We start from the raw sequence: 113,847 nt of genomic DNA, 5'->3' as shown, positions 1-113,847 counted from the left end.
TCCCCGGCGTGCTCGTTCATCGCCTTGACGGTGGCCGCCACACCGCCGTTCATCGCCGACAGCACGTGCACGGCGTCGTTGCCGGAGCGCAGGAAGACGCCGAGCCACAGATCGTGGACCGTGTACGTCTCGCCCTCCTTTATGCCGACGAGACTGGAACCGGCCCCCATGCCGGCCAGGTCCTTCGGATCCACCTTGTGCACGGTGTTCTTGGGGAACCTCGGCAGCACCGTGTCGGCGAAGAGCATCTTCATGGTGCTCGCCGGGGGCAGCCGCCAGTGCGCGTTGTGCGAGGCCAGCACATCCCCCGACTCGGCGTCCGCGACGATCCACGACCGCGCGGTGAGGTCCTTGGGCAGCACCGGCGCTCCCCCCGCGATCGCCACCTGCGTCCCGGCCTGTCCGAGCCTCGTGCCGCCCACGGTCGACATGTTCGCCGGGGGAGCGACCGACGGACCGGCCGTCGACGACGCCGAGGGTGAGCCCGTGGGCGAGGCGGACGCCCGCGCGGACGGCGAACCGGACGCCCCCGGCGACGGCGACGGGCTCGGCGCGGCGAGCGAGACGGGCGCGGTCAGCGCGAGGGACGCGAGGGTCGCGGAGGTGACCAGCAGGGCACGCCTGACGGTCTGCTTCATGGGTGCGGGCACGACGGAGAAATTACCCGGCGCACGACGGGAAGTCCCGCCGCCCTCCCCACCCCGGTCACGGATCAGGACACCGGGCGGCGATACTGAAGGCATGACGCTCAGCCGCCGCCTCTCCTGGTTCCTGCTCGCCTTCGGGGTGTGGAGCTGGATCATCTGGATCACTTTCGTCAAGAACCTGGTCAAGGACGGCAGCGGGCTCGCCTTCGACAACGGTCACCCCACGGCGTACTTCTGGGTGCACCTCACGCTCGCCGTCGTCTCCTTCTTCTTGGGGACGGTCGTGGGAGCCATCGGGTTGCGTGGTCTGCGCGCACTCGGCCGGACGCCATAGCCGTGCCGGTCGTCTTCGGGCTGGGGGCGCTCACTCTCCTGGCCGCGGCCAACCGGTACCTGTGGCGGCGACTGTTCCGCGACACGACCAGCGGCCCCGGCCGGGTGCGCCGCGCCGGCGCGGCGCTGCTCGCGGGCGGCTGGGCGCTGGCGATCGGCGCCCTGGCCGCCGAACGCGCCGGCGCGCCCTTTTGGCTGCAGCAGATCCTGGCGTGGCCGGGCTTCCTGTGGCTGGCGATCTCGCTCTACCTGCTGCTGGCCGTCCTCGCGGGCGAGGCCGTACGGCCGCTGCTGCGCCGCCTCCTGGAGCGGCGGGCCCGTACCGGCACGACGGCCGGGGCGCCCGTCGCCCCCGCGCGCCCCGAACCCCTCCCGGTCGGAGCGCGCGCGGCCGGCGAGGCGGCTCCCGGGACGCCCCCGACGCCCCTCTCCACGACGACGCCGGACCCCTCCCGGCGGCTGTTCGTCTCCCGTGCGGTGGCCGGCGCGGCGGCCGCGGCCGCCCTCGGCACGGTCGGCTACGGCACCTACGGCGTGCTGCGCGGTCCCCGGGTCAAGCGGGTGACCGTGACCCTCGCCAAGCTCCCGCGCGCCGCCCACGGCTACCGCATCGCCGTCGTCAGCGACATCCACCTGAGCCCGGTGCTCGGCCGGGACTTCGCGCAGAAGGTCGTCGACACGGTCAACGGGACCCAGCCCGACCTGATCGCGGTCGTCGGCGACCTGGTCGACGGCAGCGTCAAGGACCTGGGCCCGGCCGCCGCACCCCTGGCCCGGCTGAAGGCCCGTCACGGCAGCTACTTCGTGACCGGCAACCACGAGTACTTCTCCGGTGCCGAGCAGTGGGTCGAGGAGGTGCGGCGGCTCGGCCTGGACCCGCTGGAGAACGCCCGCACCGAGCTGCCCTGGTTCGACCTGGCCGGCGTGAACGACATCGCGGGAGAGAGCGAGGGCCGGGGCCCCGACTTCGCCAAGGCCCTCGGCGACCGCGACACGGCGCGCGCGTGCTCCTCGCCCACCAGCCCGTCCAGATCCACGACGCCGTGCGCCACGGCGTCGACCTCCAGCTCTCCGGGCACACCCACGGCGGCCAGCTGTGGCCCGGCAACCTCCTCGCCGAAGCCGCGAACCCGACCGTCGCGGGCCTGGAACGCTACGGCGACACCCAGCTGTACGTGTCCCGGGGCGCGGGCGCCTGGGGCCCGCCCACGCGCGTGGGAGCACCCTCCGACATCACCGTCGTCGAACTGGCCTGCGCACGCTGACGCGAAAGCCTGAGAAGAACCTGTGAAACCCGGCGGAAACACCCCGTCGGTAAGTTCTTTCTCATCTCGTCGGAATCCTCTTCCGCCGCCTGAAACTCCTGTGGTTAGGTGAGGCCGCCGCCAAGGGGAGCGGCACTTTTTTGTGGACTGGGCCCCGCTGGCGGCCTGGGGAGGCAGGACACCCGATGCGATCGTTTCGCATGCGGATTCTCGTGGCGCTGCTGGTTCTCGCGGTGGCCGGAGTGGGCGGCTGGCAGTTGCTGCCGTCGAAGGAGAACAGTGACGCGACCATCACGGTCGGCACCACGGACAGCGTCACCTCGCTCGACCCGGCCGGCGCCTACGACGCCGGTTCCTGGGCGTTGTTCAGCAACGTCTTCCAGTCGCTGCTGACGTACGAGCCGGGCGGCGTCTCGCCCGTGCCGGACGCGGCCAGGAGCTGTTCCTTCGCGAAGGGCGGCCTGACCACGTACACCTGCGAACTGCGCGACGACCTCACCTTCGAGGGCGGCGGCAAGGTGACGGCCGAGGACGTGAAGTTCTCCTTCGACCGGGTCAAGAAGATCAACGCGGACGTCGGCCCGGCGTCCCTGTTCTCGACCCTGAAGTCGGTCTCCGCCAAGGGCCTGACCGTCACCTTCCACCTGGGCTCGCCGGACGCCACCTTCCCGTTCAAGGTGGCCACCGGGGCCGGCTCGATCGTCGACCGCACCCGCTACCCGGCCGACGCCCTGCGCACCGGCAGCGGCGTCGACGGCACCGGACCGTACGAGCTGACCGGGTACACCAAGGGCAAGAAGGTCGAGCTGTCGCCCAACCCGCGCTACAAGGGCGCGGTGGCCACCGGCGCGCCCGTCGAACTGCGCTACTACGCCGACCCCGAGGCCCTGGAGAAGGCGTGGAAGGCCAAGGACGTCGACGCCGCCACCCGGCAGCTGCCGCCCGCGGCGCTCGCCGCCCTCAACGCCAGCGACCCCGCCCAGCGGGTGACCGAGGCCGACAGCTCCGAGACCCGCAACCTGTACTTCGACACCCGCGCCGGCTCGCCGCTGCACGACAAGGACGTCCGCCAGGCGATGGCCTGGCTGATCGACCGCGAGCAGCTCGCGTCCACCGTGTACGACGGAACCGTCGAGCCGCTGTACTCGCTCATCCCGACCGGCATCACCGGCCACACCACCTCCTTCTTCGACAGCTATCCGGACCAGAACTCCCAGAAGGCGCGCAAGCTCCTGGAGAAGGCCGGCGTCGGCATCCCGGTGACGTTCACCTACGGCTACGGCCTGGGCAGCGGCGCGGCGGCGGCCGAGGCGGCGGAGCTCAAGCGCCAGCTGGAGGCGAGCGGCCTGTTCAAGGTGAACGTCAAGGGTTACGAGTGGACCGACTTCCAGAAGCGGTGGGCCACCGGCAAGCTCGACGCGTACGCCGTCGGATGGGTCGCCGACTATCCCGACCCGGACACCTTCGCGGCGCCGCTGATCGGCACCGGCTCCACCATGAACACCGGCTACAGCGACAAGGCCGTCGACGGCTACATCGCCGACAGCCGGCAGTTCGCCGACCGCAGCCGGTCCGCCGACGACTTCCGCGAGCTGCAGCAGGTCATCGCCGACGACGTGCCGGTCGTCCCGCTGTGGCAGCGCAAGGAGTACGTCGTCACCAGCGCCGACGTCGGCGGCGGCCAGTACCTCGCGGACGGCAACGGCGTGTTCCGCCTCTGGAAGCTCGACTGGATCTGAGCCGTCCTGCCCCGCCCGTCCTGCCCGCGCTGCCCCGCCCCGCGCAGCCCCGCCCCGTCCCGCTTCGCTCAGGCGCAGGCCTCGGTGCGGGGCGGCAGGGTCACCGTCACCTCCAGGCCCTCGCCCGGCGCCGTGCGCACCGTCACGTCGCCGCCGTGGGCCTGCACCACCCCCTGCACGATCGCCAGTCCGAGCCCGCTGCCCGCGCCGCCGCCGGCCCGGAAGAAGCGGTCGAAGACCCGGGCCGCGTCCTCCGGTCCCAGCCCTCGCCCCTTGTCCTCGACCGACAGCCGTACGACCCCGTCCGCGCGCCGCACACCGATCCGCACCGGAACGTCCGCCGCCGTGTGGGTGCGGACGTTGGCCACCAGATTGCCCAGCACCTGCCGCAGCCCCGACTCGTCGGCCCGCACCAGCACCGACCCGTCCGCCTCCACCGTGACCGGCCGCCCCGGCTGCTGCGCCCGCAGGTCCTGCGCCGCGTCCCGCGCCAGCCGGCACACGTCGACGTTGCGCAGCCGAAGCTCGGGCCGCTGGTCCAGCCGGGCCAGGGTGAGCAGCTCGTCGACGAGCCGGCCCATCCGGTCCACCTCGCCGTTCATCCGGTCCCAGGCGCGCTTGCGCTCCTCCGGCTCGCGCAGCATCCCCTGGTCGTACAGCTGCAGATAGCCCCGGATCGCGGACAGCGGGGTGCGCAGCTCGTGCGAGGCGTCGGCGACGAAGCGGCGCAGCTGGGCCGCGCTGTGCTCGCGCGTGCGGTACGCCGTCTCCACCTGGTGGAGCATGGAGTTCAGGGCCAGCCGCAGCTGCTCGACCTCCTGGGTGGGATGGCAGCTGGAGGGCACCCGGCGGGTGAGGTCTCCCTCGGCGATCGCCGACGACGTCTCCACCATGTCCTCCAGCGGCCGCATCCGCCGCCGCACGCTGAACAGCGTCAGACAGGCGAGCAGGGCCAGCAGCAGGGTGCCCACGGCGAGATCGAGCCGCAGGGCCTTCGCGATGCCCTTGTGGAGGGCGTCCGTCGAGGTCGCCATCAGGACGTACGTCCCGTCGGACAGCCGGGTCGCCGTCACCCGGTACGCCGCCCCGTGGACGCTCACGTCGTGCGGGTCGGAGTCGCGGGTGAGCGCGCCGGGGTCCGTGACGGCGTCCGCGAGCCCCCGCTGCGCCTCGGTGGGCTTCACGCCGAAGAGGGCCACCGCCTTCCCCCGGCCGTCCACGGCGGTGAACATCGAGTCCGGGGCCGGCCGGTCGGCGGAGTGCTCGGGCGCCAGCCGGTCGCGGACGAAGCCCAGCACGCTGAGCGAGTCGATCTGGCGCAGGGTGAGCTGCGAACTCCCCAGCGACGTACGCGTCTTGGTCAGCTCGGAGTCGATCTGGCCCAGCAGGTAGTGCCGCATCGCCATGAGGCTGACGGCGGTGGCGGCGACGATGCCGAGCGCCAGCAGCCCCACGTTGGCCGCCGTCAGCTTGGCCCGCAGCGAGTGGATGCCGTGCCGGTGCGCCCGCCTCATGCCAGCCCGTATCCCACGCCCCGCCGGGTGGTGATCACCGGCGGCCCCAGGGTGTCCAGCTTGCGCCGCAGATAGCTGATGTAGGTCTCGACGACCGTCGACTCCGGCGGGGTGTGCTCGTACTGCCAGACATGGCGCAGAAGCTGCTCCTTGGGCACGACCCGGCCGCCGTTGCGCACCAGGAAGCGCAGCAGCGCGTACTCGGTGGGCGTCAGCTCGACCGAGCGGCCGGCCCGGTGCACGCTGTACGTCGTCTCGTCCAGCTCCAGATCGCCGTACCGCAGGGGCGGCCGCTGGGGCAGGACGTCGGCCGGCCGGGTGCGGCGCAGAACGGCGGCGATCCGCGCGACGACCACGTCGATGTCGAACGGCTTGGTGATGTAGTCGTCGCCGAAGCCGAGGGCGCCGACGATCTCGGCGGGCGCGTCCCGCGCGGTGAGGAACACCAGCGCCAGGTCGGGCCTGCGGCCGCGCAGTTCACGCCCCAGCGCCCGCCCGTCGCCGTCGGGCAGCATCACGTCGAGCAGCGCCACGTCGGGCCTGGTGCGGTCGGCGAGCGCGAGGGCCTCGCGGACGCCGCCCGCGGTCATCACCTCGAAGCGGTGGTAGCGCAGGGCGATGGCGAGGACGTCCGCGATGCTCGGCTCGTCCTCCACGACCAGCACGGTGCCCGAAGCCTTCGTCATGCCCCCAGTATCGGCGGGCCCGCGGGCTCCGGGGCCGGTTCGCGCTTTGGAGTTCCTTGAGAGTCATGGGCGTCACATGTGCCGGGCCGCCCGGCGCGCCCGATCCTGGTGCCCAGGACCTGGGGGACCTGTCGAACTGTGTGAGGAGTGGCGATCGTGGCGGCATTGGCGCGCTGGTGCTACCGGCATCGGCTGGTGGTCCTGTTGGTGTGGGTGGGGGCGCTGTCGGGCCTGGGATTCTCGGCCTCGACGGCGGGCACGGACTATGCGAACGTCTTCTCCCTCCCCGACACGGACTCCAAGAAGGCGTACGACCTGATGGAGAAGGCGTTCCCCGCGCGCGCGGGCGACACCGACACGGTCGTGTGGAAGGTCGGCGAGGGCTCGGTCCGCGACCCGGACGTGCGGTCCCGGATCCAGCCCGCCCTCGACGACATCGCGAAGATGAAGGGCGTCGGCGGCGTCACCAGCCCCTATGCGGGGGCGGCGAACCAGGTCTCCCGGGACGGCCGGATCGCCTACGCCCAGATCACCTTCACCGAGCAGGCGAACGCGGTGCCCAAGGAACTCGTCCAGGACGTCGTCGACACCGCGCAGGGCGTCGAACGGGCCGGCCTGGAGGTCGAGTTGGGCGGCCAGGCGATCCAGCGGGTGCAGGAGCCGCCGACCGGCCTCGCCGAGATGGTCGGCCTCGCGGCGGCCGCGGTGGTGCTGTTCCTCGCCTTCGGCTCCCTCTTCGCGATGCTGCTGCCGCTCGCCGTGGCGATCTTCGGCGTCGGCATGGGCCTGTTCTCGACCCAGCTGCTCAGCCATGTCACCGACATCCCCGACCTGGCCCCGCTGCTCTCCTCCCTGATCGGCCTCGGCGTCGGCATCGACTACGCCCTGTTCATCGTCACCCGGCACCGCAAGGGCGTCCTGCGCGGTCTGGACCCCGAGGAGTCGGCGGTCACCGCCCTCAACACCTCGGGCCGGGCGGTGCTGTTCGCGGGCGGCACGGTGTGCATCGCGCTCGCCGGGATGCTGGTGACGAACCTGCGCTTCCTGGACGGCGTCGTCATCGGCACGTCCCTGACGGTGGTGCTGAGCGTCCTCGCCGCCACGACGCTGCTGCCCGCGCTGCTGGGCTTCCTCGGCGTGCGCGTGCTCAGCCGCAAGCAGCGCAAGCGCCTCGCCGCGTCGGGCCCGGAGCCGGAGAAGGCGAGCACTCCCGCGGCCCGCTGGTCGACACGGGTGCAGCGCCGTCCCCGGACGATCGCCGCGCTCGCCGTCGTCGTCATGGCCGTCCTCGCGCTCCCCGTGCTGTCGCTCCGCCTCGGCGCCACCGACCAGGGCAACAACGACGGCGCCACGACCACCCGGAAGGCCTACGACCTGCTCGCCCGGGGCTTCGGACCGGGCTTCAACGGCCCGCTCCAGGTGGTCGTGGACGGCGGCGACGCCACCGCGCTCGTCAAGGGCGTCAAGGACACCCCCGGCGTCGCCCAGGTGGCCGCGCTGCCGCCCGCGCACGGCGTCACCGTGATCCAGGTCGTCCCCGCCACCTCGCCCCAGTCGAAGGAGACGGACGCCCTGATCGACCGGCTGCGCGACGACGTCGTCCCGCAGGCCGGGGTGACCGCGCACGTGGGCGGCGTCACGGCGGTCTCCAAGGACTTCGCGACGGTGACCGGGGACCGCCTGCCCCTGTTCATCGCCACCATCATCGGGCTGGGTTTCCTGCTGCTGCTGGTCGCCTTCCGCTCCCTGGTGGTGCCGCTGACGGCCGCGCTGATGAACCTGATCGCGGCGGCGGCCTCCTTCGGCGTCCTCGTCGCGATCTTCCAGTGGGGCTGGGGCCTGGACCTGCTCGGCCTCGGCAAGGAGGGCCCGATCAACGCCTTCCTGCCGGTCATCATGCTGTCCCTGCTCTTCGGCCTGTCGATGGACTACCAGGTCTTCCTGGTCAGCCGGATGCACGAGGAGTGGGTGCACACCCGGGACAACGCGCGGGCCGTCCGGGTGGGCCTCGCGGAGACCAGCCGGGTCATCAACTCGGCCGCCCTGATCATGGTCTGCGTGTTCCTCGCGTTCGTGCTCAGCGGCGACTCGGGCGCGGCGACGGCGGGCGTCGGCCTCGCGGCGGCCGTCGCCCTGGACGCGTTCATCCTGCGCACGGCGCTCGTCCCGGCCGCGATGCACCTGCTCGGCGACTCCAACTGGTGGCTGCCGCGGTGGCTGGAGCGGCGGCTGCCGCATCTGGCGGTGGAGCCGAAGGAGGACGAGCCGCACGACGTGCTCACCGCGGCCGACGGCGGCCCCGCCTCCGCCGTCCACGGCTTCGTCCGGGACGCGTCCGGCGATCCGGTGGAGGGCGCGACGATGACGCTCATGACGAAGGGCGGCCGGCGGCTGGACCGCGTGACCTCGCTCGCCGACGGCTCCTACATCCTCTCGGTGCCGGGCCCGGGAACGTATCTGCTGGCGACGACGGCCTCCTCGTCAAACTCCCCGTCGGCCTCCCGGGCCCGGCAGCTGACGGTCGCGGCGGAGCCGCTGGTCTACGACGTCGAACTCACCGAGGACGAGCTGAACGCCGTGAACTGACCGTCGTGAACCGACGGCAGGGGCGACGAGGCCGCCGCGCTCTACGGTCCGGCGGTCTCGTCACCCCCGCCGCCCCCGTCGCTCCTCTCCTCGTCCCGCCCGGCCCCGCCCTCGGACGCCCCCTTCTTCGGGGTCTTCCCGGCGGGGTCCGGCAGGGCGTTGGTCATGCCGGGGAGGAAGTCCGTGAACAGCTCGTGCACCTCCAGCACCAGCGGCCGCAGGATCCGGAACCGGGCCAGCGCCACCCCGCGCGCGGTCAGCCGCGCACCCCGCCCGGCCAGCCGGTAGCTGCGCTCGCGCCCTTCCGTGCGGTCGTAGATCCAGTACATGACGAGGCCCATCTGCGAGAGCCACATCAGCTCGGGCAGCACCTCCCGCAGCTCCTCCGGCACCTTGGCCTTCGAACCCGCGAGGACCTCCCGGTGGACGGCGATGGCCTGCACGCGCGCGGGCTCCGACTCGGCGGAGAACGGGCTGAGCGGACTGTCCGGGTCCGCCGCGTTCTTGAAGAACTGGACGGCGAACTCGTGGTACGGCCGCGCCACGTCCAGCCAGGTCCGCAGCACCTCCGCCAGCCGCGCCTCCAGGCTCGTCTCCCGCGCCAGGATGTCCCGGACGGCCTCCCGGTGCTCCGCGGCCAGCCGGTCGTAGAAGCCCTGGATCAGGTGCTCCTTGCCGGCGAAGTAGTAGTACGCGTTGCCCACCGAGACCCCGGCCTCCTGGGCGATGGCCCGCATCGTCGTCCGGTCGTAGCCGCGCTCCTGGAACAGCCGCATCGCGGTCTCCAGGATCAGCGCGCGCGTCTGCTCGGACTTGGACGCGGGAGCGCCCTCGCGGGACGGGGGCGGGGGAGCGGCCTCGGCGGGGCCGTCGTTGTCAGCGGGCACGGACGAGAGCCTAGTCAGTGGCGCAGTGGCCGTCGGCACAGGTGGGCGGGCGATGGGTCCAGCCCTGCGACGGGTCGTACGTCCACCCGTCCTCGCGGCGGTAGACGCCCCCGCCCCAGCGGGCGCCGCCGCGCTCCTGTCCCTGCCGCCACTTCGCGGCCGAGAGCACGGCCGCCCGCGCGATCTTCGCCCCGGCGGGGGTGGACAGCCGGTGGGCCAGCGGGCGGTGCTCACGCAGCGCCCACAGGGTGACGATCCAGGCGGCGGCCCCCTGGTAGACCTGACCGGCGTCGCCGACGACGGTGATCTCGTCGAGGGTGGCGCGATGGTCGAGGCCGGGGCAGCGGGCGCAGGCCTCGGCGGAGCCCGCCGGCACGAACTCCAGCGGCACCAGCTGCGGCTGCCGGCGCAGCCAGTCGCTCAGGAACGCGCACAGCGAGCACCCGGCGTCGTAGAGGACGGTGAGCCGGCGGACCGGGACGCGGCGGGCGTCCCGGTCGGCGGTGGGCCGCGCGGCCTCGTGGGCCGTCATGGTGCTCACGCCCCGGTCGCGGGCGCCGGCGGAGCGGTCCAGCCCTGCGGGGCGACCGGCGGAACCTGCTCGCGCTCCATGACCCCGCGCCGCCGGATCCGGTTCAGCAGGTACACGTTGGCCAGGTGCATCGCCCCGAGCACCAGCAGGACCACGCCCAGCTTCGTCGACAGGGCCTCGAAGACGCCCCGGGTGTCCTCGATGGTCTCGTCGCCGCTCAGGTAGAGGGCGACGAAGCCGAGGTTGACGAGGTAGAAGCCGACCACCAGGAGGTGGTTGACGGCGTCGGCGAGCTTCTCGTTGCCCTGGAGCACGTCGGCGAGGAAGACCCGCCCGTTGCGGCTGAGGGTCCTGGCCACCCATATCGTCAGGCCGATGCTGACGATCAGGTAGATGACGTAGGCGATGACCGTGCGGTCCATGTTCCCCACCTTTTCTTGAACGCGTTCAAAACGCTGTCGAGGATGACTCTAGCGCTGTTTTTGAACACGTTCAACAAGGAGGGCGGGCGGTGGGGCGGCCTCTAACGCCTGCCCAGCTCGGGGCGCTTGGAGTAGTCCGTGAAGCCCAGGACGTTCCCCCAGGGATCGGCGATCTCGACGGTCCATCCGGTGGCCCCCGCGAACGGCGCGTCCAGCGGGGGGATGCCGGCCCCGGCCAGCAGTCCGGCCGTCGCCCGCGCGTCCGCCACCTCCAGCCATACGCGCGTGGCCGGCCATGGCGGCGGCCGGCGCCCCAGGGCCTCCTCCTGTCGCAGCAGCACGCCGGGGGTCTCGCCCCCGACCCTCAGCGCCGCGATGCCGCCCTCGTCGAACCGGAGCGCCACCGTGAACCCGGCCCGCTCGTAGAACTCCACGGCCTCGCCGAGGTCCCCCACCGGCAGCAGCACGTTGTCGAACCCGAGCAGCTCGTACGACTGGTCGTCTGACATGCAGTCAGATTAGGTACGGACGCACGGTCGCCCGGCAGGACCTGACCGGGAGGTCACCCGGCCGGGGGACGGAGCAGCGCACGGGCAGCGGACGGGCAGCGCACGGGCAGCGGACGGGCAAGGGACGAAAGGGCTTGTGCGGCGGGCTGATCCGTGCAAGATGGCCGCATGTGGATCGATCTCATCTCCTCGCTCTCCGCCGACGTCAAGCTCGGCGCTCCCGGATGCGAGGAGGAAATGCGGGCGGCCGAGGCCGTGCTGGGCCACCCGCTTCCGGCCGCCCTCAAGGACTTCTGGCGGGTCGCCGACGGCGCGCACGACGAGCACGGGTTCGCGCTCATCTGCTCCGTCGGCGAAGTGATGGGCCGCAACCTGGAGTTCAGGAGCTCGGCCGACTTCCGCGCCCTCTACATGCCCTTCGATCCCCTGCTGCTCTTCGGCGAGAGCGGCGGCGGCGACCTGTTCGCCTGCGTCGTCAGGCCGCAGCGACCGGACGTCTTCCTCTGGGACCACGAGAGCGACAGCCGCCGCTGGGTCGCCAACGACCTGGAGGACTACCTGCGCCGGCGGCTCGGCCCCGACCCGGAGTGGTATGCGTCGTGGTGACGGAAGGTCAGCCGCTCGTCCTCGGCCGGCCCGCCGCGAGAATCTCGGCTGCGCTCAGAGTGACCTCGGCGCCGATCGAGTAAGGCAGGGTGAAGGACTGGCCCGGGGCGTAGAACTGGTGGTTGTCGTAGCCGCCCTTCTTCGGTCCGGTGAGGACGTGAACCCGCTGATGCTTGCGGTCGACGACGACGTAGACGGGGATCATCGCCTCGGCGTACGCGGGGACCTTGGTCTTCACGTCGTCCTTCCAGTTCCCGGAGGTGACCTCCAGGACCAAGCGGAAGCAGGCCGGGTCGTACGCGTTGTTCCGCACGAAGTGGTCGTCGATGTCGGCGTCGACGACCACCAGGTCGGGGATGACGTAATCCTCCTCGCCCGTCGGCAGACACAGCCCGACGTTCTGCAGAACCTCGCTGTCGCCGTCGTCGAGCCCCGCTGCGATGAACGGTCGCATGAGCTTCGTCAGGGCACGGGCGTGCGGGGCATCCGGTGACGGGGTCACGAGGAGATAGCCTCCGATGATCTCGACGCGGTAGCCCGGATGGCGCTCCATGATCTCGGCGGCGATCGCCGTCAGGGAGAACGGCTCGTCGTCGGCGTAGGGCTGCTCGACGGATGCAGCGGACATCGCGTGCCTCCTCGGGGCTGGTGTCGAGACCATCATCGTAGGCCGGGCGGCCCGCCGGTGTCCCTCTTGATCACGTTCACCCGGTCGTGGCGTCGGCACGCCGAAGGGCCCCGTTCCCCGGCGTGAACCGGGGAACGGGGCCCTCGACGGCGTACCGGAGAACGGCGTCAGAAGCGGCGCGTGATCAGCGCCCGCTTCACCTCCTGGATCGCCTTCGTGACCTCGATGCCACGCGGGCAGGCGTCCGTGCAGTTGAACGTCGTACGGCAGCGCCAGACGCCGTCCTTGTCGTTCAGGATCTCCAGCCGCTGCTCGCCCGCCTCGTCACGCGAGTCGAAGATGAAGCGGTGGGCGTTCACGATCGCCGCCGGGCCGAAGTACTGCCCGTCGTTCCAGAACACCGGGCAGGACGACGTGCACGCCGCGCACAGGATGCACTTGGTCGTGTCGTCGAACCGCTCGCGGTCCTCCGCGGTCTGGAAGCGCTCGCGCGTCGGCTCGTTGGTGTCCTTCGTGATCAGGAAGGGCATCACGTCGCGGTACGCCTGGAAGAACGGCTCCATGTCGACGACCAGGTCCTTCAGGACCGTCAGACCCTTGATGGGCTCGACCGTGATCGGCTTCGCGGGGTTGATGTCCTTGATCAGCGTCTTGCACGCCAGACGGTTCTTGCCGTTGATCCGCATCGCGTCCGAGCCGCAGATGCCGTGGGCGCAGGAACGGCGGAAGGTGAGGGTGCCGTCGACGTCCCACTTGATCTTGTGGAGGGCGTCGAGGACGCGCTCCTTCGGGTCGATCTCCAGCTGGAAGTCTTCCCAGACCGCCTCGGCCGAGACCTCGGGGTTGAAGCGGCGTACGCGGAGGGTGACCGTGATGTACGGGGAGTCGGCGAAGCCGGGCTCGGGGGCACCGGCCGCGTCCGCCTTGTCGAGGGTCGGGGTTGCCATCAGTACTTACGCTCCATCGGCTGGTAGCGGGTCTGGACGACCGGCTTGTAGTCGAGACGGACCGTCTCGGTGCCGTCGTCGCCCACCTCGCGGTACGCCATGGTGTGGCGCATGAAGTTGACGTCGTCGCGGTTGGGGTAGTCCTCGCGGTAGTGACCGCCGCGGGACTCCTTGCGGGCCAGCGCGGAGACCGCCATGACCTCGGCCAGGTCCAGGAGGTTGCCCAGCTCGACGGCCTCCAGCAGGTCCGTGTTGAACCGCTTGCCCTTGTCCTGGATCGACACGTTCTTGTAGCGCTCGCGCAGCTCGGCGATCTTCTCGACCGCCGTCTTGATCGTCTGCTCCGTGCGGAACACCATGACGTTCGCGTCCATGGTCTCCTGCAGCTCGCGGCGCAGGACCGACACGCGCTCGGTGCCCGTCGACGCCCGCAGCCGCTCCACCTGGGCGACGACCAGCTCGGCCGGGTTCTCCGGCAGCTCGACGAAGTCCGCCTTCTGGCTGTACTCCGCGGCGGCGATGCCCGCCCGGCGGCCGAAGACGTTGATGTCCAGCAGCGAGTTCGTGCCCAGGCGGTTCGCGCCGTGCACCGACACGCAGGCGACCTCGCCGGCCGCGTACAGGCCCGGGACGACCGTGGTGTTGTCCCTGAGGACCTCACCCTCGACGTTCGTCGGGATGCCGCCCATGGCGTAGTGCGCGGTGGGCTGGATCGGGATCGGGTCCGTGTACGGCTCGATGCCGAGGTAGGTGCGCGCGAACTCCGTGATGTCCGGGAGCTTCGCGTCCAGCTGCTCCGGCGGGAGGTGGGTGAGGTCCAGGTAGACGTGGTCGCCCTCGGGACCGCAGCCGCGGCCCTCCCGGATCTCCGTGTAGATGGACCGGGATACGACGTCGCGCGACGCCAGGTCCTTCATCACCGGCGCGTACTTCTCCATGAAGCGCTCGCCGTCCTTGTTGCGCAGGATGCCGCCCTCACCGCGGGCGCCCTCCGTCAGAAGGATGCCCATGCGCCAGATGCCGGTCGGGTGGAACTGGAAGAACTCCATGTCCTCCAGCGGCAGCCCGCGCCGGTACACGGCCGCCTGGCCGTCACCGGTCAGGGTGTGCGCGTTCGACGTCACCTTGAAGAACTTGCCGCAGCCGCCGGACGCGTAGATCACGGCCTTCGCCTGGAAGACGTGGATCTCGCCGGTGGCCAGCTCGTACGCCACGACGCCGGCCGACCGCTTGACGCCGTCGACCTCGGTGATCAGCTGGTCGAGGACGTAGAACTCGTTGTAGAACTCCACGCCCTCCTTCACGCAGTTCTGGTACAGCGTCTGCAGGATCATGTGACCGGTGCGGTCGGCCGCGTAGCAGGACCGGCGGACCGGGGCCTCGCCGTGGTTGCGGCTGTGACCGCCGAAGCGGCGCTGGTCGATCGTGCCGTCGGGCGTCCGGTTGAACGGCAGGCCCATCTTCTCCAGGTCGAGGACGGAGTCGATGGCCTCCTTCGCCAGGATCTCGGCGGCGTCCTGGTCGACCAGGTAGTCACCGCCCTTGACCGTGTCGAAGGTGTGCCACTCCCAGTTGTCCTCCTCCACGTTGGCGAGGGCTGCGGCCATGCCGCCCTGCGCTGCGCCCGTGTGGGAGCGGGTGGGGTAGAGCTTGGTCAGCACGGCGGTGCGGCTGCGCTTCGTCGACTCGATGGCGGCGCGCATACCGGCGCCGCCGGCGCCGACGATGACGGTGTCGTACTTGTGGATCTTCATGATTCTCGCAACCCCGTGCCTAGCGGATGTTCGGGTCGAAGGTGAAGATCACCAGCGTGCCCAGCAGGATGGTGAACACCGTGGCGGTGTAGAGCAGGCCCTTCAGCCAGAGCCGGGTGTTCGCGCGCTCCGCGTAGTCGTTGACGACCGTGCGCAGACCGTTCGCGCCGTGCAGCATCGCGAGCCACAGCATCAGCAGGTCCCAGACCTGCCAGAACGGGGAGGCCCAGCGGCCGGCCACGAAAGCGAAGCCGATCTTGGAGACGCCGCCGTCCAGGACGAGCTGGATCAGCAGGTGACCCAGGACCAGGACGACCAGCACGACGCCGGACAGGCGCATGAACAGCCAGGCGGCCATCTCGAAGTTGCCCCGCGTGGACTTCGGGGTCTTCCTCGTGCGCTTGCGCGGGGCCTCGATGACGGGCGCCGGGTTGTCGACGTTGTAGAACGAGCCGTCCTCGACGGGGCCGATCCCGGCAGCGGTGGATTCAGTGGTGGCCATCGGTGTCAGCTCCCGAACAGTTCACGAGCGGCGTGCCCGAGAACGGGGTAGATCGCCCCGAGCATCAGCACGAGCCACAGGCCGACGACGCTCCAGAGCATCTGCTTCTGGTAGCGCGGGCCCTTCGACCAGAAGTCGACGGCGATGACGCGCAGACCGTTGAGCGCGTGGAAGAGGATGGCGGCGACGAGGCCGTACTCCAGCAGCGCGACGATCGGGGTCTTGTAGGTGGCTACGACCTTGTCGTAGTCCTCGGGGGAGACACGCACGAGCGCGGTGTCGAGCACGTGGACGAACAGGAAGAAGAAGATGAGGACGCCGGTGACTCGATGAGCCACCCAGGACCACATTCCTTCCCGGCCGCGGTACAGCGTTCCAGCCGGCACGGAAGAACCCTCCGGGAGCGGGGATTGGGGCCTGCCGGCTTCGGCGTCGGACGGGCCCGGCCGGGTACGGTCCACCGGCCCCCAGCATCGTAGCGATGCACCGGCGCTGGGCTTACGCCGGGCCTACCGGTGTGATCAAAGTGGCACGCGTATGGGTGAGCGCCCCGGACCTGCGGCAAGGGTTGTGCGGCCTTCTGTCATGGATTGTGGTGTTACGCGCGCTGTGGGGATCCCTCGTGGCCGCTCCGCTCCGCGGCGCAGTCCCGCGGATCAGACCCCCGCGCCCCTGAAGCGGCTCACCAGCCGCGCTCTTCCGAGGCGGCGCAGCTCCTCCGCCGCCACCACCCGTTCGTCGTCCCGATCGTTCGCCAATCGTGACCGGATGGCTTCCAGGACGTAATCCAGGCGTTCGTCCGGCGGGACGGCCGCCAGGCTGATGACGAAGGCGTGACCGAAACGGGCCTCGTAGGCCGCGTGCGCCGCGCTCAGGGCCGTGTGGGCCGCGCCGTACGCGTCCTCCGGCAGGGCGGGGAGGGTCTCCGCGGCCAGCGCCTCCGCCAGATCGCCCCAGGTCAGGTCGTATGCGGCCTCGTCCGACGCGGCCAGGAGGGCGTCGAGGGTCGGGTAGGGGCGGTGGTCGGCGACCCGGTGGGCCCAGCTGAGACTGCGGAGGCAGGCGAGGAGGGTGCGGTGCACCTCGTCGACGGGGGCGGTGTTGAAGCCGTCGAGCAGGGGCGCGGGTGAGGTCCGGGTCTGCGCCGGTATGGCGAGGCAGCCGGAGAGAGGGGAGAGAGGGTGCGCAGGCAGCGTGGATCCTCGCGTCACGTGTGATGTGGCAGGGGATGCAGTGAAGGATGTGTCGCTACGTTATCGAGAGCGGTCAGTACGTGTCTGACGGACGCCCGAATTTCACTCGAACGAGAGAGTTTCAGAACGTGTCGTGGACCCCGTCACGCGGTCTTCGACGCGCCTTCCCCGGGTGAGGGTCGTACGGTTGGCGGGGTGAGCAGGCACAGGCATCGGCGCCCGGCGCCGAAGACAGAGCCGAGGCGCGGACCGCGGCGCGGGCCGCAGCGAACGGTTGCGCTGCGGGCGCTGACGGCGGGCGCACTGGTCGCCGCGCTCGGCGTCGGGCTGGGCGTGTGGGCCTCGTCGGGAGAGGGCTCCGGCACGCCCGCCGGCTCGGCGGCCTCCCGGCAGACCGCCGGGACCTCGGCCGGCGACTCCGTCGCCTCGGCCGCCGTGCCGCCCGCGGCGCCGACGCCCAGCCGCTCGTACGCCCTGTCCACCGCGCCCCGGACCATCCCCGCCGTCCGCTCCCACACCCCGGCGCGCGGCCCGGGCTGGCGCCCCGCGGCCGGCCGCCGGGTCGTGGTGAGCGACGCCGGCCTCGCCGACGAGGGACGGCTGATCGCCGGCGAGCTGGGAATGACGTACGCCGGGCAGAAGAACGACGTGCGCGCCGGGGACCTGCGACTGGCGCTCAACGGCGGCGGGGGCGCGAACCCGGAGTCGTACACCATGACCGTGCGCGGCGGGCGGGTCACCGTCAGCGGACCCTCCGACGCCGGCGTCTTCTACGGCACCCGCACCCTCAAGCAGGAGGTGCACGGCGGCGGCAGGGCCCCCGAGGGCGTCGTGCGCGACCAGCCGGCCAAACCGCAGCGCGGGTTCACGCTGGACATCGCGCGCAAGTACTTCAGCCCCGCCTGGATCGAGGACCGGGTGCGCGAACTCGGCGACCTCAAGTACAACCAGCTCGGCCTGCACTTCTCCGACGACCAGTCCTTCCGGATCGAGTCCGCCAGCCACCCGGAGATCGTCGCCCGCCAGCACCTCACCAAGGCCCAGGTGAAGAAGATCGTCGACCTCGCGGCGAGCCGGCACATCACCGTCGTGCCGGAGATCGACTCGCCGGGACACCTGGGCGCCGTCCTCGCCGCCCATCCCGAGCTGCAGCTGCGCAACGTGAACGGAGTGGCCACCCGCGGGGCGATCGACATCTCCAAGCAGGCCTCCGCGAACCTCCTCGACGACCTGCTCGACGAGTACGCCGACGTGTTCCCCGGCGCCTACTGGCATCTCGGCGGCGACGAGTACCAGGCCCTGACGGTGTCCAGCCCGGCCGCCTCCTACCCCCAGCTCGCCGCCGCGGCGCACGCCCGGTACGGCTCCGGCGCGGGCGTGGCCGACCTCACCACCGGCTGGCTCAACGACCGCGCCGACACCGTCCGCGCCCACGACCGGACCATGCGGGTCTGGAACGACGGCTTCTTCCGCGGCACGTCGGTCAAGCCGGCGTCCGACCTCGTGGTCGCGTACTGGACCGGCAAGGAGATCGGGGCGCGCCCGCCGGCCGAGTACCTGGGCGCGGGGCGCAAGATGCTCAACTACAACGACGAGTACCTGTACTACGTCCTCGGCGAGCCCAACGGCTTCGCCTATCCCACCGGGCGGCGCATCTACGAGCAGTGGACCCCGCGGGTGCTGCGCGGCACGACGCCGGTGGCCGCGAAGTACGACCGCCAGATCCTCGGCGGCTCCCTCTCGGTCTGGTGCGACCTCGCGAACTCCCAGACGCAGGCCCAGGTCGCGGCCGGCATCCGGATGCCGCTGCGGGCGACCTCGCAGAAACTGTGGGACGCCGGGACGCCGGGACTGTCCTGGACGCAGTTCACGGCACTGGCGAACAGGCTGGGCTGAGCACCTCGCCGGACGTCTTCGGAGTTGGCCGAAACGATCCCCTGTGACACTCCTGGCCTGTCGCGCGCAGTAAGGGGAAGTGCGGGCTCCGTAAGGAAGGCGCCCTGGCGAGGGAGGCGTGGATGAGCCTGGTGGAACTGATCGCTCAGGCCGACGAGCGCGGACTGGCGGCCAGCGGGCTGGCTTGTTTGGATCGCTGCATACCCCTGCTGGGGGGCGACGACGAGATCCTGCGGCCCCTGTGGGGCAACCTCACGGAGGATTCCGACGCGGCCGACTGGGGCGAGCTGGTGGAACGGGCGCGCGACAAGCTGGGCGCCCCTCCGGCGCAGGGCGACGAGGCCGGGCTCCTCGCCCACCGGATGCTGGCCGCCGCCCCCGAGGACCGGCGCGCCGCCGGGGTGCGGGTGTGGGCCGACGCCTGCTCCGTCGCCTCGCTCCAGATCCACCGCCTGCTCGACCCGGCGGCGGACGGCGCCCCGGTCGACTCCCGCCGTGAGGGCCGCACCGAGGGCATGTCGCCGCTCGTCGCCGCCGAACTGCGCCGCCAGGTCACCGTCCTGGAGGTCCTCGCCGGTCACGGCGCGAGCGGACTGCGCCGCGCGCTGGAGGTGTCCACCGAGGGCCGCCGGGTGCTGCGCGCGGTGGTGTCGCGCCGCGCTCGTGGACGTACGTGAGCGCGGTGCGGGGGACGTGGGTCGGTCCTGCGCCGGTCCTGGGAAGGCCCCGGATCCGAGTGACACAACCCGCGACGCCCTCGCTCTTCCCAGTGTGACCCGCAGGACGACCGACCAGACCGACCACCCCGACCGCCCCCACCACCCCGACCACCCCGACCGGCCCGAGCGGCCCCACCACCCCGACCGGCCCGACCGGCCCCACCACCCCGACCGGCCCGAGCGGCCCGAGCGGCCCGACCGCCCCGACCGGACCGCCGGACCCCACCGCCCCGACCGGGCCGACGTCGTCAACCGGACCGAGCGGCCCGCCCGCCCCTCCGCCGCCGCCAGGCCCGTGCGGTGGGCGGCCGAGGCGGTGGCCGCCGTCCCCGAGGGCATGCGACCGCGGCTCGACCACTCGGCGCAGAGCCTGTGGCGCGTCGACCGGCTGATCGAGGACCTGCGACGCGAGGGCACGCCCTACGCGGCCGTGGAGGGCCTTCTGCGCGGACTCGGGGCGTACGCCGGCGAGGTGATCGTCCGCCGGACCGGCGCCGAGTGGTGGTCCTCCGGAGGCGACCACTGGGTCCGCACTCCCGACGGCCGCCTCTGGGAACCCCTCGACGAGGCCCGCCGCTGCCACGCCGGCCACGGCTCCCTGCGCCTGCTGTGCCGGGACGCGATGGGCCGGGGGCTGTGACGGGTGGCCGGGGGCGGGGGGAGTGTGAGCCCGCCTACGTGTCCGGCCCCAGCGTGGTGATGTCGAAGGTGTCGGCGAGCGCCCGGTAGCCGTCGACCGTGAGGTTGACATGATCGCCCGTGTCGAAGTCGGCGGGCGCAGGGTCGCCGTTCAGTTTCAGGGCCGGGGGGTCGGTGGTGCTCGCCGGGTCCGGGACGGCGACCGCGGCCTCCGTGTCCACGACGCTCACCGTGGGTGTGACGAAGTTGGGCTGGTCGGTGATCCAGGTGTTGACGTCGAGCCGGTTCCGGTCCACGGCGGCCGTGCAGGGGGCGTATCCGTTGCACGGGGTGAGGGTGGTGAAAACGACCTTGATTCCCCATCCCCTCAGCTGGTCGAGCAGCACCGTGTAGGAGGCGTCCAGGTTCGTGTCGTCGGCACCGGACACGACGTCGGCCAGCCCCTCGTCCACGACGACGCTAGTGACGTCCGGCAGCGCGAGCACGTCCCGGTCGAGCCGGGTGAGCGCCGCCGGGCCGCCTCGCGCCTGTTCCGTCGTCAGGCGGTTGTTCTCGATGCCGGAGGCGACGACGCCGTAGTCGGGAACGCTCTGTGCGTTGCCGCGGAGCGCGGCCGCCAGGGCGTCGGCGAGGCGCGGCGCCGTCAGAACGGGCGTGGTGGCATCGGCGAAGGGATCGACCAGGTTGTCGCCGAGCACCGCCACCGTGGGGCGGGCGTCGCCGGTGACGACGTCGATGCCGGTGAGGATGTCGGTGAAGTACCCCGAGTTGACGCCGCTTCCGCTGAAGGCGGTGTCCGCGGTGTCCGCGGTGTGGTCGCCGGAGCCGACGGCGCTGACCCACATGGTGGCCGCCCCCGCCCAGCTGTGCTGAACGAGATACGGCACGTCGTTCACCAGGTGCAGGCTGACCATGAGGCGCTTGCCGGGCGTTGCCGGGTAGCTCACTGGATCGCTGTAGATCTCGCCGCCGACCGGAATCGTCACGGACCTGCTGCCACCGTTGAACGTCAGGTCGGAGGGCGTCGCCGTCGGTGCCGCGTCGAAGGACTGGGTGGCGAGGGTGGTGTGGTCGATGGTCAGAGGGGTCCGGCCGAGGGCGTTCGACAGGCGGACGCGCACGCTGGATCCGGCCACGCTCGGATCGGCGCTGATCCGGAATGTCTGGTCCTTGTAGTCGGTGCCCTCATAGTTGAACGCACCTTCGTTGGGGGCGCTCCACGCGCCGGTCCACTTCGTGCCGTTCGGCGCCGCGGAGGTGTCGCGGACGGCCATGCCGAAGAGGTGCAGACCGGGCACATACTGACGGGCGCTGTCGCTCAGGTCGGGCAGTGTCACCGAACTGATCTGAGCTCCGGGCTTCAGCGGGACGGCGAAGGCGTAGACGTTCGTGCTGCGGGCCTCCTGGGCGCCGGTGGTGTGGTTGCGGTGGGGCAGGGTGACGGCTGCCAGGGCGTTGGAGCCGTAGACCCAGTCGGGGACGGTCAGGTGATAGGGCTGCGTTGTGCTTCCGTCGGCATAGGCGACAGAGCCGTAGGGGCCGCCGGCCCGGCAGTCCTCGTACTGACCGTTGCCCAGGGTGCACTCGGTGCCGCTGACGGACGTCCCGTCGGGTACGGCGGGACTGGAGTAGTCGTCGTCGGCGCGCTGGGAACCGATCATGCCGTACGTGGAGAAGCCCAGGAAGACAAGGGCTCGGCCGCTCGTTCCGGTCATCTGGATCGTCTGGTGGGCTGCCATCACGTTGTCGCCGGCGGTCGAGCCGAAGTTCGGCAGGGTGAACGCGGCTCCGTCCACGGTGACCCTGCCGCCTGGCTGCCAGCCGACCGCCTTGAGGTCCTGCAGTGACATGGTCGCGCCCGTCCCGTCGGCGTCGCCGGCGGAGGGCCTGGTGTCGTCGGTGACAGCCGTGTTGTCGAAGGCCGCCTGGAGGCTCGAGTAGGTCTTGCCGGCGTGACCGAGCGCCGTGAACTGGTACTGCTGCTGTGTGGAGACGTTCCCCGCGGAGTCGACCGCGTACACGTAGAGGGTGTGCGTGCCCGGAGCGGTGGGTGTGAGGATGACGGTCGCCGCGTTGCCGGAGGCCGTGGCCGTCTCGGAGCTCGGGGTGTTGGAGGTCGGCGGGGTGATGTCCAGGGCGTACAGGAACTTGGTTGCGCTGTCGGTGGAGAGGGTGAACTGCCCCGGGGTGCCCGCGGCCGTCTTCCCGTCGGCGTCCTCGGGGTAGAGGCCGCCGACGCTGCTGACGGCCGGTGCAGCTGGGGCGCTGAGGTCGACGGTGAAGTGGCAGGTGGAGGAGGTCGCGCTGCTGTCCTTGCCGTCGCTGGAGGTGACGTTCCAGCTCACGACGTTGCCGGTTCTCAGGCCGCTCATGAAGCTGGACGACAGCTGCTTGGGCGCGTTCGAACCGCTGGCGACGGTGGCGCTCGTCGTCGTGGCGGCCGTGCCGCTGCCCACCCAGTACTTGTAGGTCGCCGCGAGCGCGTCTTTGTCGTCGTCGCTGATCACTGCATTGAGCGTGGGCGGGGTGGTGACCAGGGTCTTGCCGATGACCGGGTACGGCGTCGTCGTACCGCATCCCACCGAGTGGGTACCGAATTTGGCGGCCAGGGTGCCTGGCGGCTTGGGCACGTGGTTGTACTCGATGGACATCGACGGGTTGTTGGCGAACCTCTTGAAGTAGTTACCGTCGCTGTTGCTCTCCTGGCTGTTGACCAGGGCGAAGGTCCAACTGGAGTTCTTCGCCGCCGCCTTCTTGGCGATCGTGGAGGTCACCGAGAAGCCGCCCGAGGGCTCGCTGCTGCACGCGGGGCCGAAGCTCTTCGACGCCAGATAGGTGGCGAGCGCGGGCCGGTTGTTCCAGGTTGTGCCGGAACCGAAGGAACCCGCCAGATACAGCTTGATGTCGGAGGACAGGCTGCAACTGGCGGAATAGTTCTCCTTCACATTGACTGTGGCGGCGACGATGTGGGCGCCCCAGACGCCGGAGGGGATGGCGAGCTGGAAGTAGGAGCGCTCGTCGCCGATGCAGCCTGACCAGCTGTTGTACCCGACGCCGGGGTCGCCGTACTGGGTGGAGTCGTAGTTCTTCGCCGAGGGACAGCCCTGCTGGGTCTCGATGTAGTGCTGCTTTCCGCCGCTGGCGTTGTGAGGGTTCCAGGTCGGGTCGATGTAGACCGGGTACCGGGTGGCGGAGTTGGTGAGCAGACTCTGGTCGGGAGTGAGGGACAGGGTGGAGCCGGTCACGTCGTCGGCGACCCGGGCGACCTGAGCCCCACGGCCTGGACTCGCAGAACCGGAGCCCGCGGCAGCCGACTCCGTCCCGGCAGTCTCCGCGCTCCTGCTCAGGAGCCGGCTACTGGTGCCGTCGGTGGAGGAGTCCCACATCAGCGGCTGAGGCGCGCTGAACAGCACTTGGCCGCCGGGGGTCGCAGCCTGGAGGTTGTCATGGCCGTCGTCCGAGACGGTGACGCCCTCGGTATGAGTGGTCAGCTTGAGCTTGGCCAGGGAGGAGGCGGCGGCTGCAGCCGAGGTCTTCACAACGATGACCTCGGAGAAGCCGCCGATCGTGTTCGCGGTCAGCCGCAGGTCGACGTCCTTGAGCACGTCGGGATAGATGATCGTGGCGCCGGACACGGTCGGGGTGGGCAGCTTCTGCGGCCAGGAGAAGGCCAGTCGGGTTTCGCCGCTGGTCATCGAGACCAGGGGCTGGTCGCCCCCGCCGGAGAAGGTCAGAGGCTCGGCCGCCGCCTTGGGGCTGTAGCCACCGTCGGAGTTCTGCTGGAGAGTGGCGTCGACGGGGACCCAGGTGCCGCCTTTGAGGACTCGCTGGGGCAACAGGCTGGTGGTCCAGGTGACCGTGCCTGTCGGGTTGGCCTGGACGGTCGCGGTCTCCGTCGTCAGAGCGTCGACGGTGATCGGGCCGCCTGTGGCTCCGGCCTTGGTCTGCGCCGCGGCGAGTGCGGCCTGTTGTTCCTTCGTCAGGCCGGAGTCGTCCGCAGGGCGGGCGGTGCCCAGGGGCGCCGTCGACGGGCTGCTCGGGAGCGGCGGTGCGGGTTTCGTGCCTGACGGAGTACCGACGCCCGCTGGTGCCTCGTCGGCCGTGGCCGGTGTTGCCGTGAGTCCGGCAAGGGACGCCGGCAGCAGAAGTGCCAGCGCGACTGCGGTCGTCCGGAATCTCGAACGTATTCGCCGCTCATGCATCCTGTTCCCCCCAGAGAAAAGACATTCCGAAGGGGAGTGGTAGCAGCTTCTGCCGGGCCGACGGCTCGGCCATGACGGTCACGAATCGGATTTTGCGAGACCTTGGATTTTTTTGACGTGTCCATGGAAGATCTTTGGGTGCGTGTGGGCGGTGTCACCTGCAACGACTGTTAGGTTCCCCATGCCTTCACTAGGGACGGGGAATGCAGTGGGTGAATTGGCAATGCTTGGGCGGGGTGTCCAGAAATTCGTCCGGCGGAGATCCTCCGCACTCAGGGGACTGGTTTTCCTTCTTTTTCTGGCACTGCTCATTCCGCTTTCCGGCGCCAATCCGGCACTGGCTTCCGTTACGACGGCCAGCGATCACCTTGTTCAGCCGCAAATGGAGCGGTCTGTACCGGTGAGTGCGGTGAGAAGCCGTTCCCTCACCCGCCCGCACATGCCCTCCTGGAACGCCAAGGACGCCAAGGACGCGTGGCCCGAGGCGGGCGAGGCCGAGACCGCCCTCGCCACTGCACCGGCACGGGCCGGCGCGCTGCCCGTGTCCGTCGCCGTCGCGCCGAAGGCCACGCACCGTGCCCCCGCCGGAACCAGGCTGCACATTTCGCTGCCGGGCCAGTCGGCCGCGCAGCGCCTCGGGCTGCACGGAGTGGTCCTCACCGTGCGGCCCGAGGGTGGCACAGCCGGCGGCAGTGCCCAAGTCGGATTGGAATACGCGGCGTTCAAGGAGGCGTACGGCGGCGACTGGGCCTCACGCCTGCACCTCGTGCAACTGCCCGCCTGCGCCCTGACCACTCCGGATGCTGCCCGCTGCCGTACCCAGACACCACTGCCCTCGGCCAACGACACCCGGAACCAGAAGGTCACCGCGACCGTTCAGGTGCCCCGCACCTCAACCACAACGGCAGCTGGCGTCTCACCCATGGTCGTGGCGGCAGTGGCCGGTGCGTCGGGCGGCGGAGGCAGCTACGCCGCCACCTCACTCGCTCCGTCCGGACAGTGGACGGCCGGCGGATCCAGCGGTGCCTTCACTTACTCGTACCCCGTCTCTGTGCCGGACGTCCCGGGCAGCCTGGTGCCGAGCGTGTCCTTGGACTACGGCTCGCAGAACGTGGACGGGCGCACCTCCTCCACCAATGCCCAGTCCTCGTGGATCGGTGACGGCTGGGACTACGCGCCCGGCTTCGTCGAGCGCAGCTATGCGTCCTGCGCCGACGACACGGCGAACGGCACGCCGAAGACGTCTGACGAGTGCTGGTCCGATGACGCCGACGCGCTCACCCTGTCGCTGAACGGTGCGTCCAACACGCTCGTCCACGACGGCGCCTCCAACACCTGGCGACCGCAGGGCGACAACGGCGAGAAGATCGAGATCAAGACCGACACGGTCAACGGCGACAACGACAACGAGTACTTCGTCGTGACCACCGCCGACGGCACCAAGTACTACTTCGGTCTGAATCGCCTGCCCGGCTGGACCTCCGGCAATGCGAGCACCAACTCGGTGTACACAGCGCCCGTGTACGGCAACGACGCGAACGAACCGTGCCACGCCTCGACGTTCGCCGCCTCCTGGTGCCAGCAGGGCTACCGATGGAACCTCGACTACGTCGTGGACCCGCACGGCAACGCCCTCAGCTACTGGTACACGCCCGAGATGGACTACTACGGCCGGAACAACACGACCACCCCGACCGCGTACACACGCGGCGGCTACCTCTCCAAGATCCAGTACGGGCAGCTCGCGGGGAAGGTCTACGACTCCGCGTCCCCAGCCGCCGCCCAGGTATTCTTCGACACCGCAGAGCGCTGCCTGCCGGACGCGAGCTTCGACTGCACGCCCGCCAAGATGACCTCCGCCAACGCCTCGCACTGGCCGGATGTCCCCGTCGACCAAGTCTGCGCGTCCTCCGGCACCTGCGACAACCACGGCCCGGCCTTCTTCACCACCAGACGTCTTTCCGGCATCCGCTCCCAGGTCCTGGTGGGCACCGCCTACCAGGACGTGGATGCGTGGTCGCTCGCGCACGCCTTCCCCTCCACGGGGGACACCACCACTCCTTCCTTGTGGCTGTCGTCCATCACGCGTACGGGCAAGGACGGCGGCAGCCTCGCCCTGCCCCCGGTGAAGTTCGACGGCCAGGCCCTGGCCAACCGGGTCGACGGCCTGGACGGCTACCAGCCGATCACCCGATACCGGCTGACGAAGATCACCACTGAGTCCGGCAGCCTCGTCACCGTCAACTACACAGGGCCTCAATGTCACCGCGCGGGCACTCAAGTGCTGCCATCCAGCCCAGACGGCAACGCCTACCGCTGTTACCCGCAGTACTGGACCCCGCCCGGCCAGACCTCGCCGCAACTGGACTGGTTCAACAAGTTCGTCGTCAACTCCGTCACCACACAGGACCCCACCGCCGGCGGCCTGCCCATCGAGACGGACTACAAGTACCTCGGCGATCCGGCCTGGCACTTCAACGACGACCCGCTCACCCAGGCCAAGTACCGCACCTGGAACCAGTGGCGCGGCTACGGCCGGGTCGAGACCCGCACCGGCACCTCGCCCGCGAAGATCACCCTGGCCCGGCAGACTTTCTTCCGCGGCATGGACGGCGACAAGACCTCTTCCGGCACCCGCAGCGTCACCCTCGATGACAGCGCCGGAGACGACGCGCAGAAGGACTCCGACTGGCTGGCTGGACAGACCCTGGAGAGCGAGTCCTACGACGGGGACGGCGGCGCACGTCTCTCGGACGTCGTCACCGACCCATGGAGCTCTGCGGCGACAGCCACCCAGACACGCACGAAGTCGGGCCTGGATCCCCTTGTCGCCCGCCGCGCCAACGTCAGGCGTTCCCGCACCCTCACCACCAAGGCGGACGGCACCCCGCTGACCACCGAGATCGACTACGCCCTCGACGCCTCCGGCCTGCCCCAGTCCGTGGACGACCTGGGCGACGTCTCCACCCCGAACGACGACAAATGCACCCGCACCTGGTACTCCCAGGATGCCTCAGGCAACGCGCTGCCGGTGCCGCGCCGGGTGCAGGCGGTCTCCGTCAAGTGCGCAACCACCCCGGACCTCACAAAGAACCTCATCAGCGACGACCTGACGTTCTTCGACAATTCCACCGACAACACCGCCACGCCGACCAAGGGCGACGTGACGATGGTGCAAAAGGCCGACAAGGTGAACGCCGACGGCACCGTGCACTACGTCACGGCCCTGAAGAACACCTACGACACCTACGGCCGCGAACTCACCGAGACCGACGCGGACGGCCGTGTCACGACCACCGTCTACACCCCCACCGCCGGCGCGTCCCCGACCTCCGTGGCCGTCACCCAGCCGAAGGTCACCGGCCAGACGGCGGGCTTCACGACGACCACCACGCTCGACCCGGCCCGTGGCCTTGACCTGAAGACCACGGACGCGGCCGCCTACTCGACCACCAGCACCTACGACCCCCTGGGCCGTGTGACCGCCGTCTGGAACCCCGGCTTCTCCACCGCCAACAACCCCAACACGAAGTTCGCCTACAACCTCTCGCCGACGGCCCCGTCGACCGTCACTACGCTGACCCTCCAGGACAACAACGCCTACCGCGCGTCCATTGCGCTCTACGACGCGATGCTGCGCCCCCGTGAGACCCAGACGGCCACCGTGGACGGCGGTCGGGTCATCACCGACACCGTCTACGACTCGCACGGCTGGGCTGTGAGCAGCTCGCAGCCGTACTACAACTCCGGTGCGCCGTCCGGCACCCTGGTCGCCGCCGCCGACACCCAGACGCCCTCACAGACAGGCACCGTCTACGACGGAGCGGGCCGTGCCACCGCGTCGATCGCCTACCACTTCGCAACCGAGACCTGGCGCACCACCACCGCCTATCCCGGCTCCGACCGCGTCGACGTCACCCCGCCCGCCGGCTCCACGCCCACCACCGCCTACACCGACGCACGCGGCCAGACCGTCAAACTGCTGCGCTACCACGGAAACACCCCGACCGGCACCGCCGATACGGTCACGTACACCTATGACGCGAACGGCAATCAGACCGGCCAGGACGACGGTCAGGGCCACACCTGGAGCAGCCACTACGATCTCCTCGGTCGCCGCGACGCCCAGACCGACCCGGACACCGGCTCCTCGTCCTCGACGTACGACAACGCCGGCCAGCTACTGACCAGCACGGACGCCCGCGGCAAGACCATCTCTTACGACTACGACGAGATGGGCCGCAAGAGGGCCGAGTACGACGTCACCGGCGGAGTCGCCGCCTCGACCACGAACGAGCTGGCCGCCTGGACGTACGACACCCTCAAGAAGGGCAAGCCCACCTCGTCGACCCGCTACGTGGGCGGCACCGGCGGAAGCGCGTACACGCAGAAGGTCGCCGGCTACGACAGCCACGGGTGGCCGCAGGCCACCCAGACGGTGATCCCGGCAGCCGAGGGAGCGCTGGCCGGCACCTATACCCACCAGAACGCGTACAACCTCACGGGCACACTGAGGAACTACACCGACGCCTCGCCCGCCACGGTGAAACTGCCGCAGGAGACCGTCTCCTACACCTACGACGCCTTCGGCCGCCCGATCGGCGTGGGCGGCGACACCAACGGCTGGGCCTACGTAAGCGGCCTGATCTACACCGAGTTCGACGAGCCGACGCAGTTCACCTACGGCACGTCAGGCAACTTCACCCAGCAGACGCTGAGCTACGACGATCAGACTCACCGCTTGACCGGCTCCACCACGGTCAGTCAGTCCGGTGCCTCGATCGCAGACAAGACCACCTACGCCTACCAGCCGTCCGGGAACGTCACGAAGATCACCGACAAGCTGGAGACCGGCAGCACGGACACCCAGTGCTTCGACTATGACTGGGCACAGCGTCTGAAGGCGGCCTGGACCGCGACGGACGACTGCGCGGTCAAGCCGGTGCCAGGGGGGTCGTCCACGGTGGGCGGTCCCTCGGCCTACTGGCAGAGCTGGAGCTACGACGCCACCGGCGCCCGCTCCCTCCAGGTCGACCACGATCCCTCGGGAGACACCTCCCACGACGCCACCTCGACGTACATCCCCTTCACGACAGGCAACGGTCCCGCGCACGCCGTCTCCCAGGTCACCAAGGTCACCACCGGAGACCCGGCCGCCGACACCGCCAACTCGTACACCTACGACGCGGACGGCAACGTCCACACCCGCACCACCCGGGCCGGCACCGACACCCTCACCTACGACGACGAGGGCGACCTCTCCGAGCTGTCCTCGACCGGGACGAGCGGCGACACGACGTACCTCTACGACGCCGACGGCACCCTGTTGCTGCGCCGCAGCCCTGACGCCCGCACCCTCTACACCGGCGATGAGGAGATCACCGTCAAGAAGGGCGCCGCGAGCGCCGACGGCGTGCGATACATCTCCATCGCCGGCGAGACGGTGGCGACGCACTCCTCCGACGGCAAGTTCACCTACCTCATCCCTGACCGCCAGGGCACCGGCACACTGGCCATCGACTCCCAGACCCAAGCGGTCACCCGCCGCCAGTACAAGCCCTTCGGTGAGTCCCGCGACCAGTCGGGCGCCTGGATCGGGCAGCGAGGTTTCGTCGGCGGCACCCAGGACGACAACACGGGCCTGACCAACCTCGGGGCCCGCGAGTACGACCCCTCCGTCGGCCGGTTCCTCAGCCCCGACCCGATCCTGGACCCCGGCGCCCCGCAGTCCTGGAACGCCTACGACTATGCCGACGACACCCCTGTCACCACCTCCGACCCCTCCGGCGGCTGCGCCGACATCGACTGCCCGACCCGCAATTGTCCTTACTGCATCAACTACACACCGGGCGACTCGGTCGGCACCAAGGCGTCGATCAACGACCACCCCGGGTCGGGCAGCACCCCCAACAACACCAAGTCCTACGCCAAGCGCTACCAGGCCGACGTCAGTAACAGCACGGCCCACGCGGAGGCGGAGGAACGCGCTCTGCAACGGCAGAAGGCCACGGCTGACGCGGCGGCGGCAGCGGCGAAGAAACAGGCCTCCGGCTTCAAGCACCAGCTGCTCAGTCTCGTCGCGGACGTCATAGGCCTGACCGACGCCTACAACTGCTTCACCAAGGGCGACGTCATGGGCTGTGTGAACACCGCCCTGAACGCCGTCCCCTGGGGCAAGGTCTTCAAGGCCATCAAGGTTGGCGTCGAGGCCTTCAAGGTCTGGCGCGCCCTCGACCGGGCCTACACGGCGGTCAAGGACGCGGAGGAGGCCGCAAAGGTGGCCGAGGACGCGGTGAAAGCGGAACACGCGATCGTGGAGGCGGGGCGGGCGGAAGATGCCGGATCAGAGGCCGCGAGCTGTGTGACGCACAGCTTCGTCCCGGCCACAGCGGTCCGCCTGGCCGACGGTTCATCGAAACCGATCAGCAAGGTGAAGGCCGGCGACACGGTCCTGGCCACGGACCCGCAGACCGGGGTGACGGCCCCCGAACAGGTCAAGAACGTCATCGTCACCACGACCGACAAGGACTTCACCACCCTCACCCTGGACACGGCACCGGTGCGCGGGCCACCGAGCGCAACCGGGCAACACAAGGCGGCTCCCGCCACCCTCACGACGACCTGGCACCACCCGTTCTGGGACAACGCCCGCCACCGGTGGACCGACGCCCACGACCTGACCGCCGGCACGAAACTCCGCCGGGCGGACGGCACGACGGTCACGGTGACGGGGATCCGCAACTATCACCGACGCGGCGCCACCTACGACCTCACGGTCGGAACGGTGCATACGTACTATGTACTCGCCGGAACCACGCCGGTACTCGTCCACAACTGCGACGAGGCGTCCGACGAACTACTCGATATTGCTGACGCGAATATCGGCAAGACCAATACGGCCAGCGAAATCACTTCGGCGGACGGGAAGGTTGGGTACGGGGTCAGCGGGGCGCGAGCGCCTTCCGCGCTAACGCCCCAGGTGCGCACCGCAGCAGAAGCCACAGGGCACCACATGGGGTGCTCTGAAATTGGGGCACTGTGCGAATTGGAGCTGCAGGGTGCGGATCTAGCAGGAACCAAGGCGACGACCGTCAAGGTCATGGGAGGAAGCCAAGAGTACGGGCCCGAAGCGCATGGCGAGCTCTATCCAAAGTGTCCTTCGTGCAGAGCACTCTTCGATTTCCTTGACGGAAAGAAGTGAATTGAGCAAGTGGTAGATAGATTGACGCCCAAGGCTCGCAATTTCCTGGATGTCTGGGGGAGGAGGATCTTGCGACCCGTGCCCGTAATTTCATTCGACGCTCCCGACTGTGTGCGAGATGCCCTGCTCTCCCAGGAGCAGGAATTCGGGGGGATTTCGTTTCCCGTGCAGGGGGGCGAGTTGCAGGGCTGGATTCGGCTCGGTGTCAAGTCTGGGAAGCCTTGGCGGACAAGTGCTGACGAATGGATTTTCAACTTCGCGGAGCCGCAGTTCGTACAATGTGGACTTGTTTGCAGGGCGGACGGATACTTCGGAGTGTCATGGTCGGGGGAATTCCTACCGTGGCACGCCGATGTGTGCCGCCTAATCGAATCAAGCGCCATTTGGATCGATCTCATCGGATGGCGAAGGTCGACCCTGTGTGACGGTATTCCGCGCGATGTGCTAAATGTTCTGGGCGATCTCAACGGACTCTCCGAAGTGGAGTTTGCTTCATCGCGAGAGACATCCTGGTGGCTGGGGGATGATATCGCGGTCTACATTGAGCCGCATCTCACTTATTTGCCGAATGGCTCTTTTCGTATCCATGTGATGACGTCCGATGCGGAAGTCGATCAGCGGGTGAAGCGGGCACTTGAAGCGGCAGGGAAGGTGGGGATCGATCTTCTGGTGAGGTCACAAGAGGGCCTTGTCGCAGCTCCCGAAGAATGCCCCTTCAGCTGACGGACGGATGTCATTCGAACCAGTGAATAGGGCCCCGGGCGGAAGTCCTTACACCCGGGGCCCTGTGGTGCTTGACGGCAGTGCTGACGGCAACGGCGGTGGACGAAAGAGCCCCGGACCGTGGTGACGGTGCGGGGCTCCGGGCTGCTCGGTTTGCTGGGGTTAGCGGGCAGACGCTGCGGTGAGGGGTGGGTCGTCAGGGTCGTCGCCGTCGGCCAGGGACTGACCGAGGGCTTCGATGGCCTGGTGCTGGAGGCGGAGTCGGACGTGGGCGTAGACCTCGGCGGTGACGGCGATGTGGGCGTGGCCGAGGAGTTCCTTAGTTGAAGCTGTGCGGGCATGCGGGACGGGGCCTTTCGGCGGGAGCGCGGAAGCGGTAGGGCGCGGGGTGACGTGGGCAGGCCGAAGTGATCGGCTCACAGAGGAACAGGCGCCTCGAAGTTGGGCGCTGGGCCAGACCAGAGGAGGTTTGGTCGGCGGGGCGCGGTGGTGATCACCGGCGGGTGCGTGACGTTAGCATCACCTCACTGGCGCATTCAAGTGCATCCCTCCTGATTCCTTTCTTGTGGGTGGTGGGACGCGGGTAGTGTGGGGCCGGTTTCCCGGTTTGGACGGGCCAGATTTCGCTGGTAGAGGGCGTGGAAAGCGGGGGTGACCGGCGTGGTGGTGGCGAGGCGCGGGCGCAGGCCGGCGGGCAGCGGGGTGCCGCTGACGTTCGAGGTGATCGCCGCGGCCGTGCGCGAGCGCATCCAGTCGGGCAGGATTCAGCCGGGGGATCCGCTGCCGACGCAGTCCTCGTTGATGCGGGAGTTCGGGGCGTCGAGCCTGACTGTGCAGAAGGCCATGGCCCTGTTGAAGCAGGAGGGGTGGGCGGTCTCCCGTCCCGGCAAGGGAGCCTTCGTCGCCCACCACGATCACGCCGCCGACAACGCTGATGACCTCGACGGCCCGGAGACGACCGCCCCCGTCGGCGGGACGACGGCCCGCGTCCAGGCGCTGGAACGGGCGCTGGCCGAGGCCGTTCAGCAGATTGCCGACCTCCGCGCCCGCGTCGAGGCCCTGGAGTCGGGCGGCGGCGAGCGGGGCCGCTGACCCGCCGTGCCGGGACGCTGGGCAGGGCGGCGCGTTCAGATTTTCTCTACGAGGTTCAAGGCGGCCCCTGCCCGCCGGGGCTGGCCGCCGTCGCCGACGCGCCCGCCGTTCAATCGGGAAGCCGGTTACGCCGCAGGTGGCGAGCGGCCCACCGCAGTCGGGGGTGATCCGGGGCTGCCGGAGCGGCAATGGGCCTGATCGCCGGGCTGACCGTAACTGGGCTCCTGGCGGAGCAAGTTGTCGCCTACGAACGTCCTACGGCCGGATTGCAGGCAGGGGCCGACCAGGGGGCCGACCCTTCAGGTGCGTCGCGCTGGGCTTACCGGGGGCGGCGGCTGGTCCCGCTCGGCAGGGGGAGCACTGCACAGGACACCGGTCCTAGATCCCACCGTCCCCACGCGCGACCGGGCACGTCAGCGTGGCAGCCTGGCTACGGCAGGAGAGTGAAGGAGCGGGGCGTCTTGGGACGCACGACGCTGAAGTGACGGCGGTCCAAGGTCGCGATGGCATCCGCGCCGAGCCGCTCGGCGACGGCGAAAACGGACGCGTCGACCGCGCCGAGGGGAAAGTCGGCGTACTTCTCGACCAGTTCGACCATGCGGTCGATGTCTGCGGCGGCCAGGGGGATCAGGCTGACCTGCCCGAGGCTCACCGAGCGCAGGAACGCGGCCTCCGCACGGGTGCCGTGCTCGCGTTCCAGCAGGTAGCAGACCTCGGTGAGGACCGGGTAGGGCACCAGCAGCGGGCGCGGTGTGCGGCGCATCAGCTCGACACAGCGGGCGTGGTCCTGATCGTCGGCGTCCGCGGCGGCGACCAGCGCCCCGGTGTCCCAGACGATCATTCGGCGTCGCGTCCCAGCTCGGCGCGCAAGATCTCGCTGGAGCGGGCGGCCAGGTCCCCCTTACCGCTGGACAGTGCGCCGACGAAGTCGGGCAGCGGCCACTTCTCCCCGCCGTCCTCGGCCGGGGTGCTCTCCCGCACGATGGCGAGTATCGGCGCGACCTGCGACTCCGGCAGTCGGTCGATCAGCTCGTGCAGCTCTTCCCGCAAGGTGCTCATGAGGCCAGGATAGGGACAAACGCCCAGGCGCGGGAGCTGTCGGAGCAGGTCGGCCCCACCGAATCCCGTGGTCTAGACCCCTTACGGCAGTAGTGACGGCAACAACCACGAATAACCCCGGCTGAACCCGCACCTCAGCGGACCGCCGAATACCGCTTGACCTGCGAAAACGCAGGTAGGGAGGGGTCGCTTAGCACACGTACTATGTACTCGCTGGTGCCACGCCGGTCTTGGTCCGTAACTGTGGAGGATATTTCGACGGCCATGACCCCTCGTGTACATGCGAGGGGCAGCCGGGCAATGATGTAACACTGAAGCCCACCCCCGCCCCGGTGCACGCTCCCCCAAGTGCAAGTTCTGCGTTCGCGTCGCCTGCCCTTCAGCGTTTGAGCCAGCGTGGAGTTTCGCCGGAGGAGGCTGAGAAAGTCCTCGGAAACCAGCCGTTTTCCTATCTTCACGACGATCAATGGAAGACTGGCTACTACGATTCTGGCTCAAGGGTTTTCATCGCCAAGGCGATTGACGGAAACGTCAATGCCGTGATGACGAACGTGGACAGGGCTTATATCAACCGCCTCACGGGAGGGCGTTGACCATGGCTGATGTGAGAATCACCTACGATGCCGAGGCGGATGCAGCGTACCTGTATTTCACTGACCCTCGGGTCGATGCGAGAGTTGCGCGCATGTACCCGTGCGACCCGGTTCAGGTGGAGGGTATGATCAATCTGGATTTTGATGAGGCCAGTCATCTCGTTGGCATCGAAGTCCTTGCAGCCAAATCGAAGCTTCCTGAATATTTGCTTGAAATGGCGGAGCAGATTGGCCGGAGCGGCGAGCCAAGTTAGGCTCTATCGAATTACGCCTCTAGCATTCCGCGCATTATTCAAGCTGCTTCCATGAGGCTAAAATGAAATGCAAATAATGCTGTGGGGGTCCACCAAAATGATGCAGCAGGAGCCTCGCGGAACGGTTCTCCGACGAGGCTTCGCTGCGTCTGTTAGCGTAAAGAATCGAAATTATAACAAATGCATGGATACTGCGGGGCAATTCTTCGATAAATGGTTCCCTGATGTGCAAGGCGGGCGATGGTGAAGGCCCTTCCGTATAAGAGTGGTGACGTCTTCGCGGTTCCCCTCCGCGATTTTGGCCATGTCCTGGGGGTTGTGGCTCGAATGGATGGCCGGGGGGTGGTTCCCGGTTACTTCTTCGGTGGGCGCATTTCTTCGCTGGATGGCCTGGGTAAGTTGTATGAATTCGATCCCTCCTCTGCGATTCACGTGTGCCGTTTCGGTGACCGCGGATTGCTTCAAGGGCGGTGGGCGATCCTGGGGGAGTTGGATCCGTGGGACTCGCGTAATTGGCCAGTCCCCACTTTCCGCAGGAACGGAGAAATTCTCGTTTCATACGACGATTCGTCACTCGCCTTGGTGAAGGAAGAGCGAGTCGTGCCTCAGGTCTCGGATGACTATCCGAACGACGGGCTCGAAGGGGCAGGGTTCGTAGAGATCAAACTCACCCGCTTGGTTTCCGCACTTTCTCGGCCCGACGATCTAGGAGTGGCTGGATCAGCGAGCGAAGGCCTCGGGTGGTCGGCTGGTTTCGACTAGCCAGGCGCGGTTAAAACGCCGGTGGGCCTCGTTCTGGCGGGTCAACGTGTCGCCCTGGCTCTCGCTCGGACGTGCCAATGCTCAGCGGAGGGACTGCTACGCCACGTCTACGGCCTCGCGAACACGGCCTCGCAGTTCATTCCGGTCTAGGGCATTTGATCCGGCTGAAGGCTGAGCACCTGTCGAAAGAAAGGGATTTTCCGCCGGTGCGGTCATGGTCCTCGAAGGGGGGCGCCGCTGACGACGTGGACTGTTTCCGGCAGACGCTCCTCCGTCGCTTCGATCTGAAACGCACTTTTTCGCTTCGCGAAACTGCCCCTGGACAAGACCACCCCCAAACTCCGTACTCCCGAGGCCGCGGATTGCTGGACCTGGCTCCTGATCGTCGCCCGCACTCGGCTCCGACTGGCCCGGCCCTCACCGAGGGCCTTCGTCGGCCGTGGGAGAGGCCCACCGTCCTCGACAGGCTCACCCCAGCCCGAGTCCGCATGGGAGATGAACGCATCCGCGCTCACCGCGCCTGCCCGGCCCAGTGTTCCCGAACCCACAGGCACTGGACCCGGACGGCCACCCGGCACCAGGAACAAACGCCCGGCACTTCGCTACGACGTCGGCAAACCGTCAAAGGCCCCGAGACCCTCAAGGCCATCGGCAAGCCTGGAAGATGCTGGCGGATAAGGAACCTGCTCAACGCCGTGATGTGTTCGAAGGCCTCCCGGCACCGGTCCAGCCGCTGGCTGGAACCCGCGCCCTTGCGCGTGATCCGAGGTGTGCGGACGTCCCGCCGAGCCATGCCGGGCGGGGCGTCGTAGTTCCGCTGGGCCCGGTGTCGGGTCGGCGCGCGCTGTGACACTTCTGTGCGGGGCGGCGCTGATGAGCGTGGGGGCGCGGCCGCATCCGGACCCGGTGTCCGGCGGGGGAGCCGCGTGACCGCACCGGACACCGTACGAACGAGGAAAGTCTTGGGCCAGGGAGGGGAACCCCGGCGCGCGCACGCGTACGACGGGGAACTGGGGGCGGCCGTGGCGCGGGCCCAGGACGGGGACGAGGCCGCGTTCGCCGTGGCGTACCGGATCGTCCAGCCCGGACTGCTCGGCTATCTGCGCGGGATCGTCGGCGAGGAGGCGGAGGACGTGGCCTCCGACGCCTGGCTGGAGATAGCCCGGGATCTGGGACGCTTCCGCGGCGACGGAGCCGGGTTCCGGGGCTGGACGGCGACCATCGCCCGGCACCGTGCCCTGGACCACCTGCGCCGGCTGCGGGTGCGGCCGCGCTCGGCGGCGCTGGAGCAGGACGCCGTCCTCGACCTGCCCGGGCCGCACAGCACCCACGACCTGGCGCTGGAGTCCCTCTCCACCGCGCAGGCCCTGGAGCTGGTGCGCGGGCTGCCCCGGGACCAGGCGGAGGCCGTGCTGCTGCGGGTCGTCATCGGACTGGACGGGCCTGCCGCGGCCCGGGTGCTCGGCAAGCGTCCCGGCGCCGTGCGCACGGCCGCGCACCGCGGCCTGAAGCGGCTGGCCGGACAGCTGGACGCCGAGCGCGAGACGGCCGCGCACGACCGCGGCGGCGAGGGTGTGACGGATGGCGTCCCGCGGACGCTGGGGGAGTCGACGTGAACGGTGACGCCCACGGGCCGTATCGATCACTGAGGGACCGGCGTGCGAGCGGTGGAGGCGTGGTGGGGTCGGCGGCCGGACGAGCGGTCGGAACGGACGTTCGGGACAGAGGCGGAAACGGACATGGGTGAACGGCTGAACGACGGCGCGGGCCAGGGCCGTCGGCGCGCGCGCCCTGACGACGCCGTCGCCGACCCCTCGGGGCTCGAGGCGCTGCTCGCCCGTGCCCTGCGCGCACCCAGCGACCGTCCGCAGGAAGGCAGTGAGGGCAGTGAGGGCGAGCAGCGGGCCGTCGCCGCATTCCGGGCCGCCCGGGATGCGGGGGGCGCGAGGGCGCGCCGCGTCCGTACCCGGCGTCGTGACGACTGGCGGCCCCTGGCCCGGCGGCACACCGCCCGCTCGCTGCGGGTCACGCTCTGCGCGCTGATCGCCGGACTGGCGCTCGGCGGGGCCGCGTTCGCCGCGATCGGCTCCGGCACGGGCGGCGGCGACGGCATCGGCGTGGGCGACGGCGGCGTGGGGCGTCCTCGGCAGTCGGCCGGGACGACCACGGGTCCGTCCGGGACGCTCTCCGCCGTCCCGTCCGTCACGGGCGACGCCGACCGGGACCGTCCCGCGAAGGCCGGAAGCGCCGAGGACGCCGCGGCCCGCTGCCGCGCCTACGAGAAGGCCCGGGGGCGCGGCGACGACCTGGGCTCCACGGCCTGGCAGCGGCTCGTGACGGCGGCGGGCGGCGAGAGCAACGTCGAGGCGTACTGCGCGGCGTCCGGACTGCGGACGACCACCGCCGGGGGCGACGAGACCGGCAAGGACGGCGGCTCCCCCAAGGCCGGCGCGACGGGCCACGCCGACAAGGACGACAAGGACGGCAAGGGCAACAAGGACAACAAGGACGGCAAGGACGGCAAGGACGGCAAGGACGGCAAGGACGGCGAGTCCGGCGGGACGGCCGAGGGCAGTGAGACGGCCGAGGGCAGTGGGGCGGCCGAGGGCGGCGGGGCCGTCCGGTCCGGTGGGTCCGCGGGGCCCGGCGAGTCCGCGGAGCCCGGGAATCCGTCGGCGAAGACGAAGACGAAGACGAAGGCGCAACGGCAGGACGCGGGGGGCGGAAACGGCGGGTGAGCCGTGGCAGCCAAGGCAACGGCCGAGGCCGCCACCCCCCACAGGAGAGGCCCCGGCCGTCGCGCGGCACGGGCCGCGCGGCGGCCCGTACTCCCTACAGCGCCGTGAGTGCGTTTTGTGTCACACCCCGAGCACGTCCACCGCGTCACGAGTTAGTTGCATGTTCTACGGACATGGACGCGCGGCTGTTTCAGGTCGTAACGTGCCTTTCGCGCCGGACGGCCAAGCGGCAGACCACCGCACACGACCTGCGGTCCTCAGAAACCGCGCACCATCGACCGAGGAACCACGACGTGGGGGACGACGCGGAGCTGACAGCCGCGGTGCTCGCGGCACAGAACGGGGACGAGAGCGCGTTCCGGACTGTGTACCGCGCGGTGCACCCGCGGCTGCTCGGGTACGTGCGCACGCTGGTCGGCGATCTCGACGCCGAGGACGTGACCTCCGAGGCCTGGCTGCAGGTCGCCCGGGACCTGGAGCGGTTCACCGGGGACGCGGACCGCTTCCGCGGCTGGGCCGCCCGGATCGCCCGCAACCGCGCGCTGGACCACGTACGCATGCGCGGCAGACGCCCGGCGACGGTCGCCGACGACACCGAGCTGACCGGCCGGGCCGCCGCGTCCGACACCGCGGGCGAGGCCATGGAGGCCCTGGCCACCGGCCGCACCCTCGGCCTCATCGCCCGGCTGCCGCAGGACCAGGCCGAGGCCGTCGTACTGCGCGTGGTGATGGGCCTGGACGCCAAGACGGCCGCCGAGACGCTCGGCAAACGACCCGGCGCGGTCCGTACGGCCGCGCACCGCGGCCTGAAGAAGCTCGCCGAACTGCTCCGCCAGGATCCGGAGTCGACCGGGGCGCTCGACGCGCTGCCGCCTCAACGGGGGCCCCGCGCACGGGCGGTGACGCCCGCGGGTGTGACGCATGTGCGCACGCGGACGCAGAAGGACATGTGATGGCCGACAAGCAGGACAGGTGGCTCGACCGAGAAACGGCGGAGCGTCTGCTGCGCGGTGAGTCACCCGACAACGCTGTCGACGGCCCGGCCCGCGAAGAGGCCGAACGGCTCGTCCGGACCCTGGATGCGTTGTCCGCGTTGTCCGCGTTGTCGGCGCAGGCCGCCGAGCCCCTGCGCGACGACGAGGAGCTCCCCGGCGAGGCCGCGGCCCTGGCCGCCTTCCGCAAGGCGCACGCGGACCGCACCGATCCCGCGTTCCGCGCCGCTCGCACCGCCGCGGCGGCCCGGGACGCTCACGCCGGCCGCACCGGGCAGCCCCCGCGCGCCGAGGTGTTCGCCGTCGACGCCGGGCTGGTGCGCATCGGCGCTCGGGCGCCGGAGGCCGGCCGGCCCTCCCGCTGGAGCCGCTCCGCGCGTCTGGGACTGGCGGCGGCGCTGGCCGTCGGAATGGCCGGCGGGGTCGCGGTCGCGAGCGGGGCGGGCCTCCTGCCGACCCCGTTCGGCCGTACGGAACCGGGCCGCCCCGCGGCCTCCGTCTCCGCCCCGGCGTCCCCCGGCCCGGCGCTCGTCCCGCCGTCCCCGGACGCCTCGGGTGCGCTCGGCGGCGGGACGGCCCCGGCGACGCCGGAGGGCGACGGCAAGGGCGCCGGGGGCGGCACGAAGGACGACGGCGCCTCGGCGTCCCCGGGTTCCCGCGGCGCATGGCCGCCCGGCGTGATCGCGTCCTGCCGTGAGCTGAGCGCCGGCAGGAGCCCGGACGCCAAGCACCGACGCGCCCTGGAGCACCGGGCGGGCGGCCCGAAGCGGGTGCCGTCGTACTGCGCGGGCGTGCTCGACGGCGTCGGCGCGAACTCCCGCGGCGACGCCCGCGGCACGGGGAAGGACGCCTCCGGCCGGGACGCCGGAAAGGGCCGGGGCAACGGCGGAAGCCAGGGCGGGGCGAGCGGCCACGGCGGCTCGGAGGGCAAGCCCGGCCGAGGCGACGACGGCGACGACGACCGGCACGACGGCGACGACCGCCACGGCGGCAACGGCGGCCACGGCGGCAACGGCGGCCACGGACATCAGGGCGCCTCCCACGGCGGGAACGGCGGGAACGGCGGAAGCGGCGGAAACGGTGGTGACAGCGCCGACGGCGGAGGCCGGGGTGGCCGCGGCCACCATGACGGCCGCCGTCACCACGGCCACTGACCTGCGGTTCTGCCACTCTTCGAAATTTTTCGACGAAGGGTGTGACGTTTTCAGCGTGTGGAACGCAGTAACAAGTGAGCCGACTGGTCATCGGCCCTTGCACTGAGCCGGGGTTCCCCCCGTACCTTCGGCTCGTGCGCCTGGCGCGGGCGGGACACGTTCCCCCGGTCCCGCCCGCGCCCCTGACATCCCCCGGACCCACCCCGCGCCCTCCCGGCGTTGTGACGACCGGCGCCTGCGGCCATCCTGAGAGGAAGGGCCCGGAGCGGACGGACCAGCGGGGAGGCATCGCAGCCATGGCGCGTGAGTCGGAGTCCGGACTGCCCATCGAGCCGGTCTACGGGCCGCAGGACCTGGCCGGCTGGGATCCCGCCGGGAAACTGGGCGAGCCGGGCGGTTACCCCTTCACCCGGGGCGTGTACCCGTCGATGTACACCGGCCGTCCCTGGACGATGCGCCAGTACGCGGGCTTCGGCACCGCGGTGGAGTCCAACGCCCGCTACCGGCAGCTGATCGCCCACGGCACCACGGGCCTGTCCGTGGCCTTCGACCTGCCCACCCAGATGGGCCACGACTCCGACGCCCCGATCGCGCACGGCGAGGTCGGCAAGGTCGGCGTGGCGGTCGACTCGGTCGACGACATGCGGGTGCTGTTCGGCGGGATCCCGCTGGACAAGGTCTCGACGTCGATGACGATCAACGCGCCCGCGGCGCTGCTCCTGTTGATGTACCAGCTGGTCGGCGAGGAACAGGGCGTGCCGGCGGCGCGGCTCACGGGCACGATCCAGAACGACGTGCTGAAGGAGTACATCGCGCGCGGCACGTACATCTTCCCGCCGAAGCCCTCGCTGCGGCTGATCGCCGACGTCTTCAGGTACTGCAGGGCCGAGATCCCGAAGTGGAACACCATCTCGATCTCCGGCTACCACATGGCGGAGGCGGGCGCCTCGCCCGCGCAGGAGATCGCCTTCACCCTCGCCGACGGCATCGAGTACGTGCGTACGGCGGTGTCGGCGGGGATGGACGTGGACGACTTCGCGCCCCGCCTCTCCTTCTTCTTCGTGGCCCGCACGACGATCCTCGAAGAGGTCGCGAAGTTCCGCGCCGCGCGCCGGATCTGGGCCCGGGTGATGAAGGAGGAGTTCGGCGCGCGGAACCCCAAGTCGCTGATGCTGCGCTTCCACACGCAGACGGCCGGCGTCCAGCTCACCGCCCAGCAGCCCGAGGTGAACCTGGTGCGGGTCGCCGTCCAGGGGCTGGCCGCGGTCCTGGGCGGCACGCAGTCGCTGCACACCAACTCCTTCGACGAGGCGATCGCGCTGCCCACGGACAAGAGCGCGCGCCTCGCCCTGCGCACCCAGCAGGTGCTGGCCCACGAGACGGACGTGACGGCGACCGTCGACCCCTTCGCGGGCTCCTATGCCGTCGAGAGGATGACGGACGACGTCGAGGCGGCGGCCGTGGGCCTCATGCGGAGGGTCGAGGACCTGGGCGGCGCGGTGGCGGCCATCGAGCACGGCTTCCAGAAGAGCGAGATCGAGCACAACGCCTACCGCATCGCCCAGGAGACCGACTCCGGCGAGCGGGTCGTGGTGGGCGTCAACCGCTTCCGGCTCGACGCCGAGGAGCCCTACGAGCCGCTCCGCGTCGACCCGGCCATCGAGGCCCGGCAGGCGCAACGGCTCGTAAGGCTGCGGGCCGAGCGCGACCGGAGGGCGGTGGACGCGGCCCTGGACGCCCTGAGGAAGGCGGCGGAGGGCGAGGACAACGTCCTGTACCCGATGAAGGACGCGCTGCGGGCCCGGGCGACGGTGGGCGAGGTGTGCAACGCCCTCCGGGGCGTCTGGGGGACGTACGTGCCGTCGGACACGTTCTGACCCGGTCGATTCCCCCGGAAACCGACCTGGACGATTCCCCCGGAAACGACGCTCCTCCCCGAAGGGCGGCACGATCGTCAGGCCCGCGACAGCGCGCGTTTCAGGCGGGGCGCCAGCGGCCTCTCCACGAGGCGGTCGAGCAGCAGGGCCAGCAGCAGCATCGAGACGAGGGTCAGGGCGAAGGTCGCCGCGGACGGCACGTGCAGACCGCGGTGCAGGAAGCGGATGGCCACCCAGCCGAGATGCTCGTGGACCAGGTAGAACGGGTACGTCAGCGTGCCCGCGACGGTGAGCCACCGCCAGTTCACCCGGTTCAGGCGGCCCAGTGCGATCGCCCCGACCGCCACGAAGCCGAAGGCGACCACCAAGACGATGCCGAGGCTCGTGCGGTGGGCGAAGGCGTGCGGGTCCGAGGCGTTCGACAGCTGGCGCACCGCGTAGTGCTGGCCGATCAGGAAGCCGGCCGCGACGATCCCCCAGGCGTAGGCGTCGCGTCGGTCGCGGTGGACGAGGTAGAGGCCGACCCCGCCGACGAAGAACGGCGCGTACGCGGGCATCAGGACCACGTCGAGCAGCGGCTGGTGCGCCGCCTGCGCGATCGCGGCGGCCATCGTCCAGCCCGCGCAGAACACCACGACCCGGCGGCGGTTCGCGCCCGGCAGGACGACGCACAGCGCGAACAGGGCGTAGAAGCGGATCTCCGCCCACAGCGTCCAGCAGACACCGAGCACCCGGTCGACGCCCAGCGGCTGCTGGAGCAGGGTCAGATTGACCAGCGCGTCACTCGGGGAGACGGCCTCGAAGACGACCGGCGGCAGCGCGAAGACCGCCGTCACCAGCAGGACGGCCGCCCAGTACGCGGGCATCAGCCGGGACACGCGGGAGGCCACGAACGACCTGAGCGGCCGGCCCCAGCCGCTCATGCAGATCACGAACCCGCTGATCACGAAGAAGACCTGGACGCCGAGGCAGCCGTAGGCGGCGAATCCGTGCAACGTGGGGAACTGCAGTCCCGGCGAGGTCCCCCACGCGCGCGAGACCTCGCCGTCGCGGCCCGCGTAGTGGTAGACCGCCACCATCAGCGCGGCGATCAGCCGCAGCCCGTCCAGGGCGCGCAGCCGGCCCTCGGGACCGCCCGGGCCGGCCGGTCCGCCCCGCCCGCCGGGTCCGTCCGGCTCGTGGACCGGCGCCGGCGCGATGGGCGGCGCCTTCGACGTGCTGCTCACGACCGTCTCGGTCATGCTCGTACCCCTCGCAGTGGCCCAGGGGGCCTCTCGTGTGCTCGGTCCGCGACGCCCCGGTTGCTCGATACGACCGTTCACCCGGAGCGCGGAATCGGGAGGGAACGCCCGGTGAACGTCCCGCGTCGATGTCATTTCCGCCGGCGGACGGCCCTGCGCAGCGCCCTCGCCCGCCGGACCACCCGACGCGCGGCGGCATGGCGCGGAAGGAAGGCCAGCCGCTGCGGGATGCCGCCCGGCAGTCCGAGCGCGGTGAGCCGCCGGCGTCTGAAGTACCGCCAGGTGCGCGGACCGAGACGGGTGCGCAGATACCGCTCGGCGACCGGCCGCAGCCCGGGGTGGATCTGGGGCTGCATCACGAAGCCCACCGCCGCGAGCAGTTCGGCCACGTCCCCCGCCCCGACGGGCCGTTCGCCCCCGCCGGCCCCGAGGTTCTCCCGGACCTTCGGGTCCGCCGGGCTCTCGGGGCCCGCCGGGCTCTCCGGGCCCTCCAGGTCCTCCAGGTCCGGCAGCAGCGCGTCGGCCAGCACGAGGGGCACCCGGTTGCTGTTCTGGTAGGGGACGAGCCGCTCCAGCAGCGACTCGGTGCCGACGCGGGCCACGGGCAGCCCGTAGAAGGAGGACGCGGTGAACAGGGCCGTCGAGAAGCAGCCGACGACCAGCGCGGGCCGCGCCCTGTCGAACAGCACCTCGGCGAGCACCGGCGTCCCGAGGACCGTCAGCGTGACGCCCAGCTGCTCGGCCTCGGCCTCCAGGGCGCGGCTGTACCGGGCCGGCGCCGTCGGATGCGGGGTGAAGACGACCGTGCGGTGACCGCGCGCGACCGCCCCGCGCAGCATGCGCACATGCAGCTCCTCCTCCTGCTGCGGGGTGAGGATCTCCAGCGCCGAGAGGTACTGGCCGAGCAGCAGCGCGCAGTCCTGCGGCAGCGACGGCACCTCCGGCACGGCGTCGGCGACCTCTCCCAGCACCTTCAGGAAGGCGGTGGCGGGCACGGTCTGCGCGGGCGCCCCGAACTCGGTGAGCAGCAGCGGCGTCAGACCCGGCACCAGGTCCAGGTGGAGCACCCGCCGTACCCGGGTGCCGAGCAGCGGGTCGAGCTTGTCGCGGGTGGGGCCGTAGCTCATCAGGCCGTCCGCGTAGACGTCGACGGGCGCGCCGGGGAAGAGCTGGGCGATGGCCTGGGCCGGGTTGACCTGGATGGACTCCAGGACGATCGTCACCCGGTCGTCGCCCAGGCCCCACAGCAGCCGCAGGTACCGCTCCAGGAGGGGCACGTCGTCGGGGCGCGGCGACCAGGCGCCCGGGTGGAAGGGGCTGATGGCCTCGTTCCAGGAGCGGACCTCGTCGAAGCGGTCCCGCAGCGGGGCGAAGCCCGGCATCTCGTCGAGGGCGGGGGAGGTCTCGGGCGTCGTCGCGTTGTTGCACACCAGCAGCAGCCGGCGGTCCGCGGGGGCGAAGGCGTCCGCGTCGAGGGCGGCGGCGAGGGTGGCGGCGCCGTAGAGGGTGGAGGCGCAGAAGATCTGGGTGGCGCCGGCGGTCGCGCGGGTCGTGGGGCGGTGCGGGGCGGGGGGCGTGGGGGGCATCAGGCGGCCGCCTTCGCGGAGGTGATCTGCCGGCGCAGTCGCCGCAGCTTGGCGGAGCGGCGCAGGTCCATGCGGTCGAGCACGTCGGTGAGCAGTTCCTGGGGCATACGCCGTATGGCGGCGGCGCTCTGCGTGCGCAGCTGTCTGGCGACGGCGGGCTCGAACTTGTCGACGTCCGCGAGGTGGTGGGCGATGATCGCGCAGTAGGTGCGCACCGCCTTGGGCAGCAGCTGGTCGGCGTCCCGGTCCCGCGCGGTCTCCTCGACGACCTGGTCGAAGGCCCGGATGAAGTCCAGCTGCCGGGCGTCGCCGATCCGGGTCAGGGACGAGGCGACCCCCCGGCGGTAGAAGACGCCGTGCAGGTTCACCACCGCGAACGACTCCGCCTCCCGGTGCAGTTTCCAGATCCACGGCCGGTCCTCGGCGGTGCGCAGCCCGTCGGTGAAGTGCAGCAGGCCGCGATCGAGGAGGCGGCGGTGGTAGACGCCGGCCCAGGCGAAGGCGTAGTCGACGGACGTGGAGCGGTCGGCGGGCAGGATCGCCCGGCGCGGGTCGAGGACCTCCCCGCGCAGCCCGTGCGGGTGCCGGACCACCGTGCGGACGCGGCCGGTGGCCTGGACGTGGTCCGTGCGCACGAAGTCGCAGCCCAACTCGTCGATCGCCGCGACGAGTTCGCCCAGATATCCGCGCGCGAGCCAGTCGTCGCCGTCCAGGAACGTCAGGTATTCGCCCTGCGCCGCGTCGAGTCCGGTATTGCGCGCGGTGGCGAGACCGCCGTTATTCTCATGGCGGACATGACGCACCTGGGCGATCTTCGAAAGGCCCTCGACCGCCTGTTCGAGAATCTCCGGAGTCTCGTCCGTGGAATGGTCGTCCACCAGCACGAATTCGAATTCCCGACTGGCGTTCATATGAAGACTTCTGAGAGTGTCGGGCGCGTACGGGCGGACGTTGTAGAACGGCACGATCACAGAGAGCTTGGGCACAAGGGAAAGCCTAGGAGCGCCGCCGGCGGCGGAACTTATCGACGAGGGGACGCGGGGTGAACTGAATGTGGCGGATTCGTGCATCCCGTGTTCTTCAGGGGCGCAGGCGGGCCGGTTCGGATTTCGGTGTCGCGTTGTTAACTTCTTGTTGATCGGGGATTGGGTAAATCCCGTGTTTTGATTTCTACCGTCTTCGGTGTGCCAGCAAGTACTGCGAACCCCCCACGGATTGCCGTCCTCGCGGACTCCGACACCCGATGGAAATGGGGTGCGCTGACCGCGACGCGGACAGCGCCCTCGCCCCCCGTCCTGGACGGCTTCCTGCTGCGCGGCCGGGCCACCCCGACCCCCCGTCAGCTGGCCGAGGTCGGCGTGCACGCCGACTCCCTGCGCGAGGTCACCGCCGTCGAGTTCCTGCGCGTCATGGCGGGCACGCCGTACGACGTCCTCGTCCTCGCGCTCGTCGGCGGCAGCGTCCAGGCCGTGCTGCACGGTCTGAAGCGGGTCGTGGAGGATGGCGGCAGGCGTCCCGTCGTCGTCACCGGCTACGTCGGCGTCGTCTACGAGAAGCTCGCCGACGGACTGCTGCTGCGGCACGGCGCCGATCTCGTCCTCGCCAACTCCCGTCAGGACGCGGAGCGTTTCCGCGCCGTGTACGCGGGGGTCGGCGCCGACGCCTCGGCGGTGACCGAAGTGGCCCTGCCGTTCCTGGGCGGTGCGCCGTACACCGGCCGGCACGACCCGTTCACCGTGGTGTTCGCCGCGCAGCCCTCGGTGCCCGAGAACCGCGCGGACCGCGCCTACCTGCTGGACCGGCTGGTGCGGCACGCGCGTCTGCACCCCGAGCGCGACGTACTGCTGAAGCTCCGCTCCAAGCCCGGGGAGCACACCACCCACATCGAGGAACTGCCCTACCAGAAGCTGGCGCGCAGGCTCGACCTGCCGCCCAACCTCCGCCTGGTGTACGGGCACATGGGCGAGGTCCTGGACCGCGCCGACCTGCTCGTCACGGTCAGCTCGACGGCCGCCCTGGAGTCCCTGCACCGCAGGGTCCCCACCGTGGTCCTCACCGATCTCGGGGTGCGCGAGGCGCTCGGCAACCACCACTTCGTCGGCTCCGGCTGCCTGGCCTCCTGGGACCAGCTCGACGCCGGCCACCGCCCCGACCCCGACGAGGACTGGGTGGCCCGCCAGGGAGTCGCCGCCGGGGGCCCCTCCTCCGGAACGGGCTCCTACGACGACGCCTTCGTCCCGGCCCGCGAACGCATCGCCGAACTGCTCGACAGCTCCGCCGGTCTGCCGCCCCTGGCCCCCTACTACACGCCCGTCACCGCGCCCGGCTACCTGCCCGGCATCCTCGCCCGCCACCACCTCGGCCCCGACGGCAGCCCCCTTCCCGGCGCCCCGGCCGCGGCCGAGGACCCCGGCCCGGTCCGCCGGACCGTCCGCAGAGCGGCCCGCGGCGCCTACCGGCACGGCGTCCAGCGCGTGGCCCCGGTGATCCGCCGCTTGGGGGAGCTGTGACCACCCCCGCCGCCTCCCGGGCCGCTTCCTCCGTCCCGACCTCCCCCGTGACCTCTCCAGGAGAAGTGCCCATGCCCGACTCAGCATCCGGCGTGCGCCGCGTCCTCGCCGTGATCCCCGCGCGCGGGGGCTCCAAGGGCGTGCCCGCGAAGAACCTCGCGCCGGTGGGCGGCGTCCCGCTGGTCGCCCGCGCGGTCCGCGAGTGCCGGGCCGGCCGGCTCGTCACGGACGTGGTCGTGTCCACCGACGACCACGCCATCGCCGCGGCGGCCCGCGAGGCGGGCGCCGAGGTCGTCCTGCGTCCGGCCGCCATCGCCGGGGACACGGCGACCTCGGAGGCCGCCGTCCTGCACGCCCTGGACGCCCATGAGGCCCTGCACGGCTCCCCGGTGGACGTCGTCCTGCTCGTCCAGTGCACCAGCCCCTTCCTCACCCGCGAGGACGTCGACGGCGTCGCCGGCGCCGTCGTCGAACAGGGCGCCGACACCGCCGTCACGGTGGCCCCCTTCCACGGCTTCGTCTGGCGCCGCTCCGACGAGGCGGGCGAAGGCGGCTTCGGCGTCAACCACGACCGGTCCTTCCGCCCGCGCCGCCAGGACCGCCCCCAGGACTTCCTGGAGACCGGCGCCGCCTACGCGATGGACGCGGCCGGCTTCCGCAGACACGGGCACCGCTTCTTCGGCCGCACCGAACTCGTGCGCACCGACCCCGCCCGCGTCCTGGAGATCGACGATCCGCACGACCTCGCCCGCGCCCGCGCGCTCGCCCCGCTCCTCGACGCCGACCTCCCCGGCTCCCTGCCCACCGCCGACGACGTCGACGCCGTCGTGCTCGACTTCGACGGCACCCAGACCGACGACCGGGTGCTGATCGACTCCGACGGACGCGAGTTCGTCTCCGTCCACCGCGGCGACGGCCTCGGCATCGCCGCCCTGCGCCGGTCCGGGCTGCGGATGCTGATCCTGTCCACCGAGCGCAACCCCGTCGTCGCCGCCCGCGCCCGCAAGCTCGACCTCCCGGTCCTGCACGGCGTCGACCGCAAGGACCTCGCGCTCAAGCAGTGGTGCGAGGAACAGGGCGTCGCGCCGGAGCGCGTGCTCTACGTCGGCAACGACGTCAACGACCTTCCCTGCTTCGCGCTCGTCGGCTGGCCGGTGGCGGTCGCGAGCGCCCACGACGTCGTACGCGGCGCCGCCCGCGCGGTCACCGCCCTGCCCGGCGGCGACGGCGCGATCCGGGAGATCGCCGGCTGGATCCTCGGCCCCTCCCTCGACACCCTCCCCCAGTAAGGAACGTTCCGCCATGAGCACCAGCGACAACGCCGCCACCCGCATCAACGCCCGCCTGCGCCTCCTGGGCACCCGCCCCGTCGGCCCCGGACACCCCGTCTACGTCACCGGCGAGATCGGCATCAACCACAACGGCGACCTCGACAACGCCCTCCGGCTGATCGACGCGGCCGCCGAGGCCGGCTGCGACGCCGTCAAGTTCCAGAAGCGCACGCCCGAGATCTGCACCCCGCGCGACCAGTGGGACATCGAGCGCGACACGCCCTGGGGCCGGATGACGTACATCGACTACCGCCACCGCGTCGAGTTCGGCGAGGACGAGTACCGCCGGATCGACGCGTACTGCAAGGAGAAGGGCATCGCCTGGTTCGCGTCGCCGTGGGACACCGAGGCGGTCGCCTTCCTGGAGGAGTTCGACGTGCCCGCGCACAAGGTGGCGTCCGCGTCCCTGACCGACGACGTACTGCTGCGCGCCCTGCGCGACACCGGCAGGACGATCGTCCTGTCCACCGGCATGTCGACCCCGCGGCAGATCCGCCACGCGGTCGAGGTCCTCGGCTCGGACAACATCCTCCTGTGCCACGCCACCTCGACCTACCCGGCCAGGGCCGAGGAGCTCAACCTCCGTGTGATCAACACGCTGGAGCGGGAGTACCCCAACGTCCCGATCGGCTACTCGGGCCACGAGACCGGGCTGCAGACCTCGCTGGCCGCCGTCGCCCTCGGCGCCGTCTTCGTCGAGCGCCACATCACCCTCGACCGCGCGATGTGGGGCTCCGACCAGGCGGCCTCCGTGGAGCCGGGCGGCCTGACCCGCCTCGTCCGCGACATCCGCACCATCGAGGCGTCCCTCGGCGACGGCGTGAAGAAGGTCTACGACTCCGAGCTCGGCCCGATGCGCAAGCTGCGCCGCGTCCCGGGCGTCGTCGCGGAGGCGGAGATCGCGGCGGCGGCGGGCGAGCCGCTCGCGGTGTGACCTGCGTGCCCCTCCGAGTGCCCCACGGGATGGTCGTACGACGATGAGTCCTCGCGCCGGGAAGAACACCGGCCCCACCCCCCACACCCTCGCCTTCGTGGAGAGCCCGGTGCAGCTCCTGAACGTCCTGGAGTGGGCGCACTCGCGCCGGCTCCACGGGCGGCGGGAGCCCGGCGCGGGGCTCACCCTCGTCGTCCTGTCCCCGAACGACCCGATGACCCGCGGCCAGCTGCGCCGTATGGCCGAGCTGGCCCGCCGGGAAGGGCACACCGTCCGCTGGGAGGAGGCCCGCGACGGCGCCACGGCCCCCTTCCGCACCGTCGGCAGCCTCAGCGGGCTGCTGCGGCGCGCGGAACGGATGGTGATGGGCGACCCGTTCTCCCGCTACGTCCAACTGCTGCTGACCCTCACCCGGGCGAGCGAGCTCGTCGTGGTGGACGACGGCACGGCGACCATGGAGTTCGTCGGCCAGCTGGCCCGCGGGGAACGGCTGGTGCGCTGGCACCGCAAGGGCGGCCGGACGAGCCCCCGCGACCTGCTCTTCGCCCCGGTCTCCGGCGCGGCCCGCCGCCGCCTCACGCCCGGCCCGGAGCGCAGCGTCGAGGTGTTCTCCGCGATGCCGATAACGGACGCCCCGGACGGCGTCGCCGTCACGGCCAACCGCTTCGTCTGGACCCGGGACCGCTTCGGCCCGCCGCGCGTGACCAAGGGCGCGGACATGGTGGGCACCTCGCTGGTCGAGACCGGGGTGGTGGACGCCGACCGCTACGCGGACGCCGTGCGGACCCTGGCCGGGGCCCACGGCGTCACCCGCTACTTCGCCCACCGCCGCGAGAGCGCCGAGAAACTGCACCGGCTCGCCGTCGAGACGGGACTGCAGGTCGTGCGCCCCGACCTCCCGCTGGAACTGATCGCCCGCCGGGGCCCCATAGGCGGCACGGTCCTCAGCTTCCCGTCCACGGTCGTCCACACCCTGCCCCTGGCCCTGACCGGGACGGACGTCCGCGTCACGGTCTGCGACATCGACCCGGCCTGGCTGACCGCCGGCGCCTCACCGCGGGCACAGGGCTTCCTGGCGGGGGTGGCGGGAACCGCCCGCGCCGCGCACGGACTGGCGGCGGCGAACCCGGCCTGACCCCGCACCCGCGCGGTGGATCCCGTCCGCGGTCGGCCGGACCGGTCACGACGCCCCGCCCCGTCGCTCCGCGTGGCGGGACCGCTGCGCGCAGGCGATGATTCCGGGATCGATCCCGGAACGTGGACAGGCACGGCGTGTCATGAGCTGTCCGTGGTATCCGTGAAAGGAAGGAAGAAGTGTGGGAGCCGAACCGAAATCGGCGGAGTTTACCCACCCCCCACAGCAGCCATGCGCCGCGCGGCCGACTTTTCTTCGCCTGACGGGTTGAAGTTTTGTTGATCGTAGGTCGGTCGACCGCTTCGGCGTCCTACCCTTCAGAGGGTGAAGCAACTGATGTCCCGAGAGTCCGAGGCCGATCCTTCAGGGGAAGACGCCCTCCCCGGCGTCCTGCCGGAGGCGCTGCGCGCAGAGCTCGTGGCCTTCCGCCGCGACCTGCACATGCATCCTGAGCTGGGCAACCAGGAGTTCCGTACGACGGCCGCGATCAAGGCCCGCCTGGAGAAGGCGGGGCTCGAACCACGCGTACTCGCCGTCGGGACCGGCCTCATCTGCGACATCGGGACCGTGGGCGCGGCCGGCGGCGCCGCCGTCCTGGCCATGCGCGCCGACATCGACGCGCTGCCCATCCCGGACACCAAGACCGAGTGCGCGTACCGGTCCACCGTCCCCGACCGCGCGCACGCCTGCGGCCACGACGTGCACACCACCGTCGTCCTCGGCGCCGGGCTGGTCCTGGCCGAGCTGCACCGCCAGGGCCGGCTGCCGCGCCCCGTACGGCTGATCTTCCAGCCCGCCGAGGAGGTGCTGCCCGGCGGCGCCGCCGACGTCATCGAGGACGGCGCGCTGGACGGCGTCGGCCGGATCATCGCCGTGCACTGCGACCCGCGGGTCGACGCGGGCCGGATCGGTCTGCGCGAGGGCGCGATCACCTCCGCCTGCGACCGGCTGGAGATCTCCCTGGACGGGCCCGGCGGCCACACCGCCCGCCCGCACCTCACCACCGACCTGGTCACGGCCGCCGCCCGGGTGGTCACCGACGTGCCCGCGCTGGTCGGACGCCGGGTCGACACCCGGGCCGGGCTCGCGGTCACGTGGGGCCGCATCGAGAGCGGCCACGCGCCCAACGTGATCCCGCAGCACGCCGAGCTGTCCGGCACCGTCCGCTGCCTGGACATCGACGCGTGGCGGCAGGCCCCGGACATCGTCGTCGCGGCCATCGACGAGGTCGCCAACCTGCACCGCGCCAAGTCCGAGATCAACTACGTGCGCGGCGTCCCCCCGGTCGTCAACGACGCCGACGTCACCGGCCTGCTGCGCGACGCCATGGTCGCCCGGCGCGGCGAGACGGCCGTCGAAGGCACCGAGCAGAGCCTGGGCGGCGAGGACTTCTCCTGGTACCTGGAGCGGGTGCCGGGCGCGATGGCCCGCCTCGGGGTCCGCACGCCCGGCGAGCGCACCGTGCGCGACCTGCACCAGGGCGACTTCGACGCGGACGAGTCGGCGATCACCGCCGGCGTGGAGCTCTTCACGGCGGCGGCCCTGCTGGACGCGGCGAACAGGTGAGCGGACGGCGGCGGGGCGGCCGGAGCGCCGTTCCGCCGTCCGGCGCAACACTGTTGTAAGCCATTCGTCCCCGGTTCGAAATCAACGGCGCGAAGCTGTAAGGAACCGAGTTCAGACGGTGTTCGCCTCGAATCGATAACGGCGTCGCGAGGGGTGTTTTTCTGACATCTACGCGCGTTACGATGCCGCGAAGCCGACGCCGCCAGGGCGTCGTGGCTCGAGCACCGGCATGGTGCTTACATCAAGCGCCGACGAGGCGCTCAGGTCAGGTGAAGGAGCCTTCCCGTGCGCCGGGTAGCCAAGCTTTCTGCTGCGTGTATCGCGACCGCAGCTCTCGCAGTGACTGCCACAGCATGTGGCAGCACCTCCTCCGACAGCACCAGCTCGTCGTCCGCCTCCGCGGGCAGCGGCTCGGGCGTCAAGATCGGTCTCGCCTTCGACGTCGGCGGCCGTGGTGACCGTTCCTTCAACGACTCCGCCGCGCGCGGCGCCGACAAGGCCAAGTCCGAGTTCGGCGGCTCGATCAAGGAGCTGACCGCCAAGACCTCCGACACCGAGGCCGACCGCGAGCAGCGTCTGACCGACCTGGCGCAGGCGGGTTACAACCCGGTCGTGGGCGTCGGCTTCTCCTACGCCGCCTCGATGACCAAGGTCGCCGCGAAGTTCCCGAAGACCAGCTTCGGCATCGTCGACTCGGTGGTGGACGTCAAGAACGTCGACAGCATCACCTTCACCGAGGAGCAGGGTTCCTACCTGGCCGGCGTCGCCGCGGCGCTGAAGACCAAGAAGAACCACGTCGGCTTCATCGGCGGCGTCGACGTCCCGCTGATCAAGAAGTTCGAGGCCGGCTACGTCCAGGGCGTCCACGACACGAACCCGAAGGTCAAGGTCGACACGCAGTACCTGAGCCACGGCTCGGACTTCTCCGGCTTCGCCAGCCCCGACAAGGGCAAGGCGGCCGCGTCGGGCATGCTGGACAACGGCGCCGACGTGATCTACTCGGCGGCCGGCTCCTCCGGCAACGGCGCGATCGAGGCCGTCAACGGCGTCAAGGGCGCCTGGGCCATCGGCGTGGACTCCGACCAGTACAACATCCCGGGTCTGGCCAAGTACAAGGCGTCGATCCTGACCTCGATGGTCAAGAACGTCGACGTCGGTGTCTACGACTTCATCAAGTCCGTGCACGAGGGCAAGCCGCTGACGGGCGTCAACAACTACTCGCTCGCCAAGAACGGCGTCTCGCTGGCCACCAGCGGTGGCTTCATCGACGACATCAAGACCCAGCTGGACGCGGCCAAGCAGAAGATCGTCGACGGTTCCGTGAAGGTCAAGACCACCCCGTGACCTGACGGTTCCCGCCGTACCCCGGCTCGACGAGGGGGTGTATGAGAACCCCCTCGTCGAGCCATAACAATGTGTCAACTCTACGCGTGTAGCATTGAGTTGCCGCGCTAGCGTCGCCGACGCCTGCCCTCCCCTACGCAGCCCCTTTCCCCCGAGGAGAGTGCGCCATCAACGCGTCCAGCCCTCCCGCTGCCGTCGAACTGCGCGGCATCACCAAGCGATTCCCCGGCGTCGTCGCCAACCGCGACATCGACATCACGGTTCGCACGGGCACCGTCCACGCCCTGTGCGGTGAGAACGGTGCCGGCAAGTCCACCCTGATGAAGATCCTCTACGGCATGCAGCAGCCGGACGAGGGCACCATCACGGTGAACGGCGACCAGGTCACCTTCGGCAACCCCGCCGACGCCATCGCCCGCGGCATCGGCATGGTGCACCAGCACTTCATGCTCGCCGACAACCTCACCGTCCTGGAGAACGTCGTCCTGGGCGCCGAGAAGCTCCACGGCATCGGCGCCAAGGCGCGCACGAAGATCAGGGAGATCTCCGACGCGTACGGGCTGAACGTCCGGCCCGACGTCCTCCTCGAGGAGCTGGGCGTCGCCGACCGCCAGCGCGTGGAGATCCTCAAGGTCCTCTACCGGGGCGCCAAGACCCTCATCCTCGACGAGCCCACCGCCGTCCTGGTGCCGCAGGAGGTCGACGCCCTCTTCGCCAACCTGCGCGAGCTGAAGGCCGAGGGCCTCACCGTCATCTTCATCTCCCACAAGCTGGGCGAGGTGCTGTCCGTCGCCGACGAGATCACCGTCATCCGGCGCGGCACCACCGTCGGCACGGTCGAGCCGAAGGGCACCACCCCCAAGCAACTCGCCGAGCTGATGGTCGGCAGCGAACTGCCCACGCCGGAGACGCAGGAGTCCACGGTCACCGACGTCCCGCTGCTGAAGCTGGACGGGCTGCACCTGACCCAGACCGACCTCGACGGCGTCGAGCGGATCATCCTCGACGCGATCTCCTTCACCATCCACAAGGGCGAGGTCCTCGGCATCGCCGGCGTGGAGGGCAACGGGCAGTCCGAGCTGGTCGAGGCGATCATGGGCATGCGCCACCCGGACACCGGTGTCGTCACCCTCGACGGCGTCGACATCTCCCACATCCCCACCCGCAGCCGCCGCGAGGCCGGCGTCGGGTACATCCCCGAGGACCGGCACCGCCACGGCCTGCTCCTCGAGGCGCCGCTGTGGGAGAACCGCATCCTCGGCCATGTCACCGAGAAGCCCAACTCCCGCGGCCAGCTGCTCGACATCAAGGCCGCCCGGACCGACACCGAGCGCATCGTCGAGGCCTACGACGTCCGCACGCCCGGCATCGACGTGACCGCCGCCTCGCTGTCCGGCGGCAACCAGCAGAAGCTGATCGTCGGCCGCGAGATGAGCCACGCGCCCAAGCTGCTCATCGCAGCCCACCCGACCCGTGGCGTGGACGTCGGCGCACAGGCCGCCATCTGGGACCACATCCGCGAGGCCCGCCGCGAGGGCCTGGCCGTGCTGCTGATCTCCGCCGACCTGGACGAGCTCATCGGGCTCTCCGACACCCTGCGGGTGATGTACCGCGGCCGTCTGGTCGCCGACGCCGACCCGGCCACGATCACCCCCGAGGAGCTGGGCTCCGCCATGACGGGTGCGGCGACCGGCCACCTGGAGCACACAGAGGACGACGCGCGATGAAGAAGCTGACCCAACGCATCGACAAGGAGCGGCTGCTCCTCGGCCTCGCGGCACCGCTGCTGGCGATCGTCGCCGCACTCGTCGTCACCGCCCTGGTCATCCTCGCCACTGGCAAGAACCCGGGCGACGCCTTCAGCGACATGGTGACCTACGGCTCCGCCAGCGACAGCCAGGTCTACATCCTGAACAAGGCGACCACGTACTACCTGGCGGGCGTCTCGGTGGCCATCGGCTTCCGCATGAACCTGTTCAACATCGGCGTCGACGGCCAGTACCGGATGGCCGCCTTCTTCGCCGCGGTCCTCGGCGGCGCGCTGACCCTCCCCGGCTGGATCGCGATCCCGCTGATCATCCTGTGCGCCATGGCGACCGGCGCCCTGTGGGCCGCCATCGCGGGCATCCTCAAGGTGACCCGCGGCGTCAGCGAGGTCATCTCGACGATCATGCTGAACTCGATCGCCACCGCGATCATCGCCTACCTGCTGCAGCCGGGTAAGCTCGCCGAACTCCAGAGCGGCGGCACCATCGTCTCCACCGAGCCGCTGCCCCACTCGTCGTACTTCTTCAGCATCGACACCGGCCCGGCCGGCGTGCTGTGGGGCTTCATCGTCATCGCCGTGCTCGTCGGCATCGCCTACTGGTTCGTACTCGGCCGCACCCGGTTCGGCTTCGACCTGCGCGCCGTCGGCCAGTCCGAGAGCGCCGCCACCGCCAGCGGTGTGTCGGTCAAGAAGATGGTCGCCACCAGCATGGTCATCTCGGGTGCGGTGGCCGGTCTGATCGGCATGCCGACCCTGCTCAACGACAGCCACCAGTTCAGCAACGACTTCCCGTCGGGCATCGGCTTCACCGGCATCGCCATCGCCCTGCTCGGCCGCAACAACCCGGTCGGCATCGCCCTCGGCGCGCTGCTCTGGGGCTTCCTGGAGCGCACCACCAATCACCTCGAGTTCCAGGGCTACGACAAGGAGATCCTCGGCGTCATCCAGGGCGTCATCGTCCTGTGCGTCGTCATCGCCTACGAAGTCGTCCGCCGCTACGGCCTCAAGCGCCAGCAGCAGCGGGTCGGCGCCGAGCTCGCCGCCCAGGCCGCCGCGACCAAGAAGCAGGAGGTGGCGTGATGACTGCCACGATGACCGACACGCCGCCCCCCGCGGCGCCCAAGGCGGACACGGACGCCCGGTCGGGCCGCTCGGTCGGCCAGATCCTGATGATCGTCGCGGGCGCGCTGCTGCTCGTCGCCGCGGTCCGCGTCATCACCGGCTCCAACCAGCTCACCTCCGAGGGCCAGGTCTCCGCCGCGCTCGGCCTCGCCGTGCCCATCGGACTCGCCGGTCTGGCAGGCCTGTGGTCCGAGCGGTCCGGCGTGGTCAACATCGGCCTCGAAGGCATGATGATCCTCGGCACCTTCGGCGCCGGCTGGATCGGCTGGCAGTCCAACCCCTGGCTGGGCCTGCTGTGCGGCGTCGGCTTCGGCGTCCTCGGCGGTCTGGTGCACGCCGTCGCGACCATCACCTTCGGCGTCGACCACATCGTCTCCGGTGTCGCCGTCAACCTGCTCGCGCTCGGCATCACCCAGTACCTGGCCAAGATCTTCTTCTCGGAGGGCAAGCCGGCCGAGGCCGGCGGCAACCCCAAGCAGTCCCCGCCGGTGGACTCGCTGCCCGACATCAGCGTGCCCGGCCTCTCGAGCGGACTGCAGTCCGTCGAGAACCACCACTGGTTCCTGGTCTCCGACATCGCGGGCATCCTCGGCGGCCTGGTCACGAACCTGTCCGTGGTGACGCTCTTCGCCGTCCTGCTGTTCGTGGGCAGCTGGTGGCTGCTGTGGCGCACCTCGTTCGGCCTGCGACTGCGCTCCTGCGGCGAGAACCCGATCGCCGCGGAGTCCCTGGGTGTCAACGTGTACAAGTACAAGTACGCGGCCGTGGCCGTCTCCGGCGGCCTCGCCGGACTCGGCGGCGCGTTTCTCGCCCTGGTCACCTCCCACACCTACCTGGAGGGCCAGACCGGCGGCCGCGGATACATCGGCCTCGCGGCCATGATCTTCGGTAACTGGCGGCCGGGCGGCCTGGCCATGGGCGCGGGCCTGTTCGGCTACTCCGACGCGCTGCAGCTGCGCAACGGCGGCGAGACCGTCCACGCGCTGCTGCTCCTGCTGGTCGTGCTCCTCGCCGGACTGGCCGGCTGGAAGCTGTACCGCAAGGCGCACTGGCAGGGCGGGACCTGCCTCATCGTGGCCGCGCTCGTCCTGGCCTGGTACCTCTTCACCGACGAGGTGCCCAGCGACTTCGTGGGCGCCACCCCGTACGTCGTCACGCTGCTGGTGCTGTCGCTGTCCGCACAGCGGCTGCGCATGCCCAAGGCCGACGGCATGCGGTACCGGAAGGGGCAGGGCAAGTGACCCCGACGTCCGGCGTCGACTGGGCGGCGCTGCGCGAGCTGGCCCGGGAGGCCATGTCCCACGCGTACGCCCCCTACTCGGGCTACCCCGTCGGGGTCGCCGCCCTGGTCGACGACGGCCGCACGGTCTCCGGCTGCAACGTCGAGAACGCCTCCTACGGGCTCGGCCTGTGCGCCGAGTGCGGGCTGGTCTCGGAGCTGCAGCGGACCGGCGGCGGCCGGCTGACGCACTTCACGTGCGTCGACGGCCGGGGCGAGATCCTCGTCCCGTGCGGCCGCTGCAGGCAGCTGCTCCACGAGTTCGGCGGCCCCGACCTCCTCCTGGAGACCCCGGCGGGCATCCTGCCGCTGTCCGAGATGCTGCCCCAGGCCTTCGGCCCGGACCATCTCACCAAGTAATTCCCGTGCGGCCCCTCCGAGTTGCTCCGGCGACTCGCCCCGAGGGGCCGTGCGGCTTCTGGAACCCTCGGAAGGAAGCCAAGCCATGGCCATGGACGCCATCTCCGTCATCCGCGCCAAGCGGGACCGCGGCGAGCTCAGCGACGAACAGATCGACTGGGTCATCGACGCGTACACCCGCGGGGAGGTCGCCGACGAGCAGATGTCCGCGCTCGCGATGGCCATCCTCCTCAACGGCATGAACCGCCGTGAGATCGCCCGCTGGACCGCGGCGATGATCGCCTCCGGCGAGCGCATGGAGTTCTCCTCCCTGTCCCGCCCGACGGCCGACAAGCACTCCACGGGCGGCGTCGGCGACAAGATCACCCTCCCGCTGGCCCCCCTGGTGGCGGCCTGCGGCGCGGCCGTCCCGCAGCTCTCCGGCCGCGGCCTCGGCCACACCGGCGGCACGCTGGACAAGCTGGAGTCGATCCCCGGCTGGCGCGCCCTGCTCTCCAACGAGGAGATGCTGTCGGTGCTGGACGGCACGGGCGCGGTGATCTGCGCGGCGGGCGACGGCCTGGCCCCGGCCGACAAGAAGCTGTACGCCCTGCGGGACGTGACCGGCACGGTGGAGGCGATCCCGCTGATCGCCTCGTCGATCATGTCGAAGAAGATCGCCGAGGGCACGGGCTCGCTGGTCCTGGACGTGAAGGTCGGCACCGGCGCCTTCATGAAGAACATCGAGGACGCCCGTGAGCTCGCCTCGACGATGGTCGGCCTGGGCACCGACCACGGCGTGAAGACCGTCGCGCTGCTGACGGACATGTCCACCCCGCTCGGTCTGACCGCGGGCAACGCCCTGGAGGTCCGCGAGTCCGTCGAGGTCCTGGCCGGCGGCGGCCCCGCGGACGTCGTGGAGCTCACCCTCGCGCTGGCCCGCGAGATGCTGGACGCGGCGGGCGTGAAGGACGCCGACCCGGCGAAGGCCCTGGCCGACGGCTCGGCCATGGACGTCTGGCGCCGCATGATCGCGGCCCAGGGCGGCGACCCGGACGCGCCGCTGCCCACCTCGAAGGAACAGCACGTGATCAAGGCCCCGTCCTCGGGCGTGCTGACCCGCCTCGACGCCTACGGCATCGGAGTCGCCGCCTGGCGGCTGGGCGCGGGGCGCGCCCGCAAGGAGGACCCGGTGCAGGCGGGCGCGGGCGTCGAGCTGCACGCCAAGCCCGGCGACACGGTCACGGCCGGCCAGCCGCTGCTGACGCTGCACACCGACACCCCGGAGCGCTTCGACTACGCCCTCCAGGCCGTCGAGGGCGCGTACGACGTCGAGGCCCCCGGCACCGCGTTCACCGCCTCCCCGGTCGTGCTGGAACGCATCGCCTGACCTGCCCGCGGCCGGAGGCCGCCGGCGTCACAGCCCCCTATCGGGTGAACGGGATCGGTGGACCGCCGCCGGTCCCGTTCGGCATGCTGGACTCGGTGACGCACCGACAAGGAGACCGCCATGAGCGCACTCACGGTCGACCACTCCACGGCCGAAGGCCACGAGTGGGACGGCCTCGTCCGGATCTGGCAGGAGACGGACGCGCCCGAGGGCTGCAAGGTGGAGATCATCGAGGGGATCGTCACCGTGGCACCACCACCGTCCAACGCTCACAACGACATCGCGGACCAAGTGCAGCGAGAGCTGTACCAGGTGATCCCACGGGAGTGGGGCATCTACCAGACGTTGGGCACGGCGGTGCCGTCACGTGAGGGGCTCTACATCCCGGACATCGCGGTGGCGCCCAAGGAGGTCCTGCGAGCGGAGGACGGCAACTGCATTCCCGCGTCCGCGGCCGAGCTGATCGTCGAGATCACATCCAAGACCAACGCGAGCAACGACCGCATCAAGAAGGCTGCCGGCTATGCCCAAGCCGGTGTCCCGCTGTACCTCCTCATCGACGGTTGGGCACCGGGTGGACCGACCGTCACCCTGTACGGGGAGCCCCACGGGGACGTCTACCGCGTCCTGTGGGCAGGCAAGTTCGGTGACACCGTAGAGCTGCCCGAGCCGTTCGGGTTGAAGCTGGACACCGGCGAGTTCCCCGCCGAGTAGGACCGGTCTCCGGGCGTCGCCGATGAATTGAGGCGTCGGGCGCGGTCTACCGATCGTGGAAGCGACGACACCCCCCGTGCTCACCCTGACCGGCCCGGTCGCCCGAGAACAGGCGACCGGGCTGGGCGACGCCGTCTTCGCGCTGCTCGCCGGCCCCGGCGCCGGAGCCCGGGTCGTCGTCTGCGACGTCGCCGGGATCGGGCCGCCCGGGCTGGCCGCCGTCGACCTGCTGGCGCGGCTGCAGCTGGCCGCCCGGCGGGCCGGCGGGCGGATACGGCTGCGCGCTCCCGACCCCGCGCTACGCGCCCTGCTGGACCTCGTCGGGCTCCCCGTCGAGGTGGAGGGGGAGGCCGAAGAGGGGGAACCAGCGCTGGGTGTCGAGGTAGAAGTGGAACCCGGTGAGGCGGCCCTCTGAGATCTCGAGGACCTGGATCGCCCAGGGGCTGTGGCCGCCCTTGTCCGGGTCCGGCTTGTACTGGGCGAAGCCCGGCAGGCCGTTGACCTGGACCGGCAGCAGCCGCGAACCCTCGCAGGCGGAGCCGAGCGTGGTCATGAAGCCGGTGATGTCGTCATGGCCGGTCAGCCACAGGTCGAACGGCGGCATCGTCATGACGGCGTCCTCGTGCAGCAGAGCCGTCAGCGCCGTCATGTCGTAGCCCTCGAAGGCCGCCACATAGCGTTCGAGGAGCTTCTGCTGTTCCTCGTCCAGCGGATCCGACACCGCCGCGTCCGCGCCGGAGGCCTTCTGCTCGGACAGTGTCGCCCGCGCCCGCTGCAGCGCGCTGTTGACCGAGGCGACCGAGGTGTCGAGCAGCTCGGCGACCTCGCTCGCCCGCCACGCCAGCACCTCCCGCAGGATCAGCACGGCCCGCTGCTTCGGCGGGAGCTGCTGCAGCGCCGCCATGAACGCCAGCCGCACCGACTCCTTGGCGACCGCCGCGTCGGCCGGGTCCTCCACGGTGGGCAGCACTCGGGCGTCGGGCATCGGTTCCAGCCAGGTGTTGTCGGGGCGGGGGGAGAGCGCGGCCCGGGCGAGCGGGGTGGAGTCGGTGAGGTCCATCGGACGGGCCCGCTTGTTGCCGGCCGTCAGCATGTCCAGGCAGACGTTCGTGGCGATCCGGTACAGCCAGGAGCGCAGACTGGAGCGGCCCTCGAAATTGTCGTAGCTCCGCCAGGCGCGCACCAGGGTGTCCTGCACCGCGTCCTCCGCCTCGAAGGACGAGCCGAGCATGCGGTAGCAGTACCCGGTCAGCTCGGTCCGGTGCTTCTCCAGTGCGACGTCGAGGTCCGTCGTCGTCGCGGTGCTGTTGCCCATCGTCCACCCACCCCTGTGGCCGTCCTGTCACGCGTCTTCGCGCCCACCACTTCGGAAGCTACCGCAGCCCACTGACAATGGCCCGCCGAGTCGACGAAAGCGCAGGTGGAAGGCGGTGTGCAGGGCCGTGCGAAGGGGCGGTGCGCGACCGCGCCCGGTCCGGTCGCCGCACCGGCACCGCAGATGTCACCGCCACCGCCTCGACGAGGCCGCCGCGATCGATCCCGAAGTCCCACGACGGAGGGGGCAGGAGCTCAGCGAGCGGCCACCAGGACGTCCCGTCGTGCGGCGACCCGCGCCGCGCGGGTCCCGAGAGCGGTGATCGCCACGACGCCGAGCACCGCCAGGACGCCCACGCCGACCGTGCCGGACCAGCCGCCCGCGCGGAAGGCCGTCGCGCCCACCGTGGAGCCGACGCTGGAGCCGACGTAGTACGAGGACTGGTAGAGGGCGGAGGCCTGTGCGCGACCGGTGGTCGCCGTCTTGCTGACCGCCGAGGACGCCACCGCGTGCCCCGCGAAGAAGCCCGCCGTGATCAGGACCAGGCCCAGCAGGACCGGCGCCAGCGAGTCCGCCAGGGACAGCAGCAGCCCCGCCGCCGTCGTGCCGCCGGCCAGGTACAGCGCGCCCCGGCGGCCGAGCCGGCCGACCAGCCGGCCCGCGGTCGACGCCGACACCGTGCCCACCAGGTACACCAGGAAGATGGAGCCGACGATGCCCTGCGGGAGGGAGAACGGCGCCTCCGTCAGGCGGTATCCGATGACGGTGTACACGCCGCCGAAGACGGTCATGAACAGCGCGCCGATGGCGTACAGCCGGCGCAGCAGCGGGTCGGCCAGGTGGTCGCGGACGGTACGGGCCAGGACGCGGGGGGCCAGGGAGCCCGTCCTGAAGTGCTTCGGAGCCGGCAGCAGCAGCCGGAAGGCGATCGCGCAGGCCACCGCCAGCGCGCCGATCACGCCGACCGCGATCCGCCAGCCCCACTCCTGCGCGACCCAGCCGGTGATGACCCGGCCGCTCATCCCGCCGACGCTGTTGCCCGCCACGAACAGACCGATGGCCGTGACGAGCGCCTTCGGCCGGACCTCCTCCGCGAGATAGGCGGTCGCCGAGGCCGGGAGCCCGGCCAGCGCGGCGCCCTGGACCGCCCGCAGCACGACCAGCGCGCCCAGGGAGGGGGCGAAGGGGACGAGCACGCCCACGGCCACCGCGACCGCCAGCGAGGCCGTCATCACCGTGCGGCGGCCGTAGCGCTCCGACAGGGCGCTCATCGGCAGCACGAACAGGGCCAGTCCGCCGGTCGCCGCCGCCACCGTCCAGCTCGCCTGGCTCGCCGGCACCCCGAAGTCGCCGGAGATCAGCGGCAGCAGCGCCTGCGTGGAGTACAGCAGGGCGAACGTCGCGACCCCGGCGAGGAAGAGGGCGAAGCTCATCCGGCGGTAGCCGGGGCCGCCGGGGGCCATACGGGAGTCGGCAGGGGCCGGGGCCGTACGGGAGCCGACGGCGTGCGACGCGACGGCGGGCGCCACGGCGGGCGAGGGGGCGGGGACGGACGAGGTGGCGCCCACGGTGGTGGACGCCCCGGTACTGGCGGGAGACATGCCTCGAAGCTACGTACGCCCCCGCTCATCCGTCCAATGCACGGAATCGTCATAATCGTTCCCATGGCGCATCAGCAGAGGTCACAGGCTCGGCTGTCACCGTCCGGTGACACAGAAGACACGGCGGACATGGCGAGGCGGCTGGCGCCCCGGCTCGCGTACTTCGCCGGGGTCGCCCGCACCGAGCACGTCACGCGGGCCGCCCAGGAGATGAACGTCCCCCAGTCGACGCTCTCGCGGGCCATGGTCCGCCTGGAACAGGACCTCGGCGTCGACCTGTTCGCCCGCCGTGGCCGCACGGTCTCCCTCACCCCCGCGGGACGCACCTTCCTCGCCTCCGTCGAGCGGGCCCTCGCCGAGGTCGGGCGGGCCGCCGACGAGGTGCGGGCCGACGCCGACCCGGCCACCGGCAAGGTCGCGTTCGGCTTCCTGCACACCATGGGCGCGGAGACCGTCCCGGGCCTGATCCACGCCTTCCGCGCGGACCACCCGCGCGTGCGCTTCAGCCTCGTCCAGAACTACGGCGAGGCGATGATCGAGCGGCTGCGGGCGGGCGAGCTGGACCTGTGCCTGACCTCCCCGGTCCCGGACGCCCCCGACCTGGTCGCCCGCCGGCTCGACGAGCAGAAGCTGCGTCTGGTCGTCCCGGCCGACCACCGCCTCGCCGGCCGCCGGAGGGTCCGCCTGGCCGAGGCCGCCGACGAGACCTTCGTGACCCTGGAGCCCGGCTACGGTCTGCGCCGCATCACCGACGACCTGTGCAAGGAGGCCGGGTTCCGCCCTCGGGTCGCCTTCGAGGGCGAGGAGGCCGAGACGCTGAGGGGGCTGGTGGCGGCCGGTCTGGGGGTGGCGCTGCTGCCGCCGCCCGCCGTGGCCCGCCCGGGGGTCGTGGAACTGACCGTGACCGCCCCGCGCGCCGCCCGCGAGATCGGCGTCGCCTGGCTGGACGGCCACCCCGACACGCCCCCGGTGGCGGCGTTCAAGAAGTTCCTGCTGTCGAGGAGGGGCAACCTGCTGCCGACCTGAGGGCGGACCGGTGCGCGGTCACCGGCGCAGCGACCTGCCGAAGCCGACCGCCAGCGGCATCCGCAGCCCCAGCGGCGGCGGAGCCGCCAGCGCGTCCGCCACCGGCCGGGACAGCGCCCGCCCGAACAGCGTGCCCATGACGAAGTCCTCGGCCAGGGCGTGGACTTCGGCCCGGTACTGGTGCAACCGGTGGCCGTCGGAGTGCACTTCGAACCGGCACACGTCCCGGTTGGCCTTCTTCGCCCGCGCCGCGAGCCGGAACGACAGCTCCGGGTCGCAGCGCCCGTCGTTCGTGCCGTGCACGATCAGCACCCGTCGTCCCGCCAGTTGCTTCACGGGTTCGGGAGTCGCGGCCATGTCCTCCTCCGGCAGCCACGGCGCGATCGCCAGCACCGAGTCGACGGCCTCGTGGCCGCCCGCGCGCAGCGCCGCCCGCGCGCCCATGTCGAAGCCGGCCAGACACACCGGGACGTCCCCGTAGCGCCGGACCACCTCGTCGGCCGCCCAGGCGGCGTCGGCGGCCGGATGCGCCTCGGTGCCGTTCCAGCCGCGGTAGCGGTAGTGCACGGTGTGCACGGCCAGGCCCTCCTCGCGTCCGGCCCGCGCGAGCCTGCGTCCGAGGCCCCGGACGGAGGCGGCGGCCCACACGGAGGACGGTCTGCGGCTGGAGACCTCCTCGCCGCCCGGGAGCAGCAGCACCGCCGCGCTCACCGCCGTCGGCTCCGGGCCGAGCGCCCGCCCCAGCCGGACCGTCCGAACCGGCGTCACTTCCTGTCCCATGACAGAACAGTGTCAGAAGCGCCGATGTACTCCACCCGTCCGTGCGGTCACCGTTACATATCGGCGTAGTTGTACAACGCGCCGTCTACGCGCGTAGGAGTTAGAGTGCGCCAATGACGAGCCAGAGCATCCAGTCGGGCACCGCCCCCAGCTCGGACCAGATCCGGCGGGCACCCAAGGTTCTGCTGCACGACCACCTCGACGGCGGGCTGCGCCCCGGCACGGTCGTCGACCTCGCCCGGGACGGCGGGTACGGCCAACTCCCCGAGACCGAAGCCGACAAGCTCGGCGTCTGGTTCCGGGAGGCCGCCGACTCCGGTTCCCTGGAACGGTACTTGGAGACGTTCTCGCACACCGTCGGCGTGATGCAGACCCGCGCGGCGCTCGTGCGGGTCGCCCGCGAGTGCGCCGAGGACCTCGCCGAGGACGGCGTCGTCTACGCCGAGGTGCGCTACGCGCCCGAGCAGCACCTCGACGGCGGGCTGAGCCTCGAAGAGGTCGTCGAGGCCGTCAACGAGGGCTTCCGCGAGGGCGAGCGGACGGCCCGGGACAACGGCCACCGCATCCGGGTCGGCGCACTGCTCACCGCGATGCGGCACGCGGCCCGCTCCCTGGAGATCGCCGAACTCGCCAACCGCTACCGGGACCAGGGAGTCGTGGGCTTCGACATCGCCGGCGCGGAGGCGGGCTTCCCGCCCACCCGGCACCTCGACGCCTTCGAGTACCTCAAGCGTGAGAACAACCATTTCACCATCCACGCCGGCGAGGCCTTCGGGCTGCCGTCCATCTGGCAGGCCCTGCAGTGGTGCGGCGCCGACCGGCTCGGACACGGGGTGCGCATCATCGACGACATCGAGGTCGCCGCCGACGGGAGCGTGAAGCTCGGCCGGCTCGCCTCCTATGTGCGCGACAAGCGCATCCCGCTGGAGCTGTGCCCCAGCTCCAACCTCCAGACCGGCGCCGCCGCGTCCTACGCCGAGCACCCCATCGGACTGCTGCGCCGCCTGCACTTCCGGGCCACGGTCAACACCGACAACCGTCTGATGTCCGGCACCAGCATGAGCCGGGAATTCGAGCACCTGGTCGACGCGTTCGGCTACACGCTCGACGATCTGCAGTGGTTCTCCGTCAATGCTATGAAGTCAGCATTCATTCCTTTCGATGAACGACTGGCCATGATCAATGACGTGATCAAGCCCGGATACGCCGAGCTCAAGTCCGAATGGCTGTTCCAGCAGACCGCCTCCACCAGGGGGTCCGTGGTTGCGGAGGACTGATTCCCCGGGTTTACCGGGTGCGGAATGCGGGCGGGTGTTCACCATCCGTCCGCATTTCGATGTTTGCCGCCGACCCCTCCGCGTGTTTACGGTCGAGAACCGCTCAGTTCCCCGTATCCCATTCGAGGACGCATTCATCATGAAGCAGTCTGCTGCCAAGACCCTCGGTGTCGCCGCTCTCGGCGCCGCCTTCGCCGCCGTCGGTGCGGGCGCCGCGAACGCCGCCCCCGCGGTCCCGGACGCCACCCAAGCCCTGGACGGCATCACCAGGACGCTGCCGGCGGAGAACGTGGCCCAGGCGCTGCCCGGCGCCGGGCAGGCGCTGACGCAGGCCCAGCCGGTGCTCAACGCGGGCCTGACCGCCGCCCAGCCGGTCGCCGAGAAGCTGCTCTCCGGGGGCCCCGCCGCGCCCGTCGCCGGTCTGCTCGGCGGGCTGCCGCTGCAGGGCCTGCCCACGCACGGTCTGCCGGTCAACGGCATCCCGCTGGGCTGAGCGGCTCCGCCCCTGCACACACCGCGCCGTCGGGGCGCGCCCGGTTCTCCCGGGTGCGCCCCGACGGCGTCGCGGTCGGACGGCCGTCACCAGGCCGTGCGGGCCGCCTTGTCCTCCGACGGGAACAGCACCCACAGCGCTATGTAGAGCAGGAACTGCGGGCCCGGCAGCAGACAGGAGAGCACGAAGATCACGCGCATCGTGGTCGCGGAGGTGCCGAAGCGCCGGGCCAGCGCGGCGCACACTCCGCCGATCATGCGGCCGTTGGTGGGGCGGGCGAGGCTGGACATCTGCGGCTCCTTCGTGAGCGATGGGGGCCCCACCCGCTCGAGCGAAGTCGAGAGTGGGGAACGGAGGCGGCCCCTGCGGCTGCTCCATCTGACGTCGACGCTACGGTGACGAAGGGGACGAAGCGTCGCTCTACGGGGCGATGCCGACCCTGGGAATCCTCGGGGTCAGACCCTGAGCCGCCTCCTCCTGGCGGACCGGGGCGGACGGCAGGCGCTCGTCCCTGCGGCGCAGCCGCGCGCGCACCGCCGGCACCACCGCGACATGCGCGAGGGCCAGGCCCACGGTGTTCAGCAGCATCGAGTCCACGTCCACGACCTGACCGGGCACGCCGGTCTGCAGCAGTTCGATCCCGAGCGACAGCAACGCGCCCGCCGTGACCGTGCGGACCAGGGAGGCGAGCGGCGAGACCCGGACCCTGCCGTGCACCAGCGGCAGCAGGACGCCCAGCGGGGCCAGCAGCCCCAGCCCCGCGCCGATCCGCCGGGCCGCCTCGGGCCAGCCCAGCCGCAGGTCGGCGCGGATGCCGTCGAACGGATGCAGATTGGCCGGCAGCACCCAGGGGACGTCCAGCGGGCGCAGCGTGACCCAGGCGACGAACACGAGGTGGGCGGCCAGGAGAACAATCCCGGTCGCACGGATGCGGATCGCGGCGCTGCCGCCGATGGAGCCTTGACGCTGCACGCCCCCCAAGACGCGCCCCCCGGCACGATCGGTTCCGGGCCGCCTGCCGCCGCCGGCGCGCGACTCCCGTCCCGCGCCTCCCCGGCAGACGGTGACCTGCGACGACGACGGCCGCAGGCTTCGTATGAGGCGTCCGCCACACCCGCAACCCGCAACCCGCCACTCGCCGCCCGCCGCCCGCCGCCCACGGCCCCGCGCCACGGCCCCGCGCCGGCGGCCCCGTGACGGGCGGCCGGGCGGCCGGGTCAGCCGTCGTTGGTGACCGGTGACGACGGGGGCTCGGCGCTGCCGGGACGGGAGCGGACCTCGTCGGTGCAGGCGTAGCGGCGCACCGGCGTGGAGCCGGGACCGCCCAGGACCACCGAGCCGTCCCCCTCGGCGGCCGCCGAGTCCGAGAACGTGCAGACCAGCTGGGCGAGGGCGTACGAGGTCAGGGTCCCGGGCGGGGTGCTCAGCCGCAGCGTGTCGTCGGGGTCCCTGGGGCCCGGCCCGCGCACCGTCATCCCGCCGCGCACGTCCGTCGTGTACCCGGCCTCCTTCTCGGCCGCCGACGGCGACTCGGCCAGCTCGTCCAGCAGGCCCTGGGCGACCAGCGCGCGCCGCGCGGAGTCCGCCGCGCCGTCCGGCACCCGCACGGACCGGTCCACGGCCACCAGCGACGAACCGCACAGCAGGAACACCTGCACCGGCACACCCGCGCGCGCGGACTGCGTCGTGACGTCCGGCTCGGTGAGCGAGCAGCGCACCCGGGAGGGGGCGGGACCGAAGTCGGTCGGCACCTCGGTGGCCCGGATGCCGCAGCCGGCGAGCAGACCGGCCGCCAGGCCGGCCAGCGCGGGCACGGCGAACAGCCGTCGTACGGCTCCACGGCTCGTGGTCACGTCGCGTCCCCCTTGTCCGGCACGGCCCGCACGCCCTGATCGCCGCCGTCGCCCTCCTCGCCGTCGTGCTCTGTCCGCTCGGAGACGCCCCGGGGCAGCCGCAGCGTGAACACCGCGCCGCCCTCCGGGGAGTTGGCGGCGGTGATGCCGCCGCCGTGGATGTGGGCGTTCTCCAGGGCGATGGACAGACCGAGCCCGCTGCCCTCGGAGCGCGGCCGTGAGGCGCTCGCCTTGTAGAACCGGTCGAAGACGTGCGGCAGCACGTCCTCGGGGATGCCGGGCCCGTGGTCGCGCACCGCGATCACGACCGAGTCGTCCGCCATCGACACCGACACCCGCACCGGCGATCCGCCGTGCTTGAGCGCGTTGCCGATGAGGTTGGCCAGGATGACGTCCAGACGGCGCGGGTCGAGCAGGGCGTGAATGCCGCGCTCGGCGTCCAGCTCGACGGCGTCCAGCCAGGCGCGCGCGTCGATGCAGGCGGTGATCTGGTCGGCGACGTCGACGTCGTCCAGGACCAGCCGGGCCGTTCCCGCGTCGAAGCGGGTGACCTCCATCAGGTTCTCGACGAGGGTGTTCAGCCGCCGCGTCTCGCTGACCACCAGGCGCACCGCGGGCTCGATCATCGGATCGATGCTGCCCGACTCGGCGTCCAGCTCCTCCTCCAGCACCTCCGCGACGGTGGTGATGGCGGTCAGCGGCGTCCGCAGCTCGTGCGACATGTCGGCGACGAACCGGCGCGAGGCCTCGTCACGGGCGGCCATGTCGTCGACCCGCTTCTCCAGCGCTTCCGCCGTCCGGTTGAACGTCCGTGACAGATCGGCCAGTTCGTCCGTCCCGGAGACCCGCAGCCGGGTGTCCAGCCGCCCCTCGCCGAGCCGGCGCGCCGCGACGCCCAGCCGGTGCACCGGCTTCAGGACGGTCGTGGCGGCGGCCTGCGCGAGCAGCGCGGCGCCGACCAGCGCCAGACCGGTGGCGATCCCCAGCGACCAGGCCAGCGAGTTGAGGTCCTTGGCCTCCGGCTCCAGCGACTTGCGCATGTAGCCGGTCGGCCCGCCCCCGATCACCTTCGTCCCGGCCACCAGATACGGCGTCCCGTGGTCCACGACTCGCTGCCAGTACAGGTGGTACGGCGACTTGTTGCCGCCGCCGACGTCCTGCTGTCTGTTGACCGCCGTGCGCAGCGATCCGGGCACGTCCTCCAGCGAGAACCCGTTCAGCCCGCCCGAGCTGCCGTACACGGTCTGGCCACTGCTGTCCGCGGCCACCAGCAGCACGCTGAACCGCTGGCTGCTGTTGGCCATCTGCCCGGCGGTGTGCTGCAGTTCGTCCTGCGAGGGATGCTCCGGCAGCGAACCGGCCCGGTTCTGCATCTCCTGCTCGAAGTCCCGCAGCACCGAGCCCTGGGTGCGGGTCAGCACGGCCTCGCGGTTGAGCCAGTACGCGATGCCGGACGCGGACACGGCCGCGGTCAGCGCCACCGCGCCGAACACCAGGACGAGCCGCAGTCGCAGGCTCGTCAGACGCAGCCGTGACACTCTTCCCCTGCGCTCCGCGGACCGGCCGCGCAGCCCCCCTTGCGCCTCGGTCACTGAGGGGCGTCCAGGCGGTAGCCGACGCCGCGCACGGTACGGATCAGGACGGGGGACGACGGCACGTCCTCCACCTTGGCCCGCAGCCGCTGGACACAGGCGTCCACCAGCCGCGAGTCGCCCAGGTAGTCGTGCTCCCACACCAGCCGCAGCAACTGCTGCCGGGACAGCGCCTGGCCGGGCCGCCGGCTCAGTTCGAGCAGCAGCCGCAGCTCGGTCGGGGTGAGCTGGAGGTCCTCGCCGTTCTTCGTCACCGTCATCGCGGCACGGTCGATGACGAGGCTGCCGAAGGTGGCCGCGTCGCTCGACTCCCGCTCCCCGCGCCGCAGCACGGCCCGGATCCGGGCGTCCAGCACCCGGCCCTGGATGGGCTTGACGACGTAGTCGTCGGCGCCGGACTCCAGCCCGACGACCACGTCGATGTCGTCACTGCGCGCGGTGAGCAGGATGATCGGCAACTGGTCGGTGCGCCGGATGCGACGGCACACCTCGAAACCGTCGATGCCGGGCAGCATCACGTCCAGCACGATCAGATCCGGCCGTTGCTCGCGCAGCAGCTTCAGACCGTCCTCACCGCTCGCAGCGGTCGCCACCCGGTGTCCCTGGCGCGTCAGTGAGAGCTCCAGGGCCGTACGGATGGCGTCGTCGTCCTCGATCAGCAACAGGGAAGGCACGGGCTCATTCTGGCCCATGAGGGGGCTGTCGTTCGACCTGTGGGGCGGTGCCCGTCCGGGCGCGGGTGCCGGAGCGGGGTGGTTTCGGCGGCGCGCGGGGCGTGCGGCGGGCCGGCCGCGTCCCGCGACCGCCTGTGCCGAGGACCCGCGTCCAGCCGGTCCGCAACCCGCGGACCTGCGGTTTCGAACAGTCCGAGCCGTTCCTCGCGGGGGCGCGGGGCCGGGTGTGCGGCCGGATCGGACGGAACCAGCCACCCCCGCAGCCCGCCGCGCGGGCCCGTCCGGACCGTCAGGAACCCGCGCGGGAGGCCCGCGTGCTCGTCGAACACAACCGGCCTGCGCCCGGCGGCGCGGGCGGGACGCGTGAAGCAGGGCGAAGAGGAGCCATGACCTGCGAGGACCGGGCCGACTGCCGTACTGCGCACGGCTGTGGGCGATCTGTGCGCCTGCCGTGACAGGCCCCTGTGACAGGTCTGTGACAGTCGGCGGACACGGCGATGAAGTGGCGCGGGCAATCTTTTCGTCACAAGGCAGGGCGACGCCGAACAGCACAGCGAAGCCGGGCCGACGTGAGAGACCGAACACCGTAAGTCCACGACGGGGGGCGCGAGATGAACACGCTGCACGGTATGAGCACCAACGCAGTCGCAGTCGTCACGCGTCTGCACGACGTGAACCGGGGTTCCGAGAAGTCCGGCGCGGTGACCGCTCGGGGGTGCGGTCGTGGCGCCGGGCGTCAGCACACCGCCTTGATGGCGGTGGTCGACGCGGGGGAACGGGCGGCTCAGGGGGGAGCCGCGTACGGGGAGGGCTCGGGGGAGCGTCGCTCCCTGACCGAGGCGGAGTTCACCGCCTACGTCCAGGAGCGCCGCGCCTCCCTGTACGCCACCGCCTACCACCTCACCGGCGACCGCTTCGAGGCCGAGGACCTGCTGCAGAGCGCACTGTTCTCGACCTACCGGGCATGGGAGCGCATCAGCGACAAGGCCGCGGTCGGCGGATACCTCCGCCGGACCATGACCAACCTGCACATCAGCGCGTGGCGCCGCCGCAAGCTGAACGAGTACCCGACCGAGGAACTGCCGGAGACGCCCGGCGACACGGACGCGATGCGCGGCACGGAACTGCGCGCGGTCCTGTGGCAGGCGCTGGCCCGGCTGCCCGAACTCCAGCGGACGATGCTGGTCCTGCGCTACTACGAGGGCCGCACCGACCCGGAGATCGCGGAGATCCTCGACATCAGTGTCGGCACGGTGAAGTCGAGCATCTGGCGCTCCCTGCGCCGGCTGCGCGAGGACGAGGTCCTCAGCTTCGGCCGTGACGAGGAGGACGCCTTCGGGGAGCTTGTCGCCTGAGGGTGAACGGGGTGGGGCCGGCTCCGCTCGGCGGAGCCGGTGAACGGGGGAAGCACGGGGGAGCGGTACCGGGGGGACCCGACGGGGGACGTCGGGGAGCGGTACCGCGCAAGCACGGGGGAAGCACCACCCGGGGGTCCGGGGGAAAAAGGGGAAGCACGGGGGAACGAGAAGGAGCGGGACTGGAGGGCCGGGGGGTCCGTCCAGTCCCGCTTCTTCGTGTGCGCCGGGTCAGACGGTCGTGCGCGCCGTCGGGGTGCGGTCGCCCGCCGCCGCGGCGGCCAGCCGGTCCATCGCCTCGTCGCGGTCGCACGCGTACGCGCCCAGCGCGGTCTGGCGGGCCACGATGGAGCGTTCGGCGCGCATCAGCCGCCAGCCGCGGCGCAGCAGGAAGGGCACCGACTTGCGGCCCTCCTTCAGATCGCGCAGGAAGCGGCGCCGGAACGTCTTCACCGGCCCGCGGCTCAGGCACAGCGCGTCGGCCAGGACGCCCAGCTCCCGGCAGCGGTTCACGATCTCGGCGGCGAAGATGCCCTCCGCGATGAACAGCGGCGTCCGCCCGATCCCGATCTCCTCCTCGCCCGTGCGGGCGCTGAGCGAGATGTCGTACACGGGAACGTTCGTACGGCCGGTGCCGCACAGTTCCACGATCGCGGCGACGGCCGTGTCCGCGTCCCACGAGCCGGGGTGGTCCCAGTCGATGTCGGAACTCCCCGCGACCAGCGGCAGCGTCGGGTCGTCCCCCTCCTTGTAGAAGTCGTCGAGCCGCAGCACGGGAAGGCCGCAACGGGCGGCGAGCAGGGACTTGCCGGAGCCGGAAGGGCCGCAGAGCAGCACGACTCGCGTGGGTATGGGCGGAGGGGAGGTCACGGGACACCAGTGTGAGGCATCCCCCCTGCCGTCAACGACCCCGCGGGTCGGCTTTGATGCGCGCGTCACACCTCAACTACCCTTCGTGTCGACCGGATCACCTTGCGCAGCAGAAGGCGGCATCGACGATGGCCCGACACGACTCCCCCCAGACCCCCACCGGCCGGCGCGCCCTCGCCGCCCTCGCGACCGCCGGAGTGGCGCTGGGCGCGGGCGCCGGGACCGCCGCCGCGGCCACGGGCGGGCCCGTCGCCGACGTGGTGCGGACGAGGCCCACCTCGATCGGCCAGATCGACCCGCAGGCCGGACTGCAGGGCGCGCTGGGCTCCCTGTCGTACGTCACCGGCACGGTCGCCGGTCTCAAGCCCAACCCGCTGGCGGGCACCGGCGTCGACCCCCTCGACAACGGCGTCGGCACCCAGCTGGCCGACTTCCGGCCGCTGACGTCCCAGATGCTGACCGGCCCGGTGGCACAGGCCCAGTCGATCGGGTCGATCCCGGTGGTGGGGGACGTCACGAAGGTGCTCGGCGGCTGACCGCGCCCCGCACGGCACACGCACGGAAGCCGCGCCGCCCCCGGACGGAGGGACGGCGCGGCTTCCGCGTCTGCGGGGGCGCCCGAAACGTGCCGGAGGGCGTCCGAGGGCGCCCTGGAGCGCCTAGTAGGACGATCCGGACGCGCCCAGCGAGCCGGTGGGGTGCCAGACCGTCTTCGTCTCCAGGAAGGCCGTCAGGCGGTCGATGCCCGGAACCGCCGCCCAGTCGTCCACAGGCTGTGGACGAAGGACGCGCTTGAGGTTGTCGGCCGCCGCGATCTCCAGCTCCTTCGCCAGCGCCTCGTCGGCGCCGGCCAGGTCGATCGCGTTGACGTCCTGGTGCGCGGCCAGCGGCGCCGCGATCTCCGCCGTGCGGCCCGAGAGGATGTTGACGACGCCGCCGGGAACGTCCGACGTGGCCAGCACCTCGCCCAGGGAGAGCGCCGGGAGCGGGGACCGCTCGCTCGCGATCACGATCGCCGTGTTGCCCGTGGCGATCACCGGGGCCAGCACCGACACCAGCCCCAGGAACGACGACTCCTGCGGGGCGAGGACCGCGACCACGCCCGTCGGCTCGGGCGAGGAGAGGTTGAAGAACGGGCCCGCGACCGGGTTTCCGCCGCCCACGACCTGGGCGATCTTGTCGGTCCAGCCCGCGTACCAGACCCAGCGGTCGATCGTCGCCTCGACCTGCTCGGCGGCCTTCGCCTTCGACAGGCCCTCGGCGTCGGCGACCTCGCGGACGAACTGGGCCCTGCGGCCCTCCAGCATCTCCGCGACCCGGTAGAGGACCTGGCCCCGGTTGTACGCCGTCGCCCCGGCCCAGCCGCCGAACGCCTTGCGCGCGGCGACGACCGCGTCACGGGCGTCCTTGCGGGAGGCCTGCGGCGCGTTGGCCAGCCACGTGCCCTTGGAGTCCGTCACCTCGTACACCCGGCCGCTCTCGGAACGCGGGAACTTCCCGCCGACGTACAGCTTGTAGGTCTTCAGCACGGACAGTCGGTCAGACATCGAGGTACGCCTCCAGGCCGTGGCGGCCGCCCTCGCGGCCGAATCCCGACTCCTTGTAACCGCCGAACGGCGAGGTGGGGTCGAACTTGTTGAACGTGTTGGACCAGACGACGCCGGCCCGGAGCTTGTTCGCGACAGCGAGGATCCGGGAGCCCTTCTCCGTCCAGATGCCCGCCGACAGCCCGTACGGCGTGTTGTTGGCCTTCGCGACGGCCTCGTCCGGGGTGCGGAAGCTGAGGACCGACAGCACGGGGCCGAAGATCTCGTCGCGGGCGACGGTGTGCGCCTGGGTGACGTTCGTGAACAGCGTCGGCGCGAACCAGTAGCCCGAGGTGGGCAGTTCGCAGGCCGGGGACCAGCGCTCCGCGCCCTCCGCCTCGCCCTGCTCGACGAGGGCGGTGATGCGCGAGAGCTGCTCGGCGGAGTTGATCGCGCCGATGTCGGTGTTCTTGTCGAGCGGGTCGCCGAGGCGCAGGGTCGACAGGCGGCGCTTGAGGGACTCCAGCAGCTCCTCCTGGATCGACTCCTGGACGAGGAGACGGCTGCCCGCGCAGCAGACCTGGCCCTGGTTGAAGAAGATGCCGCTGACGATGCCCTCGACGGCCTGGTCGATCGGGGCGTCGTCGAAGACGATGTTCGCGCCCTTGCCGCCCAGTTCGAGGGTGAGCTTCTTGCGGCTGCCCGCGACCGTGCGCGCGATCTCCTTGCCGACGGCCGTGGAGCCGGTGAAGGCCACCTTGTTCACGTCGGGGTGGGCGACGAGCGCAGCGCCCGCGTCGCCGTAGCCGGGAAGGATGTTGACGACGCCCTTCGGCAGGCCCGCCTGGCGGCAGACGTCCGCGAAGAAGAGGGCGGACAGCGGCGTCGTCTCGGCGGGCTTGAGCACCACCGTGTTGCCCGTGGCCAGCGCCGGGGCGATCTTCCACGCCAGCATCAGCAGGGGGAAGTTCCAGGGGATGACCTGGCCGGCCACGCCCAGCGGCCTGGGCGAGGCCCCGAACCCGGCGTGCTCGAGCTTGTCGGCCCAGCCCGCGTAGTAGAAGAAGTGCGCGGCGACCAGGGGCAGGTCGGCGTCGCGCGTCTCCTTGATCGGCTTGCCGTTGTCCAGCGTCTCCAGGACGGCGAGCTCGCGGGAGCGCTCCTGGATGATGCGGGCGATGCGGAAGAGGTACTTCGCGCGCTCGGCGCCCGGCAGCGCGGACCACTTCTCGAAGGCCTTGCGGGCGGCACGCACGGCACGGTCGACGTCCGCCTCGCCCGCCTGGGCGATCTCGGAGAGGACCTCCTCGGTGGACGGCGAGACGGTCTTGAAGACCTTGCCGTCCGCCGCCTCGGTGAACTCGCCGTCGATGAACAGGCCGTAGGAGGGCGCGATGTCGACGACCGAGCGGGACTCGGCGGCCGGTGCGTACTCGAAAGCGGAGGTGAATGCGGATGCCATGGTGATCAGTCCACCGTCACGTAGTCGGGGCCGGAGTAGCGGCCGGTGGCCAGCTTCTGACGCTGCATCAGCAGATCGTTCAGGAGCGAGGAGGCGCCGAAGCGGAACCAGTGGTTGTCGAGCCAGTCCTCGCCCGCGGTCTCGTTGACCAGGACGAGGAACTTGATCGCGTCCTTGCTGGTGCGGATGCCGCCGGCGGGCTTCACGCCGACCTGGACGCCGGTCTGGGCACGGAAGTCGCGGACGGCCTCCAGCATGAGCAGGGTGTTGGCGGGGGTGGCGTTGACGGCGACCTTGCCGGTGGACGTCTTGATGAAGTCCGCCCCGGCCAGCATGCCGAGCCAGCTCGCCCGCCGGATGTTGTCGTACGTCGACAGCTCGCCCGTCTCGAAGATGACCTTGAGGCGGGCCGCCCCCGAGGCCTCCTTCACGGCGACGATCTCGTCGTACACCTTCATGTACCTGCCCGCGAGGAACGCCCCGCGGTCGATGACCATGTCGATCTCGTCGGCGCCCGCGCCGACCGCGTCACGCACGTCGGCCAGCTTCACGTCGAGCGCGGCGCGGCCGGCCGGGAACGCGGTCGCGACCGAGGCGACCTTCACGCCGGAGCCGGCGACGGCCTCCTTGGCGACGGCCACCATGTCGGGGTAGACGCAGACCGCGGCCGTGGAGGGGGCCGTGCGGTCGGTCGGGTCGGGCCGGACCGCCTTCGCGCCGAGCGCCCGGACCTTGCCCGGGGTGTCCGCGCCTTCCAGCGTCGTCAGGTCGACCATCGAGATGGCGAGGTCGATGGCGTACGCCTTCGCGGTCGCCTTGATGGAACGGGTGCCGAGCGCGGCGGCGCGCGCCTCCAGGCCGACCGCGTCGACGCCGGGCAGCCCGTGGAGGAAGCGGCGCAGCGTGCTGTCGGACGAGGTGACGTCCGAGAGGGTGCGGGCCGCGCTGGGTGCATTGGTGGGCATGGTCACCAGACGAGCATATCTACGCGCGTAGCGGGTGTACAGCCCCGGAAGTCGTCCCGGTGCTCATGGCGGGCCGGGGCTCCGCGTATGAGCGGACGGCGGGCGTCGGGCAGAATCGGCCCCATGACGAGCCCGGAAGACCAGTCACCAGAGCCGCGGCCCTCGGGGCCTTCGGAACCTCCGGGTTCCGGGATCAGGGACCGCGTGTACCGGTCGTCCGCGGGCATCGCCGGGGGTGTGCTGCTGCTCGCCCTGGTCGGCTGGCTCGGCATCGACGCGATCGTCGCGGGCGAGGGGCGCACCCCGTGGCTGGCGCTCGCGACGATGATCCTCCTCGTCCCGCTGATCGTCGCCCTGACCCTGCGGCCCGCCGTGTACGCCGGTCAGGACCGGATGCGGGTGCGCAACCCCTTCCGGGTGATCGTGCTGCCCTGGGGGCAGATCGCCACGCTGCGCTCCGGTTACTCCAACGAGGTCCTCACCCTGGCGGGGACGAAGTTCCAGCTGTGGTCCATCCCCGTCTCGCTGCGGGCCCGCAAGCGGGCGAACCGCCGGGAGTCGCGCGCGGCGGCCGGGCAGGACGGCCGGGGCGGGCGCACCGCCGGACGCGGCGCGTTCGGCGGCGGGCGTGGAGGCGCCGCCGCCGCGGACGGTTCCGCGCGCGCCGGCGCCGACCGGGCCATGGACGACCTGCGCGAGCTGTGGGAGGCGCGGGAGAAGGAGGAGAGCGCGCAGGGCGAGGTGAGCGTCCGGTGGGCCTGGGAGATCCTCGGCCCGGCCGCGGCGGGGGCCGTCGTGCTGGCGATCCTGCTCGCCGTGGGCTGAGCGGCGGCGGTCGCCCGGCGGGACGCGTGCAGCGGTCGTCGGGTGCGGGTGCGGGTGCGGGTGCGGGTGCGGGCGCGTGGCGCGTGGCGCGTGGCGCGTGGCGCGTGGTCCGTGGTCCGTGGTCCGTGGTCCGTGGCGCGTGCTCCGTGGCGCGCGGTGGCGTCGGGTCCGGTGGCGTCCGGCCTGTGGGTACGGGGCATGCGATCGGCGGGTGCGGGTGCGGGTGCGGGTGCGGGCGCGTGGCGCGTGGTCCGTGGTCCGTGGTGGGCGGTGGCGTCGGGTCCGGTGGCGTCCGGCCTGTGGGTGTGTGGCATGCCATCGGCGGGTGCGGGTGCGGGTGCGGGTGCGGGTGCGGGTGCGGGTGCGTGGCGCGTGGTCCGTGGTGCGCGGTGGCGTCGGGTCCGGTGGCGTCCGGCCTGTGGGTGCGGGGCATGCGATCGGCGGGTGCGGGTGCGGGTGCGGGTGCGTCCGGCTGGGTGTGCGGGGTTCGCGGTGTCGTCGGGTGCGGGGTGCCCGTGTGCGGGCAGGCGGCACGGGGGCGCCGTTCGACGGGTGGCCGGTGGTCCCGCCCGGCTGCCCATGGCCGGGCGGCCGTGGCCGGAGCGCGGGCCCGGTGCTCCGCGCCCCTACGAGCGGGCGCCCGCCGAGGTCACCGCCCTGAGGCGGGACCCGGCGGCGCGGCCCGCACGGCAGGCCGACGCGCTGCATAACGAGGTCGCCCCCAGGGGCCCCGACGACGACGGCGATGACGACCGCGACGACCCCCCCCGCGGTCATGACGCCCGCCAACGTTGCCGGAGCGCCGGCGCCGATGCCGATGCCGATGCCGGTGTCGGGGGTCGAGGTCGGCGGCGGGGTCAGTGGCAGGGGCCCTGACGGCCGAGGGTGTCCACGGGGGTCGCGCCGGGGCGGGTCCACTGCGGGACGGGACGACTGGTCGGGCCCCAGGTGGCGTTCCCGTCCGCGTCCGAGCGCCAGTACCAGCAGGGGTGCTGTCCCTCGGGCCGGCCCTCGGGGTTGTCCTCCCAGGACTCGCCGCGGCCGTGAGGCGTCATGTCGAGCAGGGCGAACGACCCGCTGAACGCCTCGTTGCCGCGGCCCGTCGTGGTGTAGGTGAGGAAGACGCGGTCGCCGTCGCGCAGGAAGCAGCTGAGGTGGCCCATGCCGCCGCCGAACGGCTCGGCCGCGTCGCGTACCGAGTACCAGGGCTGGGTGTAGCCCATGAACGCGACGTACACGGCCACCTCGTCCCACGGGCCGGTGGTCAGGACGGCGAACGACACGCCGCGGGCGTTGAGGTAGACGGCGTCCCTCAGGTGCCAGGCCGCCATGGTGCAGCCCTCGCACTGCCCCTGGTGCGGCGCGCCGTCGTACCACATGTGCTGGTAGACAACGAGCTCGTCGCGGTCCTCGAAGAGGTCCAGGAAGGGGACCGGGCCGTCGGGGCCGACGACCTCGGCCGTCCCGTCGAGCTCCGCCATCGGCAGTCGGCGGCGGGCCGCGGCGATGGCGTCGCCCTCCCGGGTGTGGGCCTTCTCGCGGACCAGGAGCTCGTCGCGGGCGGCCCGCCACGCGGCCATGCCGACGACGGGCGGGCGGCCGGACGGTGTGGCGCTCGCCTGGTCCGGCGTGGGGGCGGTCGGCTGGTCCGGGGTGGTCGTCATGGCGGTCCTCCGCGGGGTCTGGTGCCGGGCGCCGTCGTGGGACGTCGGACGACGTTCCACGACGGTCACCTGAACAGACCGGAGAAGCGGCCGGAACTCATCGCGGGCGGGCCGGGAGCGCCCGGCGGACCCGCACGGGCCGCCGCCGCACGCCCGTGGCGGGGCCCGCCGGTGCGGGGCGTCAGATGCCGGCCGCGGCCGACAGGTCCCGCTTGATGGCGGCGAGGACGGCGTCCGCCCGGGTGCGCGCGGCCGGCAGGTCGTCGTGGGAGGCGACCGGGATCACGACCTCCAGGTAGCACTTCAGCTTCGGCTCCGTGCCGCTGGGGCGGACGATGACCCGGGCGCCGTCGAGCGTGTAGCGCAGGCCGTCGGTGGGCGGCAGCGTGTCCGTGCCCTGGGTCAGGTCCTCCGCCCGGGTGACGGCCAGGCCCGCCAGCGAGGCCGGGGGCCGTGCGCGCAGCCGCTCCATCGCGCGGGCGATGACCGAGAGGTCCTCCACGCGTACGGACAGCTGGTCGGTGGCGTGCAGACCGTGTTCCACGGCGAGGTCGTCGAGGAGGTCCAGGAGGGTGCGGCCCTGCTCCTTGAGCTCCGAGGCGAGTTCCGTGACGAGCAGGGCGGCGGTGATGCCGTCCTTGTCGCGCACGCCCTCGGGGTCCACGCAGTAGCCGAGGGCCTCCTCGTAGCCGTAGCGCAGGCCGTCGACGCGGGCGATCCACTTGAAGCCGGTGAGGGTCTCCTCGTAGGGCAGGCCCGCCTTCTCGGCGATCCGGCCGAGCAGGGACGAGGAGACGATCGACTCGGCGAGAACGCCCCGCGCGCCCCGGCGGACGAGGTGGGCGGCGAGCAGCGAGCCGACCTCGTCGCCCCGCAGCATGCGCCAGTCGCCCGCGTACGGGACGGCCACGGCGCAGCGGTCCGCGTCCGGGTCGTTGGCGATGATCAGGTCGGGGGCGTTCGCGCGGGCCGCGGCGAAGGCGAGGTCCATCGCGCCGGGCTCCTCCGGGTTGGGGAAGGCCACGGTCGGGAACTCCGGGTCGGGCTCGGCCTGCTCGGCGACCAGGACCGGCGCCGGGAAGTCCGCGCGGGCGAACGCGGCGAGCAGGACGTCCTTGCCGACGCCGTGCATCGCGGTGTAGACCGTGCGGGCCGTGCGCGGGGAGTCCGGGGCGAGCACGGCGTCCGTGCGGGCCAGGTAGGCGTCGAGGACGGCGTCGTCGAGGATCTGCCAGCCACCGTCCGGGCGGGGGACCTCGTCCAGGCCGCGGACGGCGTCGATCTCCGCGGCGATCTCGGCGTCGGCGGGCGGCACGATCTGCGAACCGTCGCCCAGGTACACCTTGTAGCCGTTGTCGCGGGGCGGGTTGTGACTGGCCGTGACCTCGACCCCGGCGACCGCGCCCAGGTGCCTTATGGCGTACGCCAGGACGGGGGTGGGCAGCGGGCGGGGCAGGACGGCCGCGCGCAGCCCGGCGCCCGTCATGACCGCGGCCGTGTCGCGCGCGAAGTCGGCGGACTTGTGACGGGCGTCGTAGCCGATGACGACGAGCCCGCCCTGCTGTCCCTTGCCCTTGAGGTACGCGGCGAGCCCGGCGGCGGCGCGGATGACGACCGAGCGGTTCATCCGCATGGGGCCGGCCCCCAGCTCGCCGCGCAGGCCGGCGGTGCCGAACTGAAGGGTGCCGCTGAAGCGGTCGGCGAGGCCGGCGACGTCGCCGGCCTCGATGAGCCCGGCCAGCTCGGCGCGGGTCTGCGGGTCTGGGTCCTCGGCGAGCCAGGACCGGGCGCGGGCGAGGAGATCGTCGTGCACGGGAGTCAGCCTCCGGTTGCGTGGGGACGCCGGTTGTCCTCCAGTTCCGGGCCGGCGTCGTGCGGCCCGGCTGGAGAGTCCCCCTCAGGGGGGAAGTGTGGGGAAGTGTGGGGAAGGGGCCCGTTCAGGGCCTAAGTGGTGCTCCTGGGCGGTGCTCCCGGGCGGGCTCCGCGGCGGGCCGGGCAAGTGTCGCGTCCTCCCCGCCGGGCGCGCGACGCCCCGGACGACGCACCGCTGTGCGGTCGGATCCCCCGAGTGCGCCCGGTGGGCCCGGTGGGCCCGGTGCGCCCGGTGGGCCCGGTGCGCCCGGTGCGCCCGGTGGGCCCGGTGGGCCCGGTGGGCCCGGAGCGCGGGGGGAGCCTCGCCTCGCGATGCGCCGTACCGGCCGCCGAGCGGATCCGACGCGGATCCGACGCGGATCCGACGCGGATCCGACGCGGATCCGACGCGGCTCCGGCACGATACGACCCACATCCGACACGATCCGGAGCGGATGCGCCGGAGGCCGTCCGGGGCCGCGGCCGCAGTGCTCAGATGCGGTCGAGCACCTGCGCCAGCAGCGAGCCCATGCGCGTCGCGCTGTCGCGACCCGCCTGGAGCACCTCTTCGTGGTTCAGGGGCTCGCCCGTCATGCCGGCGGCGAGGTTGGTGACGAGGGAGATGCCGAGCACCTCGGCGCCCGCCTCACGCGCGGCGATGGCCTCCAGCACCGTCGACATGCCCACCAGGTCCGCCCCGATGGTGCGGGCCATGCGGATCTCGGCCGGCGTCTCGTAGTGCGGGCCGGGGAACTGGGCGTAGACGCCCTCTTCCAGCGTGGCGTCGATCTCCTTGCACAGGGCGCGCAGCCGCGGCGAGTACAGGTCCGTCAGGTCGACGAAGTTCGCGCCGACGACGGGGGAGGTCGCCGTGAGGTTGATGTGGTCGCTGATCAGCACCGGCTGACCGGGGCGCATGCCCGCGCGCAGGCCGCCGCAGCCGTTGGTCAGCACGATCGTCTTGCAGCCGGCCGCCGTCGCGGTGCGGACGCCGTGGGCGACGGCGGCGACGCCGCGGCCCTCGTAGTAGTGGGTGCGGCCCAGGAAGACCAGCGCCCGCTTCTCGCCCATCTGGTACGAGCGGATCTTGCCGCCGTGGCCCTCGACCGCGGGCGGCGGGAAGCCGGGCAGCTCGGTGACCTGGAACTCTGCGTCGGGGGCGCCCAGGGCGTCCACGGCCGGAGCCCAGCCGGAGCCCATCACGAGGGCGACGTCGTGGGTCTCGGCGCCGGTCAGTTCGCGCAGGCGCGCGGCGGCGGCGTCGGCGGCGGCGTGCGGGTCGCCCTGGATGTCGTCCGGGAGAAGAGATGCGTTCACGCGACTGAGGGTAGCCGCTTCCGGCCTACGCGCGTAGATGCCGAAGCCGACGGGATGGCGATCGTTGTCTTGTCGTTTCCAACAGGACGACCGCCTGGCGCCGGTCAGTCGTCCGTGATCAGCACGTCCTTGTCGTTGAAGACTTCGACGATGAAGATCAACAGGCGTCCGCGGCTGACCGTGTACTCCACGAGGACGTTCTGCGTGAGGCGGATCGTCCGGTCGTCACCGGTGGAGCTTATGGGCCGGGACACGGACAGGAACGGGTCCCGGGCGAGCAGGGCGATGCCCTTGTCGAACGCCATGCGTTGCCGGTCGTCGAGCCGGTCGCGGGCCTCGGCGGCCTGCACCGTGTAGTAGACGTCGTACGTTGTGGGGGTCATGCCGTCTCCCGTTGCCGCGCCGATTCCTCGAGTGTAGGAGTCGGGCGTCTCAGCAGGGCCGCTTGCGCAGCTCCATCACGTAATCGTGTGGCGCCCCGGCCGATTCGGCCGCGTCGGCGACCTCGCCCAGGTACCGGGCCGACGGCAGGCCGCCCTCGTAGCCGTTCAGGACGTACATCCAGGCGGACTCCTCGCGCTCCAGCGTGTGCACCCGCACCCGGGCCCGCCGGTAGATGCCGAGGCCCACGCCCTCCCAGCGGTCCAGGGACTCCTCGTCCATGGGGGCGACGTCGTACAGCGCGACGAAGACCTGCGCGCCGGGGTCCTCCACGACCGTGGCCAGCGCCCCCTCCCAGCCCAGCTGCTCGCCGCCGAACGTCAGCCGCCAGCCGTTCAGCCAGCCGGTGGCGCGCAGCGGCGAGTGGGGGGCGCGGCGGGTCATCAGCCGCGCGTCGAGGTTGCCGGCGTACGCGGCGTAGAGCGACATGCAAGGAGAGTACGGCAGTCGGCGCGGGCGTCACTCTGGTCACAGTCCCGGCGTCCGCGGCCCCCGGGGCGGTATCAGCGCGGCCGGTACGGGAGAATGGAACACGTGACTCGGATCGTGATCATCGGTGGCGGACCCGGCGGCTATGAGGCGGCCCTGGTGGCCGCGCAGCTCGGCGCGGAGGTGACCGTCGTCGACTGCGACGGTCTGGGCGGAGCGTCGGTGCTGACCGACTGCGTGCCGTCGAAGACCCTGATCGCCACGGCCGAGGTGATGACCACCTTCGACTCCTCGTACGAGGAGCTCGGCATCATCGTCGCCGACGACACCCCGCCGCTGGAGCAGGCGGCCCGGGTCGTCGGGGTCGACCTCGGCAAGGTCAACCGCCGGGTGAAGCGCCTCGCGCTCGCCCAGTCGCACGACATCACCGCCTCCGTCACCCGGGCCGGCGCCCGCGTGCTGCGCGGCCGTGGCCGGCTGGAGGGCATGCAGGCCCTCGACGGCTCCCGCAAGGTCGTGGTCAGCGCCGCCGACGGCACCGAGGAGACCCTCACCGCCGACGCCGTCCTGCTCGCCACCGGCGCCCACCCGCGCGAGCTGCCGGACGCCCAGCCCGACGGCGAGCGCATCCTGAACTGGACCCAGGTCTACGACCTCGCCGAGCTGCCCGAGGAGCTCATCGTGGTCGGCTCGGGCGTCACCGGCGCGGAGTTCGCCGGCGCCTACCAGGCCCTCGGCTCCAAGGTCACCCTGGTCTCCTCGCGCGACCGCGTGCTGCCCGGCGAGGACCCGGACGCGGCGGCCGTCCTGGAGGACGTCTTCCGCCGTCGCGGCATGAACGTCATGGCCCGCTCGCGCGCCGAGTCCGCCAAGCGGGTCGGCGACCGGGTCGAGGTCACCCTGTCCGACGGCCGCGTCATCACCGGCTCGCACTGCCTCATGGCCGTCGGCGCCATCCCCAACAGCGAGGGGATGGGGCTGGAGGAGGCGGGGGTCAAGGTCCGCGAGTCCGGGCACATCTGGACCGACAAGGTCAGCCGCACCACCGCCCCGGGCGTGTACGCCGCCGGAGACGTGACCGGGATCTTCGCCCTGGCCTCCGTCGCCGCCATGCAGGGCCGCATCGCCATGTACCACTTCCTCGGCGACGCGGTGGCCCCGCTCAACCTGAAGACCGTCTCCTCCAACGTCTTCACCGACCCCGAGATCGCCACCGTCGGCTACAGCCAGGCCGACGTGGACGGCGGGAAGATCGACGCCCGGGTCGTCAAGCTGCCGCTGCTGCGCAACCCGCGCGCCAAGATGCAGGGCATCCGCGACGGCTTCGTCAAGATCTTCTGCCGGCCCGGCACCGGGATCGTCGTCGGCGGCGTGGTCGTGGCGCCTCGCGCCTCGGAACTGATCCACCCCATCTCGATCGCCGTCGACAACAACCTGACGGTCGAACAGATCGCGAACGCGTTCACCGTGTACCCGTCCCTTTCCGGGTCGATCGCGGAGGTGGCGCGACAGCTGCACACCCGCAAGACGGCGGGCGAGGCCTGACGGCCGTCTGCGGCGACCCGCCGGACTCCGCGCCGGTCATGGGGAGTTGACGGCCCGGACGCGTCCGGTCGCCGGACCGTGCGGGAGGCATGTGCACCGGAGTTGCGCCTTATACCATCGCCCGTCCCTCTGTGCGAACAACTTCTACTATTCGGCGCAAAGAGCTGAAAGCAGACGGTCGTCCGCGTTACTGTCAGTTTCGTGTTCGCTGCAGAACGTCGTCAATTGATCCTCGAAATGGTGCGAGCGAACGGGGCCGTGTCGCTCCGTGAACTCGCCCGCGTCGTCCAGACCTCCGAAGTGACCGTACGGCGGGACGTGCGCGCACTGGAGGCAGAAGGACTCCTCGACCGCCGGCACGGCGGTGCGGTATTGCCGGGCGGGTTCACGCGAGAATCCGGCTTTCCGCAGAAATCCCATCTCGCGACCGCCGAAAAGACCGCCATCGCGGACCTCGCCGCCAACTTCGTCGAAGAGGGCGAGGCCATCGTGGTCGGGGCGGGCACCACGACACAGGAGCTGGCCCGCCGGCTCGCCCGGGTGCCCGGACTGACCGTCGTCACCAACTCCCTTCTGGTGGCCCAGGCGTTGGCCCATGCCAACCGGGTCGAGGTCGTGATGACCGGCGGCACCCTTCGCGGCTCCAACTACGCCCTCGTCGGGAGCGGCGCCGAGCAGTCCCTGCAGGGGCTGAGGGTGTCGCGGGCCTTCCTCTCCGGGAGCGGGCTGACCGCCGAGCGCGGGCTGTCCACGTCCAACATGCTGTCGGCGTCCGTGGACCGGGCTCTGGTGCAGGCCGCCGCCGAGGTCGTGGTCCTCGCCGACCACACCAAGCTCGGCACCGACACCATGTTCCAGACGGTGCCCACGGACCTCATCACCCGTCTGGTGACCGACGAGCCGCCCGCGCACGACGACCGCGCCGCCACCGAACTGCAGGCCCTGGCGGACCAGGGGGTGCAGATCGCCGTGGCCGGGGCGTCGGGAGGCCAGGGGGGTGATGCCGTCCCGGCGCGCCACCAGCAGCAGCGTCGGGACGTACCGCTGCCGGCCCCTCGCCGGGGCCAGATCCCGGGCACTCCGGCGGGGCTGCGCGCGGCCTCGATGCTGGGCGAGCAGTCCCCCGGCGGGGAGCGGGCCCGGGTGGCGGACCTGCGCCGCCGCTGACCCCGGCGGCCGCCGACGCAGGCACCGACGTCTGTCGCCGGCGTCCGGGACCGGCGTCCGGGACCGATGTCTGTCGCCGACGTGAGTCGCCGACGTCTGCCTCGGCGGCGCCGTCACACCCGGGTGACCGGGGCTGTCGTCCTCGGGCCGTGTTCGGGGCCGCGCACGGGCCCGGCCCCGAAGGTCCCCGGACGGGGACCCGGACAAGGCGCTACCGGGGCCGTGAACGCGGCGAGGCGCCCGGGGATCCGGGCGCCTCGGCACGATCGAGCGGTGGGGTCAGTCCTTGATCTCGCAGATCGCGGCGCCCGAGGTGACGGAGGCGCCGACCTCCGCCGCGAGGCCCTTCACGGTGCCCGAGCGGTGCGCGTTGAGCGGCTGCTCCATCTTCATCGCTTCGAGGACGACGACCAGGTCGCCCTCCTTGACCTCCTGGCCCTCCTCGACGGCCACCTTGACGATGGTGCCCTGCATCGGGGAGGCGAGGGTGTCGCCGGAGGCCACGGGACCGGACTTCTTGGCCGCGCGGCGCTTGGGCTTGGCGCCCGCCGCGAGGCCGGTGCGGGCCAGGGACATGCCCAGCGAGGACGGGAGGGAGACCTCCAGGCGCTTGCCGCCGACCTCGACGACGATCGTCTCGCGGTCCGTCTCGTCCTCGGCCTCGGAGTCGGCCGGGGCGGAGAAGGCGGGGATGTCGTTGACGAACTCGGTCTCGATCCACCGGGTGTGAACCGTGAACGGGTCCTGGCTGCCGGTGAGTTCGGGGGCGAACGCCGGGTCCTTGACGACCGCGCGGTGGAACGGGATCGCCGTGGCCATGCCCTCGACCTGGAACTCCTCCAGGGCGCGGGCCGCCCGCTGCAACGCCTGCTCACGGGTGGCGCCGGTGACGATCAGCTTGGCCAGGAGCGAGTCCCACGCCGGGCCGATGACCGCGCCCGACTCGACGCCCGCGTCCAGGCGCACGCCCGGCCCGGAGGGCGCCTCGAAGCGGGTCACCGTGCCCGGGGCGGGCAGGAAGCCCCGGCCCGGGTCCTCGCCGTTGATGCGGAACTCGAAGGAGTGACCGCGCAGTTCCGGGTCGCCGTAACCGAGCTCCTCGCCGTCGGCGATGCGGAACATCTCGCGCACCAGGTCGATGCCGGCCACCTCCTCGGTGACCGGGTGCTCGACCTGCAGCCGGGTGTTGACCTCCAGGAAGGAGATCGTCCCGTCGAGGCCCACGAGGAACTCCACGGTGCCGGCGCCGACGTAGCCGGCCTCCTTGAGGATGGCCTTGGAGGACGCGTACAGCTCGGCCGTCTGCGCCTCGGACAGGAACGGCGCCGGGGCCTCCTCGACCAGCTTCTGGTGCCGGCGCTGGAGGGAGCAGTCACGGGTGGACACGACGACCACGTTGCCGTGGCTGTCGGCCAGGCACTGCGTCTCCACGTGCCGCGGCTTGTCCAGGTAGCGCTCGACGAAGCACTCGCCCCGGCCGAAGGCCGCGACCGCCTCGCGGACGGCCGAGTCGTACAGCTCGGGCACCTCTTCGAGGGTGCGGGCGACCTTGAGGCCGCGGCCGCCGCCGCCGAAGGCGGCCTTGATCGCGATCGGCAGCCCGTGCTCCTCGGCGAAGGCGACGACCTCGTCGGCGCCGGAGACCGGGTCGGGCGTGCCGGCGACCAGCGGCGCGCCGGCACGCTGGGCGATGTGCCGGGCGGCGACCTTGTCGCCGAGGTCGCGGATGGCCTGCGGGGGCGGGCCGATCCAGATCAGGTCGGCGTCCAGGACCGCCTGGGCGAACTCGGCGTTCTCCGAGAGAAAGCCGTAGCCGGGGTGGACGGCGTCGGCGCCGGACTCCCGCGCCGCGTTCAGCACCTTCTCGATGTCGAGATAGCTGGTCCCCGGAGTGTCACCGCCCAGGGCGAACGCCTCATCCGCCGCGCGGACATGCAGAGCGTCCCGGTCCGGGTCGGCGTATACGGCCACGCTCGCGATACCGGCATCCCGGCACGCCCGGGCCACGCGGACTGCGATTTCGCCACGGTTGGCGATGAGCACCTTGCGCACGATTGAGGCTCCCTCCTTGAAACAAGCCGAGTTTAGGGACTGCCGACACGGCTCTACGACCCGTCCCCAAAGGTGAGCTTGCCCACACGGAGCGTGATGTCAGGCTCACTCGACCGCGAAATCCCTTGTAGTACCGCCGTACGCAGCACTCCTGCGGGAAACCCTAGCCCTCCTGTGTGGTCAAGGTCTCTGTGAGAGCGTGCTGCGGCCCACTCCGTTTCTTTGTGGAGTCCCTACGAATGGCCCAATGATTCTTTGCCGCGCGCAGAACCCTTGTCCCCACGTTTACCCGTTAGTAGCGTTCCGGGTGTCTCGAACGTACGTGAGGTAACGGCCAGCCTGCCCGGATCCGCTCGGGTCCGGCTCGAAAGTGGGTGGGGACAGGTGGTCCGCAGACCGGTGGCGTGGGTCGTGGCGATCGTGCTGTTCGCCGAGGCGATCGGCATCGCCGCGCTGAACTGGTTCATGGGCGTCGTGGTGGACCGGCAGGACATGTCCCTGGCCGGCCTGGACCCGGACGTCATGGCGACGTCCTCGAAGGTCGGCGGGATCGTCTTCGGCCTCTACTTCGCCCTGTGCGGCGTGGTCGCCCTGCTGGTGGCCCTGCGCGACCGCGCGCCCGCCGGCTTCGGGCGGGTCCTGCTGATCAGCGCGGCCGTCGTGCACGGTCTGCTGGGCGCCTTCGCGTGGGGGCTGCTGGGCGTGTCGCAGTTCGTGTTCATGGTGGTCGTGCTCGCCCTGATCGTGCTGCTGCTGATGACGTACGACGCCCGGCAGCGGCCCGTCGCCGAGACACCCCAGGACGGCAAGGGCGACGGCGGGGGTCCGCCCGACGCGCTCCCGCCCGCCCCGCCCCGGCCGGTCACGCCTCCGGCGGCGCCCACAACTCCGTGATCCCGACGCCCAGCCGCGCCAGCAGCCGGCGCACGAGGGGCAGGCTGATGCCGATGACGTTGCCGTGGTCGCCCTCGATGCCGTCGATGAACGGGGCCGAGCGGCCGTCCAGGGTGAACGCCCCGGCGACGTACAGGGGCTCGCCCGAGGCGACGTACGCGGCGACCTCCGCGTCGCTCGGCTCGCCGAAGCGCACGACGGTGGAGGCGGTGGCGGAGGTGTAGCGCCCGCTGACGGTGTCCCAGACGCAGTGGCCCGTCTGGAGCGTCCCGGCCCGGCCGCGCATCGCCTTCCAGCGGGCGGTGGCCTCCGCCGCGTCCGCCGGCTTGCCCAGCGCCTCGCCGTCCAGGTCGAGCACCGAGTCGCAGCCGATCACCAGGGCGCCCTTGGCCTCGGGCCGGGCGGCCACGACGGAGGCCTTCGCCTCGGCGAGGGCGAGCGCGAGCTCGGCGGGGGTGGGGGCGGTGACGGCGTCCTCGTCGACCCCGCTCACGATCACCTCGGGAGCGAGGCCTGCCTGGCGCAGCAGGTTCAGCCGGGCGGGGGACTGGGAGGCGAGGACGAGTCGGCGCATGCGGTCAGCCTAGCCGCGCGGCGCGGGCTATCTGATCCCCAGCACGATCATCGCCACGACCATGGCCAACGCGAGGAAGAGGCCGAGTCTCCGCAGGGTCTCCTGCATCTCGCGGAGTTCCTCGGGGGGCTCGTTCTCAGGGTCGGACCACAGCATTCCACCAGCGTGGAGCCTGGCGGGCCGGCGGCGCCTGAGTACCCGTACTCAAGTTGTGGGCCCGCAGTCGTTCACCGGATGTTCGGTTGCCGTTCGACTGCGGGCCGGCACGGCCCCGCGCGCCCGGACAGCGGGTCGGCTGCCCCTAGGACGGCCAGTAGGTGCGGGTCCAGGACGCCTGGCCGGGCTGCGGTACCCGGTGTGCCGCGATGCGGGCCGGGTCGGACCACGCGTCCTTCGGGGTCTGCGCGCCGGGCGGCTCCGTCGCCGCCGCCGCGGCGCGGGCCCGGACCACCGCCAGGGCGGCGGCGAGCTCCTCGGGGGTCGGATTGCCCCGTACGACCTTGATCGTCACAGCGGCTCCTTAGAGGGGGATGTTGCCGTGCTTCTTCGGGGGCAGGGATTCCCGCTTGGTGCGCAGTTGACGCAGGCCGCGCACGATGTGCCGACGGGTGTCGGACGGCATGATCACCGAGTCGACGTAGCCGCGCTCGGCCGCGACGTACGGGTTGAGGAGGGTGTCCTCGTACTCCCGGATCAGCCGGGCGCGCACCGCCTCCAGGTCCTCGCCGTTCGCCTGCGCCTCCGCGATCGTGCGCCGGTGCAGGATGTTGACCGCGCCCTGGGCGCCCATGACCGCGATCTGGGCGGTCGGCCAGGCCAGGTTGAGGTCCGCGCCCAGGTGCTTGGAGCCCATGACGTCGTACGCGCCGCCGAACGCCTTGCGGGTGATGACGGTGATCAGCGGGACGGTGGCCTCGGCGTAGGCGTAGATCAGCTTGGCGCCGCGGCGGATGATGCCGTCGTGCTCCTGGTCCACACCGGGCAGGAAGCCGGGCACGTCCACGAACGTGATGACCGGGATGTTGAAGGCGTCGCACGTACGGACGAAGCGGGCCGCCTTCTCGGAGGCCGTGATGTCCAGGCAGCCCGCGAACTGCATCGGCTGGTTGGCCACGATGCCGACGGGGTGGCCCTCGACCCGGCCGTAGCCGGTGAGGATGTTCGGCGCGAACAGCGCCTGCGTCTCGAAGAACTCGGCGTCGTCCAGGACGTGCTCGATCACCGTGTGCATGTCGTACGGCTGGTTGGCGCTGTCCGGGACGACGGAGTCCAGCTCCAGGTCCTCCTCGGTGACGGACAGGTCCGCCTCCTCGGGGTACACCGGGGCCTCGGACAGGTTGTTGGACGGCAGGTACGACAGCAGCTGCTTGACGTACTCGACGGCGTCCTTCTCGTCGCCGGCCATGTGGTGCGCCACGCCCGACACCGCGTTGTGGGTGCGCGCGCCGCCCAGCTCCTCGAAGCCGACGTCCTCGCCGGTGACCGTCTTGATGACGTCCGGACCGGTGATGAACATGTGCGAGGTCTGGTCCACCATCACCGTGAAGTCGGTGATCGCGGGGGAGTACACCGCGCCGCCCGCGCACGGGCCGACGACCAGGCTGATCTGCGGGATCACACCGGACGCGTGCGTGTTGCGGCGGAAGATCTCGCCGTACGCGCCCAGCGAGGCCACCCCCTCCTGGATGCGCGCGCCGCCGGAGTCGTTGATGCCGACGACCGGGCAGCCGGTCTTCAGGGCGAAGTCCATCACCTTGACGATCTTCTGGCCGTAGACCTCGCCCAGCGCCCCGCCGAAGACCGTGAAGTCCTGGGAGAACACGGCGACCGGGCGTCCGTCCACCGTGCCGTAGCCGGTGACGACGCCGTCCCCGTACGGACGGTTGTGCTCCAGGCCGAAGTCGGTGGAGCGGTGCCGGGCGAACTCGTCCAACTCGACGAAGGAGTCCTCGTCGAGGAGGAGGCCGATGCGCTCACGGGCCGTCAGCTTGCCCTTGGCGTGCTGCTTCTCGACGGCGCGTTCCGAACCGGCGTGCGTCGCTTCCTGGATACGGCGCTGGAGATCCGCGAGCTTGCCCGCGGTGGTGTGGACGTCGATCCCTTGGGTCTGTTGGATCTCGTGGCGCTCTTCCGGCTCGGACATCGGGATCGCGGCTCCCTGCCTGCTCAAAAGGGGGGACGGTTACTCATCCGTAGAGTAGTGCTGCCCCTACGGATCGGCAGTGCGGCATTCAACACACCTAGGGTGGCTTGCATGACACCGCGAGATGCATCAGACGCAGGCGGCGGCCGGTGGTCCGATCTGGACCGTCCGCCTCTCAACGTGGCGGCCCTGCGCCGGGGGCTGGTCCGGGAGGGCGGCCTGTGGACGGGCGTGGACGTGGTGCAGCGCACCGGCTCCACCAACTCGGACCTGGTCGCGGCGGCGGGCGCGGGCCGGGCGGGCGAGGGCGCGGTCCTCGTCGCCGAGGAGCAGACGACGGGCCGGGGCCGCCTGGACCGCCGGTGGACGGCACCGCCGCGTTCCGGCCTGTTCTTCTCCGTGCTGCTGACCCCCGGCGAGGTGCCGGTGGCCCGCTGGGGCTGGCTGCCGCTGCTCACCGGCGTGGCGGTGGCGACGGGGCTGTCCCGGGCGGCCGGCGTCGACACGGCACTCAAGTGGCCCAACGACCTTCTGGTGACCGTCGGGGGAGAGGAACGCAAGGCCGGGGGCATCCTCGCGGAGCGGGCCGGACGGGCCGACGAGAGCGCGGTGGTGGTGGGCGTCGGTATCAACGTCTCCCTGCGCGCGGAGGAACTCCCGGTGCCGCAGGCGGGTTCGCTGGCGCTGGCCGGGGCGGTGAGCACGGACCGGGACACGCTGCTGCGGAGCGTGCTGCGGTCGCTGGAGGAGTGGTACGGGCGCTGGCGGGAGGCCGGGGGCGATCCGGCGGAGAGCGGTCTGCAGGAGACGTACGCGGCCGGGTGCGCCACTCTGGGACGAACGGTACGGGCCGAGTTGCCGGGGGACCGGTCGATCGTCGGCGAGGCGGTGGCGGTCGACGGCGACGGACGGCTGGTGATCGCCACGGAGGAAGGGGTACAGGAGCCGGTGGGAGCGGGTGACATCGTCCATCTCAGGCCGGTGTGAGGGCCGGCGGCCGCCGCGGTCGCCACGGTCTCCGGGACCCCGACCGCACCGCGCCCACGTCGGACCGGACGGAGTGAGCTGGCGCACACCTGCCGTAGAGTTGAGGCCGGTCGATACATGACCGCGGAAGATCGGAAGGGCAGCAGGCGTGACCGTCGACGACACGGGCTCCGGCGCGGGCGAGGACGGCCGGGGCAACCTGCCGGCCGCCGACCCCGGCGACCCCGGTGAGGACCCGCATCCTCTCGCGCTGCGCCTCGAACAGCTCATCCTCGGCGCCGAGCGGCGCTACACCCCCTTCCAGGCGGCCCGCAGCGCGGGCGTGTCCATGGAGCTGGCGTCGCGCTTCTGGCGGGCCATGGGCTTCGCCGACATCGGGCAGGCCAGGGCGCTCACCGAGGCCGACGTCCTCGCCCTGCGGCGACTGGCGGGTCTCGTCGAGGCGGGACTGCTGAGCGAGGCGATGGCCGTGCAGGTGGCGCGGTCCACCGGACAGACCACCGCCCGGCTGGCGGAGTGGCAGATCGACTCCTTCCTGGAGGGCCTGACCGAGCCGCCCGAGCCGGGCATGACCCGCACCGAGGTCACCTATCCCATCGTCGAGCTGCTGCTGCCCGAGCTGGAGGAGTTCCTCGTCTACGTCTGGCGCCGGCAGCTGGCCGCCTCGGCGGGCCGGGTCGTGCAGGCCGCGGACGACGAGGAGATGGTCGACCGGCGGCTCGCCGTCTGCTTCGCCGACCTGGTCGGCTTCACCCGGCTGACCCGCCGCATGGAGGAGGAGGAGCTCGGCGAACTGGTGGAGGCGTTCGAGACCACCTCCGCCGACCTGGTGGCCGCCCGCGGGGGGCGGCTGATCAAGACCCTCGGCGACGAGGTGCTGTACGCGGCCGACGACGCGGGCACCGCCGCCGACATCGCGCTGCTGCTGGTCGAGACGATGAGCAACGACGAGACGATGCCCGAACTGCGCGTCGGCATGGCGTTCGGCACGGTCACCACCCGGATGGGCGATGTCTTCGGCACCACGGTCAACCTGGCCTCCCGGCTGACGTCGATAGCTCCCCGCGACGCCGTCCTGGTCGACAGCGCCTTCGCCGAGGAGCTCATCCGCACCGGCGACGCCCCCTCCTCCGAGGCGGAGGCCGCCGAGGAGGCGGCCGCGGCGGAGAAGGAGGGCGAGGAGCCCCCGAAGTACCGCTTCGCGCTGCAGCCGATGTGGCAGCGCCCGGTGCGCGGCCTCGGCGTGGTCGAACCCTGGCTGCTCACCCGACGCGGTGACCCGGACGACTAGCCCTCCGCTCTCCGGTGTCCTCATGGGCGCCTCGGGCCTTCCTAGAGCTTCGGCAGGGGGGCTCCCAGCGGGTCCACGCACAGGCCGACGACCGGGACGCAGACGCCCGGCTGCCGCGGGGTCCCGGTGTGCGCCGGCTGGGGCGCGGGCGGCGTCGTGGCCGGGGCGGGGGCCGGCGTCGCCGAGGGCCGGGGGGCCGTGGTCGACGTGGGCGCGGGCGGAGGCTCCTCGGGCGCCCGGGGTGTGCCGGCCGCGTGCCGCGTGGGCGCCGCGCCCGTCGCGGTCGGGGTGTAGGTGGCGCCCGGGGTGAGGGCGACGGACGTCGGCGAGCCGGGGGCGCCCGGCAGGAGGCCGTCCTCGGAGGCCGGGCCGGCGCTCGCGCCGCCCATCGCGCTGGGCGCGGTCGGGGAGGGCGCGACGGTGGCCGCGGTGTCGACCGAGCGGCCGGGACCGGTGTCGGCCCCGGTGCTCGCGACGGGATCGGGCTGCGGATCGGCCTCGGCGGCGCCCACGCCAGCGGGACCGCCCGCGTCGGGGGTCAGCCGCACGAGACTCAGCACCCCCGCGGCCAGGGCGAGACCGCCGGCGGCGAACAGCACCTTGTGGGGGCGGGGCCGGCGATGCCGGCCACGGGGGCGCGGCGCCCACGGCCGGTCGGCCTCGGCCTCCGTCGGGGCCGGCACGTCCTGTGCCGTCGGGTCCGGCCCGGTCCGCGTGCTCGTCATCGCGTTTCCTCCCGGAGGCGATCGCGCCCCGCTGCGCCGGGGCGGACGCACGTTATGCGCTCCTGTGGGCGGTGCGGGGAGAGTTGGGCGGGATGTCACTCGAACGGGTGGACGGGGCTCTCGGTGAGGACGGGTTCACTCTTTCGCTGCCGGGCCTCTGCTGGGATGATCGGATCACAGTTGTTAACCATCGTTAACCCGGAGGGTGTCGTGAGCGGTGTCGTGGGCGTCGGGGACGAGGAGCGGTTCGGGGAGTTCGTGGCGGTGCGCCGGCACGGGGACGGCGGTCACGTCGCGGAGCTGGTCCTGGACCGGCCGAAGGCCATGAACGCCGTGTCCACCGACATGGCCCGGTCGATCGCCGGGGCCTGCGCGGCGCTGGGCGGGGACCGGGAGGTCCGGGTGGTCGTGCTGACCTCGACGCACGAGCGGGCGTTCTGCGTCGGCGCGGACCTCAAGGAGCGCAACTCCCTCAGCGACGCCGAGCTGGTCCGCCAGCGGCCGCTCGCGCGCGGGGCCTACACCGGCGTGCTGGAACTGCCCGTCCCCACGGTCGCGGCGGTGCACGGCTTCGCGCTGGGCGGCGGCTTCGAGCTGGCGCTCGCCTGCGACCTGATCGTGGCCGACGGCACGGCCGTGGTGGGGCTGCCCGAGGTCTCGGTGGGCGTGATCCCGGGCGGCGGCGGGACGCAGTTGCTGCCGCGCCGGGTGGGGGCGGCCCGCGCGGCCGAGCTGATCTTCACCGCCCGCCGGGTGGCGGCGGCCGAGGCCCGTGAGCTGGGTCTGGTGGACGTCCTGGTGGAGGAGGGGCGGGACCGGGAGGAGGCGCTCGCGCTGGCCGCGCGGATCGGCGCCAACTCGCCGGTGGGGCTGCGGGCGGCGAAGCGGGCGCTGCGGCTCGGGCAGGGGCTGGACCTCAGGGCCGGGCTGGAGGTCGAGGACGCGGCGTGGCGGTCGGTGGCGTTCTCGGGGGACCGGGCGGAGGGGGTGGCCGCGTTCAACGAGAAGCGGCGGCCGCAGTGGCCGGGCGAATGAGTCCGCGGGAACGGCCGCTGTCACTCTAAGTGCCCCCTCCGTGTCTCTTTTTCACCCAAATATCCCTAGCCTGGGGTGATGGGCGACGGCAGGGGTGAGGCCGATGGGTGAGGACGCGCGCCTCGTGGCCGTGGTGGCGCTCGCGCAGGGCATGGCCGCCGCGCGCACCCCCCGCGAGTCGTGGCGTGCGGCGGCGCTCGGCGCGTGCCGCGCGCTGGCCGGGGGCTTCGCCGCGCTCTCGGTGTGGGAGCGCGACCTCGGGCGGCTGCGCGTCCTGGTGAACGTGGGCGACCGGGCCGCCGACGAGGACGAGTTCCCGGAGGCCGAGGCCTACCCGGTGCACCGGTTCCCCGAGATCACCGAGTTCCTGCACGAGCGCTGGGCGGCCGGCGGCGAGCCCAACGCCTGGGTGGAGACGGCCCAGGGGCCGGCCGCCGGCCGCCCCGGCTACTGCCATCAGCGGGTCGCCGCCCTGCGCCGCCGGGGCCGCGGCTCCTGTGTGGTCGCGCCGATCGTGCTGCACGGCCGGGCGTGGGGCGAGCTGTACGTGGCCCGCTCGGTCGGCGCCGCCGTCTTCGACCGCGCCGACGCCGACTTCGCCACGGTGCTGGCCGCGGTGGTCGCCGCCGGGCTCGCCCAGACCGAGCGGCTGGAGGAGGCGCGCCGGCTCGCCTTCACCGACGCCCTGACCGGTCTGGCCAACCGCAGGGCCGTCGACGTGCGGCTGGAGGAGGCGGTCGAGCGGCACCGGGCGCAGGGGGTCGTGGTCAGCCTCGTCGTGTGCGATCTCAACGGGCTGAAGCGGGTCAACGACACCCGTGGGCACGCGGTCGGGGACCGGCTGCTGGAGCGGTTCGGGTCGGTGCTCTCGCTGTGCGGCGCGATGCTGCCGGGCGCGCTGGCCGCCCGGCTGGGCGGGGACGAGTTCTGTCTGCTGGCCGTGGGACCGCCCGCCGACGACGTCGTGGAGGTCGCCGGCGAGCTCTGCCGCCGGGCCGGCGAGCTGGAGCTCGGCGAGGGGGTGGCCTGCGGGGTCGCCTCCACCCAGGACCCCATCGGGCCGGTGGGCTCGGCGCGGCGGCTGTTCCGGCTGGCCGACGCCGCCCAGTACCGGGCCAAGGCGGTGCGGGCCGCCAGACCGGTGGTCGCCGGGCGGGAGGGGCCGGACGATCCCGTGGTGCGGCTGGCGGACGAACCGCCGTCGGAGCGGGAGCGGACCGCCGAGCGGCGCAGGTTCCGGGGGCGGCCCTGACGGTGTGACGCATTCGGTAAGGGGCTGACCCCGCCTCCACTGGTGACATCCTCGTCTTCAGTCACTACGCTCCTGAATATGGATATGCACACTGTGGTGGTGGGGACGCACGGGGTGACCGCGTCCGACGTGCTCGCCGTGGCGCGCGGCGGCGCCCGCGTCGAGCTCTCCGAGGAGGCGGTGGCGGCCCTCGCCGCGGCCCGCGAGATCGTGGACGCGCTGGCGGCCAAGCCCGAGCCCGTCTACGGCGTCTCCACCGGGTTCGGCGCCCTGGCCACCCGGCACATCAGCCCGGAGCTGCGCGCCCAGCTGCAGCGCAACATCGTCCGCTCGCACGCGGCCGGCATGGGCCCGCGCGTGGAGCGGGAGGTCGTCCGGGCGCTGATGTTCCTGCGGCTGAAGACCGTCTGCTCCGGGCACACCGGCGTCCGGCCCGGCGTCGCGCAGACCATGGCCGACGTCCTGAACGCCGGCATCACCCCGGTCGTCCACGAGTACGGCTCCCTCGGCTGCTCCGGCGACCTCGCCCCGCTCTCGCACTGCGCCCTGACGCTCATGGGCGAGGGCGACGCGGAGGGCCCGGACGGCGTCGTCCGGCCCGCCGGCGACCTGCTCGCCGAGCACGGCATCGCCCCCGTCGAGCTGCGCGAGAAGGAGGGCCTGGCGCTCCTCAACGGCACCGACGGCATGCTCGGCATGCTGGTCATGGCCCTCGCCGACCTCGACATGCTCTACAAGTCCGCCGACGTCACGGCCGCGCTGTCGCTGGAGGCCCTGCTGGGGACCGACAGGGTCCTCGCCCCCGAGCTGCACGCCATCCGCCCGCACCCGGGCCAGGGCGCCTCGGCCGCCAACATGCTCGCGGTGCTGGCGGGTTCGGAGCTCACCGGCCATCACCAGGACGACGCGCCCCGGGTCCAGGACGCCTACTCGGTGCGCTGCGCCCCGCAGGTCGCCGGCGCCGGCCGCGACACCATCGCGCACGCCCGGCTCGTCGCCGAGCGCGAGCTGGCCTCGGCCGTCGACAACCCGGTCGTGCTTCCCGACGGCCGTGTGGAGTCCAACGGCAACTTCCATGGCGCGCCGGTCGCCTACGTGCTGGACTTCCTCGCCATCGCCGTCGCCGACCTCGCCTCCATCGCCGAGCGGCGCACCGACCGGCTGCTGGACAAGAACCGCAGCCACGGCCTGCCGCCGTTCCTCGCGGACGACGCCGGCGTCGACTCCGGGCTGATGATCGCCCAGTACACGCAGGCCGCGCTGGTCAGCGAGCTGAAGAGGCTGGCCGTGCCGGCGTCCGCCGACTCGATCCCGTCCTCCGCCATGCAGGAGGACCACGTGTCGATGGGCTGGTCCGCGGCCCGCAAGCTGCGCACCGCCGTCGACAACCTCACGCGGGTGATCGCCGTCGAGCTGTACGCCGCCACGCGCGGCGTCGAACTGCGCGAGGGTCTGACCCCGGCGCCGGCGAGCCGGGCCGTGATCGAGGCCGTGCGCAAGGCGGGCGTCCGGGGCCCCGGCCCGGACCGGTTCCTCGCGCCCGACCTCGCGGCGGCGGACGCGTTCGTGCGCGACGGAGGCGTGGTCGCCGCCGCGGAGACGGTCACCGGGCCGTTGCGGTAGCGCCGGCACGGTACGGGGCCCTGCCCATGCGTCCGTGCGGCGCGAGGGCAGGGCCCCGGTGTGCGCCGGGGGTCACTTGAGCTTGGCCACCTGCGCGGCGACGACGGCGGCCGGCACGGCGGACGACTTGCCGGTGGACGTGAGCGAGGCGAAGTCCACCGTGTAGAACGAGGCCACGGTGTTGCCCTTGCGCACCACCTGGGTGTGGAAGGTGGCCGTGCCGTCGCCGTCGACGTCGGAGTCGACGGTGAACGCCACCGACTCGTCACCGCTTTTGGAGGCCTGCTCCGAGGCGACCTTGGTGATCTTCTGCTTCTCGCCCTGGGCGGTGATCCCGAACCCGCCGGAGCAGGCCGCTACGCCGTCGGAGACCGACGTGAAGGCCTTCTCCGCGCCGTCGCCCTCGTAGGAGGAGAGGCCCACGAAGGTCATCTTGACCTTGAAGGCGCTCTCGATGTCGGACTGGCTGATGTCCCCGGGGGACTTGGTGGCGGCGGCCGACGCGTTGTCCTCGGTCAGGGTGTTGCTCGCGTTGGACTCCGTGTCGCCGGGCGCGAGGCCGGACATGGCGTAGGCCAGCGGCGCGCACGCCTCCTTGTCGGTCTTCACCACGCTCTTGGAGGCCGGCAGGGTGTCGTCGCCCGAGGTGACCTTGTAGCCCTTGATCTCGCCCTGGGCGAGCAGCAGCTTCTCCAGCCCGGCCTTGGGCAGCGCCTTGGCGTCGGAGGCGGCGGAGGCTGCGGTGGACGCCGCGGAGGAGGCCGAGCCCTTGGCGTCGCCGGCGTCCTTCGCCCCGTCGTCGGAGCAGGCGGTCAGGAGGGAGAGCGACAGTGCGCCGATGGCGGCGGTGGCGCACAGCCGTGCCCCCGGTGATCTCTTCATGAGCGAACTATGAGAAGCCGTCAAAGATCAGTCAAGTTATTTCAAAAACCCAGACGTTCCCGGCGAATCGAGTAGAAAACGAAACCCGCGCCGAGGGTGAGCAGCGTGGTCCCGCCCACGACGTAGGGGGTCGTGTCGAAGCTTCCGGTGTCGGCGAGCCGGGTGCCGTCGTCGGCCGTGGTGTCGGCCCTGATGCCGGTCGCGGTGTCGGTCGTGGTGTCGGCCGCGGTCCGGACGGCCGTCAGGGCCGACGCGTCGCCGGCGGTCGCACGGGTCGCGTGCACCGCTTCGGTCGTGGTCGTCGACGCGGCTCGCGCCTGGGTCGTGACCTGCGTCGTCGTCTCCGTTCTGACCGGGGCGTCCTGGGACGCGTTGGCGGACGGGACGAACCACAGGGCGCCCAACAGGGTCCCCGCGGCGGTGGCGGTCAGCAACGGACGGCGAGCGGATGACACGGAATATCGATCCCCTTGTGACGCTGGCGAATTGGCCGTGTGGCCCGATGCTAATGAAAGGCGCGGGTCGCGGGAAAGTTGCGGGAGCCATGAGCCGTACGCTCCGGCCATGAGTACTGAAGAGTCATCACGTTTTGTACGTATTCGGGTGGACATTCTTCTCGAGGTTCATGACGAGGACGCGGTGACGGCGGCCGCGCTGCGACGGCTCGCCGAGGACGAGGGGATCCCGGACGCCGAGCGCGCGCACGCCGAGGGCGCTGTGACGGAGGACACCGCGGAGGCCCTGGCCTACCTCGTCGACCCGTTCGACCTGGTCGGCGAGGTCGACGGCGTGGAACTCCAGCAGGCCTCCTGGTCCAGCGAGCGGGTCGAGTACGACCCCGATTCGCCGGAGTGGGACCTCGACGACGACGATGTCGACGAGGATGGGGACCCGGACGACGACGAGTCCGAGGGCGAACAGGGCCGCATCGGCTGAGCGTTGCGGGAAACCCGTGACCCCGGACGGCGACCGCCGTCCGGGGTCACGTCGTCTCGGGGGGCGCACGAGCCGGCACCCGCACCACGGGTGCCGTGAACGTGGCATGCCCCACACCTTCGGAGAAAGTGGAACGGGAGGAACCGGTCGTAGCGTTGAAGGTTCCAGACGGGGACTCTCGGGGTTTTCAAGCAATCGGCAACGATGGAGAAGCGTGTGATGACGGACAGTAGGCGGCGTCGAGGTCTGATGACCGCGTCCGCCCTGCTCGGCGGTGTTCTGGTGCTCTCTGCGTGTTCCGGCGGTGACGGCGGCGCCTCGGACGGCGGAGGCAGCTCCTCACAGGCCAAGGCCGACGAGGCGGCGGCGCAGAAGTCCTCCGAGGCCCAGATCAAGATCACACCTGCGGACGGCTCGAACAACGCCTCCATCAACAACTCGGCGACCGTCACGGTGAGCAAGGGAACGCTCTCCGCCGTGACGATGACCACCGCCGACGGCAAGGCGGTCGAGGGCGCGCTCTCCGCCGACAAGACCAGCTGGAAGCCGAACCAGCAGCTGGAGCGCTCCACCACCTACAAGGTGGCGGCCGAGGCGAAGGACTCCGGCGGCCTGGTGGCCCACGAGAACGCCTCCTTCACCACGGTCTCCCCGGACAACAGCTTCATAGGCAACTTCACGCCGGAGGACGGTTCGACCGTCGGCGTGGGCATGCCCGTGTCGATCAACTTCAACAAGGCGATCACCGACAAGGCGGCCGTCCAGAAGGGCGTCACCGTCACCTCCACCAGCGGTCAGGAGGTCGTCTGTCACTGGTTCTCCACCCAGCGCATGGACTGCCGTCCGCAGGACTACTGGAAGGAGAACTCGACCGTCACGCTGAAGCTCTCGCTCGACGGTGTGGAGGGCGCCAAGGGCGTCTTCGGCGTCCAGCAGAAGACGATCACCTTCAAGGTCGGCCGCAACCAGGTCTCCTACGTCGACGCGAAGACCAAGCAGATGAAGGTCACGCACAACGGCGCGGTCGTCAAGACCATCCCGATCTCCGCCGGCTCGCCCGACAACAAGACGTACGAGGGCCAGATGGTGATGTCGGAGAAGTTCAAGGAGACGCGCATGAACGGCGCGACCGTGGGCTTCACCGACGACGACGGCAAGGGCGAGTACGACATCAAGGACGTCCCGCACGCCATCCGTCTCACCAACTCCGGCACCTTCGTGCACGGCAACTACTGGGGCGCGAAGTCCATCTTCGGCTCGGTGAACACCAGCCACGGCTGCGTGGGCCTGTCCGACACCAAGGGCGCCGACGACAAGGGCACGGCGGGCTACTGGTTCTACACCAACTCGATCGTCGGCGACGTCGTGGTGGTCAAGAACACCGGCGACAAGACCGTGGCCCCGGACAACGGCCTCAACGGCTGGAACATGGACTGGGCCCAGTGGAAGGCGGGTTCGGCCGTCTGACGGACCGTCCTGACAGTCCGCACACAGCGTTCCGGTGCCGCCCCCAGGGGCGGCACCGGTGTTTCCGGGGGCACCACGCCCTTCTCAGGTTCTCATCGGTCTCTTATTTCGGCCTTATCCAGTCATCACGCGCCGTACCTAGCTTGCGGCCATGTTCTTCACCTACCTGAGGCGCGAACTGCGCCGCCGCAGAAGAGCGGCCCTCGTCGTCGCCTCCGGTCTCGCCCTGGGCATCGCCCTCGTCGTCGTGGTCTCCTCCGTGTCGTCCGGCATGGGCAAGGCCCAGGACGAGGTCCTGCAGTCCCTCTACGGCCTGGGCACGGACATGACGGTCACCAAGGCCGCCTCGCCCACCGCCAACGCCTCCGACCGCCCGCGCTTCCAGTTCGACGCGCAGGGCGACGACTCCGGCGCGCAGCAGAGCACCGACCGCGTCATGGTGCAGGGCTTCCAGACCCTGTCGACGGCGACCGTCGCCCAGGTCGGCAGGCAGAGCGGAGTCGCCGACGCGGTCGGCGGACTGAGCCTGCGGGTCGTCAAGATCGACGGCCAGTTCACCCGCGGCCGGATCCAGCAGAACGGCGGCGACTCCGCGGGCGGCGGACAGGGCGCTCGCGGCGGCCGGGCGAGCGGCGCCCCGCAGGGCGAAGTGCAGGGCGGCGGCGCGAACTTCGACGTCGACAACTACTCCCTCTACGGCGCCGACGTCACCGCGCCCGAGCTCGGCCCGCTGACCTCCTCCACGATCACCGGCGGCCGTACCTTCAAGGCTTCCGAGACCGACGCCGAGGTCGCCGTCGTGGACTCCGCGTACGCCAAGGAGAAGTCGCTCAAGGTCGGCTCCACGCTCACCGTCAGCGGCGTGAAGTTCGCGGTGATCGGCATCGCCACGGCCGACAGCGGCGACGCCGCCGCCAACGTCTACATCCCGCTGGCCCGGGCCCAGACCCTCAGCGACTCGAAGAACAAGGTCACCACGATCTACGTCAAGGCGACCGACTCGAAGAAGATCGGCAGCGTCAAGTCGACCATCCAGAAGAACGTCTCCGGGACGACGGTGACGACCTCCGCCGACCTCGCGGACACCGTCTCAGGTTCCCTCTCCACGGCCTCCTCCCTCGCCGCCGACGTGGGCACGTGGCTGTCCGTCGCGGTGCTGATCGCGGCGTTCCTGGTCGCCGGCCTGCTCACCTCCTCGGCGGTCTCCCGGCGGGTGCGCGAGTTCGGCACGCTGAAGGCGCTCGGCTGGAAGTCCGGCCGGGTCACCCGGCAGGTGGTCGGCGAGGCCATGGTCAACGGACTGCTGGGCGGGGCCCTCGGCATCGCGCTCGGCCTGGCGGGCGCATACGCCGTGACCGCGATCAGCCCCACCCTGCAGGCCCAGTTGGGCGGTGGCGGCGGCCAGAGCGGCCCCGGCGGGGGAGGCGGCTTCGGCGGTCCCGGCCGCCGGGCCGCGGCCAGGACCCTCGACGTCGCCCTGACCGCGCCGGTGAGCGTCACCACGGTGGCCGTCGCGGTCGCACTCGCCGTGGCCGGCGGTCTGATCGCGGGGGCGTTCGGCGGCTGGCGGGCGTCGAGGCTGCGCCCGGCGGACGCGCTGCGCCGCGTCGAGTAGCCGACCCACCCACCGAACCGAGGAGTTGCAGTCCCCATGTACGAACTCAGAGGCGTCACCAAGCGCTACACCCGGGGCAAGGACACCGTCCACGCCCTCGACGGAGTCGACCTGACCGTCCCGGACGGCGACCGGCTCGTCATCCAGGGCCCCACCGGCGGCGGCAAGTCCACGCTGCTGCAGATGATCGGCGCACTCGACCGGCCCACCGAGGGCGAGATCGTCCTCGACGGCGTCGACCTGGCCAAGCTCTCCGAGGCCAGGCTGACGAAGGTGCGCAGCGAGAACATCGGCTTCGTCTTCCAGTCCTTCAACCTCATCCCCACGCTCAACGCCCAGGAGAACGTCGAGACGGCGCTCGTCCCGCTCGGCGTGAAGGCCGGGGAGCGGCGCGAGCGGGCCGCCGAGGCGCTGAAGTCCGTGGGCCTCGGCGAGCGCCTGGGGCACCTGCCGTCCGAGATGTCCGGCGGTCAGCAGCAGCGCGTCGCGATCGCCCGCGCGCTGGTCAAACAGCCGAAGGTGCTGCTCGCCGACGAGCCCACCGGGAACCTCGACGAGAGCATGCGCGACGAGATCATGGACGTGCTGCACACCATGTGGAAGGAGCACGGGCTGACGTTCGTCATGGTCACCCACGACTCCGCGATCGCGAAGAAGGCCCCGCGGGTGGCGACGATCCGCAAGGGCAGGATCACGGTGAGGGAGAACGCGGCGTCGGCCTGAGAAGGCGCGGGACGCCGGTTCGCTGAGCGCTGAGCGAACGCCCGCCGGAAGACCAGCCTCCGGTGGGTCGTTCGTGCTTGCGTGGCCCCATGACGGCACCTGAGACAAGCACGCCCCGCACCACGGTCGAGTACATCCGGTACCGGATCCCCGAGGAGCGGTCCGCGGAGTTCCTGGCCGCTTACACCCGAGCCGCGCGCGAGCTCGCGGCCTCCCCGCACTGCGTCGACTACGAACTCGCGCGCTGCGAGGAGGACTTCGGCCACTTCATCCTGCGCATCACCTGGACCTCGACCGAGGACCACCTGCAGGGCTTTCGCACCTCCGACCTGTTTCCGGCCTTCCTCGCGGAGATCCGCCCGTACGTCGGCGACATCGACGAGATGCGCCACTACAAGGTCACCTCCGTGCGCGGCACCGGGTCCGCCGTGCCCACGCTGTACGCGTGGGCGGGCGGCGCGGAGGCCTTCGCCCGGCTGACCGAGGCGTTCTACGCCAAGGTGCTCCAGGACGACCTGCTCGCCCCGGTCTTCGCGGGCCTCGCCCCCGAGCACGCCGAGCACGTCGCCCTCTGGCTCGCCGAGGTCTTCGGCGGCCCGCAGACCTACTCGGCGACCCAGGGCGGCCACAGCCACATGGTGGCCAAGCACTTCGGCCGCGGCATCACCGAGCCCCAGCGCCGCCGCTGGGTCGACCTCATCCAGGACGCCGCCGACGAGGCGGGCCTGCCGGCCGACGCCGAGTTCCGTTCGGCGTTCCTCGCCTATGTGGAGTGGGGCACCCGGCTCGCCGTCCACTTCTCCGGCCCGGACGCCAAGCCGCCGGCCGAGCAGCCGGTGCCGCGGTGGGGATGGGGCGCGGCTCCGCCGTACCGGGGCTGACGGGCGGGGGCCCCACCGGGACGGGTCCCATCGGGGCGGGCGGGGTCTCAGGCGGACGGCGCCTGAGAGCCCGCCCGCGTCGCGTCCGCCCCCCAGCTCGCCAGTAGCCGCAGCGCCTCCGCCGAGGCCGATCCCGGTTCGGCGTGGTAGGTCACCATCGTCTGTTCGCCGTCGCCCGCCAGCCTGAACCCCTCGAAGTTCAGGGAGAGCTCGCCGACCAGCGGATGCCTCAGCAGCTTCACGCCGTGGCTCTTCTCCTTGACGTCGTGGGTCGCCCACAGCCGCCGGAAGTCCTCGCTCTTCACCGACAGCTGCCCCACCAGCGCGGACAGCCGCGGGTCGTCCGGATAGCAGCCCGCGTCCATGCGCAGGGCGCAGACGATGTCGATCGCCTTCTGCTCCCAGTCCACGAAGAGGTCCCGGTAGTCGGGGCGCAGAAAGACCAGCCGGGCCCAGTTGCGCTCCGCCACCGGCAGCTCCGCCCAGTCGCCGAAGACGGCCGCCGCCATCCGGTTCCAGCCCAGGATCTCGGTACGCCGCCCGATGAGATACGCCGGCACCGAGTCCATCGTGTCCAGCAGCTGCCGCAGCGGGCCCCGCACCTGCTGCGGCGGCGCGCTCTGCTTCTTCTTGTGCTTCGGCTTCGCCAGGTGGGTGAGATGCGCGTGCTCGGCGTCGGAGAGCCGCAGCGCCCTGGCGATGGAGTCCAGCACCTCCGCCGACACGTTCCGCCCGTTGCCCTGCTCCAGGCGCGTGTAGTACGCCACCGAGACCCCGGCCAGCTGCGCCAGCTCCTCGCGTCGCAGCCCCGGCACCCTGCGGTGCCGCCCGAAGTCCGGCAGCCCCACGTCCTCCGGCTTCAGCCTGGCGCGCCGGGTGCGCAGGAACTCGCTGAGTTCGGCACGCCGGTCCAGGGGTGCGCCGGGAGGTTCGGGGCGTTCGTCCATGCCGTCCAGTATTCCCGGTCGTACGCCCACCAGCCTGACCCCGTCAGTGGTAGGCACAGCAGACGTACGCAGAGGCGTGACCTGGGTGAATGGTGTGCGATGGGGCAGGCTGAACGTCGTAGCCGGCCGGAAGGCAGGCCGGAACACGACCCCCCGCTAGGAGATCCAGAGCATGACCACCGTTGCCGCGTACGCCGCACCCTCCGCCAAGGCTCCGCTGGAGCGCACGACGATCGAACGCCGCGCGGTGCGCGAGTTCGACGTCCTGATCGACATCGAGTTCGCCGGAATCTGCCACTCGGACATCCACCAGGCCCGGGAGGGCTGGGGCGAGGCGATCTTCCCGATGGTGCCCGGCCACGAGATAGCGGGCGTCGTCTCCGAGGTCGGCCCCGGTGTGACCCGCTTCGCCGTCGGCGACCGCGTGGGCGTCGGCTGCCTCGTCGACTCCTGCCGTGAGTGCGACAACTGCAAGGCAGGCCTGGAGCAGTACTGCACCGGTGGCAGCGTCGGCACGTACAACGCCATCGGCAAGGACGGCGAGCCCACCTACGGCGGCTACGCGCAGAAGATCGTCGTGGACGAGAACTACGTCGTCCGCATCCCCGACGGCCTCGCGCTCGACGTCGCCGCGCCGCTGCTCTGCGCCGGCATCACCACGTACTCCCCGCTGAAGCACTGGAACGCCGGCCCCGGCAAGAAGGTCGCGATCCTCGGCATGGGCGGCCTCGGCCACATGGGCGTCAAGATCGCGAACGCCCTCGGCGCCGAGGTGACCGTCCTGTCCCAGTCGCTGCGCAAGAAGGACGACGGCCTGAAGCTGGGCGCCGCCCACTACTACGCCACCAGCGACGAGAACACCTTCAAGGAGCTGGCGGGCACCTTCGACCTCATCCTCTCGACGGTCTCGGCCCCGCTGAACCTGGACGCCTACCTGTCCCTGCTGAAGACCGACGGCGCCTTCGTGAACGTCGGCGCGCCCGAGGAGCCCGTCGCCCTCAACCTGTTCTCGGTCATCGGCGGCCGCAAGACCCTCGCCGGCTCCGGCATCGGCGGCATCCAGGAGACCCAGGAGATGCTGGACTTCTGCGCCGAGCACGGCCTGGGCGCCGAGATCGAGCTGATCGCCGCGCAGGAGATCAACGACGCGTACGAGCGGGTGCTCGCCAGTGACGTCCGCTACCGGTTCGTGATCGACACCTCGACGATCTGACGGTCGCGTCCGCTTCCCCGTGCCCGTCGGTTCCCGTGTCGGTGCCTGTGTCCGTGTCCGTGCCTGTCTGCGTCCCTCGGCAGGGCGGAGCGCGGACCGAACGGACCCGACGGGACCAGCGGGCCCGCAGGGCCCCCGGAGCACGCCTTCGGGGGCCCTGCGCGGCGCGTGGGACCGACGAGGGGCGCCGGGGCGGCGTCCGGGCCGGGCGGGCGGATCAGCGGGCGACGGCGAACGACTCCCCGTGGCCGTGGGACCGTACGACGACCCCGCCGCCCGGAGCAGGCCGCATGGAGTGGGCCCGCCCCAGCCCCGCCACCCGCGCCCGCCCGTCCGCGACCTCGACCACGGTGTTCTCGTCGACGGCCACCCCGTGCGCGATCCGCCCGCCGGCCACGACGGCGGCCAGCCGGCCCGACGTCCCCCACTGCGCGGCGTGCACGTCCACCCCGAACGGCACCAGCCCCAGCCCGGGCCGCACCTCGACCTCCTCCAGATCCTCGGCGGCGTCCGGCGGGCACACCGGGACCCCGTCCACCAGCCACCCCCCGACCACCGCGTCCCGCGCCGCGACCACGGCCCCGGCGGAGAACCCGGCGTACGGGAGGCCCCGCGCGGCGAGCAACTCGCCCGTCCCGGAGGCGAACGCCTCCTGAAAGGCGGGGGTCGGACCACCGCAGACGAACACCCCGTCCACGTCCTCGGCGTCCTCGGCGTCCTCCACGCCCAAGGCGTCCCCGGGCAAGGCCCCGGCGTCGAACCGCTCCCCGACCGGCAGCAGCAGCGGCACGGGCGTGCACGCTCCCGCCCGGCGCAGTGCGGCGTCGTACCGGCCGAACTCGCCGGCCCCGTCGCCCTCGTCGACGAGCACGCACAGGATTCGCGGGACGGCCCCCGCACCCCGGCGTGAACGCGCCGCCGCGGCCCGCAGGAACGGCCCGTGGACCACGTCGGCCACGGACTCGTCCCAGCCGCCCCCGACCAGGAACACCGCGGGGCCGCCTCCGCTCCCCGCTCCGCCGCTCACGCGCGCAGCCCCTGGAGTCCGTCGTGGGCGGCCATCACCATCTCCATGCCCCGGGTGTCGGCCGCGGGTTCGCGCATCTGGTTCGTCACGTACGCCACCGTCATCCGCGACTCGGGCTCGATCATGACCGTCGAGCCGCCCCAGCCGCCCCACCCGTAGGTGCCGCCGAAGCGGCCGTAGCCCAGGCCCCAGCTGATGGGCATGCCCAGGCGGCGGTCCTGGCCGCTGAACTGCTCCTCCCAGGCGCGCTCGCACCCGGCCCGGGACAGCAGCCGCACCCCGCCGACCGCACCGCCGCAGGCCGGAACCGACTGGACCAGGGCGACCGAGCGGGCGTTGCCGAAGCCGCTCGCGGCGGGGATCTGCGCCCGCCGCCAGGCCGTACTGTTGCCGTCCCGCACCCGCAGCGCGGTCGGTCGGCCCGGGGAGTCCGGGGCCGTCGACGCGTCGGAGGCCGCATCGCCGGCGGCCGCGCTCGCGGTGTAGTCCTCGTCCCGGGAGGGCGGCGGGACCGCCGGGGCCACCCGGTGGTCGTGCTCGGCCGGCAGACCGATGTGGAAGTCCGCGCCCAGCGGGCCCGCGATCTCGCCGGCGAAGAACTCGCCCGGCGTACGGCCGGTGATCCGGCGCACGACCTCGCCGACGAGGAACCCCTGGGTGAGCGAGTGGTACCCGGCCGCGCTGCCCGGCTCCCACTGCGGCGCCTGCGCGGCGAGCCGCGCCGTGGCGGTCGGCCAGTCGTAGAGCTCCGATACCGGCCAGACCCAGTCGGGCAGCCCCGCCGTGTGCGAGAGCGCGTGCCGGACCAGGACCCCCTCCTTGCCCGCGGCCGCGAACTCCGGCCAGTACCGGGCCACCGGCGCGTCCATGTCGAGCTCGCCCCGGTCCGCCAGCACCAGCGCGCAGAGCGCCGTCATCGTCTTCGTGACGGACCAGACGTTGACGAGGGTGTCGCGCTGCCAGGGAGTCGTGCGCTCGGCGTCGGCGAACCCGCCCCAGACGTCGACCACCGGCTCACCGTCCACGAACACGGCCACCGAGCCGCCGACGTCCCCCTCGTCCAGCAACACGGCCAGCGCGGCGGGCACCGCGGCGAACAGATCGTCGTACGACCCCTGAATGTCAGCCATGACGCCATCTAGCCCCCGCGCACCCGCTCCGGGCAACCGAATTCCGAGCACCGCGATCGACCCGGAGGCCGACCCGGACGCCGACCTGTCCGGTTTCACCGACGCCTGCATCCGCCTCCTCGACCCCGGGCTCGCCGAGCTGGGGCGGCTCGAGGTCTCCGACGGCCGGCCCCGGGAGACCGCCCTGGTGCTCGGCTCCTTCCGCCGCAGATCGAACGCCGACTGGGACTTCGTCCTGGGCGGCAAGGGCTACCCGGGCGGCCTGGAGGAACTCGTCCAGGACTTCGGCATCGACGTGGAGTGAGTTCCCCTGGAGCCGGAGCTGCCGCCCGCCCGGAGGGGCCGGCGGCAGCGGTACGGCGTCGCGGTGTCGTGGCCGCCGCCGGCAACCACTCGGTACCCGTGTCTACCGTGCGGGGCTGTCGGTGAACGTCCACACGGCGTGGCTGCCGGGGCCGACGGTGAGCGTCGAGTGGCCGAGCCGCTCCACGTGCCGGTCCTTCACCGGCCGGTTGAGCGACATCTCGACCCGCCGCAACCCCGCTTGCTCGCGCGGGACGGCGTCGAGCCGGATCGTGGTGCCGCCGCACTCCGCCACGACGCCGCCGCCGGGCAGGGTCCGCACCGCGAACCCGCCGGCCCGCAGCAGCGGCAGGGTGTCGGCGAGGTCGCCCTCGGTGACCGCGAGGTGTACGGCGCTCACGTCGCGCATCAGGTGGGTGCGGTAGTCGTCGGAGAGGTAGCGCTCCCGGCCGACGTCACCGGGAAAGCTCGCCGGCTCGGTGTGGCTGCGAGGATCCGCGAAGTACTCCGGCCGGTACTCCATCGCCCAGGCCTGGAAGGCGTCGTACTCGGTGCTGGTGAGGAGCGCGTCGAACCACGGCACGGGCACACCGTCGCCGAAGTCCCGGGTCTGGAGGAAGTCGACGGGAGTGGCCCCTTCGCTCCTCATCCGCTCGGCGACGGTCGCCAGGTCTCCGTCCCGTTCGGTCGACAGGCCCATCCCGGCGGCGCCGAGGACGCCGTCCGGGCCGGGGAGGTCACCGACTCCGAACAGCTCCAGGTAGGTCTCACGGCCCATCAGGTAGCGGCCGGTCCAGGTCTGGCCGCCGGCCCCGGTCGTGGTGCGGACCTGGAAGTTGGCGAAGTCCCTCAGATAGGCGGAGTGCTCGACGGCGTCGGCGGTCTCCCGGTCGAGGACACCGTAGGAGTGGTTGTAGAAGAGCAACTGCCGGTCGTACGAGGACCGGTTCTGCTCGGCCTGCGCCGTCCCCGCCCCACCCTCGATCGCTCCGACGAGGGCCACGGCGAACACGACGATCATGTGTAATGTCCGGCGAATCAGCATGCGAGCGATCGTAGGTCGGGGCGGCTACGACCATGACGCATTTCGAACGGGATCGAAATGCTTGACAAGGACGGTCAGGACGGTCAGGACGGGCAGGGCGCACCGGAGCGGCAGGACCCGCGGGGCGTCCCCCATGTCCGGCACCAGCCGTGTTCACAGCCCTCTTTGCGGCCGACGCACCGGAGGGGATCAGGGCTGTGAAGGGCGACCGTGCGGGTACTGCAGGCCGGGACGGCGTTCGAGGCCATCTCATGTGGTTGGTCCGAACGCTGTCATGCAGAAGCGACCACCTCGCCGGCCATGATCTGGGGAGGGTGGGGGAGCAGCGACGCAAGGCTGTCCCGCACGAAGTGCGCCGCCCTCGAGATCGATTCGTCGACACCCGCCTGGTCCCGGAAGACGCTGGTCGAGACCATCACTCCGTCCCCGGCATCGATCCAGTAGTAGGCCACGAAGCCGGAGACCTGGCGCATGAGCGGCACGAACCCCTCGTTCACGAGACGTGCGGCCTCGGCCGCATCGGTCACCCCTTCGTACCGCCGGACTGCTGCGTACACCACCAAGCTCCTCACGGCGTTCTGGATTCGTCCTCCGCTGAGACGCGTACCCCTGCGACGGCCGCCCGGCTCGTGAGGCGTCCGGCAATCACCTGAAGGGCCGTCCCGGGCGATCCGTACGGCGGTCACCGTGCTCCGTCGCGTCGCGCAACGGTCGAAAATCGGTGGTCGCCTGAGTCGGCCGGGCCCACGCTGTACGCCATGGAAGAACCGCACCGCAGGATCCGCGCGCTCCACACGGCATCCACGATCACCGTCTACCAGGCGTACTCCCCTGAGATCGGACTGCCCGCCATCCGAGACGGCCGCTTTCCCGCCGCGTGGAAGCCTGGCCGCATGACGTGGATCAAGCCCAGCTTCCTGTGGATGATGTACCGCTCCGGCTGGGGCACGAAGGAGGGTCAGGAGACCGTCCTCGCCGTCGAGATCACCCGCGACGGCTTCGAGTGGGCGCTGCGCCATGCCTGCCTGGCGAGTTACGTCGGCGGACTGCATTCCGATCGCGGCGCCTGGCAGCGGGACCTCAAGCGCGCACCGGCCCGTGTCCAGTGGGATCCCGAACGCGATCTGCACCTGCGCCCCCTGCCGTACCGCTCGCTGCAACTGGGGCTCTCGGGTGAGGCATCGTCGCGTTACGCGGACGAGTGGATCGCGTCCATCAGCGACGTGACGCCGCTCGCCGACGAGATCCACGCACTCGTCAGGGACGGCGAACTGGACGCAGCCACCCGCCTGCTCCCCCAGGAGCAGGGATACCCCGCCGGTGAAGAGCTGCTCGCCCACCTGCGTCCCTGACCGGCTGTCCGGCACGACGGCCGGCGTCACCCACGGGGCACAGGGCGGCGAAGGTCTGTGAACGCGGCTCGGTGATCCACCGGCGCGGCCGGACGGCCACCCGGTTTCGCCCGGCTGTCCCACGGGCGGCCGAGCACGGCTTGCTCAGGGCGAGTTGAGTATGCGCGCTCATGCCCGGCGGACCCTTGCGCGGCGAGTATCGGCGCAGCGGCGCAGGCGAGGAGCGCCGGCCCGATCCAGTTCAGACAGTTGCGGAGAACCCCATGTCCCGACGTATCGCTCTTGCCGTGGCCGCCGGTGTCGTCGTGCTCGGCGGCGCAGGCGCCTTCGCTCTCGCCCACGCCGGCGAGCAGTCTCCGACGCTGGCGCACAGCACCGCCCGTTACGCCGCTCCCGACGGCGACCGCGCCGGGTCGTTGACGTTCGTCACCGACGTGACGGCGTCCTCCGGCGTCAAGAGCGTCAAGGTGCTGGCATGGCCGGAGAACTCGTCCTTCGCCGGGAAGGGGCTGACCGCCAAGGACATGGCCGATGTGGAGTCGGCCGTCTGCAGGCCTTCCGGCACGCACACCGTGCGGTGCACCTACACCGTCCCGGTCACCCGGGCCTACGCCGACTCGTCCCCGCGCGGCGCCTGGCACGTCTCCGTGCTGGCCACCGCCGAGGACGGCACCAGCACGCTGGACACCGAGGCGGCCGGCTTCACCGTCCGGTGACCCGCAGACCGGCCGCCCGCCGCCCCGGGGTCAGTGGGGCATCGTCGCCGGGCTGCCGCCGTTCGCCTCGTACCCCGCGACGGCCATCGCGCGGTA

General features: G+C 71.6%; 104 protein-coding genes and 2 pseudogenes (2 of these 106 cut by a window edge). 56 read left to right on the top strand and 50 right to left on the bottom strand.

Features of this window, described 5'->3' with window-relative positions; all coding sequences use genetic code 11:
- Positions 1-650 carry the start of a D-alanyl-D-alanine carboxypeptidase family protein gene (locus Sri02f_RS21880; protein WP_359440079.1) on the bottom strand. 712 nt of this gene lie to the left of the window's left edge, so only the first 650 of its 1,362 coding nucleotides appear in the window; the start codon lies at positions 648-650; the stop codon falls past the left edge of the window.
- A gap of 91 nt (positions 651-741) precedes the next feature.
- On the opposite strand from Sri02f_RS21880, the gene Sri02f_RS21875 reads away from it, so the two are divergent.
- The 3 genes and pseudogenes from Sri02f_RS21875 (at position 742) to Sri02f_RS21865 (ending at position 3,984) form a co-directional block, all read left to right on the top strand.
- Complete coding sequence (locus Sri02f_RS21875) at positions 742-981, top strand: SCO4848 family membrane protein (protein ID WP_109003213.1); 240 nt, start codon at positions 742-744, stop codon at positions 979-981.
- A gap of 2 nt (positions 982-983) precedes the next feature.
- Positions 984-2,245, top strand: a pseudogene (locus Sri02f_RS21870) (metallophosphoesterase).
- A 200-nt stretch (positions 2,246-2,445) separates the two neighbouring features.
- Positions 2,446-3,984, top strand: a complete 1,539-nt coding sequence (locus Sri02f_RS21865; RefSeq protein ID WP_245970718.1) for an ABC transporter substrate-binding protein — start codon at positions 2,446-2,448, stop codon at positions 3,982-3,984.
- A 68-nt stretch (positions 3,985-4,052) separates the two neighbouring features.
- Here Sri02f_RS21865 and Sri02f_RS21860 read toward each other — a convergent pair whose 3' ends face one another.
- Positions 4,053-5,498, bottom strand: a complete 1,446-nt coding sequence (locus Sri02f_RS21860; protein ID WP_109002994.1) for a HAMP domain-containing sensor histidine kinase — start codon at positions 5,496-5,498, stop codon at positions 4,053-4,055.
- A complete protein-coding gene (locus tag Sri02f_RS21855) occupies positions 5,495-6,184 on the bottom strand; it encodes a response regulator transcription factor (protein WP_109002993.1) in 690 nt (229 codons plus the stop codon). The genes Sri02f_RS21860 and Sri02f_RS21855 overlap by 4 nt, the downstream gene beginning before the upstream one ends.
- A gap of 165 nt (positions 6,185-6,349) precedes the next feature.
- Here Sri02f_RS21855 and Sri02f_RS21850 point away from each other — a divergent pair, with 165 nt between their 5' ends.
- Positions 6,350-8,770, top strand: coding sequence for an MMPL family transporter (locus Sri02f_RS21850; protein ID WP_109003212.1), 2,421 nt, complete (start codon positions 6,350-6,352; stop codon positions 8,768-8,770).
- A gap of 41 nt (positions 8,771-8,811) precedes the next feature.
- On the opposite strand, the gene Sri02f_RS21845 is transcribed toward Sri02f_RS21850, so the two are convergent.
- The 4 genes from Sri02f_RS21845 to Sri02f_RS21830 all read right to left on the bottom strand — a co-directional run bounded on the left by Sri02f_RS21845 (position 8,812) and on the right by Sri02f_RS21830 (position 11,120).
- Entirely contained in the window at positions 8,812-9,657 is an 846-nt protein-coding gene (locus Sri02f_RS21845) for a TetR/AcrR family transcriptional regulator (RefSeq protein ID WP_167467589.1), read from the bottom strand.
- Between the two features lie 10 nt (positions 9,658-9,667).
- Positions 9,668-10,189, bottom strand: a complete 522-nt coding sequence (locus tag Sri02f_RS21840) for a thiol-disulfide oxidoreductase DCC family protein (protein ID WP_109003210.1) — start codon at positions 10,187-10,189, stop codon at positions 9,668-9,670.
- 5 nt (positions 10,190-10,194) lie between these two features.
- Entirely contained in the window at positions 10,195-10,611 is a 417-nt protein-coding gene (locus tag Sri02f_RS21835; protein WP_109002992.1) for a hypothetical protein, read from the bottom strand.
- A gap of 101 nt (positions 10,612-10,712) precedes the next feature.
- Positions 10,713-11,120 carry a VOC family protein gene (locus Sri02f_RS21830; RefSeq protein WP_109002991.1) on the bottom strand — a complete coding sequence of 136 codons (408 nt, stop codon included), beginning with the start codon at positions 11,118-11,120 and terminating at the stop codon, positions 10,713-10,715.
- Positions 11,121-11,288: 168 nt separating this feature from the next.
- Between Sri02f_RS21830 and Sri02f_RS21825 the strand changes: the two genes are divergently transcribed.
- Positions 11,289-11,726: an SMI1/KNR4 family protein gene (locus Sri02f_RS21825; protein ID WP_109002990.1), complete on the top strand. Its 438-nt coding sequence runs from the start codon at positions 11,289-11,291 to the stop codon at positions 11,724-11,726.
- 7 nt (positions 11,727-11,733) lie between these two features.
- On the opposite strand, the gene Sri02f_RS21820 is transcribed toward Sri02f_RS21825, so the two are convergent.
- The 6 genes from Sri02f_RS21820 to Sri02f_RS21795 form a co-directional block, all read right to left on the bottom strand.
- Entirely contained in the window at positions 11,734-12,354 is a 621-nt protein-coding gene (locus tag Sri02f_RS21820; RefSeq protein WP_109002989.1) for a Uma2 family endonuclease, read from the bottom strand.
- A gap of 167 nt (positions 12,355-12,521) precedes the next feature.
- On the bottom strand, positions 12,522-13,301 hold the full coding sequence (locus tag Sri02f_RS21815) for a succinate dehydrogenase iron-sulfur subunit (RefSeq protein WP_069771348.1): 780 nt from the start codon (positions 13,299-13,301) through the stop codon (positions 12,522-12,524).
- On the bottom strand, positions 13,301-15,055 hold the full coding sequence (gene sdhA / locus Sri02f_RS21810; protein WP_109002988.1) for a succinate dehydrogenase flavoprotein subunit: 1,755 nt from the start codon (positions 15,053-15,055) through the stop codon (positions 13,301-13,303). The genes Sri02f_RS21815 and sdhA overlap by 1 nt, the downstream gene beginning before the upstream one ends.
- Positions 15,056-15,074: 19 nt before the next feature.
- Complete coding sequence (locus tag Sri02f_RS21805) at positions 15,075-15,557, bottom strand: succinate dehydrogenase hydrophobic membrane anchor subunit (RefSeq protein WP_109002987.1); 483 nt, start codon at positions 15,555-15,557, stop codon at positions 15,075-15,077.
- Positions 15,558-15,562: 5 nt separating this feature from the next.
- A complete protein-coding gene (sdhC, locus tag Sri02f_RS21800) occupies positions 15,563-15,943 on the bottom strand; it encodes a succinate dehydrogenase, cytochrome b556 subunit (protein WP_078504082.1) in 381 nt (126 codons plus the stop codon).
- A 270-nt stretch (positions 15,944-16,213) separates the two neighbouring features.
- On the bottom strand, positions 16,214-16,768 hold the full coding sequence (locus Sri02f_RS21795) for a 2-oxo-4-hydroxy-4-carboxy-5-ureidoimidazoline decarboxylase (protein ID WP_109002986.1): 555 nt from the start codon (positions 16,766-16,768) through the stop codon (positions 16,214-16,216).
- 261 nt (positions 16,769-17,029) lie between these two features.
- On the opposite strand from Sri02f_RS21795, the gene Sri02f_RS21790 reads away from it, so the two are divergent.
- From Sri02f_RS21790 to Sri02f_RS21775, 3 genes are all read left to right on the top strand, one after another.
- Positions 17,030-18,646 (top strand): beta-N-acetylhexosaminidase, encoded by a 1,617-nt coding sequence (locus Sri02f_RS21790; protein ID WP_373865116.1) that lies wholly within the window; start codon positions 17,030-17,032, stop codon positions 18,644-18,646.
- Between the two features lie 122 nt (positions 18,647-18,768).
- Positions 18,769-19,323, top strand: a complete 555-nt coding sequence (locus tag Sri02f_RS21785) for a hypothetical protein (protein WP_109002985.1) — start codon at positions 18,769-18,771, stop codon at positions 19,321-19,323.
- A gap of 337 nt (positions 19,324-19,660) precedes the next feature.
- Positions 19,661-20,005 (top strand): hypothetical protein, encoded by a 345-nt coding sequence (locus Sri02f_RS21775; protein WP_109003208.1) that lies wholly within the window; start codon positions 19,661-19,663, stop codon positions 20,003-20,005.
- A gap of 34 nt (positions 20,006-20,039) precedes the next feature.
- On the opposite strand, the gene Sri02f_RS21770 is transcribed toward Sri02f_RS21775, so the two are convergent.
- The gene (locus tag Sri02f_RS21770; protein ID WP_109002984.1) at positions 20,040-24,206 is read right to left on the bottom strand and encodes a beta-sandwich domain-containing protein; all 4,167 of its coding nucleotides are present in this window, start codon (positions 24,204-24,206) and stop codon (positions 20,040-20,042) included.
- 439 nt (positions 24,207-24,645) lie between these two features.
- On the opposite strand from Sri02f_RS21770, the gene Sri02f_RS43660 reads away from it, so the two are divergent.
- From Sri02f_RS43660 to Sri02f_RS21755, 4 genes are all read left to right on the top strand, one after another.
- Positions 24,646-31,407: an RHS repeat-associated core domain-containing protein gene (locus Sri02f_RS43660; protein WP_281261896.1), complete on the top strand. Its 6,762-nt coding sequence runs from the start codon at positions 24,646-24,648 to the stop codon at positions 31,405-31,407.
- Positions 31,408-31,485: 78 nt separating this feature from the next.
- A complete protein-coding gene (locus Sri02f_RS41315) occupies positions 31,486-32,130 on the top strand; it encodes a hypothetical protein (RefSeq protein WP_159106762.1) in 645 nt (214 codons plus the stop codon).
- Positions 32,131-32,250: 120 nt separating this feature from the next.
- Positions 32,251-32,457: a hypothetical protein gene (locus tag Sri02f_RS42075; RefSeq protein ID WP_174855682.1), complete on the top strand. Its 207-nt coding sequence runs from the start codon at positions 32,251-32,253 to the stop codon at positions 32,455-32,457.
- Between the two features lie 324 nt (positions 32,458-32,781).
- Positions 32,782-33,222 (top strand): winged helix-turn-helix domain-containing protein, encoded by a 441-nt coding sequence (locus tag Sri02f_RS21755; protein ID WP_245970717.1) that lies wholly within the window; start codon positions 32,782-32,784, stop codon positions 33,220-33,222.
- A 430-nt stretch (positions 33,223-33,652) separates the two neighbouring features.
- Here Sri02f_RS21755 and Sri02f_RS21750 read toward each other — a convergent pair whose 3' ends face one another.
- Positions 33,653-34,063 carry a type II toxin-antitoxin system VapC family toxin gene (locus tag Sri02f_RS21750; protein WP_109002982.1) on the bottom strand — a complete coding sequence of 137 codons (411 nt, stop codon included), beginning with the start codon at positions 34,061-34,063 and terminating at the stop codon, positions 33,653-33,655.
- Positions 34,060-34,281 (bottom strand): hypothetical protein, encoded by a 222-nt coding sequence (locus Sri02f_RS21745; RefSeq protein ID WP_109002981.1) that lies wholly within the window; start codon positions 34,279-34,281, stop codon positions 34,060-34,062. Before Sri02f_RS21745 ends, Sri02f_RS21750 begins: the two co-directional genes overlap by 4 nt.
- A gap of 386 nt (positions 34,282-34,667) precedes the next feature.
- On the opposite strand from Sri02f_RS21745, the gene Sri02f_RS41310 reads away from it, so the two are divergent.
- The 8 genes from Sri02f_RS41310 (at position 34,668) to Sri02f_RS21705 (ending at position 42,651) form a co-directional block, all read left to right on the top strand.
- Complete coding sequence (locus tag Sri02f_RS41310; protein WP_159106761.1) at positions 34,668-34,874, top strand: hypothetical protein; 207 nt, start codon at positions 34,668-34,670, stop codon at positions 34,872-34,874.
- Between the two features lie 2 nt (positions 34,875-34,876).
- A complete protein-coding gene (locus Sri02f_RS21740; RefSeq protein WP_109002980.1) occupies positions 34,877-35,128 on the top strand; it encodes a DUF2283 domain-containing protein in 252 nt (83 codons plus the stop codon).
- Positions 35,129-35,368: 240 nt separating this feature from the next.
- Complete coding sequence (locus Sri02f_RS44130) at positions 35,369-35,890, top strand: Imm26 family immunity protein (RefSeq protein ID WP_109002979.1); 522 nt, start codon at positions 35,369-35,371, stop codon at positions 35,888-35,890.
- A 962-nt stretch (positions 35,891-36,852) separates the two neighbouring features.
- Positions 36,853-37,506 (top strand): RNA polymerase sigma factor, encoded by a 654-nt coding sequence (locus Sri02f_RS21725; RefSeq protein ID WP_109002978.1) that lies wholly within the window; start codon positions 36,853-36,855, stop codon positions 37,504-37,506.
- A gap of 123 nt (positions 37,507-37,629) precedes the next feature.
- Positions 37,630-38,628, top strand: coding sequence for a hypothetical protein (locus Sri02f_RS41305; RefSeq protein ID WP_159106760.1), 999 nt, complete (start codon positions 37,630-37,632; stop codon positions 38,626-38,628).
- Between the two features lie 293 nt (positions 38,629-38,921).
- Entirely contained in the window at positions 38,922-39,581 is a 660-nt protein-coding gene (locus Sri02f_RS21715; RefSeq protein ID WP_109002977.1) for an RNA polymerase sigma factor, read from the top strand.
- Positions 39,581-40,774: a hypothetical protein gene (locus tag Sri02f_RS21710; RefSeq protein WP_109002976.1), complete on the top strand. Its 1,194-nt coding sequence runs from the start codon at positions 39,581-39,583 to the stop codon at positions 40,772-40,774. The genes Sri02f_RS21715 and Sri02f_RS21710 overlap by 1 nt, the downstream gene beginning before the upstream one ends.
- A 296-nt stretch (positions 40,775-41,070) precedes the next feature.
- Positions 41,071-42,651 (top strand): acyl-CoA mutase large subunit family protein, encoded by a 1,581-nt coding sequence (locus Sri02f_RS21705; RefSeq protein ID WP_109002975.1) that lies wholly within the window; start codon positions 41,071-41,073, stop codon positions 42,649-42,651.
- Positions 42,652-42,728: 77 nt separating this feature from the next.
- On the opposite strand, the gene Sri02f_RS21700 is transcribed toward Sri02f_RS21705, so the two are convergent.
- The 3 genes from Sri02f_RS21700 to Sri02f_RS21690 form a co-directional block, all read right to left on the bottom strand.
- Positions 42,729-43,892 (bottom strand): acyltransferase family protein, encoded by a 1,164-nt coding sequence (locus tag Sri02f_RS21700; protein WP_109002974.1) that lies wholly within the window; start codon positions 43,890-43,892, stop codon positions 42,729-42,731.
- A gap of 131 nt (positions 43,893-44,023) precedes the next feature.
- Complete coding sequence (locus Sri02f_RS21695; protein WP_109002973.1) at positions 44,024-45,478, bottom strand: polysialyltransferase family glycosyltransferase; 1,455 nt, start codon at positions 45,476-45,478, stop codon at positions 44,024-44,026.
- Positions 45,478-46,464 (bottom strand): glycosyltransferase family 2 protein, encoded by a 987-nt coding sequence (locus Sri02f_RS21690; RefSeq protein WP_109002972.1) that lies wholly within the window; start codon positions 46,462-46,464, stop codon positions 45,478-45,480. The genes Sri02f_RS21695 and Sri02f_RS21690 overlap by 1 nt, the downstream gene beginning before the upstream one ends.
- A 198-nt stretch (positions 46,465-46,662) precedes the next feature.
- On the opposite strand from Sri02f_RS21690, the gene Sri02f_RS21685 reads away from it, so the two are divergent.
- The 13 genes from Sri02f_RS21685 (at position 46,663) to Sri02f_RS21625 (ending at position 61,325) form a co-directional block, all read left to right on the top strand.
- Positions 46,663-47,988 (top strand): DUF6716 putative glycosyltransferase, encoded by a 1,326-nt coding sequence (locus tag Sri02f_RS21685; protein WP_109002971.1) that lies wholly within the window; start codon positions 46,663-46,665, stop codon positions 47,986-47,988.
- A gap of 71 nt (positions 47,989-48,059) precedes the next feature.
- Positions 48,060-49,277, top strand: a complete 1,218-nt coding sequence (locus Sri02f_RS21680) for an acylneuraminate cytidylyltransferase (protein WP_109002970.1) — start codon at positions 48,060-48,062, stop codon at positions 49,275-49,277.
- Between the two features lie 13 nt (positions 49,278-49,290).
- A complete protein-coding gene (locus tag Sri02f_RS21675; RefSeq protein WP_109002969.1) occupies positions 49,291-50,253 on the top strand; it encodes an N-acetylneuraminate synthase family protein in 963 nt (320 codons plus the stop codon).
- A gap of 43 nt (positions 50,254-50,296) precedes the next feature.
- Positions 50,297-51,388 (top strand): hypothetical protein, encoded by a 1,092-nt coding sequence (locus tag Sri02f_RS21670; protein WP_109002968.1) that lies wholly within the window; start codon positions 50,297-50,299, stop codon positions 51,386-51,388.
- A 336-nt stretch (positions 51,389-51,724) separates the two neighbouring features.
- On the top strand, positions 51,725-52,954 hold the full coding sequence (locus tag Sri02f_RS21665) for an amidohydrolase (RefSeq protein ID WP_109002967.1): 1,230 nt from the start codon (positions 51,725-51,727) through the stop codon (positions 52,952-52,954).
- 285 nt (positions 52,955-53,239) lie between these two features.
- Positions 53,240-54,298 carry a BMP family lipoprotein gene (locus Sri02f_RS21660; protein WP_109002966.1) on the top strand — a complete coding sequence of 353 codons (1,059 nt, stop codon included), beginning with the start codon at positions 53,240-53,242 and terminating at the stop codon, positions 54,296-54,298.
- Positions 54,299-54,498: 200 nt separating this feature from the next.
- Positions 54,499-56,025 (top strand): ABC transporter ATP-binding protein, encoded by a 1,527-nt coding sequence (locus Sri02f_RS21655; protein WP_245970740.1) that lies wholly within the window; start codon positions 54,499-54,501, stop codon positions 56,023-56,025.
- Entirely contained in the window at positions 56,022-57,146 is a 1,125-nt protein-coding gene (locus tag Sri02f_RS21650; protein WP_109002964.1) for an ABC transporter permease, read from the top strand. Before Sri02f_RS21655 ends, Sri02f_RS21650 begins: the two co-directional genes overlap by 4 nt.
- Positions 57,146-58,429 carry an ABC transporter permease gene (locus tag Sri02f_RS21645; RefSeq protein ID WP_109002963.1) on the top strand — a complete coding sequence of 428 codons (1,284 nt, stop codon included), beginning with the start codon at positions 57,146-57,148 and terminating at the stop codon, positions 58,427-58,429. The genes Sri02f_RS21650 and Sri02f_RS21645 overlap by 1 nt, the downstream gene beginning before the upstream one ends.
- Entirely contained in the window at positions 58,426-58,827 is a 402-nt protein-coding gene (locus Sri02f_RS21640; RefSeq protein WP_109002962.1) for a cytidine deaminase, read from the top strand. Before Sri02f_RS21645 ends, Sri02f_RS21640 begins: the two co-directional genes overlap by 4 nt.
- 85 nt (positions 58,828-58,912) lie before the next feature.
- Complete coding sequence (locus tag Sri02f_RS21635) at positions 58,913-60,196, top strand: thymidine phosphorylase (RefSeq protein WP_109002961.1); 1,284 nt, start codon at positions 58,913-58,915, stop codon at positions 60,194-60,196.
- A 120-nt stretch (positions 60,197-60,316) separates the two neighbouring features.
- Complete coding sequence (locus Sri02f_RS21630; protein WP_109002960.1) at positions 60,317-60,910, top strand: Uma2 family endonuclease; 594 nt, start codon at positions 60,317-60,319, stop codon at positions 60,908-60,910.
- A gap of 55 nt (positions 60,911-60,965) precedes the next feature.
- Positions 60,966-61,325, top strand: coding sequence for an STAS domain-containing protein (locus Sri02f_RS21625; RefSeq protein WP_159106759.1), 360 nt, complete (start codon positions 60,966-60,968; stop codon positions 61,323-61,325).
- Here the strand turns inward: Sri02f_RS21625 and Sri02f_RS21620 are convergent.
- Complete coding sequence (locus Sri02f_RS21620; RefSeq protein WP_109002959.1) at positions 61,209-62,225, bottom strand: sigma-70 family RNA polymerase sigma factor; 1,017 nt, start codon at positions 62,223-62,225, stop codon at positions 61,209-61,211. The genes Sri02f_RS21625 and Sri02f_RS21620 overlap by 117 nt on opposite strands.
- Positions 62,226-62,479: 254 nt before the next feature.
- A complete protein-coding gene (locus tag Sri02f_RS21615; RefSeq protein ID WP_174855681.1) occupies positions 62,480-63,826 on the bottom strand; it encodes an MFS transporter in 1,347 nt (448 codons plus the stop codon).
- 63 nt (positions 63,827-63,889) lie between these two features.
- On the opposite strand from Sri02f_RS21615, the gene Sri02f_RS21610 reads away from it, so the two are divergent.
- Entirely contained in the window at positions 63,890-64,852 is a 963-nt protein-coding gene (locus Sri02f_RS21610) for a LysR family transcriptional regulator (protein ID WP_109003204.1), read from the top strand.
- An 18-nt stretch (positions 64,853-64,870) separates the two neighbouring features.
- On the opposite strand, the gene Sri02f_RS21605 is transcribed toward Sri02f_RS21610, so the two are convergent.
- On the bottom strand, positions 64,871-65,632 hold the full coding sequence (locus tag Sri02f_RS21605) for an alpha/beta hydrolase (RefSeq protein ID WP_109002957.1): 762 nt from the start codon (positions 65,630-65,632) through the stop codon (positions 64,871-64,873).
- A gap of 113 nt (positions 65,633-65,745) precedes the next feature.
- Between Sri02f_RS21605 and Sri02f_RS21600 the strand changes: the two genes are divergently transcribed.
- Positions 65,746-66,909, top strand: coding sequence for an adenosine deaminase (locus Sri02f_RS21600; RefSeq protein ID WP_109002956.1), 1,164 nt, complete (start codon positions 65,746-65,748; stop codon positions 66,907-66,909).
- Positions 66,910-67,048: 139 nt separating this feature from the next.
- Positions 67,049-67,402: an ATP-binding protein gene (locus Sri02f_RS21595; protein ID WP_109002955.1), complete on the top strand. Its 354-nt coding sequence runs from the start codon at positions 67,049-67,051 to the stop codon at positions 67,400-67,402.
- 86 nt (positions 67,403-67,488) lie between these two features.
- On the opposite strand, the gene Sri02f_RS21590 is transcribed toward Sri02f_RS21595, so the two are convergent.
- The 5 genes from Sri02f_RS21590 to afsQ1 form a co-directional block, all read right to left on the bottom strand.
- Positions 67,489-67,692, bottom strand: coding sequence for a PspC domain-containing protein (locus Sri02f_RS21590; protein WP_109002954.1), 204 nt, complete (start codon positions 67,690-67,692; stop codon positions 67,489-67,491).
- A gap of 130 nt (positions 67,693-67,822) precedes the next feature.
- A complete protein-coding gene (locus Sri02f_RS21585) occupies positions 67,823-68,374 on the bottom strand; it encodes a VanZ family protein (protein WP_109002953.1) in 552 nt (183 codons plus the stop codon).
- A 245-nt stretch (positions 68,375-68,619) separates the two neighbouring features.
- The gene (locus tag Sri02f_RS21580; protein WP_373865113.1) at positions 68,620-69,255 is read right to left on the bottom strand and encodes a hypothetical protein; all 636 of its coding nucleotides are present in this window, start codon (positions 69,253-69,255) and stop codon (positions 68,620-68,622) included.
- Positions 69,252-70,847, bottom strand: a complete 1,596-nt coding sequence (locus Sri02f_RS21575; RefSeq protein ID WP_245970716.1) for an ATP-binding protein — start codon at positions 70,845-70,847, stop codon at positions 69,252-69,254. The genes Sri02f_RS21580 and Sri02f_RS21575 overlap by 4 nt, the downstream gene beginning before the upstream one ends.
- Positions 70,844-71,521, bottom strand: coding sequence for a two-component system response regulator AfsQ1 (gene afsQ1, locus Sri02f_RS21570; protein ID WP_057584528.1), 678 nt, complete (start codon positions 71,519-71,521; stop codon positions 70,844-70,846). Before afsQ1 ends, Sri02f_RS21575 begins: the two co-directional genes overlap by 4 nt.
- Positions 71,522-72,132: 611 nt before the next feature.
- Between afsQ1 and Sri02f_RS21565 the strand changes: the two genes are divergently transcribed.
- Positions 72,133-72,876 carry a SigE family RNA polymerase sigma factor gene (locus Sri02f_RS21565; RefSeq protein ID WP_109002952.1) on the top strand — a complete coding sequence of 248 codons (744 nt, stop codon included), beginning with the start codon at positions 72,133-72,135 and terminating at the stop codon, positions 72,874-72,876.
- A 231-nt stretch (positions 72,877-73,107) separates the two neighbouring features.
- Here Sri02f_RS21565 and Sri02f_RS21560 read toward each other — a convergent pair whose 3' ends face one another.
- Complete coding sequence (locus Sri02f_RS21560; protein ID WP_109002951.1) at positions 73,108-73,815, bottom strand: uridine kinase family protein; 708 nt, start codon at positions 73,813-73,815, stop codon at positions 73,108-73,110.
- A 59-nt stretch (positions 73,816-73,874) separates the two neighbouring features.
- On the opposite strand from Sri02f_RS21560, the gene Sri02f_RS21555 reads away from it, so the two are divergent.
- Positions 73,875-74,282, top strand: a complete 408-nt coding sequence (locus tag Sri02f_RS21555; RefSeq protein WP_109002950.1) for a hypothetical protein — start codon at positions 73,875-73,877, stop codon at positions 74,280-74,282.
- 123 nt (positions 74,283-74,405) lie between these two features.
- Here the strand turns inward: Sri02f_RS21555 and Sri02f_RS21550 are convergent, their stop codons facing one another.
- Genes Sri02f_RS21550 through deoC form a run of 3 tightly spaced genes read right to left on the bottom strand, consistent with a single transcriptional unit; the run spans position 74,406 to position 77,699 of the window.
- Positions 74,406-75,293, bottom strand: coding sequence for an aldehyde dehydrogenase family protein (locus Sri02f_RS21550; protein WP_109002949.1), 888 nt, complete (start codon positions 75,291-75,293; stop codon positions 74,406-74,408).
- A complete protein-coding gene (locus Sri02f_RS21545) occupies positions 75,286-76,734 on the bottom strand; it encodes an aldehyde dehydrogenase family protein (protein ID WP_109002948.1) in 1,449 nt (482 codons plus the stop codon). The genes Sri02f_RS21550 and Sri02f_RS21545 overlap by 8 nt, the downstream gene beginning before the upstream one ends.
- 5 nt (positions 76,735-76,739) lie before the next feature.
- Positions 76,740-77,699, bottom strand: a complete 960-nt coding sequence (gene deoC / locus Sri02f_RS21540; protein ID WP_109003202.1) for a deoxyribose-phosphate aldolase — start codon at positions 77,697-77,699, stop codon at positions 76,740-76,742.
- A 123-nt stretch (positions 77,700-77,822) separates the two neighbouring features.
- Here deoC and Sri02f_RS21535 point away from each other — a divergent pair, with 123 nt between their 5' ends.
- The gene (locus Sri02f_RS21535) at positions 77,823-78,524 is read left to right on the top strand and encodes a PH domain-containing protein (RefSeq protein WP_109002947.1); all 702 of its coding nucleotides are present in this window, start codon (positions 77,823-77,825) and stop codon (positions 78,522-78,524) included.
- Positions 78,525-79,381: 857 nt separating this feature from the next.
- Here the strand turns inward: Sri02f_RS21535 and Sri02f_RS21530 are convergent.
- The 5 genes from Sri02f_RS21530 to Sri02f_RS21505 all read right to left on the bottom strand — a co-directional run bounded on the left by Sri02f_RS21530 (position 79,382) and on the right by Sri02f_RS21505 (position 84,226).
- The gene (locus Sri02f_RS21530; protein ID WP_109003201.1) at positions 79,382-80,188 is read right to left on the bottom strand and encodes a DUF899 family protein; all 807 of its coding nucleotides are present in this window, start codon (positions 80,186-80,188) and stop codon (positions 79,382-79,384) included.
- A 181-nt stretch (positions 80,189-80,369) separates the two neighbouring features.
- On the bottom strand, positions 80,370-82,001 hold the full coding sequence (locus tag Sri02f_RS21525; protein ID WP_109002946.1) for a phospho-sugar mutase: 1,632 nt from the start codon (positions 81,999-82,001) through the stop codon (positions 80,370-80,372).
- A gap of 530 nt (positions 82,002-82,531) precedes the next feature.
- The gene (locus tag Sri02f_RS21515; RefSeq protein WP_109002944.1) at positions 82,532-83,356 is read right to left on the bottom strand and encodes a purine-nucleoside phosphorylase; all 825 of its coding nucleotides are present in this window, start codon (positions 83,354-83,356) and stop codon (positions 82,532-82,534) included.
- A 104-nt stretch (positions 83,357-83,460) separates the two neighbouring features.
- Positions 83,461-83,739, bottom strand: coding sequence for a type II toxin-antitoxin system RelE family toxin (locus tag Sri02f_RS21510; protein ID WP_109002943.1), 279 nt, complete (start codon positions 83,737-83,739; stop codon positions 83,461-83,463).
- A 49-nt stretch (positions 83,740-83,788) separates the two neighbouring features.
- The gene (locus tag Sri02f_RS21505) at positions 83,789-84,226 is read right to left on the bottom strand and encodes a gamma-glutamylcyclotransferase family protein (RefSeq protein ID WP_109002942.1); all 438 of its coding nucleotides are present in this window, start codon (positions 84,224-84,226) and stop codon (positions 83,789-83,791) included.
- A 96-nt stretch (positions 84,227-84,322) separates the two neighbouring features.
- Here Sri02f_RS21505 and Sri02f_RS21500 point away from each other — a divergent pair, with 96 nt between their 5' ends.
- Both Sri02f_RS21500 and Sri02f_RS21495 read left to right on the top strand, forming a co-directional pair.
- Positions 84,323-85,771, top strand: coding sequence for an NAD(P)H-quinone dehydrogenase (locus Sri02f_RS21500; RefSeq protein WP_109002941.1), 1,449 nt, complete (start codon positions 84,323-84,325; stop codon positions 85,769-85,771).
- Positions 85,772-85,972: 201 nt separating this feature from the next.
- A complete protein-coding gene (locus tag Sri02f_RS21495) occupies positions 85,973-86,938 on the top strand; it encodes a DeoR/GlpR family DNA-binding transcription regulator (protein WP_109002940.1) in 966 nt (321 codons plus the stop codon).
- A 279-nt stretch (positions 86,939-87,217) separates the two neighbouring features.
- Here Sri02f_RS21495 and Sri02f_RS21490 read toward each other — a convergent pair whose 3' ends face one another.
- Positions 87,218-88,990 (bottom strand): acetyl/propionyl/methylcrotonyl-CoA carboxylase subunit alpha, encoded by a 1,773-nt coding sequence (locus Sri02f_RS21490; protein ID WP_109002939.1) that lies wholly within the window; start codon positions 88,988-88,990, stop codon positions 87,218-87,220.
- Positions 88,991-89,374: 384 nt separating this feature from the next.
- On the opposite strand from Sri02f_RS21490, the gene Sri02f_RS21485 reads away from it, so the two are divergent.
- Positions 89,375-89,884: a hypothetical protein gene (locus Sri02f_RS21485; protein WP_109002938.1), complete on the top strand. Its 510-nt coding sequence runs from the start codon at positions 89,375-89,377 to the stop codon at positions 89,882-89,884.
- Here Sri02f_RS21485 and Sri02f_RS21480 read toward each other — a convergent pair.
- The 4 genes from Sri02f_RS21480 to Sri02f_RS21470 form a co-directional block, all read right to left on the bottom strand.
- Positions 89,853-90,458, bottom strand: a complete 606-nt coding sequence (locus tag Sri02f_RS21480; RefSeq protein ID WP_109002937.1) for a Maf family protein — start codon at positions 90,456-90,458, stop codon at positions 89,853-89,855. The two genes, Sri02f_RS21485 and Sri02f_RS21480, sit on opposite strands and share 32 nt — an antisense overlap.
- A 27-nt stretch (positions 90,459-90,485) precedes the next feature.
- Positions 90,486-90,614, bottom strand: coding sequence for a morphogenic membrane protein MmpB (mmpB, locus tag Sri02f_RS43650; RefSeq protein ID WP_281261895.1), 129 nt, complete (start codon positions 90,612-90,614; stop codon positions 90,486-90,488).
- 145 nt (positions 90,615-90,759) lie between these two features.
- A complete protein-coding gene (locus Sri02f_RS21475; RefSeq protein ID WP_109002936.1) occupies positions 90,760-90,969 on the bottom strand; it encodes an acyl-CoA carboxylase epsilon subunit in 210 nt (69 codons plus the stop codon).
- Between the two features lie 9 nt (positions 90,970-90,978).
- On the bottom strand, positions 90,979-92,601 hold the full coding sequence (locus tag Sri02f_RS21470; RefSeq protein ID WP_109002935.1) for an acyl-CoA carboxylase subunit beta: 1,623 nt from the start codon (positions 92,599-92,601) through the stop codon (positions 90,979-90,981).
- A gap of 111 nt (positions 92,602-92,712) precedes the next feature.
- Here Sri02f_RS21470 and Sri02f_RS21465 point away from each other — a divergent pair, with 111 nt between their 5' ends.
- Together Sri02f_RS21465 and Sri02f_RS21460 are read left to right on the top strand one after the other, a co-directional pair.
- Complete coding sequence (locus Sri02f_RS21465) at positions 92,713-93,588, top strand: biotin--[acetyl-CoA-carboxylase] ligase (protein WP_109002934.1); 876 nt, start codon at positions 92,713-92,715, stop codon at positions 93,586-93,588.
- 148 nt (positions 93,589-93,736) lie between these two features.
- Complete coding sequence (locus Sri02f_RS21460) at positions 93,737-94,879, top strand: adenylate/guanylate cyclase domain-containing protein (RefSeq protein ID WP_109002933.1); 1,143 nt, start codon at positions 93,737-93,739, stop codon at positions 94,877-94,879.
- Between the two features lie 41 nt (positions 94,880-94,920).
- Here Sri02f_RS21460 and Sri02f_RS21455 read toward each other — a convergent pair whose 3' ends face one another.
- On the bottom strand, positions 94,921-95,604 hold the full coding sequence (locus Sri02f_RS21455; protein WP_245970715.1) for a hypothetical protein: 684 nt from the start codon (positions 95,602-95,604) through the stop codon (positions 94,921-94,923).
- Positions 95,605-95,769: 165 nt separating this feature from the next.
- On the opposite strand from Sri02f_RS21455, the gene Sri02f_RS21450 reads away from it, so the two are divergent.
- The 3 genes from Sri02f_RS21450 to hutH all read left to right on the top strand — a co-directional run bounded on the left by Sri02f_RS21450 (position 95,770) and on the right by hutH (position 99,514).
- The gene (locus tag Sri02f_RS21450; protein ID WP_373865112.1) at positions 95,770-96,639 is read left to right on the top strand and encodes an enoyl-CoA hydratase/isomerase family protein; all 870 of its coding nucleotides are present in this window, start codon (positions 95,770-95,772) and stop codon (positions 96,637-96,639) included.
- Positions 96,640-96,742: 103 nt separating this feature from the next.
- The gene (locus tag Sri02f_RS21445) at positions 96,743-97,891 is read left to right on the top strand and encodes a GGDEF domain-containing protein (RefSeq protein ID WP_109002932.1); all 1,149 of its coding nucleotides are present in this window, start codon (positions 96,743-96,745) and stop codon (positions 97,889-97,891) included.
- Positions 97,892-97,975: 84 nt separating this feature from the next.
- Positions 97,976-99,514: a histidine ammonia-lyase gene (hutH, locus tag Sri02f_RS21440; protein WP_109002931.1), complete on the top strand. Its 1,539-nt coding sequence runs from the start codon at positions 97,976-97,978 to the stop codon at positions 99,512-99,514.
- Between the two features lie 72 nt (positions 99,515-99,586).
- Here hutH and Sri02f_RS21435 read toward each other — a convergent pair whose 3' ends face one another.
- On the bottom strand, positions 99,587-100,396 hold the full coding sequence (locus Sri02f_RS21435) for a hypothetical protein (RefSeq protein WP_109002930.1): 810 nt from the start codon (positions 100,394-100,396) through the stop codon (positions 99,587-99,589).
- A 41-nt stretch (positions 100,397-100,437) separates the two neighbouring features.
- On the bottom strand, positions 100,438-100,851 hold the full coding sequence (locus tag Sri02f_RS21430) for an LPXTG cell wall anchor domain-containing protein (RefSeq protein ID WP_245970714.1): 414 nt from the start codon (positions 100,849-100,851) through the stop codon (positions 100,438-100,440).
- A 148-nt stretch (positions 100,852-100,999) separates the two neighbouring features.
- Here Sri02f_RS21430 and Sri02f_RS21425 point away from each other — a divergent pair, with 148 nt between their 5' ends.
- The 5 genes from Sri02f_RS21425 (at position 101,000) to Sri02f_RS21405 (ending at position 106,018) form a co-directional block, all read left to right on the top strand.
- Positions 101,000-101,332: a hypothetical protein gene (locus Sri02f_RS21425; protein WP_245970713.1), complete on the top strand. Its 333-nt coding sequence runs from the start codon at positions 101,000-101,002 to the stop codon at positions 101,330-101,332.
- Positions 101,333-101,536: 204 nt separating this feature from the next.
- On the top strand, positions 101,537-102,799 hold the full coding sequence (locus Sri02f_RS21420; protein WP_174855680.1) for a L,D-transpeptidase: 1,263 nt from the start codon (positions 101,537-101,539) through the stop codon (positions 102,797-102,799).
- A gap of 151 nt (positions 102,800-102,950) precedes the next feature.
- A complete protein-coding gene (locus tag Sri02f_RS21415; protein ID WP_109002927.1) occupies positions 102,951-104,414 on the top strand; it encodes an ABC transporter permease in 1,464 nt (487 codons plus the stop codon).
- Positions 104,415-104,450: 36 nt separating this feature from the next.
- Complete coding sequence (locus Sri02f_RS21410; RefSeq protein ID WP_109002926.1) at positions 104,451-105,137, top strand: ABC transporter ATP-binding protein; 687 nt, start codon at positions 104,451-104,453, stop codon at positions 105,135-105,137.
- Between the two features lie 89 nt (positions 105,138-105,226).
- On the top strand, positions 105,227-106,018 hold the full coding sequence (locus Sri02f_RS21405) for a group II truncated hemoglobin (protein ID WP_109002925.1): 792 nt from the start codon (positions 105,227-105,229) through the stop codon (positions 106,016-106,018).
- A 47-nt stretch (positions 106,019-106,065) separates the two neighbouring features.
- Here the strand turns inward: Sri02f_RS21405 and Sri02f_RS21400 are convergent, their stop codons facing one another.
- Positions 106,066-106,965, bottom strand: coding sequence for a helix-turn-helix domain-containing protein (locus tag Sri02f_RS21400; RefSeq protein WP_109002924.1), 900 nt, complete (start codon positions 106,963-106,965; stop codon positions 106,066-106,068).
- Positions 106,966-107,137: 172 nt separating this feature from the next.
- On the opposite strand from Sri02f_RS21400, the gene Sri02f_RS21395 reads away from it, so the two are divergent.
- Positions 107,138-108,178, top strand: a complete 1,041-nt coding sequence (locus tag Sri02f_RS21395; RefSeq protein WP_109002923.1) for an NAD(P)-dependent alcohol dehydrogenase — start codon at positions 107,138-107,140, stop codon at positions 108,176-108,178.
- A gap of 217 nt (positions 108,179-108,395) precedes the next feature.
- Here Sri02f_RS21395 and Sri02f_RS21390 read toward each other — a convergent pair whose 3' ends face one another.
- A complete protein-coding gene (locus Sri02f_RS21390; RefSeq protein WP_245970712.1) occupies positions 108,396-109,205 on the bottom strand; it encodes a Type 1 glutamine amidotransferase-like domain-containing protein in 810 nt (269 codons plus the stop codon).
- A complete protein-coding gene (locus Sri02f_RS21385; protein ID WP_109002921.1) occupies positions 109,202-110,335 on the bottom strand; it encodes a serine hydrolase domain-containing protein in 1,134 nt (377 codons plus the stop codon). Before Sri02f_RS21385 ends, Sri02f_RS21390 begins: the two co-directional genes overlap by 4 nt.
- 52 nt (positions 110,336-110,387) lie before the next feature.
- Between Sri02f_RS21385 and Sri02f_RS21380 the strand changes: the two are divergent.
- Positions 110,388-110,639: pseudogene (locus Sri02f_RS21380) on the top strand (TerD family protein); the annotation flags it as partial.
- Between the two features lie 102 nt (positions 110,640-110,741).
- Here Sri02f_RS21380 and Sri02f_RS21375 read toward each other — a convergent pair.
- Complete coding sequence (locus Sri02f_RS21375) at positions 110,742-111,659, bottom strand: DUF5829 family protein (RefSeq protein ID WP_109002920.1); 918 nt, start codon at positions 111,657-111,659, stop codon at positions 110,742-110,744.
- Between the two features lie 296 nt (positions 111,660-111,955).
- On the bottom strand, positions 111,956-112,240 hold the full coding sequence (locus tag Sri02f_RS21370) for a hypothetical protein (RefSeq protein ID WP_109003197.1): 285 nt from the start codon (positions 112,238-112,240) through the stop codon (positions 111,956-111,958).
- 201 nt (positions 112,241-112,441) lie between these two features.
- On the opposite strand from Sri02f_RS21370, the gene Sri02f_RS21365 reads away from it, so the two are divergent.
- On the top strand, positions 112,442-113,035 hold the full coding sequence (locus Sri02f_RS21365; protein WP_109002919.1) for a DUF4291 domain-containing protein: 594 nt from the start codon (positions 112,442-112,444) through the stop codon (positions 113,033-113,035).
- A 263-nt stretch (positions 113,036-113,298) separates the two neighbouring features.
- Positions 113,299-113,751, top strand: coding sequence for a DUF5707 domain-containing protein (locus tag Sri02f_RS21360; protein WP_109002918.1), 453 nt, complete (start codon positions 113,299-113,301; stop codon positions 113,749-113,751).
- Positions 113,752-113,781: 30 nt separating this feature from the next.
- Here Sri02f_RS21360 and Sri02f_RS21355 read toward each other — a convergent pair whose 3' ends face one another.
- On the bottom strand, positions 113,782-113,847 hold the end of the coding sequence (locus Sri02f_RS21355; RefSeq protein WP_109002917.1) for a hypothetical protein. It continues 1,053 nt past the right edge of the window; only the last 66 of its 1,119 coding nucleotides appear in the window; its start codon lies off the right edge, out of view; the stop codon is at positions 113,782-113,784.

Source organism: Streptomyces rishiriensis (genome assembly GCF_003112535.1).
GTDB lineage: Bacteria > Actinomycetota > Actinomycetes > Streptomycetales > Streptomycetaceae > Streptomyces > Streptomyces rishiriensis.
Note: the sequence above shows the minus strand (reverse complement) of the source record. Positions and strands in the feature narration are given on the sequence as shown.

Bases quoted from the DNA above. Each gene is read 5' to 3' on its own strand.
- Sri02f_RS21875 (WP_109003213.1), top strand. From the start codon at position 742: ATGACGCTCAGCCGCCGCCTCTCCTGGTTCCTGCTCGCCTTCGGGGTG.
- Sri02f_RS21695 (WP_109002973.1), bottom strand. From the start codon at position 45,478: ATGCCCCCCACGCCCCCCGCCCCGCACCGCCCCACGACCCGCGCGACC.
- Sri02f_RS21505 (WP_109002942.1), bottom strand. From the start codon at position 84,226: ATGTCGCTCTACGCCGCGTACGCCGGCAACCTCGACGCGCGGCTGATG.
- Sri02f_RS21415 (WP_109002927.1), top strand. From the start codon at position 102,951: ATGTTCTTCACCTACCTGAGGCGCGAACTGCGCCGCCGCAGAAGAGCG.
- Sri02f_RS43660 (WP_281261896.1), top strand. From the start codon at position 24,646: ATGCCCTCCTGGAACGCCAAGGACGCCAAGGACGCGTGGCCCGAGGCG.
- Sri02f_RS21450 (WP_373865112.1), top strand. From the start codon at position 95,770: ATGATCGGATCACAGTTGTTAACCATCGTTAACCCGGAGGGTGTCGTG.
- Sri02f_RS21500 (WP_109002941.1), top strand. From the start codon at position 84,323: ATGGAACACGTGACTCGGATCGTGATCATCGGTGGCGGACCCGGCGGC.
- Sri02f_RS21840 (WP_109003210.1), bottom strand. From the start codon at position 10,189: ATGACGGCCCACGAGGCCGCGCGGCCCACCGCCGACCGGGACGCCCGC.
- Sri02f_RS21855 (WP_109002993.1), bottom strand. From the start codon at position 6,184: ATGACGAAGGCTTCGGGCACCGTGCTGGTCGTGGAGGACGAGCCGAGC.
- Sri02f_RS21410 (WP_109002926.1), top strand. From the start codon at position 104,451: ATGTACGAACTCAGAGGCGTCACCAAGCGCTACACCCGGGGCAAGGAC.
- Sri02f_RS21650 (WP_109002964.1), top strand. From the start codon at position 56,022: ATGAAGAAGCTGACCCAACGCATCGACAAGGAGCGGCTGCTCCTCGGC.
- hutH (WP_109002931.1), top strand. From the start codon at position 97,976: ATGCACACTGTGGTGGTGGGGACGCACGGGGTGACCGCGTCCGACGTG.
- Sri02f_RS21435 (WP_109002930.1), bottom strand. From the start codon at position 100,396: ATGAAGAGATCACCGGGGGCACGGCTGTGCGCCACCGCCGCCATCGGC.
- Sri02f_RS21555 (WP_109002950.1), top strand. From the start codon at position 73,875: ATGGCCCGACACGACTCCCCCCAGACCCCCACCGGCCGGCGCGCCCTC.
- Sri02f_RS41305 (WP_159106760.1), top strand. From the start codon at position 37,630: ATGGGTGAACGGCTGAACGACGGCGCGGGCCAGGGCCGTCGGCGCGCG.
- Sri02f_RS21365 (WP_109002919.1), top strand. From the start codon at position 112,442: ATGGAAGAACCGCACCGCAGGATCCGCGCGCTCCACACGGCATCCACG.
- Sri02f_RS21700 (WP_109002974.1), bottom strand. From the start codon at position 43,892: ATGACCGAGACGGTCGTGAGCAGCACGTCGAAGGCGCCGCCCATCGCG.
- Sri02f_RS44130 (WP_109002979.1), top strand. From the start codon at position 35,369: ATGGTGAAGGCCCTTCCGTATAAGAGTGGTGACGTCTTCGCGGTTCCC.
- Sri02f_RS21635 (WP_109002961.1), top strand. From the start codon at position 58,913: ATGGCCATGGACGCCATCTCCGTCATCCGCGCCAAGCGGGACCGCGGC.
- Sri02f_RS21420 (WP_174855680.1), top strand. From the start codon at position 101,537: ATGGAGAAGCGTGTGATGACGGACAGTAGGCGGCGTCGAGGTCTGATG.
- Sri02f_RS21865 (WP_245970718.1), top strand. From the start codon at position 2,446: ATGCGGATTCTCGTGGCGCTGCTGGTTCTCGCGGTGGCCGGAGTGGGC.
- Sri02f_RS21675 (WP_109002969.1), top strand. From the start codon at position 49,291: ATGAGCACCAGCGACAACGCCGCCACCCGCATCAACGCCCGCCTGCGC.
- Sri02f_RS21385 (WP_109002921.1), bottom strand. From the start codon at position 110,335: ATGGCTGACATTCAGGGGTCGTACGACGATCTGTTCGCCGCGGTGCCC.
- Sri02f_RS21670 (WP_109002968.1), top strand. From the start codon at position 50,297: ATGAGTCCTCGCGCCGGGAAGAACACCGGCCCCACCCCCCACACCCTC.
- Sri02f_RS21740 (WP_109002980.1), top strand. From the start codon at position 34,877: ATGGCTGATGTGAGAATCACCTACGATGCCGAGGCGGATGCAGCGTAC.
- Sri02f_RS21620 (WP_109002959.1), bottom strand. From the start codon at position 62,225: ATGGGCAACAGCACCGCGACGACGACGGACCTCGACGTCGCACTGGAG.
- Sri02f_RS21395 (WP_109002923.1), top strand. From the start codon at position 107,138: ATGACCACCGTTGCCGCGTACGCCGCACCCTCCGCCAAGGCTCCGCTG.
- Sri02f_RS21400 (WP_109002924.1), bottom strand. From the start codon at position 106,965: ATGGACGAACGCCCCGAACCTCCCGGCGCACCCCTGGACCGGCGTGCC.
- Sri02f_RS21590 (WP_109002954.1), bottom strand. From the start codon at position 67,692: ATGTCCAGCCTCGCCCGCCCCACCAACGGCCGCATGATCGGCGGAGTG.
- deoC (WP_109003202.1), bottom strand. From the start codon at position 77,699: ATGCCCACCAATGCACCCAGCGCGGCCCGCACCCTCTCGGACGTCACC.
- Sri02f_RS21770 (WP_109002984.1), bottom strand. From the start codon at position 24,206: ATGCATGAGCGGCGAATACGTTCGAGATTCCGGACGACCGCAGTCGCG.
- Sri02f_RS21610 (WP_109003204.1), top strand. From the start codon at position 63,890: ATGGCGCATCAGCAGAGGTCACAGGCTCGGCTGTCACCGTCCGGTGAC.
- Sri02f_RS21480 (WP_109002937.1), bottom strand. From the start codon at position 90,458: ATGCGCCGACTCGTCCTCGCCTCCCAGTCCCCCGCCCGGCTGAACCTG.
- Sri02f_RS21665 (WP_109002967.1), top strand. From the start codon at position 51,725: ATGTCCCGAGAGTCCGAGGCCGATCCTTCAGGGGAAGACGCCCTCCCC.
- Sri02f_RS21600 (WP_109002956.1), top strand. From the start codon at position 65,746: ATGACGAGCCAGAGCATCCAGTCGGGCACCGCCCCCAGCTCGGACCAG.
- Sri02f_RS21360 (WP_109002918.1), top strand. From the start codon at position 113,299: ATGTCCCGACGTATCGCTCTTGCCGTGGCCGCCGGTGTCGTCGTGCTC.
- Sri02f_RS21510 (WP_109002943.1), bottom strand. From the start codon at position 83,739: ATGACCCCCACAACGTACGACGTCTACTACACGGTGCAGGCCGCCGAG.
- Sri02f_RS21530 (WP_109003201.1), bottom strand. From the start codon at position 80,188: ATGACGACCACCCCGGACCAGCCGACCGCCCCCACGCCGGACCAGGCG.
- sdhA (WP_109002988.1), bottom strand. From the start codon at position 15,055: ATGAAGATCCACAAGTACGACACCGTCATCGTCGGCGCCGGCGGCGCC.
- Sri02f_RS21830 (WP_109002991.1), bottom strand. From the start codon at position 11,120: ATGTCAGACGACCAGTCGTACGAGCTGCTCGGGTTCGACAACGTGCTG.
- Sri02f_RS21470 (WP_109002935.1), bottom strand. From the start codon at position 92,601: ATGTCCGAGCCGGAAGAGCGCCACGAGATCCAACAGACCCAAGGGATC.
- Sri02f_RS21545 (WP_109002948.1), bottom strand. From the start codon at position 76,734: ATGGCATCCGCATTCACCTCCGCTTTCGAGTACGCACCGGCCGCCGAG.
- Sri02f_RS21375 (WP_109002920.1), bottom strand. From the start codon at position 111,659: ATGATCGTCGTGTTCGCCGTGGCCCTCGTCGGAGCGATCGAGGGTGGG.
- Sri02f_RS21535 (WP_109002947.1), top strand. From the start codon at position 77,823: ATGACGAGCCCGGAAGACCAGTCACCAGAGCCGCGGCCCTCGGGGCCT.
- Sri02f_RS21465 (WP_109002934.1), top strand. From the start codon at position 92,713: ATGACACCGCGAGATGCATCAGACGCAGGCGGCGGCCGGTGGTCCGAT.
- Sri02f_RS21815 (WP_069771348.1), bottom strand. From the start codon at position 13,301: ATGGCAACCCCGACCCTCGACAAGGCGGACGCGGCCGGTGCCCCCGAG.
- Sri02f_RS21645 (WP_109002963.1), top strand. From the start codon at position 57,146: ATGACTGCCACGATGACCGACACGCCGCCCCCCGCGGCGCCCAAGGCG.
- Sri02f_RS21445 (WP_109002932.1), top strand. From the start codon at position 96,743: ATGGGTGAGGACGCGCGCCTCGTGGCCGTGGTGGCGCTCGCGCAGGGC.
- Sri02f_RS21405 (WP_109002925.1), top strand. From the start codon at position 105,227: ATGACGGCACCTGAGACAAGCACGCCCCGCACCACGGTCGAGTACATC.
- Sri02f_RS21820 (WP_109002989.1), bottom strand. From the start codon at position 12,354: ATGTCCGCTGCATCCGTCGAGCAGCCCTACGCCGACGACGAGCCGTTC.
- Sri02f_RS21550 (WP_109002949.1), bottom strand. From the start codon at position 75,293: ATGTCTGACCGACTGTCCGTGCTGAAGACCTACAAGCTGTACGTCGGC.
- Sri02f_RS21605 (WP_109002957.1), bottom strand. From the start codon at position 65,632: ATGGGACAGGAAGTGACGCCGGTTCGGACGGTCCGGCTGGGGCGGGCG.
- Sri02f_RS21630 (WP_109002960.1), top strand. From the start codon at position 60,317: ATGAGCGCACTCACGGTCGACCACTCCACGGCCGAAGGCCACGAGTGG.
- Sri02f_RS21860 (WP_109002994.1), bottom strand. From the start codon at position 5,498: ATGAGGCGGGCGCACCGGCACGGCATCCACTCGCTGCGGGCCAAGCTG.
- Sri02f_RS21745 (WP_109002981.1), bottom strand. From the start codon at position 34,281: ATGAGCACCTTGCGGGAAGAGCTGCACGAGCTGATCGACCGACTGCCG.
- mmpB (WP_281261895.1), bottom strand. From the start codon at position 90,614: ATGCTGTGGTCCGACCCTGAGAACGAGCCCCCCGAGGAACTCCGCGAG.
- Sri02f_RS21455 (WP_245970715.1), bottom strand. From the start codon at position 95,604: ATGACGAGCACGCGGACCGGGCCGGACCCGACGGCACAGGACGTGCCG.
- Sri02f_RS21565 (WP_109002952.1), top strand. From the start codon at position 72,133: ATGAACACGCTGCACGGTATGAGCACCAACGCAGTCGCAGTCGTCACG.
- Sri02f_RS21705 (WP_109002975.1), top strand. From the start codon at position 41,071: ATGGCGCGTGAGTCGGAGTCCGGACTGCCCATCGAGCCGGTCTACGGG.
- Sri02f_RS21710 (WP_109002976.1), top strand. From the start codon at position 39,581: ATGGCCGACAAGCAGGACAGGTGGCTCGACCGAGAAACGGCGGAGCGT.
- Sri02f_RS21595 (WP_109002955.1), top strand. From the start codon at position 67,049: ATGAAGCAGTCTGCTGCCAAGACCCTCGGTGTCGCCGCTCTCGGCGCC.
- Sri02f_RS21785 (WP_109002985.1), top strand. From the start codon at position 18,769: ATGAGCCTGGTGGAACTGATCGCTCAGGCCGACGAGCGCGGACTGGCG.
- Sri02f_RS21805 (WP_109002987.1), bottom strand. From the start codon at position 15,557: ATGGCCACCACTGAATCCACCGCTGCCGGGATCGGCCCCGTCGAGGAC.
- Sri02f_RS21615 (WP_174855681.1), bottom strand. From the start codon at position 63,826: ATGTCTCCCGCCAGTACCGGGGCGTCCACCACCGTGGGCGCCACCTCG.
- Sri02f_RS21750 (WP_109002982.1), bottom strand. From the start codon at position 34,063: ATGATCGTCTGGGACACCGGGGCGCTGGTCGCCGCCGCGGACGCCGAC.
- Sri02f_RS21825 (WP_109002990.1), top strand. From the start codon at position 11,289: ATGTGGATCGATCTCATCTCCTCGCTCTCCGCCGACGTCAAGCTCGGC.
- Sri02f_RS21835 (WP_109002992.1), bottom strand. From the start codon at position 10,611: ATGGACCGCACGGTCATCGCCTACGTCATCTACCTGATCGTCAGCATC.
- Sri02f_RS21680 (WP_109002970.1), top strand. From the start codon at position 48,060: ATGCCCGACTCAGCATCCGGCGTGCGCCGCGTCCTCGCCGTGATCCCC.